This window comes from Ruminococcus sp. AM42-11, assembly GCF_003480145.1.
GTDB lineage: Bacteria > Bacillota > Clostridia > Lachnospirales > Lachnospiraceae > Blautia_A > Blautia_A faecis.
Genome location: NZ_QUIO01000019.1, coordinates 1 through 86,082 on the forward strand (window position 1 = coordinate 1; position 86,082 = coordinate 86,082).

General features: G+C 42.8%; 82 protein-coding genes and 7 pseudogenes. 18 read left to right on the top strand and 71 right to left on the bottom strand.

Annotated features, from left to right (window positions below; all coding sequences use genetic code 11):
* Nucleotides 1-7: 7 nt before the first annotated feature.
* The 3 genes from DW904_RS12035 to DW904_RS25585 all read right to left on the bottom strand — a co-directional run bounded on the left by DW904_RS12035 (nt 8) and on the right by DW904_RS25585 (nt 2,778).
* The gene (locus tag DW904_RS12035; protein WP_118580898.1) at nt 8-1,114 is read right to left on the bottom strand and encodes a hypothetical protein; all 1,107 of its coding nucleotides are present in this window, start codon (nt 1,112-1,114) and stop codon (nt 8-10) included.
* A gap of 321 nt (nt 1,115-1,435) precedes the next feature.
* Nucleotides 1,436-2,053 carry an MATE family efflux transporter gene (locus tag DW904_RS25580; RefSeq protein WP_347562133.1) on the bottom strand — a complete coding sequence of 206 codons (618 nt, stop codon included), beginning with the start codon at nt 2,051-2,053 and terminating at the stop codon, nt 1,436-1,438.
* On the bottom strand, nt 2,014-2,778 hold the full coding sequence (locus tag DW904_RS25585; RefSeq protein WP_347562134.1) for an MATE family efflux transporter: 765 nt from the start codon (nt 2,776-2,778) through the stop codon (nt 2,014-2,016). Before DW904_RS25585 ends, DW904_RS25580 begins: the two co-directional genes overlap by 40 nt.
* A 331-nt stretch (nt 2,779-3,109) precedes the next feature.
* Here DW904_RS25585 and DW904_RS12045 point away from each other — a divergent pair, with 331 nt between their 5' ends.
* Both DW904_RS12045 and gpmI read left to right on the top strand, forming a co-directional pair.
* Nucleotides 3,110-4,411: a homoserine dehydrogenase gene (locus tag DW904_RS12045; protein WP_118580901.1), complete on the top strand. Its 1,302-nt coding sequence runs from the start codon at nt 3,110-3,112 to the stop codon at nt 4,409-4,411.
* Between the two features lie 264 nt (nt 4,412-4,675).
* Nucleotides 4,676-6,217 (top strand): 2,3-bisphosphoglycerate-independent phosphoglycerate mutase, encoded by a 1,542-nt coding sequence (gene gpmI / locus DW904_RS12050; RefSeq protein ID WP_118580904.1) that lies wholly within the window; start codon nt 4,676-4,678, stop codon nt 6,215-6,217.
* A 237-nt stretch (nt 6,218-6,454) separates the two neighbouring features.
* On the opposite strand, the gene DW904_RS12055 is transcribed toward gpmI, so the two are convergent.
* Nucleotides 6,455-6,670, bottom strand: coding sequence for a hypothetical protein (locus DW904_RS12055; RefSeq protein ID WP_118580907.1), 216 nt, complete (start codon nt 6,668-6,670; stop codon nt 6,455-6,457).
* 105 nt (nt 6,671-6,775) lie between these two features.
* Between DW904_RS12055 and DW904_RS12060 the strand changes: the two genes are divergently transcribed.
* Entirely contained in the window at nt 6,776-7,054 is a 279-nt protein-coding gene (locus DW904_RS12060) for a helix-turn-helix transcriptional regulator (protein ID WP_118580910.1), read from the top strand.
* Between the two features lie 320 nt (nt 7,055-7,374).
* Here DW904_RS12060 and DW904_RS12065 read toward each other — a convergent pair whose 3' ends face one another.
* The 4 genes and pseudogenes from DW904_RS12065 to DW904_RS23990 form a co-directional block, all read right to left on the bottom strand.
* The gene (locus DW904_RS12065; protein WP_118580913.1) at nt 7,375-9,183 is read right to left on the bottom strand and encodes a Na/Pi cotransporter family protein; all 1,809 of its coding nucleotides are present in this window, start codon (nt 9,181-9,183) and stop codon (nt 7,375-7,377) included.
* Nucleotides 9,184-9,535: 352 nt separating this feature from the next.
* On the bottom strand, nt 9,536-10,315 hold the full coding sequence (locus tag DW904_RS12070) for a YibE/F family protein (RefSeq protein WP_118580916.1): 780 nt from the start codon (nt 10,313-10,315) through the stop codon (nt 9,536-9,538).
* A gap of 130 nt (nt 10,316-10,445) precedes the next feature.
* A complete protein-coding gene (locus DW904_RS12075) occupies nt 10,446-11,276 on the bottom strand; it encodes a YibE/F family protein (RefSeq protein ID WP_243110411.1) in 831 nt (276 codons plus the stop codon).
* Nucleotides 11,277-11,987: 711 nt separating this feature from the next.
* Nucleotides 11,988-12,191, bottom strand: a pseudogene (locus DW904_RS23990) (ABC transporter substrate-binding protein); the annotation flags it as partial.
* A gap of 227 nt (nt 12,192-12,418) precedes the next feature.
* Here DW904_RS23990 and DW904_RS12085 point away from each other — a divergent pair.
* Nucleotides 12,419-12,853 carry a transcriptional repressor gene (locus DW904_RS12085; protein WP_118580919.1) on the top strand — a complete coding sequence of 145 codons (435 nt, stop codon included), beginning with the start codon at nt 12,419-12,421 and terminating at the stop codon, nt 12,851-12,853.
* A 7-nt stretch (nt 12,854-12,860) separates the two neighbouring features.
* Here DW904_RS12085 and DW904_RS12090 read toward each other — a convergent pair whose 3' ends face one another.
* The 8 genes from DW904_RS12090 to DW904_RS12125 all read right to left on the bottom strand — a co-directional run bounded on the left by DW904_RS12090 (nt 12,861) and on the right by DW904_RS12125 (nt 21,419).
* On the bottom strand, nt 12,861-13,160 hold the full coding sequence (locus tag DW904_RS12090) for a hypothetical protein (protein WP_173715633.1): 300 nt from the start codon (nt 13,158-13,160) through the stop codon (nt 12,861-12,863).
* Nucleotides 13,161-13,213: 53 nt separating this feature from the next.
* The gene (locus DW904_RS12095; protein WP_118580922.1) at nt 13,214-16,075 is read right to left on the bottom strand and encodes a glycoside hydrolase family 3 C-terminal domain-containing protein; all 2,862 of its coding nucleotides are present in this window, start codon (nt 16,073-16,075) and stop codon (nt 13,214-13,216) included.
* Between the two features lie 33 nt (nt 16,076-16,108).
* On the bottom strand, nt 16,109-16,759 hold the full coding sequence (locus DW904_RS12100; RefSeq protein ID WP_118580925.1) for a DUF3786 domain-containing protein: 651 nt from the start codon (nt 16,757-16,759) through the stop codon (nt 16,109-16,111).
* A 19-nt stretch (nt 16,760-16,778) separates the two neighbouring features.
* On the bottom strand, nt 16,779-17,528 hold the full coding sequence (locus tag DW904_RS12105; RefSeq protein WP_118580928.1) for a P-loop NTPase: 750 nt from the start codon (nt 17,526-17,528) through the stop codon (nt 16,779-16,781).
* A 67-nt stretch (nt 17,529-17,595) separates the two neighbouring features.
* Nucleotides 17,596-17,790: a hypothetical protein gene (locus DW904_RS12110; protein ID WP_118580931.1), complete on the bottom strand. Its 195-nt coding sequence runs from the start codon at nt 17,788-17,790 to the stop codon at nt 17,596-17,598.
* A gap of 16 nt (nt 17,791-17,806) precedes the next feature.
* The gene (locus DW904_RS12115; RefSeq protein WP_118580934.1) at nt 17,807-19,624 is read right to left on the bottom strand and encodes a nitric oxide reductase activation protein; all 1,818 of its coding nucleotides are present in this window, start codon (nt 19,622-19,624) and stop codon (nt 17,807-17,809) included.
* Between the two features lie 6 nt (nt 19,625-19,630).
* Complete coding sequence (locus tag DW904_RS12120; protein WP_117801851.1) at nt 19,631-20,563, bottom strand: MoxR family ATPase; 933 nt, start codon at nt 20,561-20,563, stop codon at nt 19,631-19,633.
* An 85-nt stretch (nt 20,564-20,648) separates the two neighbouring features.
* Nucleotides 20,649-21,419: an AAA family ATPase gene (locus tag DW904_RS12125; protein WP_118580937.1), complete on the bottom strand. Its 771-nt coding sequence runs from the start codon at nt 21,417-21,419 to the stop codon at nt 20,649-20,651.
* 168 nt (nt 21,420-21,587) lie between these two features.
* Between DW904_RS12125 and DW904_RS12130 the strand changes: the two genes are divergently transcribed.
* Nucleotides 21,588-22,235, top strand: a complete 648-nt coding sequence (locus DW904_RS12130; RefSeq protein WP_118580940.1) for a TetR/AcrR family transcriptional regulator — start codon at nt 21,588-21,590, stop codon at nt 22,233-22,235.
* On the opposite strand, the gene DW904_RS12135 is transcribed toward DW904_RS12130, so the two are convergent.
* Nucleotides 22,157-22,783, bottom strand: coding sequence for a DUF3786 domain-containing protein (locus tag DW904_RS12135; protein ID WP_118580943.1), 627 nt, complete (start codon nt 22,781-22,783; stop codon nt 22,157-22,159). The two genes, DW904_RS12130 and DW904_RS12135, sit on opposite strands and share 79 nt — an antisense overlap.
* Nucleotides 22,784-22,823: 40 nt before the next feature.
* Nucleotides 22,824-23,156, bottom strand: coding sequence for a nitrous oxide-stimulated promoter (locus DW904_RS12140; protein ID WP_118580946.1), 333 nt, complete (start codon nt 23,154-23,156; stop codon nt 22,824-22,826).
* A 228-nt stretch (nt 23,157-23,384) separates the two neighbouring features.
* Between DW904_RS12140 and DW904_RS12145 the strand changes: the two genes are divergently transcribed.
* Entirely contained in the window at nt 23,385-23,834 is a 450-nt protein-coding gene (locus DW904_RS12145) for an Rrf2 family transcriptional regulator (RefSeq protein ID WP_118580949.1), read from the top strand.
* 597 nt (nt 23,835-24,431) lie between these two features.
* On the opposite strand, the gene tpiA is transcribed toward DW904_RS12145, so the two are convergent.
* From tpiA to gap, 3 genes are all read right to left on the bottom strand, one after another.
* On the bottom strand, nt 24,432-25,184 hold the full coding sequence (gene tpiA / locus DW904_RS12150) for a triose-phosphate isomerase (RefSeq protein ID WP_118580952.1): 753 nt from the start codon (nt 25,182-25,184) through the stop codon (nt 24,432-24,434).
* Between the two features lie 188 nt (nt 25,185-25,372).
* Nucleotides 25,373-26,566 (bottom strand): phosphoglycerate kinase, encoded by a 1,194-nt coding sequence (locus DW904_RS12155; protein ID WP_118580955.1) that lies wholly within the window; start codon nt 26,564-26,566, stop codon nt 25,373-25,375.
* 143 nt (nt 26,567-26,709) lie between these two features.
* Complete coding sequence (gene gap / locus DW904_RS12160) at nt 26,710-27,729, bottom strand: type I glyceraldehyde-3-phosphate dehydrogenase (protein WP_117851616.1); 1,020 nt, start codon at nt 27,727-27,729, stop codon at nt 26,710-26,712.
* Nucleotides 27,730-28,098: 369 nt separating this feature from the next.
* Here gap and DW904_RS12165 point away from each other — a divergent pair, with 369 nt between their 5' ends.
* On the top strand, nt 28,099-28,932 hold the full coding sequence (locus DW904_RS12165) for a histidinol-phosphatase HisJ family protein (RefSeq protein WP_118580958.1): 834 nt from the start codon (nt 28,099-28,101) through the stop codon (nt 28,930-28,932).
* A gap of 165 nt (nt 28,933-29,097) precedes the next feature.
* Here the strand turns inward: DW904_RS12165 and DW904_RS23995 are convergent, their stop codons facing one another.
* The 4 genes from DW904_RS23995 to nifS form a co-directional block, all read right to left on the bottom strand.
* Nucleotides 29,098-30,279 carry an HAD-IC family P-type ATPase gene (locus DW904_RS23995; protein WP_243110412.1) on the bottom strand — a complete coding sequence of 394 codons (1,182 nt, stop codon included), beginning with the start codon at nt 30,277-30,279 and terminating at the stop codon, nt 29,098-29,100.
* Nucleotides 30,219-31,619: an HAD-IC family P-type ATPase gene (locus tag DW904_RS24000; RefSeq protein ID WP_243110413.1), complete on the bottom strand. Its 1,401-nt coding sequence runs from the start codon at nt 31,617-31,619 to the stop codon at nt 30,219-30,221. The genes DW904_RS23995 and DW904_RS24000 overlap by 61 nt, the downstream gene beginning before the upstream one ends.
* A 288-nt stretch (nt 31,620-31,907) precedes the next feature.
* Complete coding sequence (gene nifU / locus DW904_RS12175; RefSeq protein ID WP_118580961.1) at nt 31,908-32,354, bottom strand: Fe-S cluster assembly scaffold protein NifU; 447 nt, start codon at nt 32,352-32,354, stop codon at nt 31,908-31,910.
* A gap of 186 nt (nt 32,355-32,540) precedes the next feature.
* Nucleotides 32,541-33,722, bottom strand: a complete 1,182-nt coding sequence (gene nifS / locus DW904_RS12180) for a cysteine desulfurase NifS (protein ID WP_118580964.1) — start codon at nt 33,720-33,722, stop codon at nt 32,541-32,543.
* Between the two features lie 203 nt (nt 33,723-33,925).
* On the opposite strand from nifS, the gene DW904_RS12185 reads away from it, so the two are divergent.
* Nucleotides 33,926-35,362: an MATE family efflux transporter gene (locus tag DW904_RS12185; protein WP_118580967.1), complete on the top strand. Its 1,437-nt coding sequence runs from the start codon at nt 33,926-33,928 to the stop codon at nt 35,360-35,362.
* A gap of 96 nt (nt 35,363-35,458) precedes the next feature.
* Nucleotides 35,459-36,490 carry a 3-deoxy-7-phosphoheptulonate synthase gene (locus tag DW904_RS12190; RefSeq protein WP_118580970.1) on the top strand — a complete coding sequence of 344 codons (1,032 nt, stop codon included), beginning with the start codon at nt 35,459-35,461 and terminating at the stop codon, nt 36,488-36,490.
* Nucleotides 36,491-36,883: 393 nt separating this feature from the next.
* On the opposite strand, the gene DW904_RS25590 is transcribed toward DW904_RS12190, so the two are convergent.
* The 10 genes and pseudogenes from DW904_RS25590 to spo0A all read right to left on the bottom strand — a co-directional run bounded on the left by DW904_RS25590 (nt 36,884) and on the right by spo0A (nt 46,118).
* Entirely contained in the window at nt 36,884-37,213 is a 330-nt protein-coding gene (locus tag DW904_RS25590) for a tyrosine-type recombinase/integrase (RefSeq protein WP_347562136.1), read from the bottom strand.
* A gap of 11 nt (nt 37,214-37,224) precedes the next feature.
* Complete coding sequence (locus DW904_RS25595) at nt 37,225-37,764, bottom strand: site-specific integrase (protein WP_118580979.1); 540 nt, start codon at nt 37,762-37,764, stop codon at nt 37,225-37,227.
* Between the two features lie 381 nt (nt 37,765-38,145).
* Nucleotides 38,146-38,748, bottom strand: coding sequence for a stage II sporulation protein M (locus tag DW904_RS12210; protein ID WP_173718392.1), 603 nt, complete (start codon nt 38,746-38,748; stop codon nt 38,146-38,148).
* A 215-nt stretch (nt 38,749-38,963) separates the two neighbouring features.
* Nucleotides 38,964-40,520 carry a ribonuclease Y gene (gene rny, locus DW904_RS12215; RefSeq protein WP_118580984.1) on the bottom strand — a complete coding sequence of 519 codons (1,557 nt, stop codon included), beginning with the start codon at nt 40,518-40,520 and terminating at the stop codon, nt 38,964-38,966.
* 190 nt (nt 40,521-40,710) lie between these two features.
* Nucleotides 40,711-41,199: a regulatory protein RecX gene (locus DW904_RS12220; RefSeq protein ID WP_118580987.1), complete on the bottom strand. Its 489-nt coding sequence runs from the start codon at nt 41,197-41,199 to the stop codon at nt 40,711-40,713.
* 3 nt (nt 41,200-41,202) lie between these two features.
* Nucleotides 41,203-42,279, bottom strand: a complete 1,077-nt coding sequence (gene recA / locus DW904_RS12225) for a recombinase RecA (RefSeq protein WP_118580990.1) — start codon at nt 42,277-42,279, stop codon at nt 41,203-41,205.
* A gap of 655 nt (nt 42,280-42,934) precedes the next feature.
* Nucleotides 42,935-43,183 carry a spore coat protein gene (locus tag DW904_RS12230; RefSeq protein WP_118580993.1) on the bottom strand — a complete coding sequence of 83 codons (249 nt, stop codon included), beginning with the start codon at nt 43,181-43,183 and terminating at the stop codon, nt 42,935-42,937.
* 12 nt (nt 43,184-43,195) lie between these two features.
* Nucleotides 43,196-43,380, bottom strand: a pseudogene (locus tag DW904_RS12235) (hypothetical protein).
* A gap of 394 nt (nt 43,381-43,774) precedes the next feature.
* Nucleotides 43,775-45,220 (bottom strand): glycogen synthase GlgA, encoded by a 1,446-nt coding sequence (gene glgA, locus DW904_RS12240; protein ID WP_118580996.1) that lies wholly within the window; start codon nt 45,218-45,220, stop codon nt 43,775-43,777.
* A gap of 91 nt (nt 45,221-45,311) precedes the next feature.
* Nucleotides 45,312-46,118 (bottom strand): sporulation transcription factor Spo0A, encoded by an 807-nt coding sequence (spo0A, locus tag DW904_RS12245; protein ID WP_118580999.1) that lies wholly within the window; start codon nt 46,116-46,118, stop codon nt 45,312-45,314.
* A 572-nt stretch (nt 46,119-46,690) separates the two neighbouring features.
* On the opposite strand from spo0A, the gene DW904_RS12250 reads away from it, so the two are divergent.
* Nucleotides 46,691-48,022: a SpoIVB peptidase S55 domain-containing protein gene (locus DW904_RS12250; protein WP_118581002.1), complete on the top strand. Its 1,332-nt coding sequence runs from the start codon at nt 46,691-46,693 to the stop codon at nt 48,020-48,022.
* 29 nt (nt 48,023-48,051) lie between these two features.
* Here the strand turns inward: DW904_RS12250 and DW904_RS25600 are convergent.
* Nucleotides 48,052-48,102 (bottom strand): annotated as a pseudogene (locus DW904_RS25600) (DUF6783 domain-containing protein); the annotation flags it as partial.
* Here DW904_RS25600 and DW904_RS25605 point away from each other — a divergent pair.
* Nucleotides 48,079-48,261 (top strand): annotated as a pseudogene (locus tag DW904_RS25605) (DUF6783 domain-containing protein); the annotation flags it as partial. The pseudogenes DW904_RS25600 and DW904_RS25605 sit on opposite strands and share 24 nt — an antisense overlap.
* A 30-nt stretch (nt 48,262-48,291) precedes the next feature.
* Here DW904_RS25605 and recN read toward each other — a convergent pair.
* Complete coding sequence (gene recN / locus DW904_RS12260) at nt 48,292-49,968, bottom strand: DNA repair protein RecN (protein WP_118581005.1); 1,677 nt, start codon at nt 49,966-49,968, stop codon at nt 48,292-48,294.
* Between the two features lie 46 nt (nt 49,969-50,014).
* On the bottom strand, nt 50,015-50,167 hold the full coding sequence (locus DW904_RS25610) for a DUF6783 domain-containing protein (RefSeq protein WP_334292299.1): 153 nt from the start codon (nt 50,165-50,167) through the stop codon (nt 50,015-50,017).
* Here DW904_RS25610 and DW904_RS25615 point away from each other — a divergent pair.
* Nucleotides 50,117-50,224 (top strand): annotated as a pseudogene (locus tag DW904_RS25615) (DUF6783 domain-containing protein); the annotation flags it as partial. The gene DW904_RS25610 and the pseudogene DW904_RS25615 sit on opposite strands and share 51 nt — an antisense overlap.
* Before the next feature lie 144 nt (nt 50,225-50,368).
* Here the strand turns inward: DW904_RS25615 and argR are convergent.
* The 28 genes and pseudogenes from argR to DW904_RS12400 all read right to left on the bottom strand — a co-directional run bounded on the left by argR (nt 50,369) and on the right by DW904_RS12400 (nt 75,620).
* Entirely contained in the window at nt 50,369-50,824 is a 456-nt protein-coding gene (argR, locus tag DW904_RS12265; RefSeq protein ID WP_118581008.1) for an arginine repressor, read from the bottom strand.
* Between the two features lie 191 nt (nt 50,825-51,015).
* Nucleotides 51,016-51,894, bottom strand: coding sequence for an NAD(+)/NADH kinase (locus DW904_RS12270; RefSeq protein WP_118581099.1), 879 nt, complete (start codon nt 51,892-51,894; stop codon nt 51,016-51,018).
* Between the two features lie 56 nt (nt 51,895-51,950).
* Nucleotides 51,951-52,775, bottom strand: coding sequence for a TlyA family RNA methyltransferase (locus DW904_RS12275; RefSeq protein WP_118581011.1), 825 nt, complete (start codon nt 52,773-52,775; stop codon nt 51,951-51,953).
* The gene (gene dxs, locus DW904_RS12280) at nt 52,772-54,655 is read right to left on the bottom strand and encodes a 1-deoxy-D-xylulose-5-phosphate synthase (RefSeq protein ID WP_118581014.1); all 1,884 of its coding nucleotides are present in this window, start codon (nt 54,653-54,655) and stop codon (nt 52,772-52,774) included. The genes DW904_RS12275 and dxs overlap by 4 nt, the downstream gene beginning before the upstream one ends.
* A 13-nt stretch (nt 54,656-54,668) precedes the next feature.
* Nucleotides 54,669-55,565, bottom strand: coding sequence for a polyprenyl synthetase family protein (locus tag DW904_RS12285; protein WP_118581017.1), 897 nt, complete (start codon nt 55,563-55,565; stop codon nt 54,669-54,671).
* Nucleotides 55,549-55,773 carry an exodeoxyribonuclease VII small subunit gene (gene xseB / locus DW904_RS12290; RefSeq protein WP_118581019.1) on the bottom strand — a complete coding sequence of 75 codons (225 nt, stop codon included), beginning with the start codon at nt 55,771-55,773 and terminating at the stop codon, nt 55,549-55,551. The genes DW904_RS12285 and xseB overlap by 17 nt, the downstream gene beginning before the upstream one ends.
* An 81-nt stretch (nt 55,774-55,854) precedes the next feature.
* Nucleotides 55,855-57,084: an exodeoxyribonuclease VII large subunit gene (gene xseA / locus DW904_RS12295; RefSeq protein ID WP_118581022.1), complete on the bottom strand. Its 1,230-nt coding sequence runs from the start codon at nt 57,082-57,084 to the stop codon at nt 55,855-55,857.
* Nucleotides 57,077-57,634 carry a transcription antitermination factor NusB gene (nusB, locus tag DW904_RS12300; protein WP_118581025.1) on the bottom strand — a complete coding sequence of 186 codons (558 nt, stop codon included), beginning with the start codon at nt 57,632-57,634 and terminating at the stop codon, nt 57,077-57,079. Before nusB ends, xseA begins: the two co-directional genes overlap by 8 nt.
* A gap of 104 nt (nt 57,635-57,738) precedes the next feature.
* Nucleotides 57,739-58,125: an Asp23/Gls24 family envelope stress response protein gene (locus tag DW904_RS12305; RefSeq protein WP_118581028.1), complete on the bottom strand. Its 387-nt coding sequence runs from the start codon at nt 58,123-58,125 to the stop codon at nt 57,739-57,741.
* Nucleotides 58,126-58,308: 183 nt separating this feature from the next.
* Complete coding sequence (locus DW904_RS12310) at nt 58,309-59,898, bottom strand: peptide chain release factor 3 (RefSeq protein ID WP_118581031.1); 1,590 nt, start codon at nt 59,896-59,898, stop codon at nt 58,309-58,311.
* A gap of 136 nt (nt 59,899-60,034) precedes the next feature.
* Nucleotides 60,035-60,730: a SpoIIIAH-like family protein gene (locus DW904_RS12315; RefSeq protein WP_118581034.1), complete on the bottom strand. Its 696-nt coding sequence runs from the start codon at nt 60,728-60,730 to the stop codon at nt 60,035-60,037.
* Between the two features lie 11 nt (nt 60,731-60,741).
* Nucleotides 60,742-61,113 carry a hypothetical protein gene (locus tag DW904_RS12320; protein WP_226815050.1) on the bottom strand — a complete coding sequence of 124 codons (372 nt, stop codon included), beginning with the start codon at nt 61,111-61,113 and terminating at the stop codon, nt 60,742-60,744.
* Nucleotides 61,070-61,360 (bottom strand): hypothetical protein, encoded by a 291-nt coding sequence (locus DW904_RS22910; RefSeq protein ID WP_202187715.1) that lies wholly within the window; start codon nt 61,358-61,360, stop codon nt 61,070-61,072. The genes DW904_RS12320 and DW904_RS22910 overlap by 44 nt, the downstream gene beginning before the upstream one ends.
* Entirely contained in the window at nt 61,321-61,635 is a 315-nt protein-coding gene (locus DW904_RS12325) for a stage III sporulation protein AF (protein WP_118581037.1), read from the bottom strand. Before DW904_RS12325 ends, DW904_RS22910 begins: the two co-directional genes overlap by 40 nt.
* Nucleotides 61,636-61,722: 87 nt before the next feature.
* Nucleotides 61,723-62,030: pseudogene (locus DW904_RS24565) on the bottom strand (hypothetical protein).
* Nucleotides 62,015-62,356, bottom strand: a complete 342-nt coding sequence (locus DW904_RS24570) for a hypothetical protein (protein ID WP_279254389.1) — start codon at nt 62,354-62,356, stop codon at nt 62,015-62,017. Before DW904_RS24570 ends, DW904_RS24565 begins: the two are co-directional and overlap by 16 nt.
* Complete coding sequence (locus DW904_RS12345; RefSeq protein ID WP_118581046.1) at nt 62,257-62,988, bottom strand: hypothetical protein; 732 nt, start codon at nt 62,986-62,988, stop codon at nt 62,257-62,259. The genes DW904_RS24570 and DW904_RS12345 overlap by 100 nt, the downstream gene beginning before the upstream one ends.
* Nucleotides 62,985-63,371, bottom strand: coding sequence for a SpoIIIAC/SpoIIIAD family protein (locus DW904_RS12350; protein ID WP_118581049.1), 387 nt, complete (start codon nt 63,369-63,371; stop codon nt 62,985-62,987). The genes DW904_RS12345 and DW904_RS12350 overlap by 4 nt, the downstream gene beginning before the upstream one ends.
* Before the next feature lie 44 nt (nt 63,372-63,415).
* A complete protein-coding gene (spoIIIAC, locus tag DW904_RS12355) occupies nt 63,416-63,610 on the bottom strand; it encodes a stage III sporulation protein AC (protein WP_021924294.1) in 195 nt (64 codons plus the stop codon).
* A gap of 74 nt (nt 63,611-63,684) precedes the next feature.
* Entirely contained in the window at nt 63,685-64,200 is a 516-nt protein-coding gene (locus tag DW904_RS12360) for a stage III sporulation protein AB (protein WP_233456011.1), read from the bottom strand.
* Nucleotides 64,197-65,120, bottom strand: coding sequence for a stage III sporulation protein AA (gene spoIIIAA, locus DW904_RS12365; RefSeq protein WP_226815059.1), 924 nt, complete (start codon nt 65,118-65,120; stop codon nt 64,197-64,199). Before spoIIIAA ends, DW904_RS12360 begins: the two co-directional genes overlap by 4 nt.
* Nucleotides 65,121-65,222: 102 nt before the next feature.
* Entirely contained in the window at nt 65,223-66,371 is a 1,149-nt protein-coding gene (locus tag DW904_RS12370; protein WP_118581058.1) for a hypothetical protein, read from the bottom strand.
* A 263-nt stretch (nt 66,372-66,634) separates the two neighbouring features.
* Entirely contained in the window at nt 66,635-68,464 is a 1,830-nt protein-coding gene (locus DW904_RS12375; RefSeq protein WP_118581105.1) for an ATP-dependent helicase, read from the bottom strand.
* Between the two features lie 19 nt (nt 68,465-68,483).
* Entirely contained in the window at nt 68,484-69,938 is a 1,455-nt protein-coding gene (gene gltX / locus DW904_RS12380; RefSeq protein ID WP_118581061.1) for a glutamate--tRNA ligase, read from the bottom strand.
* A gap of 331 nt (nt 69,939-70,269) precedes the next feature.
* A complete protein-coding gene (gene acpP, locus DW904_RS12385) occupies nt 70,270-70,503 on the bottom strand; it encodes an acyl carrier protein (protein WP_021924300.1) in 234 nt (77 codons plus the stop codon).
* Between the two features lie 102 nt (nt 70,504-70,605).
* A complete protein-coding gene (locus DW904_RS12390) occupies nt 70,606-71,826 on the bottom strand; it encodes a putative peptidoglycan glycosyltransferase FtsW (protein WP_330602481.1) in 1,221 nt (406 codons plus the stop codon).
* 213 nt (nt 71,827-72,039) lie between these two features.
* Complete coding sequence (locus tag DW904_RS12395) at nt 72,040-73,950, bottom strand: hypothetical protein (protein ID WP_118581064.1); 1,911 nt, start codon at nt 73,948-73,950, stop codon at nt 72,040-72,042.
* A 134-nt stretch (nt 73,951-74,084) separates the two neighbouring features.
* The gene (locus DW904_RS12400; RefSeq protein ID WP_118581067.1) at nt 74,085-75,620 is read right to left on the bottom strand and encodes a hypothetical protein; all 1,536 of its coding nucleotides are present in this window, start codon (nt 75,618-75,620) and stop codon (nt 74,085-74,087) included.
* Nucleotides 75,621-75,968: 348 nt separating this feature from the next.
* Between DW904_RS12400 and DW904_RS12405 the strand changes: the two genes are divergently transcribed.
* Together DW904_RS12405 and DW904_RS12410 are read left to right on the top strand one after the other, a co-directional pair.
* Nucleotides 75,969-76,589 (top strand): TetR/AcrR family transcriptional regulator, encoded by a 621-nt coding sequence (locus tag DW904_RS12405; protein WP_118581070.1) that lies wholly within the window; start codon nt 75,969-75,971, stop codon nt 76,587-76,589.
* A 35-nt stretch (nt 76,590-76,624) separates the two neighbouring features.
* On the top strand, nt 76,625-77,398 hold the full coding sequence (locus DW904_RS12410) for a DUF6062 family protein (RefSeq protein WP_118581073.1): 774 nt from the start codon (nt 76,625-76,627) through the stop codon (nt 77,396-77,398).
* Between the two features lie 100 nt (nt 77,399-77,498).
* Here the strand turns inward: DW904_RS12410 and DW904_RS12415 are convergent, their stop codons facing one another.
* Both DW904_RS12415 and trkA read right to left on the bottom strand, forming a co-directional pair.
* Nucleotides 77,499-78,938, bottom strand: coding sequence for a TrkH family potassium uptake protein (locus DW904_RS12415; protein WP_118581076.1), 1,440 nt, complete (start codon nt 78,936-78,938; stop codon nt 77,499-77,501).
* 12 nt (nt 78,939-78,950) lie between these two features.
* Nucleotides 78,951-80,309 carry a Trk system potassium transporter TrkA gene (trkA, locus tag DW904_RS12420; protein ID WP_118581079.1) on the bottom strand — a complete coding sequence of 453 codons (1,359 nt, stop codon included), beginning with the start codon at nt 80,307-80,309 and terminating at the stop codon, nt 78,951-78,953.
* Between the two features lie 603 nt (nt 80,310-80,912).
* Between trkA and DW904_RS12430 the strand changes: the two genes are divergently transcribed.
* The 4 genes and pseudogenes from DW904_RS12430 to DW904_RS12445 all read left to right on the top strand — a co-directional run.
* Nucleotides 80,913-81,566 (top strand): restriction endonuclease, encoded by a 654-nt coding sequence (locus DW904_RS12430; protein WP_118581084.1) that lies wholly within the window; start codon nt 80,913-80,915, stop codon nt 81,564-81,566.
* Nucleotides 81,567-81,993: 427 nt separating this feature from the next.
* Entirely contained in the window at nt 81,994-82,116 is a 123-nt protein-coding gene (locus DW904_RS12435; RefSeq protein ID WP_226815951.1) for a spore coat associated protein CotJA, read from the top strand.
* Complete coding sequence (locus DW904_RS12440) at nt 82,113-82,388, top strand: spore coat protein CotJB (RefSeq protein WP_118581087.1); 276 nt, start codon at nt 82,113-82,115, stop codon at nt 82,386-82,388. The genes DW904_RS12435 and DW904_RS12440 overlap by 4 nt, the downstream gene beginning before the upstream one ends.
* A gap of 6 nt (nt 82,389-82,394) precedes the next feature.
* Nucleotides 82,395-82,493, top strand: a pseudogene (locus DW904_RS12445) (manganese catalase family protein); the annotation flags it as partial.
* A gap of 228 nt (nt 82,494-82,721) precedes the next feature.
* Here DW904_RS12445 and DW904_RS12450 read toward each other — a convergent pair.
* The 3 genes from DW904_RS12450 to DW904_RS12460 all read right to left on the bottom strand — a co-directional run bounded on the left by DW904_RS12450 (nt 82,722) and on the right by DW904_RS12460 (nt 85,731).
* On the bottom strand, nt 82,722-83,513 hold the full coding sequence (locus DW904_RS12450; protein ID WP_118581090.1) for an N-acetylmuramoyl-L-alanine amidase: 792 nt from the start codon (nt 83,511-83,513) through the stop codon (nt 82,722-82,724).
* A gap of 31 nt (nt 83,514-83,544) precedes the next feature.
* Complete coding sequence (locus DW904_RS12455; RefSeq protein WP_118581093.1) at nt 83,545-84,003, bottom strand: phage holin family protein; 459 nt, start codon at nt 84,001-84,003, stop codon at nt 83,545-83,547.
* Between the two features lie 90 nt (nt 84,004-84,093).
* Nucleotides 84,094-85,731 carry a tail fiber domain-containing protein gene (locus tag DW904_RS12460; RefSeq protein ID WP_202187718.1) on the bottom strand — a complete coding sequence of 546 codons (1,638 nt, stop codon included), beginning with the start codon at nt 85,729-85,731 and terminating at the stop codon, nt 84,094-84,096.
* Between the last annotated feature and the right edge of the window lie 351 nt (nt 85,732-86,082).

Here is an 86,082-nt window from a genome sequence, read left to right on the forward strand (position 1 = left end):
TCACCCTTCAGCTTGCTGCCTCAGTCTCAGGAACAATGGTAAACTCGCTTCCCTCAAGCGCCACATATGCATTCTCCGGCTCAACCTGGTTTTCTGCCTGTGCACACTTTAATTCCTTTACTTCACTCTGAAGCAAACTCTTATCAAAAGTCACATTCTCCTGGGTGGTATAGCTTCTGGTCTCCATGAACCCTTTTACCCATTCATATGGCTTCTGCTGCTTCAAAAGATCCAGAACTTCTCCATCAGACACATAGCGGTAATTGATCTGGTTTCCGCTGATTGCCTGCGGCTCCTGGTTCCTCGCGGTAATCTCAATGGAATAATCCTCTACATTGCTTGCAATCAGCTGCTCTGTCTCGTAGGCAGTCTTATTGGAACAGTTGATTCCGTTAATATAGGTTCCTTCAAAGAATCTGTCTGCATAATAGTAACTCACTGCTCCATAAGCGCATCCTGCTGTCACCGCAAGAATAGCTGCCACAATTCCCGTAACTTTAAGTCCCTTATGCTTCTTTCTGGGAACAGGGATGATCTTCTCATCCAGTTCCTCATCAGTAATAGGAACATAGGAAATCTTCGTCGGACGGGCAGATCTGGCTGCCGGCTTCGGAGACGGTCTGGCAGATTTCTTAGAAGTCTGCTTCTCAGGCTGGTTAGGTGCTGCCGCACCGGCAGAATCTTTTCTTCGGTGCTTTCTGCCTTTATTTGAATAGGGCGGAATAATTTCCACCTGAAGCTCTTTTTCAGATGTTTCCGGTTCATCTGCAGATTCAGCGTCCTCTGAATCTTCTTCCTCTGAATTCTCTTCTTCAGATTCTGTCTCTTCCTCGTCCCAGAAGTCCTCTTCTTCCGTGCTCAGCTCTGCCTCATCCTGGTCGTACTCTTCTTCCTCTGGATACTCCTCTTCAGAATCCTGCTCAGCCAGTTCTTCTGCATCGGAATCGTCTTCCCCCTCCCAGGAATCAAAATCGCTCTCCTGGTCATCTTCATCATAAAAGTCTGCGCCGTGGAATTCCTCGTCCAGATCTGCTTCAAGACCTGCCATAGCCGAATCTATTTTATCTTCAAAGTCTCCCGGGCTTCCCTGAGTATGCTTGTTGTCCTTACTCATGTATAAAACTCTCCTCTGATAAAAACACTGTTTGAACAAGGCTTCTCCATCTAATGGCGAAACCTTGTTTCATTATAACATATATTTTCCATTTTGTATCTTAAAATGTATATTTCCTTCAAAAGAATCCCTTTAATGTTAATTGCAATTCAAACTTCCACCCCAAGAGCTTATCCGTGAAAGTTAATTCTTCCGAAAGAATATGTGGAAGTTACCCTTTCAAACTGGAAACTCGGATTGCAATCGACCTTTTTTCAGCCTTAACAGTCTATACCAAATTCATTTTATTAAATCACGTTTACGGATTTGTAATCCTGGCTTTCACTGCAGACATAATTTTCTCTTCATATCCTTCATCACATAGAAGTAAAGTACAATAAGAAGGACTGTTGCTACAATCCATGCAAATGGACTGGCCATGCATGCCATTGTATAACTTCTGGCATCTGCTGCAACAACTGCCATCACCCCTCTTCCAATAAGCTCTGCCACGCCTGAGAGCATAGGAAGAAGCCCATATCCCATTCCCTGAAAGCCATTACGGTAACAATTGACCACATAAAGGGGAATCATAAACATTCCAACACAGCGAAGATATGTATCCACCATAGGGATCACCGCCTCTGCATTATCAGAGATAAACAGATAAGAAAAGCTTTTTCCCACAAAAAACAGGACAAATCCTACAACAACAGCATATGCACAGCCGATCACATCTGCACACCGGAACCCCTGACGCACACGGTCCAGCTTACGCGCGCCAACATTCTGTGCACTATATGTAGACATTGTAGTTCCTATAGCTACAAATGCCTGGGTAAAGATATTATCAATTTTAGAGCCTGCTGTAAAGGCCGCAACTGCATAAGAGCCAAGTATATTCAAAGAACTCTGTACCATCATGCCTCCAATGGCTGTAATGGAATACTGCAGTCCCATGGAATTCCCACACTGATCTGTTTTACGGCAATATCACGGTTAAAATACCAGTCTTCTTTTTTCATCTTTAGTTCCGGCACGGCCTTCCACATATAAATCAGGCAAAGAACTCCTGACACTCCCTGTGAAATAACGGTAGCCCAGGCAGCTCCCGGCGCTCCCCAGTGAAAAAAGATAATAAATACAAGGTCAAGTACAATATTCAGTCCTGCCGCCAGAATCAAAAAGTAAAGAGGCGTTTTGCTGTTTCCCAGTGCCCTTAAGATACTGGACACCAGATTATACAATACCTGGGTAAAAATTCCGGCACAGATGATCATAATATAACCATATGCACCATCAAAAATATCTTCAGGTGTATGCATGAATACAAGAAGCCTGTGCATTCCCAACATGCTTACTGCAGTCATAACAACTGCGATCACAGCAGAAAGAATTGCTGCATTACCAACCGTCTTACGCATCTCATCCATTCTTCCTGCTCCGAACTTCTGAGAGGTAAGAACTGTAACTCCTGTTGTAACCCCCATCAGGAATCCAATAATAAGGAACGTAATGGTTCCAGTAGCGCCTACCGCTGCCAGCCCCTTGGTTCCAACAAACTTTCCAACAATAACTGCATCTGCCATACTGTACAGCTGTTGAAAAACATTTCCCAGAAATACAGGAATAGTAAAATTCAACAGCATTTTCATGGGCTTTCCCACAGTCATATCTGTCTGCATATTCAGTTTTCCTCCATAAGAAAAAATATCGTTTGAGAGGGATTATAGGCGATATTTTTTCTACTTTCAAGCCCCTTTTTTTATTATTTTGCAACTATTCAGCAGGTGCTGTTCCCCGAGGTGTTTATTTGTGAACGCAGTCCATAGGATTGTATTATTTTAAGCGCTTGACAAAAACCATTTTCTGCCATACTATAAGAACCACATAACGAAATGTTAACGTGTGAAAGACATCTGTCTTTTTCGCGCTTACGTTTATATCTGCTGCCAGACTATGAACGGGAACCACGAGCAAACGGCAGCACTACTATTTTTAAGAAGGGAGTTCCCCATGGGAGAAAAAGTTATAAACGCAGCCCTGCTTGGGCTTGGAACAGTTGGAACCGGTGTTTACAAGGTTCTGAAGAACCAGGAAGAAGAAATGACAGCCAAAATCGGCTGCAAGGTTAAAATACGCAAAATACTTGTCCGCAACCTGGAAAAGGCAGCTGGCAAGGTAGATGATCCGGCTGTCCTTACCAATAGCTGGGAGGATATTAAAGCAGATCCTTCCATTGACATTATAATCGAACTGATCGGCGGAATCGAACCTGCCAGAACCTATATTCTGGATGCTCTTCACGCAGGCAAGCACGTAGTAACAGCAAACAAAGATCTGATTGCCGTCCACGGAAAAGAACTTATGGACACAGCCAGAGCTTCCCATGTGGATTTTCTCTTTGAAGCAGCTGTAGCAGGCGGAATCCCTATTATCCGTCCTTTGAAGCAGTGCCTGGCAGGCAACCACATGAGCGAGGTTATGGGTATTGTAAACGGTACTACCAACTTCATCCTCACAAAAATGTCCCAGGAGAATATGGAATTTAAAGATGCACTGGCACTTGCCACAGAGCTTGGCTATGCAGAAGCGGATCCTACTGCGGATATTGATGGACTTGATGCAGGACGCAAGGTGGCTATTCTCGCCAGCGTTGCTTTTAATTCCAGAGTGGTATTTGATGATGTTTATATCGAAGGAATCACAAAAATTTCCGCCAAGGACATCCGCTATGCAAAAGAGATGGGCTGTGCCATCAAGCTTCTTGGTGTTGCCCGCAATACTGAGTCCGGTGTAGAAGCTTACGTCTGCCCGATGCTGATTCCAAATGATCATCCTCTTGCAACCGTTAATGATTCCTATAATGCGGTCTTTGTCCATGGAGATGCTGTAGAGGATGCCATGTTCTTCGGACGGGGTGCAGGCGAGCTTCCTACTGCAAGTGCTGTAGTTGGAGATATTTTTGATATTGTGCGCAATATGGAAGCAGGCTGCTGCGGCCGTATCGGATGTACCTGCTATAAACAGCTTCCTGTGAAAAAAATGGAAGATACCTACAACCGTTACTTCCTTCGCCTTCATGTAGAAGACCGCTGCGGTGTACTTGCTGAAATGACAGAGGTTTTCGCCAAATATCACGTAAGCATTGCCCAGATCATCCAGAAGGACAGCCAGAACCAGGACGACCATCTTGCAGAGGTTGTTGTGATCACTTCCAAGGTTCGTGAGGGTGACTTCAAGACAGCGGTACAGGAGCTTTCCAATAAGTCTTCGGTAAAGCGTATTTCAAAGACTATCCGAGTTTATAGGAAGTAATTAGAAAAATCAAAATTATATTGTACATATGTTTATCTTAAGCATACAGTCAAAGGCACGATTCGTTCGTGCCTTTTTTATGTAATAAGCTGTTATATAAAAAGCCTGCCAAGGCAGAATTCTTCCTCATCAGAACTCCCATAGTAAATACTGCTAAAAATAGTTTCCAGAAATAAAAAAAATTGTGATTGAAAAATCCCAGATTTTTGATACTATATATAAGGAACAACAAAAGGGAAATTTTATCATATAAAGGAGCACATTATGAGCAAAAAACCAACGGTTTTAATGATTCTTGACGGATATGGCCTGAATGAAAGACATGACGCAAACGCTGTATACGAAGCGAACACACCTGTCATGGACAAGCTGATGGCTGAATATCCTTTTGTAAAAGGTAATGCAAGCGGACTGGCTGTAGGTCTTCCGGACGGTCAGATGGGTAACTCCGAGGTTGGTCATATGAATATGGGTGCAGGCCGTATCGTATACCAGGAGCTTACCAGAATCACCAAAGAGATTCAGGACGGAGACTTCTTCAAAAATGAAGCACTTCTTGCAGCTATGAAGAATGCCAAAGAAAATGATTCCGCGATCCACTTCATGGGTCTTCTTTCTGATGGTGGTGTTCACAGCCACATTACTCACCTTTTTGGTCTTCTTGAAATGGCTAAGAAAGAGGGACTTAATAAAGTTTATGTACACTGCTTCCTGGACGGCCGTGACACCCCTCCGGCTTCCGGAAAAGGATATATCCAGCAGCTCCAGGCGAAGATGGATGAGCTTGGCGTAGGTGAGATTGGTGTTGTTTCCGGACGTTATTACGCAATGGACCGTGACAACCGCTGGGATCGTGTTGAGCTTGCTTACAACGCACTTACCAAGGGCGAGGGTGTTAAGGGAACCGACGCAGCTGAGGCTGTACAGGCATCCTATGACGACGGCAAGACAGACGAATTCGTTCTTCCAACAGTCATTGAGAAAGATGGCAAACCAGTTGCCGTTGTTTCTGATAAAGATTCTGTTGTATTTTTCAACTTCCGTCCTGACCGTGCACGTGAGATCACAAGAGCATTCTGCGATGACGAATTTACAGGTTTCGCAAGAGAGAAACGCCTTGACCTCACATATGTATGCTTCACAGATTACGATGACACCATCGGAAATAAGCTGGTTGCATTCCACAAGGTTCAGCTTCACAACACATTCGGCGAGTACTTGGCAGCTCACAACATGACTCAGGCACGTATCGCCGAGACTGAGAAATATGCTCACGTAACCTTCTTCTTCAACGGTGGCGTTGAGGAGCCAAACAAGGGCGAGGACAGAATCCTTGTGAAGTCCCCGAAGGTTCCGACTTATGACCTGCAGCCAGAGATGAGCGCTCCGGAAGTATGCGAGAAGCTTGTTGCAGCAATCAAATCCGAGAAATATGATGTGATCATCATCAACTTCGCCAACCCGGATATGGTTGGTCATACAGGTGTTGAAGCTGCTGCTATCAAAGCTGTTGAAGCTGTTGATGAGTGCGTAGGAAAAGCTGTAGAGGCTCTGAAGGAGGTTGACGGACAGATGTTCATCTGTGCTGACCACGGTAACGCAGAGCAGCTTGTAGACTATGAGACAGGCGAGCCATATACTGCTCATACCACCAATCCGGTACCGTTCATTCTGGTTAATGCAGACCCGAAATATACTCTTCGTGAGAACGGCTGCCTGGCAGACATCATCCCGACTCTGATCCAGCTTATGGGCATGGAGCAGCCAGCTGAGATGACTGGTAAATCACTTCTGGTGGAGAAATAATCCGCTTATACAGCTCTGTTGCTTTAAAGGGTGCTGACTTAAATGCCAGCGCCTTTTTTATTATGTCCTTTTTTATTATGGCACAAAAAGAACAGCTCTGACAGATTTTCCATCCATCACAGCTGTTCTATTATTCCTGATACCTATTGTCGCCAGCTCTTTCTGAATTATTGTTTCCCTTATACAACAACACGATCTAAATCGTACTTCCACTGTTTACTACTTCTTATATAAAAACTACTTCTCACTGAGCTCCTTCAAAAGCTTCTGAAGATGGCGGATATAATGAAACCCTGCACACAGAGTTACCGAAATAATAACAGACAACAGTGCAGCCATGACCACATATACCACAGCGCCAGATTTCGCCCCTGCTACCATACAGTAAAACAGACACGAAGACAATGCAGCTGCAAATACAGTGGAACCTGCTATTTTTAATCCTTTTCGCATATCTTAGTCCTCCCAGATAGGGTGACTATAATCACCCTGTTATGTTTTTCATTTTAAACCCATAATAGAGATATGGCAAGAACAAAATGGACAGGAATTTGAGTGATGATAAAATACGACAGATTCTGGGAGACATTGAAAAAACGCCATATTTCACAGTACTATCTCATTAATGAGTGTGGAATCGAAAAAAGGTTATTGCGCAGACTTCGGGACAATGAAAATGTAGAAATCTTTTCATTAGACCGAATATGCACTGTTCTTAACTGTGATCTGGATGATATAGTAGAATACGTACCCAATAACCCTGATATCATTGAGGATGCGAAAACAGCTCAAAAAGAGGCAGCCGCATCACATCCTGTTCACACTCCATCGAAATAACTGGTGCTTCAGACTCCCACAGTATAAACCATACATAAACTATACGTGTCTCAGCTCTGATAAACACGTTTTTTTGAAAAAGAATAAAAATACTTACATTTTTATTTTTTTGCACGGATGCCTAATTCTTTGTTTCGGCTGAGTGGAGAGAGTCTGGAATTATTTTTAGAGCATTTTGTTCTTTTTTCATATTGTTTTTTAATTAATCCAGGGTATTAATTTTTCCATAAAGAACCCTGCTGCATAAAAAACACCGCCAGGTGACTTTCGCATTTTATCTGCGAATTTTCATCTGACGGTATTTTTATCTTAAAAATTATTTATTCAACCTCTTCCGGCTCCATACTCAGCTTATGCTCCACTTCTGTACCAATATCATACTTCTGTCTGTATTCCTTAAAATAAGTGTAATATTCCAGACTGTCTGTAGGATAAATTCTGGAGTTGTGAATGTGGATATCGGTTGTCTCTTCCCCACTTTTCATAAGTGCTGTCATGGCACTTGCACAGTGGGAAGCAATACGTCCAAAGCTGTTCAGAATATCGCTGAACACAGTTCCCTCTTCCAGTCCGCATTTGCCCTGGCTGAGGCGCTCTGCATGGCGCATCTTCAGTTCATCACAAAGTCTGGTGATTACCACGCCAAGTGGTGCAACACGCTGTGCGGCTTCTCTGTCATCGTTCATAAATGCATTGCAGGTCACATTGATTTCCTCACGGACTGCATCCATAACTACATTCAGCTCATCCCATGCTGTCTGAGAGAAATTAGTGTGGTTATCATGCATTTCATTGGACATATGTGCGATGTAGGAAGCGTGATCGCCAATTCTCTCAAAGTCATTGATAGTGTGCAGATAAAGGGAGGTCTGGCGCGTCTGGGCGGTGTTCATCTCACGTTTGGTGAGCTGAATCAGATACTCTCCAAGACGGCTCTCATATTTGTCGATCAGGTCTTCCTTACGCTGTACCTTGTCATATTTATCCTGCTGATAATCATTCAGAAGGTTCATAGCTCTGTTTACATTCTTACGAAGCTTCTTGGCCATACCATTCATAGCACGATGACACTGTCCGATTGCAAGTGCAGGATAATTTAACAGACGCTCTTCCAGAAGATCGAAGTCTGCCTCGTCCTCCAGCTCCTCTGCGCTGTCCTTAACCAGATAGCAAACCAGTTTCTCCAGCTTGGAAATAAACGGGAAAAGCACCACAACGGTAGCCACACGGAAAATGGTGTTCAAAAATGCGATGGATACCGGAGTCATGATCATATCCAAAAATCCAAAATGAATGAACGCATTCAAGGTATAGAATACAATGGACCACAGGATCAGACCGAATAAGTCATTCAGCAAATATACAAGAGCTGTTCTCTTACCGTTCTTATTCGCTCCAACTGCAGAGATCAGTACCGGACATGCAGCACCAACACCGATACCAAGAACAATTGGAAATGCACTTGCAAAGGTGAGGATTCCGGTTACGGAAAGAGCCTGCAGCACACCAACTGTTGCAGATGCACTCTGAAGCACTGCGGTAAATGCAATACCTACCAGAATACCTGCAATTGGGTTGGAAAACATTGTCAGCATATCAATAAATACAGGACTTTCACGAAGAGGAGAAACTGCTCCACTCATCATCTGCATACCATTCATCAGAATAGCAAAGCCCAGCATAATGTTTCCAATATTTCGGTATACAGATCTCTTACAGACCATACGAAGCATGATACCGATTACAGCAACTACTGCTGAAATAGTGGCTGTAGAAAGAATACTTGCAATTCCACCGGAGCCCTGGATATAAGACAGACACAGAATCCATCCTGTAATACTGGTTCCGATATTTGCGCCCATGATAATACCAATTGCCTGTTTCAGCTTCATCATACCGGAGTTTACAAAACCGATTACCATAACGGTAGTGGCGGATGATGACTGGATTACACTGGTAACACCTGTTCCAAGTGCTACTCCCTTCAGCGGGGTATTGGTCATTTTGTAAAGGAATGCTTCCAGCTTATTACCAGCAACGGATTTCAGTCCGTCTCCCATCAGCGACATTCCAAAAAGGAAAAATGATACTCCGCACAGCAAAGATAAAACCATTGAAAAAATTGCCATGTTCTAATCCTCTGTTGTCGTTTCCCTCTGCCAATTCTGCAGAGGCGACCTTTCTTTTCAAAGTATTTTCTTTTGTTAACGTGGATTTTTCTCAATTTTTACATATCCTTAATCATTATGCCATAATCATAGGCTGATTACAATATTTGATTAATTTCAAATTGTAATTTTTTGCGGTTCAAAATTTCCATTTTTCTGTATAATCTGACGAAATATATGGTAATTTTTATTTCTATTCAGCTTACTGACGATAAGTAGATACCATTATGCAAGAATCTTACACACAACCGGCATCTCTCTTATCAGTGACATCACTATATATGAAATTCCCATCTTCTGATTACCATGTAATTTAAGCGTTTAATTGCTTTTTATCTGGATTAATATGTCTGATCTGCCAGATAATGCATTTAATTGATACTGGAACTGCAACAAGACAGGCAATAGCACCAAATAGCATAATCGCAACATCCTGAAAGAGGAATCTGGAATTGAGAATGATTTCCAGACTATATTTTTGTGTCTGCACATAGGAAAACAATAAAATACTCCCTCCAAGATATGCAAAAAGCAACGTGTTTACTGTTGTGCCTATAATTTCTTTTCCCACCTGATACCCTGTTGAAGTAAGTTCTTTCTCTACCAGACTGTTTTTATGAGTCCAGACTTCATACACAGATGACGTCACAGACAGTGCAGTATCAATGACAGCTCCCAGAGTGCTGAAAACACTTACAAAAACAGCCACATGAAGCATATTAATACTGATATCTGTGTTGTAATAGTACATAAAATCCTCTTCTGAAATCTGAAGTTCATTTAAGCCATAACTTCCTGTTCTCCACGTAATAGCAAAAATCGGAATAAACAGAATCAGCATTACAAACAGTGTAGCCAGAAAGGCAGCTCGCGTTTTGACATTATTTCCATTCTGATAAAACAGAGAATTATAACAGACACCTGCTCCTGCCGCCAGTATCAGAAGCAGTGCGGGAAAACCAGCTGACATCAATATAACCGAAAAAAACAGAATAATAATATTACCTGCCAGTGCCATGATTGAAACAGCTCCACGTTCTCCTCCAATTGTAATCATCAAAAAAAGCAGCACTAATGTAAGAAAAAGAATCATTATTTTCCACTCCTTTTCAGTGATGGTATTTTCATAATAATCGAAGCAATTAAAACAGATACTGGTATTGCCAACACTATTCCAATACTTTCTATCAGAAAGCGACAGATATCATATGGAATGTGATATCTTACAGCGTTATAAATCTGATCTCATTATTCATTTTAAGAATAAACATTGGAATCATGCCACTTACAAGAACAAATAGCAGTACATTTATCATGGTTCCCATAATATCATATCCGATTTCCCTTCCCGAATGTATCAGCTTTCTTATAGAAACTGATGGATTTTTGCGAACAATTTCACCAGTTGCTGCACTTATAGTGACTGTTACATCCATAATCGCTCCAAGCCCTGTCAGCATAATATCTGTCCAGAATATGTCGGCTGAATTACTCATGCTTCCAAGGTATTCCAGATTAGAATAATCTAAATCTCCATACCTGTGAATAGAAAAATCAAACAGCATCATAATCAGGAAAAGAACACATAAAGTCGAAAGAACAGCAGCCCATGTTTTCCTGTGAATTCCATTCAGACAGATCAATGTAGTCAACGAAAAAAGAAGTGCAATTACATTACATATTCTCAGAATATTCTTTCCATCTCCCAAAAGTTGAAATCCGTACGCAAAAATCAATGTATTCAGTATCACTGATACGATCGTATAACCCCCCTGTTTTCTCGTAATATAGATCAGAAGAATAATCAGACCACCCACCAGTACGACCAGATAGATGTCACGTTTTACAGAACGTATAGTTTTTCCAGGTCTGTCTTTTGACCCATTCAGAAGTACCGTATCTCCTTTATGGTATTTCTGCGTCTGAACCTGTGAAGAAGTGTATTCGTTAGAAAGTGTAATTTCTTTACCTTTATATGCACCGTTCAATATCCGGGCTGTAATTTTCTGAGTATAATAGTGTTCTTCTGCACCTCTGGTTCCTTCTCTGCTCATGGTTTCCATTTCTGATACAGAACATATTTTTGCCAGAGGAGTGTGATAGAATCTGGCATTAAACAGGTAAATATAACACAGATAATATAAATGCCAGCTAAAAGATATTTTTTATGAGATAGACAAAATTTCATTGAATTTATTTTCTCCTTCCAGATTAATATTTCTGCCAATATCGCATTGTACGCTTTTATTCGATGTTGGTCAATGTAAATTGCAGATTATTTGCAAATATTGTTGGCATTTTGATACTGTTCACTGTTAACGTTCCGCGAGGTGTTTTTTGTGAACAAAGTTCACAGAAAACCCGAGAGTTGCAGCGCGAAATCATGCAAAGCATGATTTCTGTGCATCGCGAAGCGCGTTACTGTGAACGGAGTGAACAGTAACGGCATTTTTTTCTGTCCCGCGCCAGCATCTATAATACAAATAGTTTGCATTTACACAAAATTATTTTCTATTTCCGGAGTTAATAAATGATAGATAAAAGGCCCCAAAGCTCTGTTTCAAACATTCTGATGGAGCAAAATATATACCTTATAAATAGTTTTCTTGAATCAAGCTATCTCTGTTTAATAAGCAGGATAAACATATTCCTCTTCTGACGGCTCTGCGTCTTCTATATCAGTGACAGTAATTTCCATCCCTTTATGTTTGTCATAGTGATATGTACCTGTTACATTTATCCATGCATCCTGCGTCAAATCAGAAGGCAGGTACCATATTGGTAACCTCAATCTTATCCCCTCCAACCTTTGTTGCAAAATCATACATAGGATAAAAGCTTGCCATAACATTTAGTTTTTTTCCAGAAGAAGTATCCTCAGTTTCTGCTGCATATGCCAGATTAAAAGAACCAATGCCAAGTGCTATTGTAGCTGCAAGTGCTGTTCTAGTTAATAATTTTTTTCTCATAATAAAATCCTTTCTGCACAAACCTGATGTGCCTGAAAATAAAATTTCAAAAGCATATTATCTCATCCGCTTAAAATAAGCGCAAACCATTTGCGTTTATTAAAATAACGCATAGAATACCGGCCGTCAATAATATTTGCAAATTATTTGCATTTCTGGAGCATAATTGACTTAGGCGAAATAAAAAGATACAATAGAAAAAAGCACATATGAAAGGAATAAAGAAAATGGCTGAGCGAAAACCCTATACTACAAAAACAAGACAGATTATTCTGGAGTATTTGAAGTCCCAGAAGGCTGTCACTGTCAGTGTGGCTGATATTGAAAAATATTTAAAAACTGAAGGAATTAAGGTAAATACAACAACTGTATACCGATATCTTGACAAGCTTTGCGCCGAGCATATTGTAATCAAATATCCGGATCTGAACAGTGATAAAGCTGTGTTTCAGTTTGCAGGAGAAGAAAAAAAATGCACAGAACACCTACATCTGAAATGCATCAGATGTGGCAAGGTTGTGCATCTTGACTGTGACTTTATGGATGAATTTAAAGAGCATTTGTATAAAGATCATGGCTTCCGGCTGCATTGCAGCGGAGATATGCTTCATGGCATCTGTCAGGACTGTGAAAACAAAAAAATTTCTTCTCCACAGAGCTGACTGTCTTTTAGTAAACAACAGTTTCCCCGTCTTCCAGCATATCATAGTTAGAAACACCGTACGCTGTTAATTGGCCACGCATCGTAAAGCGTGTAACTGATGCATGAGCAACATTATCCATATGTGTCAGATAAAGCTTCGCCTCTGGTGCTGTCAGCGAAACATTCCATACATCCTCAGCACTCATAATCAGACGGCCATTTTCCTTTGTTTCAGCAGCACAACACGAGATGGAAAACCTGTCAATTTCTCTGGTCTGCCAGACAGTTTTTCCACTGAGGATCGCTGCCTTTTCTTCTATTGTCATCTTTTCAACCAATTTTTACTGTTTCATAATTGTTTTCCATCCCACTTTCATCCTTATTCAGCATTCTTTCTTTTCTTATATCCTCTAATTACCAGTACTTCCATTCCTGCCATGAAAAGGGCTATTACAGTGTCGATACCAATTCCTGCTTTTTTCCAGTTTTCCATACCTGTTTCTTCGTGTTCTCCATCATAAGCCCAACTGCTTACAACTGTATACATGACATTTTTGCAGGCATTTCTCATCTGAAGTACAGATGTTGGATGCTCTGGATTGGCTACATTGTTCTCTTCTCCATTGAATGTAGACAACATTACATCTACTCCATTCGCCAAAGCTGCATCTGCATTCATAAATCCATGACCATTGTTTCGGAAGAAGTCTGTAAGCGCCATTCCCCTGAATCCCCATTCATCTCTGAGAACTGTATTCATAAGGTTACTGCATTCTCCAGTCCATTTATCTCCAAGGAAACTCCAGGAAACCATAACCGCATTTGCTCCACCTTGTTTTACAGAAATCTCGAATGGTTTCAGATAAATTTCCCGGATTGCCTGCTCATTCGACCAGACACTTACCATTTTGGCATTACCTTCATACATAGCAAAATGTTTAATGTAAGAATAAACTCCGTATTTTCTTGCTCCTTCTACTGCTTTTGCTCCCATATTTCCTGAAAGAATTCCATCTTCTGAGAAATATTCATAGTTTCTTGCACCAAATGCGGTTCTATGAGTATTCATTCCTGGTGCATACCAGCCCTCTGCACCCATTTCCTGACTGATCTTGCCCATGCATTCACCCCAGGTTTGTGCAAGTTCCTTATTCCATGTGGAAGCAATCACAACTTCAATCGGAAATCCAATAGAACCAACCCCTGTAAAGTTGTTATTAATTGCTGCCGGTCCATCGAAATCAAGTGTAGCCACTTTTCCCACAGAATCCATGGCTGCTGTCTGATAACCAGCCATTGCAATCATATTTGCCATTTCATCAACAGCAAGCTGATCCAGAAGTTTTTCCCAACGAGGGTCGTCATAATCAGCATCTCGCATATCCTCTAATGTAAGTCCGTTATCTGCTCCCGTTGTCGGCATTACATCCTCATCATTAAGATATGTAGTCTTATCAAAATTACTGTTCAGATGATATTCAGAAGCATATGGCTCACCCAGCTCTGCAGATGCCGGTTCTGCTGTAGCCTCTTTATAATTTGCAAAATGATCTGCACGTGACAGATATGTCACATCGCCTTTTGCATCTTCAAATACATTTGTTGCTGCAGTATCATCTGATACTCTTTTATTTTCTTCCTCATATACTACATCAGTATCTGCAGTATAAGTTTTCTGATCCAGCACAGTGTGTGAATCGCTGTTGATAGAGATCACATAATCGCCTTTTTCAAGAACATACGCTTTTGCATTATTCTCATCATAAGAGGCCATATCTTCTATACTGAATGTAACTGTAACGGTCTGAGATTCTCCCGGCTGAAGCAGATCTGTTTTTGCAAACTCGATCAGATTTGCAGAAGATTTCTCAATTCCTCCATTTGTATATGGCGGTTTATAATACACTTCTACTACATCTTTTCCGGCAACATCTCCGGAGTTGGTTACTTCTACATCTACAGAAATCTGTCCGTCTTTTTCCTCCAGTTCACCCATTTTCTGTTCAAATTCTGTGTAACTCAGACCATATCCAAATGGATACTGTACAGTCTTGTCGTAATCAATCGCACCTTCCTGTGCAGCTGTTTCATAGTACTTGTATCCTACATAAATGCCTTCCACATAATTGGTAAATGCCGGAGCATACACCTGCGCAGTTCCTGCGTTCATTCCTTCAACAGCCATATCTGCCAGATTTGTATACTCTGTTTTTTCTGCATTATTCCACCACGGAGCAGTCGTCATATCATAAATAAATGTATCCGGTGTTTTTCCGGAAGGATTGACTTCACCTGAAAATACTTTACCAAGTGCATTAAATCCCACATTTCCCGTTCCTGGGCACCATACAACAGATTTAATCTGAGGATATTCATCTGCGAAACCAAGTTCAAACTGATTTGCTCCATTATAAATTACAATGACATTATCAAAGTTTGAGCAAACCATATCCACCATATCTCTCTCAGTTTGTGAAAGCTGTAAATAATGCTCTCCCTCTGGAAAATCATCATATTCATCAGAATTATTATCATATGCTGCTTTTCTTACATCCATAGGAATATCATTATGACCTTCACCTGCTTTTCTGGAAAGAACCACAACTGCCACATCAGAATACTCTTTCGCACTTTTAATAAGCTCATCACTGTAAGTATCTACAGGTGGCTCCGGTAATGTCCAGCTCTGTTTCTGGATAGACATTTCCGGATCATCTGCACCATAATTGTTATAAAAATCAACCAGTTTCTGGTTAATAGAAAATCCGGCATTTTCAAGTCCCTGATTCAGACTGACAATATCATACAGATCATTAATTCCACCGGAACCAGCTCCTCCGTAAGCCGGATTAATAGATTCCCAGCCAAAAATATTCAGTTTTTTTGTTTCATTTAAAGGAAGCAAGCTTTCATTCTTCAGAAGAACAATTCCGTATTCCATAATTTCTTCTGCCACTTCCGCAGCTTCTTCATTTGTTTCATCGCTTAAAGTTCCATTTCCCGTTGCAAGTCCAATCAATGTAGCCATTGGTCCAAAACAGATCATATTCACGCAGACAACAACAGCAAGAACCATTGCGATCACAGCTTCTCCTCTTATCAGAAATCTTTTGTCCCTGGACATCCTGCGGCATGCAACCATAATTACGATTCCAATTACAAGTGCAGCAATAATACCGATAATATATGGTTTGCATAATTGTAATACCGCCAAAACATCTTCCATTTCAACACTGATCATTCTCTTTTTCCTCCTTTAACTCCCTCGTCTTTTTCAGGTATCCTTTTCTTCTTGTTTCATATAATCTAATATAACATCTCCAAGATACGCTACATCCTCAGCTGCAAATGCCATTGGAAAATTATCAGAGAAAAGAATTTGTGCAGAAGGTGGAAATTCCTCATCACCTGACCATAAAATAAAACATAATTTTAATTCACGAAAAACTTCAAATTCGTAGGATACATCTCCATACTTTTGGCGTATCCCTGCCAATTTTTCCATTAATCTTTCAAAAACATCTTGTCTATTTCCATATGTTTTCGCGAGCCTCATAATACAACGCCCATAAAACTGCCTATAATAAACCTCTCCCCAAGGAAGATCACGATAGGACAAAAAATTCCCCGTAGCTTTCATATAATCTCCCTCCGAAAAATATCGTAACATCAAGATTTTTGCATGAATATCATTACACAAAATCGCATCTTTATCTGATTTATCTATGCAATGAATTTCGAACTCTGGATAACTGATCGTGTATGTGTTCTGCATAAACTTTATTATAAATGACTTGCTATTATCATCAAATGGTATATCCAGCCGACTTGTAACACCCTCTGGATTTACATTCTGAAACTCCGCAAGGTAGTATTCATATGGTTTCATTTCCAGATTATGTTTTTCATAGTAATCCTGTAACATTCTAAATCTCCTTATTCTGTTAAATAGAAAGTAGGAATTCTGTTAAGTTTTCAATAGCATCTGGTTTTTCTGACAGTTCTTTCCCCATCAGCCCCTCTCCCATAATGCCAGGATCCGCACTAAGAGATACAGCGACTCGATTTGAATTCCATACAGCTTCATACATCATTTCCTGATTCTCTTTTGTTACTTTATTGAGAACGTAATAAAATGGTTTTCGAATACTTTCCGATAATTCCCCGATTTTTTTGGAAAGCTGTAGGGATTCATAGGATGGATCTATGATTATCAATATCAAATCTACACCGTTATCAATTCCACGTCCAAAGTGTTCAATACCAGCCTCCATATCCATTAGCGCAAATTGGTCTTCTGTAAGCCTGAGATTTTGGATAAATTGAGTCATAACAGTTCCCATAGCACAAGAACACCCTTCATTTGCTTGATGAATTTTTCCACTGGTCATCAGTTTTACACCGTCCTTCAGACTATAATAATCTTCCGGTATATCATCTATAGTCCAGGTTTTCTCAAAAAACTGATGAGTAAATTTTGATAATATCATATCATTTAAAACATTTTGCTTACCACCGAAATAGTCTGTAAAATCTCTGGGAAGCTTCATACCTAGCTGTCGGTGTAGACCATAATTAGATTCATCGGAATCAATTACCAAAATTTCTTTTCCTCGTCTGGCTAAAGCCTTAGCCAACAGACTGGTTACTGTACTTTTTCCACATCCACCTTTTCCACAAACTGCTATTTTCATCTCTATATTTACTCCTCTTCTTTTTTCTAAATAATAAGAATTACATATGACCATACTTCAAACTGTCTTACTCCACTTCCTCCAGTTCTGTTCCTTCTGAAAGAATATATCCGCAGTTATCGCATACTCCGTCCTCTGCTAGTATCCCGTCTTTCACAAAGGCTTCAATGCCTCCCTGTTCATGACAGCGTGGACAATCTAATTCCTGTATCTTTTTCTGATTTCTTACATCCTGGCAAGTGGAAAATTCAATTTTACCCATAGTGATTCCTCCATTTTCATTCCATATCAATTTGTCTTCGCAAAAAAGTTCCTACCATACGGGAAAAATTACTGATATTACGAATATAGGCAAAGTCTTTTCCATAAATTCTCTTTTCCACAGAGAGCTCTTCTTCATTCCCTACAAAAATACCAATTACGAAAATTCCCTGATTTCTGGCCCGACGCACCTCATATGCAGTATCTTTCACAGCTCCTTCTCCGTCATAGATCCTGGGCTGGCGGGTTCCTGGTCGTTGTATGCTCATATCACAGGGTTTTCCATCACTTAATACGATTAAAATCTTATTTTTTTCCGGTCGCTCCATGAGAGAGGAAGAGACTGTTTTCAGTGCAAGCCCGTCTCTGTTATTGGCATATGCCCGAAATTGAAAGATTCTTTCATTTGTTTCCCTTGGATCTTCATAATCCCGAAATCTCTGAAGTACTGTATATCCCCAGAAAGCACAGTATCCTGTCACCCGATGAGGAATTCCTGCCTGGCTTAATGCTTCACTGATAATATATCCCTGCGCCGCTACCTGAGCCTGTCTGCCAGCCTGGGAACCACTGGAATCAATCAGGACGTCTATTACAAACTCAGAATCTTCTGATCTCTTTTTTCTATTAAATAACTTGTCATCGTCTGTTCTTCCAATTTTCCATAACCTCTCAGGAACAAGCTGCCCTGCATCAGATCTGCTGACAAAATCATCCTTTCGGATTATAAACGCCCGTTTCAGTGACTCTGCCAACACAGAAATATTTCTTTTGATGATCCAGTGATTATTTCCATAATAGGCTTTATTTTTTTCAAACTGCAGCTGAGAAAAACGGTATTGATTATTTTTTATCACAGGGTTCTGTAAAATTCCATCTGTAAGATACAGGATACAGTTTTTGTGGATTCCTGTACAAAATTTCCGGTTGACTCTGGCCTGCTCCGATTCACTTAGATACGATTTTCCGTAATTCAGTTCCACATATTCCCGTATCCGTCGCACTGCCTGTGGATTTAAATTCTCCGGGCTTTCCGGAACTTCTTCATTTTCCGGAGAGAAATAAAGTCTTTTTTTCTTTTTGTTTTTGATATCCAGACTCATCATCTTTTTTTTGAGATTAGAAAGATATTTTTGAATGATGTCTTCCATCTGTTCATCCGTCATGCATTCCTGCCACGCGTCATTGGCCAATGCCATATCCGGTAAATTAAGAATCTTCTCCAGATTTCCATTCCTTTTTTCAAAAGAAGGATCCAGAACATGATTATAAATCTCATCTATCACGTTTATGACATCTTCCGTATTTTCCGCATTCTTCAGAGATAGAATCTTGTACAATGCAATCTCTGCCTGTGGATCCATTCCCTTATCGTCTGTGTTCTCCAGAACATGCCTTATATACAGAAGCCTAATCCTGTGAATCAGGCCTGTTCCAGCTTTGTCTGATACCTGCTCTTCCTCGGCCTTTTCCAATTCTCTGAACGCCTGTTCTCTGATTTCCTTTGTTCCCAAACGTTCTCGAATGATAAAACGATTCACTGCAGCATCCATGCATAATCCAGCAAGAGGCAAAAGCATATCTTCTCCAGCAGAAAAATGTAATTTTTTCATCAAATACATGCCAAGTTTCTTCTGATCAAAATATCGTGCAAAAGCACCCTGTTTCACTGCCTCATACAGAACCGTTTGTTTTGAATAAACATATTTTTCTGTGTCCGGTTCAAATTCCGTATCATAATCACCACTGACTGTCCAAAAAAGATTTCTGATACGATTGCTGATCTCCAGATGATGTTCTTCCAGTTGTTCCGCCGGCCATCTGACATCCTCCATACAAGTTTACCCCCATATGTCTTTTCCGGTCCAGGAAGATGGGATTCTGGTAGAAACCACATCTTCTACGATCTCTTTTTCAAATACATCAAAACTTTTATTTATGATTCCCATCTGGATTGCATCAATTGGAGAAAGTCCGCTTCTTGTTGCTTTTACAGCAGAAACCAATCCTCTCAGGTCAAGAGATTTTGTTGAGATTTCTCCGTGATAAGCTTTGATCTGCAAATCCAGAAACAGTCCTGCAAAAGCTTTCAGTGCACTTTTTTCCCCATCTGGAAAATGTTGTCTTAATACAAAAAGGACACTATCCTCATCCATTTCAGGCATATCAATTACCATAAACCTTGAAACCAATGCTTCATTTAGCTCTCTGGTACCTGCGTAACCATAATTCATCGTGCCGATAAATCGTGTTGCCGGATGAAGTAAAATCCTGTTATATCCTGGAATATCGATTCTGCGCCGATGATCCAGTGTGGCATGCAGTACAGAAACCGCATCATTTTTTGCCATATTGATTTCGTCCAGGATTCCAAATCCTCCAAATTCCGCACATTGGTAGATGGGGCCTTTCCGAAGGCGAACCTCATTATTTATAAAGGTATCCGTTCCAATCAGATCGGCACTGTCTGTATTTACATGAAAAGAAATGTCGTATTCCGGTCTTCCGAATATCCATGCCAGTGTCTCACATAGTACATTTTTTCCTGTAGCTTTCGCACCGGAAAGTAACAGGTTATCTCCCTGAAGAAGCGCTGCTATTGACATTTCCAGAATCTTTTTCCCATAAAATAAGATATCCGGTTTTTCTACCCGTTCCTTTACCTGATCCTCTACCTCATAACGCATGTGAAAATCTCTCAATTCTCCAATCAGTTCCTGCGCTATCTTCTGATCTTCTAAATATTTTTCTATTTCTGTCCAATGATTTCTCATGAAGATTTTCCTTTCTTTGCAATTGGTTATATCAAATCAGATAATATTTCTGTTTACTCAATCTTCATACTTTCAATCCTCCAACTCACAATCCTAACTTCTTTACAATTTCTCCCAGTGCACTTCTTACAGGAGAATCTTTCGGAAGCCGTATGATCGGCTTTCCATCACAGTCATACTGATATACCTGGTCATCATGTGGTACAACCCCTAACAGTTCCAGTCCCTGATTTCGGATTTCTTCCAGAGTTCCGGCATCCAGTTTTCCATCTGGAACACGATTCACGATTAATCCGGTTTTCTGTGGTTTAAAGTTTAACTCCTTCATCAGCTTTGCAATACGTCCGGCTGCCTGAACACCTCTTCTGGAACAGTCACTTACAAGAATCGCAACTTCCATCATTGGCAGGATTCCTCTGCTGATATGTTCCATACCTGCTTCGTTATCAACCACAATATATGAATAATGGCTTTGCAGTTTCTGAATCTGGGTCTGCACAAGACCATTTACAAAACAATAGCAGCCCTGTCCCTGGGTTCGCCCCATTACCATCAAATCATAATCGTCTTCTTCTGCAATCGCATCAGAAAGACGCATTTCCAGATATGCCTGTTTTGTCATACCGGAGGGAATCTGATATCGTGGGTCTACGCCTGCCCGCTCAATTTCTTCTCTCAGCTCCCCAAGTGTGATCTCCGGCTCAACACCGAGCACTTCGTTCAAATTTGCATTTGCATCTGCATCCACCGCCAGGACCGGACGTTTTCCGCTTTCACATAAATACTGGATCAACAATCCACAAAGAGTTGTTTTTCCTACGCCACCTTTTCCTGATACTGCAATTACATGTCCCATGTTTTTCCTCCTAAAATTCTGAACAATCTGTTGACTTTTTCTTTAAACCTCATTATAGTTGTTACTATATAAATTACAATAATCAGTCTGTGAGATTTGTATGGTTACTCAACACATCAGAAAAATTGTTGAGAAATTATATGATACTAACTAATACAGGAGTATATAATGTCAGAAAAAACGAGAAAACAAGATCGCCGTACCCGCTATACCAGGCAAACCATAAAAGATACGTTCTTAGAATTGTTAAAGCAGAAAAGTTTTACGAAAATTACAGTTACAGAGATCTGCAAAAATGCTGAAATCAACCGTGGCACTTTTTATCTTCATTACTACGATATCCATGATGTATTATCAGATATTTTTAATGATATGACTCAGGATATGTTAACAACGGTAGATCATTTATTCTGTCTAAATCAAAAAAGCTGTTCCTATCCGTTCTGTCAGAAAATACAGATGGAATCACAATACAGAGCACTGTTTCTGGATGATGCAATTGCCCCTATTCTTCTGGAAAAAATAGCAGAAAATACAAAAGAAGGCTATGTGACCTGGCTTATGTCACACAGCCTCCTGACCTTTGAACAGGCAGAATCGGTTTTTTATTTTCAAATGAATGGCTGCCTTTCCATCAACAGACTGATGCTCCGCAATCACTGTAATGACTGGAAACAGATTCAGACAGTAATCGACAAATTTATCAAAGCCGGACTGGAAAGTTTTCTGATTTATGATCAGAGGGAAGAAAATGCTTCCGATAATTTTTGCAGCAAAATTTCTCCAACTGTTACCGCATCTTCTACACTCAGATAATGATCGGCATGATCCTGAAGAAATAGTTTTCCAGATACAGGAAATTCTTCATCTGCAAACCATATTTTTAAAGTAACTGAATATCTTGGAAAAACTGGAAAAACAGCACATAGATCCGCCTTTGTCTCTGTAAATTCTGCACCCAGACTTGTACATGCTTTCTGAATTTTCTCAGGATCTTTATCCTGCAAAAGTTTTTCCAGTTTCTGCTCTGCAGTCCGGTCAAACCTGGTTCCCCGAATTAATCCATCTTTCAGGTTACCAAAAGTAATGAGCTTCTGTGAACCTTCTGTTCCATCAGCCATATCCAGATAATGCAGCAATGTCAGATAATGCCATTCGTCCATGTCTGAGTTAATACGAAACTCAGGGAGTTGAATTTCAATCTTTTCGTAAAAGCTCTGTACTTCAAGCACATTTCGGCTGCTATGAAAAACAGCCCCACTTTTTGCAGCAAGATCCTCTCCGGAGCGATTTTGCAGCCGTTTTACTGCTGCCTGCAACATTTCCTGAAATGCACGATTTTCTGTTTGATTTTTGTATTCCATAAGTTCTCCTTTGTTGATATTTTATCGCATCATATAATAATCAATGTTTATGCAAGGATTTTGGTATTTTCATAAATCTAGCTTTATCCGGATTCTCTTTTATCCATTCCTGGACAAAATCCATTACCTCAGTCATAGTTTCATAATCTTTTCCACAAAAACAGCAACTTGGGCATGTTGGACATGGCCATCCCTTATTTTTGAATCTGCATGCGTCTAAATGTCGGTATGCTCTTAATAAATTTGCTTCATATTCTTCTTTAGACTGTGAAGCTTCCCTGTTTTCACGATAATAAAGGTGATACATTTTTTTAGTCATATGTTTTTTGATTCTGGTATATAAATTTCCTTTTAATTTGTCCACAATCAGCATATTATACAATCCTCCGTAAGTTTTATTACTATGTTGACTTTTCCTTTAAATTTCATTATAGTTGTAATTATATTATTTACAATCATCAAAATAAAAAATATGTACAATTTCTCAACACATTAAAAAGAACTGTTGAGAACTTGGGATGTTTTTGACAAACCAGAAATATTTTCGCCTCAAAAACGTGAAACCAAAATCATTATATCATACTACAAGGAGTTTCTTATCATGAAATACTCAACGAAATTAAGCGATACTGTCCATGTAATGGTTCTGATTGCTATCAACCAGGAAAACTCACTCTCCAGTGCCTCAATTGCAGAAAGTGTCCATACAAATCCCGGCTTTGTACGCCAGCTCATGTTAAAACTAAAAAAGGCCGAACTTATGACCAGTGTAGCCGGACATGCCCGTCCTTCTCTTTCAAAACCAGCAGACCAGATTACGTTGCTGGATATTTATAAAGCAGTGGAGGGCGAGAAACCGCTACTTCATTTAGATACTCATACCAACCCTGATTGTGGCGTTGGCATTAATATTCAGTTGTCCTTGCAGGGATTCTATAATGAAATTCAAAAAAACACTGAAGAAAAGATGAATACAATTACTTTACAGGATATCATAAATACTTATTATCAGCGAACATCCATGCAAAATGATTTACAAAATATTATATAGCAGGAGAAACGAGAATGGACTTCCAGATATGGATTATCTTCTAAATGATGAAGAATCTGATAACGATTTGGCGAGTAAAATTTTTATATTTTCTAATCCAGGGATTTTCTTGTTATCATGCCCGCCTCCGTGCGGGCATTTTTAAATTCAGCAGCGCACCACAGGCGGTCTTTCCTGTACAGAAAAAAAGAAGCGTTCCTACAGGCGCTTCTTCTTACCATATTAGGACTTCGATCAAAAGTTAGTAGGCCACAAAGTGGGCCATTTTTCAAAAAATTACATGAATTTATATAGAGTTTTATCCAAGTCGGAAATCCGCTAAATGCTCTAGCTATCAGCATCTAAAGGCATTTAACAACTTATATGGACATTTATGAAATCGGCCTCGTAATAACGATACCTAATTTCATTATTTCTGCTTATTTGAATGACAGTGATTTTTCCTTCCAAAAGTGATACCAAAAGGTGATAGTAGGTAAATTATAAAACGCCCCTACCCACAATTCAATTGGTAATATTTACCAATCATCCTTGTGTTTAGGGGCGTTTAATTACTTCTCGCTTGGACACATTAGCTAAAAAATAGCTATTATTTTATTATTTGTTATAGTTTACGATATCGCCGAACTCTGGTTTCAGGGATGCACCGCCTACAAGACCTCCGTCGATGTCTGCCTGAGCAAATAACTCCGGAGCTGTCTTAGCGTTTACAGATCCGCCGTACTGGATGCGGATTGCTGCTGCAGTTGCCTCATCATAGATCTCAGCGATGCAAGCACGGATTCCTGCGCAAACTTCCTGAGCCTGCTCCGTTGTAGCTGTTTTACCAGTTCCGATAGCCCAGATTGGCTCGTAAGCGATAACGGCTGTTTTAGCCTGATCAGCTGTAACGTTCTGGAAACCAACTTTAACCTGCTGACGGATAAAGTCCATAGTTACGCCCTGCTCTCTCTGATCAAGAGTCTCTCCACAGCACATAATTGGAGTGATTCCGTGCTCAAATGCTTTGAGCATTTTTTTGTTTACAGTTTCGCTTGTCTCAGCGAAGTACTCTCTTCTCTCAGAGTGTCCGAGAACTACGTATTTAACACCAGCGTCTGTAAGCATGTTCGGGGAAATCTCACCTGTGAAAGCACCTTTCTCCTCGAAGTACATGTTCTCAGCACCTACCTGGATGTTGGAGCCTTTTGCAGCCTCAACTACAGGAAGAATATCGATAGCCGGTACGCAGAATACTACGTCAACGTCATCGTTTGCTACTAATGGTTTTAAAGTTTCTACTAATTTAACTGCCTCACTTGGAGTCATGTTCATTTTCCAGTTTCCGGCAATAATTTTCTTTCTAGACATTTTATATATCTCCTTTTGTATGATAAGGAAGTTCGATTCACTAAACGGACATGTCGCCGGCAGGCGGCATCACCATATATGAAAGTCAGCTGGTCTGCGCCGTTGGCCTGCTCTCATTAAGTTCCTTCGAACCAAATCCGCACATAATTCAAGCTGCGCTTACAGCTTGCTTTCATTAAGTGCTCTATTTATTTATCGTTAGCTGCTGCTACGCCTGGTAACTCTTTTCCTTCCAGGAATTCAAGAGATGCACCGCCACCTGTGGAGATGTGTGTCATCTTGTCACCATAGCCAAGGATGTTAACAGCTGCTGCGGAATCACCACCACCGATGATAGTTGTAGCATCTGTATCAGCAAGAGCTTTGGCAACAGCCTCTGTGCCATGAGCGAAGTTCGGCATTTCGAAACAGCCCATCGGTCCGTTCCAAACAACTGTCTTGGCATCTTTTACAGCGTCAGCGAAAAGTTTCTCTGTCTCTGGTCCGATGTCCATTCCTTCCCATCCATCCGGAATCTCACCACGTTTTACAACCTGGATATTGCAATCATTGGAGAAGGAATCACCAATTCTGTTATCAACCGGAAGAAGAAGCTTAACGCCTTTTTCTTCTGCCTTCTTCATCATGTCTAATGCATACTGAAGATAATCATCCTCGCAAAGGGAAACACCAATGTGTCCGCCCATAGCCTTGGAGAATGTATAGGACATTCCACCACCAATGATCAGAGTATCCACCTTGTCAAGAAGGTTGTTGATAACAGAGATCTTGCTAGAAACCTTAGCACCGCCAAGGATTGCTACGAATGGTCTGTCAGGATTGTTTACAGCGTTTCCGAGGAAATCGATTTCTTTCTGCATCAGATATCCAACAACAGCTGTATCTACATATTTGGTAACACCAACGTTAGAGCAGTGTGCTCTGTGAGCGGTACCAAATGCATCGTTTACAAATACATCGCAAAGAGAAGCAAGTTCCTTGCTGAATTCATCACCGTTCTTAGTCTCTTCTGCACGATAACGGGTATTCTCAAGAAGAATGATCTCGCCGTCTTTCATGTCAGCTACTGCTGCTTTTACAGTGTCATCTACAACAACCGGGCTTGGAACGAATTTCACTTCCTGTCCGAGAAGCTCTGTGAGACGTTTAGCAACAGGTGCAAGAGAAAGCTCCGGTTTCGGCTCTCCTTTCGGTTTTCCAAGGTGAGAGCAAAGGATAATCTTTCCACCATCTGCAACAAGCTTCTTGATTGTAGGAAGAGCTGCTACCAGACGGTTCTCATCTGTAATCTTACCGTCCTGCAGAGGTACATTGAAGTCACATCTTACGAGGACTCTTTTGCCTTTTACGTTGATGTCATCAACAGATTTCTTATTCAGCATCTTGTTATGCCTCCTTATAAAATTTAACTTTTTATACAGACAAAAGGGTCCGGTCCTATTCAGACCGGACCCTTCTCTGAGTCTTATTCATATGCTGTCAGGCCATGGCTTGTCAGCATTTGAAAACCCTACTCTGCTTCTGATTAAGCGTTAAGCAGTTTACCAAAGTGTTTGATTGTACGAACCATCTGGCTTGTGTAGGAGTTCTCATTGTCATACCAGGAAACAACCTGAACCTCTGTTGTGCCATTCTCAAGTGGAAGAACCATTGTCTGAGTAGCATCGAACAGAGAACCAAATCTCATACCAACGATATCGCTGGAAACGATCTCATCTTCGTTGTATCCGAAGGACTCGTTAGAAGCTGCTTTCATAGCTGCGTTGATCTGCTCTTTAGTTACATTTCCTTCAACAACTGCTGTAAGGATTGTAGTAGAACCTGTTGGGGTTGGAACACGCTGTGCGGAACCGATCAGTTTTCCGTTCAGTTCTGGGATAACAAGACCGATTGCTTTAGCAGCACCTGTGCTGTTCGGAACGATGTTAACTGCAGCTGCACGGGATCTTCTCAGATCGCCTTTTCTCTGCGGTCCGTCAAGTGTCATCTGATCGCCTGTGTAAGCGTGGATTGTGCACATGATACCGGATTTGATTGCAGCAAGGTCATTAAGTGCTTTAGCCATTGGAGCTAAGCAGTTTGTTGTACAGGAAGCTGCGGAAATGATGTGATCCTCTTTTGTAAGAGTCTCATGGTTTACATTGTAAACGATTGTCTTAAGGTCGTTTCCAGCCGGAGCGGAAATGATAACGTGTTTAGCACCTGCATCGATATGAGCCTGAGCTTTGTCTTTGGATGTATAGAATCCAGTACACTCAAGAACTACGTCTACACCGATCTCTCCCCATGGAAGCTCAGCAGCGTTAGCTTTTGCATAAATTTTGATTTCTTTTCCGTCAACTGTGATGGAATCCTCTCCAGCTACTACTGTATCTGCAAGAGCATATCTTCCCTGAGTTGAGTCATATTTTAATAAGTGAGCGAGCATTTTAGGAGATGTTAAGTCGTTGATAGCAACGATTTCAAATCCTTCTGCACCGAACATCTGACGGAATGCAAGACGACCAATACGTCCAAAACCATTAATTGCAACTTTTACTGCCATGATAAATTCCTCCTATGAATTAAATGGTAAAAATTATGTGAGTGCTTCAATCTTTGTGAAAGAAACATCAACCTATAGCGTATTGTACCTAATTCCGAACAAAAATTCAAGCCTATTTTCAAAAAAATAACAGGCAAATTGCCACAAATATTCTCTGATATGATATACTGCTCTCAAATGAGACAATTAAGTCCCTTTTATGACACATTGGCAGCATTTATGCACGTTTTTTCCTTTCTTTTTCGTGTAGGAAGAATTTTTTTCACATGTTCCTTCGCTGTACACTTATCCATAAAATATATCTTTATATTTACAGAAAATATATTTTTAAAATACTTTGCTTGGTTTATAATTTATAAGGAGGTTATTATGAAAATACTTTCCAACTCTCCCGGAGTTTTGTGGGACTGCCACATGCATTCTGAATTTTCCGCAGATTCCGGCACTCCCACTGCGGATATGATCCGCCAGGCCATTGCACTGGGGTTTAAGGGAATCTGCTTTACAGAGCATCTGGATCCAGACTATCCACCAACTCCGGATGACCTGGAATTTGCCCTGGATATTCCCGCCTATTACACTAAACTCAACGAACTGAAAGAGACTTACAAGAATCAGATTCACATCCATTTCGGTATTGAGATCGGTTTGCAGCTTCATCTTAAACAATATTTTCACAATCTTTTAAAAGAATATCCTTTCGATTTCGTGATTGGTTCTTCTCACGTAGTCCACGGTGCTGACCCCTACTACCCGGAATTTTTCCAGGACAGGGACGAGGAAAAGGCTTATCTTGAATATTTTGAATCCATTCTGGAGAATCTGGATGCATTTCATGAAATGGACACTTATGGACATCTGGATTATATTGTCCGCTATGGTCCAAACAAAAACCAGTTTTATTCTTATGAAAAATATCGGAACATTCTGGATGCGATTCTGAAAAAACTGACAGACACAAATGTAGGACTGGAAATCAACACTGGCGGTTATCACTACGGTCTTGGAGAGCCAAACCCATGTACGGATATCATCCGACGTTATAAAGAACTAGGGGGCGAAATCATCACCATTGGTGCTGACGCGCATACGCCGGATAAAATAGGATACGCTTTTGATAGGGCCGCGCAGGTGCTGAAAGAATGTGGATTTAAATATTATACAGTATTTAAAGATCGGAAACCAAACTTTGTAAAACTATAACGAAACCCTGTTTTTCCATACCCGGCAGAAGCAATCAGCCCGGCTTTTAGAACGTGTTAAAAAAATGCCTCATCGCCATAACAAGCGATGAAGCATTTTTTGCATTTCTTTATAAATTCAGCCTGAAGTATTATTTTTGATTACCACTCAAGACCAGGTCAGTCATTATTTCTGCACTTTCTCCAAAAACAGAGAAATAATTCCTTTCTTTTCCTTCTCATGTGCCTTGTTATACAAAGATCTGCACCATTCTGTGATAACTTCGATTACAACCGGAGAGAAGGTCATCAGGATAAATACCAGGATGATCATTCCGAATTCCAGGGAGCCAAGTGCCAGCAAGTTCTGCACACATACGGCTGCGAAGAAAAAAATGAACTGCATACCATAAATAATGATTTTCCTGTACCTGCTTAGAGGCGCGTATACCGTCTTCAAAGCTGCCATGTAGTTCCATCCGGTTACCAGGAAACAGGCTGTACTCAGCATTACATTGCTATGGTAAACGTTCTGGCAGACCAGCATAATGGTAAATACACATCCCGTAATGGTGACTGCTGCTGGGAATGCATTCATAAATACATAACGCAGAAAACCACTCTCAATCTTGTTGAAGTTGTTTTCCTGGGCGAGCAGGAAGGTTGGGATACCCACTGCGCAGGCACTGATCAGGGACATCTGAATTGGCTCAAACGGATAGCTATCGCCCCAGAAAATAGTGATCAGACACAGCAGCACAGAGAAAATAGTTTTGATCAGGAACATGGAGGCTGCGGTACGGATGTTGTTCACCACACGGCGTCCCTGGTTCACAATTTCCGGCATAGCGGCAAAATTGGAATCCATGAGCACTACATTTGCAATGTTCTTGGCAGCATCACTTCCCTCTGCCATAACCACGCTGCAGTCTGCCTCTTTCAGTGCCAAAACATCGTTCACACCGTCACCGGTCATGGCAACTGTATGCTTCTGTTTCTGAAGGGCAAGCACCATCTCTTTCTTCTGCTGCGGAGTTACACGGCCGAATACGGAACACTCTGCAACGGCACGCTCCATATCCTCCGGTGTGGTGATAGTGGTGGCATCAATATATTTATCTGCATTCTCCAGGCCTGCTTTTTTTGCAATGGCAGAAACAGTCACAGGATCATCACCGGAGATCACTTTCAGATCTACGCCCTGGTCTTTGAAAAATGCCAGAGTTTCAGGTGCATTGTCTCGGATAATGTCGGTAAGCATAAATAAGGCAACTGGTTTCAGGCCTTCTGGAAGTTCATTTTCCTGGTTCAGATTAGGCTGTGCGCCAGTACCAGGACACGAAGACCTTCTTTTCCATAAGCAGAACACTGCTTCATCAAATCTTCATTTCCATCCGGGAAAAGAAACTGGGCAGCGCCCATCAGATAGGTTCCCTCTTCTTTAAACGCCACACCACTGTATTTACGATCTGAAGAGAACGGAATGCAATGATCTACCGGCATGTCCGTTCTTCTGGAGAAGCGTTTGTGGAGGGCATCTGCAGTGGCATTCTTGTCCTTTAAAACAGACATCATGTTCGCCATAACACGCTCGATCTCGCCCATAGTCAGTTCTAGCTGGGCACCACTGACGGTCAAGCCTGTATTCTCCGCACCCTGAATCTCCGAAGCCGCCAATTCCGTCAGTTCCTTAGTCTCCCCTTCTGCCCCATTTATGGTACTTTCGCTTTCACTCACATTCGCCCCATCCGGAGCCTTGATCTCCATCCCTTCCACATAGGGCTGTACCTGTTCCACGCACATAGTACCGGCTGTGATGGTTCCGGTTTTATCCAGACAGAGGGTATCCACTCTCGCCAGAGTCTCAATACAATACAATTCCTGCACCAGGGTATTCTTACGGGTTAACGTCAGCGCACCAAGCGTCAGCGCCACGCTGGTAAGGAGCACCAGTCCCTCCGGGATCATTCCGAGGACAGCTGCTACCATATTAACTACTGCATCTCTGATTCCGTTTCCAGCAATATAATACTGCTTATAAAACAGCAGCATTCCCATAGGAACTATGATCACACTGATGGTCTTCAAAATCGCATTCAGAGAGTTGCGCAACTCGGAATTATGACGTTTAAATTCCTTTGCCTCGCTGGTGATCTGGGAAGCATAATTGTCCTTACCTACATGGATAACCTGACAGCAGGCCTCTCCGGATGTAACAAAACTTCCAGAAAAAAGCTCGTCCCCTTCATTTTTCTGAAGATTGTCAGATTCTCCTGTCAGCAGGGATTCATTGACCTCAATACTGCCCTCAAGCACCCTGGCATCTGCGGGCACCTGATCTCCTGTTTTCAGAAAAAGGATATCATCCAGAACCAGCTTCTCCGTGGAAATGGACCATTTTTTCCCTTCACGCAAGACCACTGCCTTGCTCTCTGTAAGGATAGCCAGCTTATCCAGCGTCTTTTTCGCACGCACTTCCTGGATGATTCCGATCACCGTATTGATCACAATAATTCCCATGAACATGGAGTTCTTATAGGAACCAACCAGCAATACCATAATCATCAGAGCCAGGTTCAGAAAGTTGAAAAATGTAAGCACATTCTCCCTTACGATCTGCTTATAGCTCCTTGTGTTGGGATTCTCATTGACATTGATTTTCCCCTCTTCAATTCTTTGTTGTACCTGTTCGTTTGTCAGTCCTGTCATCGTTACTTCCTTCATTCTTATGTTTTATTTAAGGATGTTTCCGTTTTACTCTTTTTCCCATTGTATGATACCAGTGTCAAAAGGTCAAAAAACCGTTCGTGCCATTGTATTAAAATAGGGCAGATGATAACATCCGCCCTGATGAATTCTCTTTACGGTCTGCCTCATCTTTACCACCTATTTATCTGTAACGAAATAAATCTGCTTAAGGATTCGGTTTCCTGTAAAAAATATTATTCTTTTGTATCGATGACGACACTTTATAATTACTGCAATTCGCAGTAACTATTAATACTCTTCTTCCTCTGCCTCTTCACCCTCGTGAATGTCAGACTTCGGTTTCTTCAGACCTTCGATCTCAATGTGATGCTTCTGTGCGTAATCCCACAGTGCAGCATGTACAGCCTCCTCTGCAAGAAGAGAACAGTGTACTTTCACTGGCGGAAGTCCGTCAAGAGCCTCCATAACAGCCTTGTTGGTAAGCTTCATGGCTTCCTCAATAGTTTTACCTTTTACCATCTCAGTAGCCATACTGCTGGTTGCTACTGCGGCACCGCAGCCGAAGGTTTTGAATTTGCAGTCTCTGATAATATGTGTCTCGTCATCGATATCCAGGAAAATTCTCATAATATCGCCGCATTTGGCATTTCCTACTGTACCGACACCGCTTGCATTCTCTATTTCTCCAACATTACGTGGATGCTGGAAATGATCCATTACTTTCTCACTATACATCTTTTTTTCCTCCTGGCAAGTGTTTTAATCAAATTTTTTATTTTTTTTAACTATTCAGCAGGCACTATTCCGCGAGGTGTTTTTTGTGAACGTAGTTCACAGAAAACCCGAGAATGTCGGCGCGAAATCATGCAAAGCATGATTTCTGTGCATCGCGAAACGTGTAACTGTGAAGGTACTGAACAGTTACTGTTTTTTTATAAAATCTTCATATAATGGAGACATTGATCGCAGGTAAGCTACGATTTCTTTCAGCTTATCTACTACAAAATCAGCATCTTCCATGGTAGTCTCCTCGCTTAAGGTCATACGCAGGGAACCATGTGCAATCTCATGTGGGAGTCCGATAGCCAGAAGTACATGGGACGGATCCAGGGAGCCTGATGTGCAGGCGGAACCGCTGGATGCACAGATGCCATAATTGTCAAGCATAAGCAACATGGACTCTCCTTCGATGAACTGGAAGCTTACATTTACATTATTCGGAAGACGTTTGGTGCGGTCACCATTTAATTTCACATACGGAATCTCTTTCAGGATTCTTTCAATGAAATGATCTCTTACCTGAATCTCTTTGTCTGTACGTTCTTTCATAGTGCGGACTGCACGATCTGCAGCAACGCCGTAACCTACGATTCCAGGAACATTCTCTGTACCTGCGCGGCGCTTTCTCTCCTGCGCTCCACCATGTACAAAGGAACGTATCTTAACACCCTTGCGGATGTAAAGGAAACCGATTCCCTTCGGTCCATTCAGCTTATGTCCACTGGAGCTGAGCATATCAATTCCTAACTCATCTACATTGATCGGCACCTGTCCAAAAGCCTGTACTGCATCTGTGTGGAAAAGGATGCCATGCTCTTTGGCAATTGCACCGATTTCCCTGATCGGCTGGATAGATCCGATCTCATTGTTCGCAAACATAACAGAAATCAGAATCGTCTCTGGTGTAATAGCTTTCTCAAGCTCGTCAAGCTTCACAATACCATTCTCATCTACATCAAGATATGTGATCTTCGCTCCGCGCTCTTTCTCAAGATATTCGCAGGTGTGAAGGATTGCATGATGCTCAATTTTGGTTGTGATGATGTGGTTTCCTTTGGATTTATATGCTTCAAAGGTGGCTTTCAGTGCCCAGTTATCAGACTCTGAACCGCCAGCTGTGAAATAGATTTCTTCTTTCTTGGCACCAAGTGCATCTGCGATCTGGCCTCTTGCCTTGCTGACGCCTTCTTTGCTCTTGGATGCGAAGTCGTAAATGCTGGATGGATTTCCATACATTTCGGTAAAATAAGGAAGCATTGCTTCTACTACTTCCGGAGCGGTCTTGGTAGTAGCCGCATTATCCAGATATATCATTTTTCCCATTTTTCTTCCTCCTGGTTTATTGGTATCAATTCGATATGAAAGACTCCCGGGAAAGGGTTATTTCATCTATCTCCTTAGGTACTTTTCTATTTCCTAGTATTTCGCTTGGATTTCTATCCCACTTTACCAGATAATAACAGTTCTGTCAAGGCACATTTACAGCATAAACTAATTAAAAGGATGAAGAGGATAGGCGGATTCTTATGTCTGACAAACTTTTTATCAAAGGAACCCTGATTCTTACTCTTACAGGTCTTGCAAGCCGCCTGATGGGTTTCTTCTATAGAATATTCTTATCTCATACTATTGGTGCACAGGGAGTGGGAATTTACCAGCTTACGCTTCCGGTTCACGCAATCGTACTGGCAGCCTGCTGTATGGGCATTCAGGCTGCTATTTCCAGGCTGTGTGCCTCTTTCACTGCCCTTGGAAAAGAAAAAGAGTCCAGAGATGCGTTGCTTCTTGGAACATTTCTTTCGATGGCACTTTGCGGACTTTTATCTTTTCTGGTCTATTGGAATGCAGATTTTGTGGCTTCTGCCTTGTTAAAAGAGCCGCGTACTGCGGTTCTGCTTCGTATTCTTGCCTTTAGTTTTCCTTTTTCAGCCTTGCATTCATGCGTAAACAGCTTTTATTATGCCAGAAAAACGACTGGAATTCCAGCTTTTATCCTGCTTCTTGAGCAGACTTCCCGGATCGGCAGCACTTACGTGATCTACCTGATTCTGATTTCCCAGAAAAAAGAGATTACCCCTGTAATAGCGGCCGGAGGTGCACTTTTCAGTGAGCTTACAGCCACTGCAGCATGTATGCTGGCGCTTGGACTGGATTTTTCCAGGGAAAATTACAAACCAGGCACCGGACTGCTTCGACGTATTTTACGAGTATTTTTCTGTATGAGCAAAGGTGCTCACAGAAATTCACCTTCTGCTGTAAAATATATTTCACATATACCACCAGCTTCTGCCAAAAACAATACTGCCACTTCCATAAATGTTCTTTTAAAAGAAATCGCCCAGATTGCAGTTCCCCACTCTGTCAACCGGCTGCTGCTTACCTTACTCTCTGGCATCGAAATGGTTCTTATTCCCCAAAGATTGCTTCTGTCTGGAATAAATCAGACTGATTCCTTGTCTGTGTACGGAATTTTTACCGGAATGGCGCTGCCGCTGATTCTTTTCCCGGCGACACTGACAAATTCTGCCTCTGTTATGCTGATGCCTTCTGTGGCTGGTTTACAGGCCCTCGGTCATGAAAAAAAAATTCGGCATGTGATCCGCCGCACCTGTGAAAACTGCTTTTTCTTCGGAGGTTTCTGTACATTCTTTTTCTTTATTTTCGGAAAATCACTGGGGAATTTTCTTTTTCACAGCGAAACTGCGGGGATTTATATAAGAACGTTAGCTTTTATCTGCCCTTTTCTTTATACAAATACTGCACTGGAAAGTATTCTGAACGGTCTCGGGCGCCCAGATGCCTGCCTATTTCACAATATTGCAGGAGTGTGTATCCGAATTGGATTTGTTTTCTTTTCTATTCCTGTGCTTGGAATCCGTGGATATTTTTACGGAATGCTCCTTTCCCAACTGATTCTTACCTTGCTTCATTTCATTTATCTAAACAGACTGGAGCATGTTTGAAAAATCATTCCTGCAATTTGCCTATCGACATTTTTTCCATCATAGTCTATAATATTGAATCGAAAATAAATTTTGCCGATAAAAGGAGAAAATACCATGGGATTTGAATTCATCAAAAAGCTTCCAACCCCCGACGAGATCCGCAACCAATATCCCATTGATGCAAAGATCAAGGCACTGAAAGAGAAACGTGATCAGGAAATCCGTGACGTATTCACTGGAAAATCCGATAAATTTCTTGCAATCATTGGTCCCTGTTCTGCAGATAATGAAGATGCTGTATGCGACTATCTGCTGAGACTTCGCAAAGTTCAGGACAAGATTGCGGATAAAGTTTTAATCATTCCTCGTGTTTATACAAATAAACCCCGTACTACCGGAGAGGGTTATAAAGGAATGGTTCATCAGCCAGATCCGGAGAAAAAACCTAATATGCTTGCCGGTCTTGTTGCCATCCGAAAAATGCACATCCGTGCTATTGAAGAGAGCGGATTTACCTGTGCGGACGAGATGCTTTACCCTGAGAACTGGCGTTACCTTTCCGATCTTCTTTCCTATGTTGCTGTAGGAGCACGTTCTGTTGAGGATCAGCAGCACCGTCTCACTGTCAGCGGTATGGATGTTCCGGCGGGAATGAAGAATCCTACAAGTGGTGACTTCAGTGTTATGCTGAACTCTGTTGTTGCAGCTCAGGGCAGCCATACATTTATCTACAGGGGATGGGAAGTTGAAACTACAGGAAATGAGTTGACACATACCATTCTTCGTGGTGCTGTAAACAAACACGGAGAGGCTATTCCTAATTACCATTACGAAGATCTTCGTCTTCTTTTCGAGAAATATTCCGCTAAGAACCTGAAGAATATGGCTACCATCGTGGATACCAACCATTCCAACTCCAACAAGCAGTATGAGCAGCAGATCCGTATTGCCAAAGAAGTTCTTCACAGCCGTCAGGTTGATTCTGATGTTCGTGGGCTGGTAAAGGGTCTTATGATCGAAAGCTACATTGAGCCAGGCAATCAGAAGATCGGACCAAACCATGTATATGGTAAATCCATTACAGATGCTTGTCTTGGATGGGAAGAATCTGAGAAGCTGCTTTATACAATCGCTGAGATGTGCTAGCGCCTGTTTGAAAAATCATTCCCGCAATCTGCACGCCCCACTTTGCGGTATATTTTCAGAAATAAAATTTATTTATCTCCTGTATTCTGATTTCGGAATGCGGGAGATTTTTCAGACACGCTCTAATATCTTCCGATAGAATTTTCGGTCAAACATTTTTATAATACAAGAAAGAATCTTACTTTGCAGAATTTTCATTACATAAAAAAGAATCCTGCTTGCAGGATTCTCCGCCTGCGGCGGGTCGCCTCGAGCGACAACTACCTTTCCGCCGCAGTGCGATCCTGCCCGGTAGGGCTTTTTATGTAATAGGAATTCCAACGGAATTTCCTATTACATAAAAAACTGCCCACAGGTCTCTCCCATGGACAGTTATCATCTTATTCGCTCTTCTCAATGTCTTGGATGTGCTTTCATATACACATCTCGCATCCGGTTAATATTCATGCTTAAATATACCTGAGTCGTAGAAATATCGGAATGTCCCAGCATTTCCTGGACGCTTCGGATGTCTGCTCCATTCTGCAGCATATGTACTGCAAAAGAATGTCTCAATGTATGTGGCGTAATATCTCTGTGAATTCCAGCCTCCTGGGCATAGCCTTTCAGCATTTTCCAGAATCCCTGACGGCTCATGGCCTTACCGGAGCAATTTGTGAACAGCGCATGCTCTGAATCATCTTTCACAAATACCTTACGTCCCTCTTCAAGATAAAGATTCAACGCTTCCTTGCTTACATTTCCAATCGGATGATACGCTCTTTATTCTCCTGGCAAACCACATAGCCAAGCTGAAGGTTTACATCTGTGGTCTCCAGATGGATCAGTTCGCTGACACGCATACCAGTGGCATATAAAAGCTCTAACATAGCCTTATCCCGAATTCCCTTAGGCGTAGTCAGATCTGGCTGCTTCAAAAGATCGTCAACTTCCTGAATACTGAGAATCTCCGGAAGCTTCTTCTCTACCTTTGGAGATTTCAGATTATCTGTGGGGTTCTCTTCCATCTTCCTAAGTGCAAACATGTGTTGAAAAAAAGCACGCATGGAAGCAACACTTCTTGAAATAGTGGATGACGCGAAGTTCTCTTTCTCCATATAATCCATGTATCCCATAAGATCAAATTCACGGACATCTTCCGCTTTCATAATCCCCTTCATTTCCAGGTATGCAGCCATCTTGTTCAGATCCCGCTGATAGGAAACCTCTGTATTCTGGGATGTTTTTTTCGTATTATGTAAGTATTCAATAAACTCGCGTATTTCCTGTTCCATATTGTTTACTTCCTGTCTCTTTTGTTATAAATTCATTTCATATAGCCCATGATCATACTGCTTTAGACCATGTTTGAAAAAGATTCTGGAGCGTGTTTGAAAAAGGCTTTCTGTAAGATGTGCGTCACAATTTGTGGGAGATTTCGCCCGGAATTCCTATTGTCCATTGCATTTGCTCTTTCACGCTTTATTGCAGGAACGAGCTACCTCCCCACAATAACTGATCTTAAAATGTATTTGTATTATACTTTGTAATTGACATAAAATCAAACCTTTTTTTCGGCCAAAAATCGTATAAAAACAAGCTTTTTTTGCCCATTTTACAAAATAGCGTCGCTTTTATGGTAACCAATACTATATCTTGTATTTTTCATATTATTCTCATTCAAAAAATTTCGAAAAATCCAGAATTTTGTTTAAAATCCATGGATTTACACGCCATTCCAAAAGAATTCCCACACCGTATAAAGCTGTATATAAGAGCACTTTCAGGAGATAAGCGCTTACTTTCTGTGGAAAAATTCCATGATTGCGCCAGATTCCCATAGATTCCCTGTAGACCATCTGATACACCGAATCCCATAATGGCAGATAGATCAGATAATGCGGAAAAAGAAGTGCTACGGCAACTGCGCCTCCGGTAAGTCCGAACTGCAGAATAGACATGGAAAATACGATTCCCAGTCCAATCCCGGTAAAAAACATCGCCATAATTGCCATAGGGACTCCAAATACAGTAAAACCACAGATTAGAGAAAGGAAAAAAATCCCACCGCGCATCCAGAGAATCTGCAAAAGATAATCGATTCCTCCTGCTTCTGTTTTCCCATAGGTTTCCAAAAGGTACACTGCGGAAAATGCCTGCTGCTTCCAGGAAAAACGGTATATAAAGTTCGGGATCAGCATTCCTGCAAGAAATCCTGCAAGCAGCAAAGTCAGTCCTGGAAAAAAACTTTTCTTTTTGATACTGAGTAAATTTTCCATATATTCACCCTGTACCATTGTACGCAAGCGATGATTTGATTATGAATTACATAAAAAAATTCTTTTTGATTTTCCATGAATCAGCCCATGCAAGCATAGCTCGTTCATGGCTGCCGTCCGGGACTTTCATAATAAAAACCGCCTCCGCATCCTTCATATAGTATGAAAAATGCGGAAGCGGTTTCTTAATATTTCTTAATGTAAATTAACTCCGATTATTTGGCATAATCAACAGCTCTGCTCTCGCGGATCACATTGACTTTGATCTGACCCGGATACTCAAGCTCAGCCTCAATCTGCTTCGCTATGTCTCTTGCGAGAAGTACCATCTCAGAATCATTCACATGCTCAGGAACTACCATAACACGGATTTCTCTACCAGCCTGGATTGCAAAGGATTTCTCAACCCCCTTGAACTGATTGGTAATATCCTCAAGCTGCTTCAGTCTGTTGGTATAAGTCTCCAGTGTCTCTCTTCTGGCACCTGGACGCGCCGCGGAAATCGCATCTGCTGCCTGCACGATACAGGCAATAAGGCTCTCTGGCTCCACATCACCGTGGTGTGCTGCTACCGCATTGATCACAATAGGTGATTCCTTATATTTCTTACAAAGGTTTACACCAATCTCAATATGGGATCCCTCAACTTCATGGTCAATAGATTTACCGATATCATGAAGCAGACCGGCACGTTTCGCCATGCGCACATCTACACCAATTTCACCGGCAAGCAGACCGGAAAGCTGTGCTACTTCAATAGAATGCTTCAGCGCATTCTGTCCATAACTTGAACGGAATTTCATACGTCCAAGAAGTTTCAGAAGCTCTGGATGAATACCATGAACTCCAACATCCATAGCTGCATTCTCGCCATCCTCGCGGATCTGAGTTTCAACTTCTTTCTGTGCCTTCTCAACCATTTCCTCGATTCTGGCCGGATGGATACGTCCATCTACGATCAGTTTCTCAAGTGCTACTCTTGCCACTTCACGTCTGATAGGATCAAATGATGAGAGAACTACTGCCTCAGGAGTATCATCAATGATAAGGTCTACACCTGTCAGGGTCTCCATAGTACGAATATTACGTCCCTCACGTCCGATAATACGTCCCTTCATCTCATCGCTTGGAAGCTGCACTACGGAAATAGTAGTCTCGGCAACATGGTCTACCGCACATTTCTGAATGGCATTTACCACATATTCCTTGGCTTTCTTTCCTGCCTCTTCCTTCGCCTGGCTCTCAAGTTCCTTGTAAAGTCTGGCAACATCAACTTTAACATCGTCTTCCACAGATCTGAGCAATTCTTCTTTTGCCTGTTCGGAGGTCAGACCGGAAACACGTTCCAGTTCCTGTACTCCTTTCAGCTCGAGTTCATCTACTCTCTTTTCTTTCTTCTGCAATTCAGCAAATCTCGCTGTGCACTCTGCCTCGCGCTTCTCAACTGCTTCAGCTTTCTTATCAACGGTTTCTTCCTTCGATAAGACACGCTTCTCATATTTCTGCAGTTCGTTTCTACGTTCCTTGGTTTCCTTCTCCAGTTCGTTCTTTGTACGGAGAGATTCTTCCTTTACTTCCAATAAAGTTTCACGTTTCTTTGTTTCGGCCGCTTTTAAGGCTTCATCAATGATGCCTCTGGCCTTTTCTTCAGCTGACCCAATCGTTTCTGCGTCTTTCTTAACTTTGTTATCCACAGAAACTTTACTAGTAATAGGAACTGCAATCAGTAGAGTGGCTACTACAGCGACAACTGCAACAATAATTGTTGTCACAGGAGCACCTCCTCAATATTTAGTTTTCATTGTGCAATCACAACAATACAAGTTTATCTTTTTTTTAGAATTATGTCAAGTTTTTCTACACAAAAACAAAATTTAAATTTCCAAAGAAACGTCTAGCGTTACTGTTCACTCCACGACCAGTAACACGCTTCGCGATGCACAGAAAGAATCCAGCAATTTATCAATAGCTTCTCTCACAGGTAATATTCATGTCTTCCAGCACGTGGGAAATATCTCCATAGGAAAAACCTCTTCGAAGGAGAAATCCCTGGAGGCGGCGCATCCCCTTCTCGTCCAGGGCAGTACCAGGCTGACACTTTTTCTCTACTGTAGTTCGGAGAATGGCCAGTTCATCTGGCTCTTCAATCTCTGCTGCCTCTTCCCAGGCTGCAAGGGCAGTCTCGCGGTCAATTCCTTTCCCTAAAAGCTCCTGGAGAATCTTCTGACGGCTCTTGGTTCCCATGCGGAAGGTAATATAATTCATGGCATAGCGGTAATCGTTCAGATACCCATAGGAACGCACATAGTTCATGGCATCCTCTGTGGCTTCTGCTGAAAAGCCTGCCTGACGCAGCCGGTCAGACAGGCCTTTCTCTGTACGGTCCATATGCTCCAGAAGAAGCATTGCCTTTCTTCTGGCATTCTTTTGCTCTTCAGGTGTAACCGCCATATTTTATTCCTCTTCTGCTGCCGGAGCGTCAGATTCTGGTGTAGTTTCTTCTTGCTTCACATCCTGCTGCTCTTCTTCCTCACCTGGAAGAAGGTGATAATGGATACGAACCTTGCGTTCAATCTCATCGCAGATGTCCGGATGCTCTTTCAGGAACAGCTTGGCATTCTCACGTCCCTGGCCGATCTTATTTCCTTCGTATGCATACCATGCACCGCTCTTATTCACAATGGAATTCTCAGCAGCAAGATCAAGGATATCCCCTTCCTTGGAGATGCCGGTACCAAACATAATATCAAACTCAGCCTGCTTAAATGGCGGAGCAACCTTATTCTTAACAACCTTGATCCTGGTGTGGTTTCCAACCATCTCGCCGCCCTGCTTCAATGTCTCTACACGGCGTACATCAAGACGTATGGATGAATAGAACTTAAGGGCACGTCCACCAGTAGTTGTCTCCGGGTTACCAAACATAACACCAACCTTCTCACGGAGCTGGTTGATAAAGATCACAACGCAGTTAGACTTACTGATAATAGCGGTCAGCTTACGAAGTGCCTGTGACATCAGACGTGCCTGCAAACCTACATGACTGTCTCCCATGTCACCATCAATCTCTGCCTTGGGAACCAGAGCTGCAACGGAATCCACGATGATAATGTCAACTGCACCGGAACGAACCATGGTCTCTGTAATCTCCAGAGCCTGCTCACCATTATCCGGCTGGGAAATGTAAAGATTATCAATATCTACGCCGATGTTCTTCGCATATACAGGGTCAAGAGCATGCTCGGCATCGATAAAACCGGCAATTCCGCCTCTTTTCTGAACCTCGGCTACCATATGTAATGCAACAGTGGTCTTACCACTGGACTCTGGTCCGTAGATTTCTATAATACGTCCCTTCGGCACACCGCCTACCCCAAGTGCAATGTCAAGGCTCAGGGAACCGGTAGGAACAGTCTCCACCTGCATATTGGCACTGGACTCACCCAGTTTCATTACAGAGCCCTTGCCATATTGCTTCTCAATATGTCCAAGAGCCGCTTCCAGCGCTTTCTTCTTCTCTTCATTTATCATTATTCCGATCTCCTATTCTTAATAATCAGACAAGTCCGTAGTAATTTCTGTAATCATTAACCGGACTGTATAACCTGTTACCATTCACAAAAGGCACCTGGCAGAACCTTATCCGTGAACAGCAGCCAGGATCTGTTACTGTTCACTCCGTTCACAGTAACGCGCTTCGCGATGCACAGAAATCATGCAAAGCATGATTTCGCGCCGCAATTCTCGGGTTTTCTGTGAACTTTGTTCACAAAAACACCTCGCGGAACATTACCAGTGAACAGCAGCCAGGATCTTCTTGCTTGCGCAAATACGAACCTATGTTCGTTTCTCTGTAGTACATACTATCTTAAATCAGTTCACTTGTCAAGCCCCTACTCGCCATATAAAAATTTTATTTTTCATGTTAAGCCAAACGAACTGTAAAGTTATTTTCACCGGTGGAATCATCCCGGAATACGGGTGTGAAATTCTTGTATACCCGGAGACAGACAAAACTCCGGTAAATTTTGAAATGAATCGTATACGACTTTTATATTGTCGTTTTCCTGTCAGTAATTCTACTATATAGCAAAACATCCGGAATTACAAGAATTATTTCCTGCAACCCGGATGTTATTTACTATCCCATTACTGTTCACTCCGTGACCAGTAACACTAGCTGCTCTTATCCCTGGCTAAGCACGCTTCTGACATGATCCACTTCTTCCCTTGTTGCCTGAGCTGCCGGCACATAATAGCCTCTTGCACGGGCAATCTGGTAAATCTCCTCCTGGGACATCTCGCACTGATTTCTCATCTGTTTTAAGGTTTGTTTCAGCTGAGGATTCTCTGTCTGAGGGATCATCTCCCCATAACGGGTCAGTTCACCGTTAATTCCTGCAAGGGTATCTGCTACCATCACTTTTTCATTCATCTGCGGCACCTCCTACTGTAAATACTGCATAAGCTGATTTTTGCAGTCCACTGCCGACTGGGCAGACTTCTGGAAAAACTGTTTTACCTGGCATCTGTAGCCTTACTTGCATACTCCTCCATTTTACAATGGGTGGTGTCAAATCCGCCGATCAGGTGACGTAAATTCTGTAAATCCAGTTCTGAAATTTGGTTCATATAACCTGCCTCCTGTTAAAATATGTTACTGTTCACTCCGTTCACAGCAACGCGCTTCGCGATGCACAGAAATCATGCATTTGCATGATTTCGCGCCGCACTTCTCGGGTTTTCTGTGAACTACGTTCACAAAAAACACCTCGCGGAATGTTACCAGTGAACAGTAACTAAAATATTTCTGTAGCGAAAACCAATAGTATGGAACCTTTGTTTTCGACAGCCTTCAAATGTCCATATATACAAAATACAGGAGAAAATTAATCTCTCCTGTATCCTGAGGCGGACACTTTACAGAAAGTAGTATGTCCGAATTTCATCTTATTATGTACCGTATATATTATGTACCATATATATCTATATCCGTACTTTAAATGGCATATTTCTTACAGAATCCTTATTCCCCGATCAGCCAGTTGTACATCTCTTCATACTGGCGTGCGGAATTACTCCATGAGAAATCCTTTGCCATAGCCCGGTCTACCATCTTATTCCATTCGCGCTTCTTGTCATAGTAAATGTGCTCTGCATAGCGGATCGTGGAAAGCATCTCATGTGCATTGTAATTGCTGAATGAAAATCCGGTTCCGGTTCCTTCGAATTCATTGTAAGGCTCTACCGTATCCTTCAGACCACCTGTCTCTCTGACGATTGGAAGAGTACCATAACGAAGGCTCATCAGCTGGCTCAGACCGCATGGCTCAAACAATGACGGCATCAGAAATGCATCAGAAGCTGCATAGATTCTGTGAGACATGCTCTCATCGTAATAAATCTGTGCAGAAACCTTGCCATGATATTTCCAGTCAAAGTGACGGAACATATTCTCATAGCGCTCATCTCCTGTGCCAAGAGCTACAATCTGTACACTATCCTGACAAAGCTCGTCCATGATATAAGCGATCAGGTCAAATCCCTTCTGATCTGTCAGACGGGAAACAATACCAATCATCATAGCCTTCGGATCCTGCTCAAGTCCTAAATCTTTCTGTAGCTGGATCTTATTCTTAACCTTCTCCTTACGGAAGGTGGTAGCATTATAACGAGCTGACAGATTAATATCTGTCTCCGGATTAAAATCATTATAATCAATACCATTTACAATACCACGCAGACTGTTGGAGCGTGCACGGAGCAGTCCGTCCAGACCTTCGCCATAGAACGGGGTCTTGATCTCATCTGCATATGTATTACTTACTGTAGTAACAGCATCTGCAAATACAATACCACCCTTCAGGAAGTTGCCATCCTTGTATGCTTCCAGCTTATCCGGTGTAAAATAGTAATCGGAAAGTCCTGTGAGCTCCTTGATTGTCTTCACATCATATACACCCTGGAATTTCAGGTTATGTATGGTCATGATGGTCTTAATTCCCCAGAAAAACTGATTCTGCTGGAAGCTGTCGTGCAGATAAACCGGAACAAGACCTGTCTGCCAGTCATGGCAGTGAATAATGTCCGGGCGGAAATCGATTACCGGAAGTACGGAAAGCACTGCCTTGGAGAAGAATGCAAATTTCTCCAGATCCCACGGAGCACTGTCATATGGCTTCGGTCCACTGAAATAATACTCATTATCTATAAAGTAGAACTTAATGCCATCATACTCCATCTGAAGAATACCTACATAACAGTTCTTGTATCCAAGATCCATGTAGAAGTGTGTGACATATTCCATTTTATCTTTCCATTCCTGCTTCATGCAGGCATATTTCGGTAAGATCACGCGAATATCAAAATAACGTTTATCAAAGCATTTCGGCAGTGAGCCGGCTACATCAGCCAATCCTCCGGTCTTAATAAAAGGCACTGCCTCTGATGTTGCAAAAAGAATTCTTTTCATTCAAAAAACCCTCCTTAGTAATAGCAAATAGCGTTACTGCCACTTAATGCCAGTAACCTGCTTCTGTCTTTTATTATACCCCAAATTCGGCTCATTGGAAAGAACGATTTTTATATTCCAGTCTGATTTTGTCAGCAATCAGTGCAATAAACTCGGAATTGGTAGGTTTTCCTTTCCCATTGCTCACTGTATAGCCAAACAGCTGGTCAATGGTATCCATTTTTCCACGGCTCCATGCAACTTCAATGGCATGTCGGATAGCCCGCTCCACGCGGCTTGGCGTTGTCTGATGGCGTTTGGCTATGGTTGGATATAAAATTTTTGTAATAGAATTCAGCATTTCCATGTCATTTACGGATAAAATAATAGCATCCCGCAGATACTGATAACCTTTAATATGTGCAGGTACTCCGATTTCATGTATGATATCTGTCACATCCGTTTCCAGATTTCCTGAATTGTAAGTATTTTCCTCTTCCTTTTGTCTTGGACGGTTCATTTCCCTGACGCGTCTCTCTCCCGCCCGGCGGATGTGTTTGATTCGGTTCAGCAGCATTTTGTTGTCAAAAGGCTTCAGCATAAAATAATCTGCTCCAAGATCAAAAGCGTCCTCTGTGATCCGCTCCTGTCCCACTGCCGAAACCACAATAAATGACGGCACTTTTTTCAAATTTTCATCGTGACTGAAGCGCTCCATCACTGAAAGTCCGTCTACTTTTGGCATGATAATATCCAGTACAACCACGTCAGGCTGTTTTTCCTTTATGATGTTACAGATTTCTTCTCCATTATGTGCTTTTCCAACCAGTTTCAGTTCTTCGTCCTGATCAATGATCTTACTCAGTACCTCCACCATTTTCTCATTATCGTCCGCAATTGCCACATTCAATTTTTCCATGAGGCCATTCTCCTTCTACTATTTTGAAAATTCTCCGGCAATCCACAGCCGGAAAGTTGCTATATTTCTGATATCAGGAAGCAAACGCGTTTTTCTTCCCAATATCTTCCTATCACCTGTACAAAACAGCAGGGCCCTGTTTGCTCTTGCACATTTTTCAGAAAAATTTTCCTTTGCTGTAACAACGTCTATTATAGTGGAACTGCCATGGGGAAATCAAGCCGAAACTGCCGTTTTTACTGCATTTTCGTTCGATTAGTTTCGAGCTTTTTTGCGTCTTTTAACGACAATAATTTCATTTTTTCTGAGGGGATTTTTATATTAAGACAGCGTTTTACACCGACTCTCAATTTAACACAGTTTATTTTTTTCGCGTTTTATGATTGAAAGATATGGAACAGGTTCATAAAAATACAAGAGTGAAATCATGATTTTTCTCCATACTAGTACAGTGAAAATTAAGTTTCTGCTATATTGACACAGTATATGAAAAATCAGACAAGTCACTATAGCGGTTACTTAATATTTGCTGTACCAGCACAGTGAAAAACAAAAGAAAAGGATGTGAAAACATGTACCAGAAACGAAAATACAAACATTTTATCCTGCTCTGTCTTGTCCTTGACCTTCTGACAATGGTATTTCTGGGATATCGTTATCTGGACCGGAAAATTCCGGATGAAATACACATTGACAAAAATTCAGGACTTGACCTTTCCCAGATTTCCAATCTTCCTTTTGTATCTTTCGGAGATACAATCACTACTTCCGGGGAAGGCAGCTACCAACTGCCTTGCAGACTTTTTGGAAAAATAGCTTTCAAGAATATTAAAGTGAAACCAACAGAGGCAGACACCATTCTGGTCAGCGGCAGCACAGTGGGGATTTACATGGAAACAGACGGAGTTCTTGTGATCGACACCGGAGAAATCCTTTCTAAAAATGGGCAGATGCAGGATCCGGCAAAAAATATTTTAAAGCCTGGCGATTATATTGTTGCACTAAATGAGCAGAAAATATCCTGCAAGCAGGATTTAATTAACGATCTGGAAACTATTGATGGAAAGCCTGTTACGGTAAGCGTGCGAAGAAATAACAGTACCATTCCGGTCTCTCTCTCCCCGGCACAGGATGCTTCCGGGAAGTACAAGCTTGGAATCTGGGTCCGGGATGACACCCAGGGAATCGGAACCCTTACCTATGTAACAAAAGACGGAAATTTCGGTGCTCTTGGCCATGGAATCAGCGATATCGACACAGGAAATCTTTTGTCAATAAAGGGAGGAAATCTTTACTGTGCCCAGATCCTCGGAGTGCAAAAAGGAGAAAAAGGAAGTCCCGGAGAACTTTCCGGGCTGATCCGTTACAGAAATGACAATGTGATCGGACAGATTCGTGTAAATAGTTCAAATGGAATTTACGGCAGTTTCACCAGCAGTTCTGGCAATAATATTACAGAGCTCCAGGCCGCAGCTTCTGCTTCAGATGATACGGTCAATGCTTCTGAAAGCTTTAACCAGTCCAAAACTTCTTTCTGGGATTTTGCAGACAGTTTTTCCGAAAATGATTCTCTGCCAATTTCCCTCCGCCAGATGAAAATCGGCTACAAACAGGAAGTACAGACCGGTCCGGCTTCCATTCTGTGTGATGTAGGTAATGGAGTAAAAGAATACGATGCAGAAATCACCAGAATCGACATGAACCACGAGGACACTAACAAAAGTTTCGTCATCCATATCACCGATCAGCGGCTTCTTAACACCACCGGCGGCATTGTCCAGGGCATGTCAGGCAGTCCCATCCTGCAAAATGGAAAAGTAATCGGTGCGGTAACCCACGTTTTTGTCCAGGATGCGGCAAGTGGGTATGGAATTTTTATTGAAAACATGCTGGAGCGTGTCTGAAAAAGGCTTTCTGCAAGATGTGCGTCACGATTTGTGGGAGATTTTGCCCGGATGAGGGCGCCGTAGCGGACTACGGCAACTGAATTCGGGCAAAATATACCGCAAAGTGGGGCGTGCAGATTGCGGGAATGATTTTTCAGACTCGCTCCGGAGCCTGCCTGAAAAAGCTTCTGATATACTCAGAAATTCCCTGTCAGACAGGAGCCTGTCTCACAGAGGATTTCAACTTACATGTTTGAAAACTCATTTTCTCAATCTACAAAAAGGAATTATGCCTTGCACTCCCTGGCCAGTTTTTTCATCTCCCTTGCATTTTCCAGCACAGCGCCAGTGATCTGGGCACCCCCAAGAAGACGGGCCAGTTCGCGGATGGAGGCTTCTTCATCAAGGGGATGGATCTGAGTGGTGGTCTTGGTGCCTTCAACCTGCTTCTCGATCTCAAAATGGGAATCTGCCATGGCTGCGATCTGGGGAAGATGGGTAATGCAGAGCACCTGATGATGATGCCCGATCACTGCCATTTTCTCAGAAACCTTCTGAGCAGTACGTCCACTGATTCCCGTATCTATTTCATCAAAAATCAATGTTTCGATCTGGTCACGGTCTGCCAGGATTGCCTTCAGTGCAAGCATAATTCTGGAAAGCTCACCACCGGATACGATTTTACCAAGGGGCTTCAGACTTTCTCCCGGATTTGTGGAAATTTCATACTGGATTTCATCATAACCATTCTCTGTAAAACTGCTTCTTCTGGAAAACGTGATGGCAAACTGTACATCCAGGAAATTTAAGTCTTTTAATCCCTGGATTACCTTTTTCTCCAGCTGATGGCTGTATTCTTTACGAATTTCCGAAAGACGGCTGCAGGCCACTTCCAGCTTTTTTTCTGCCTTTTTCAGTTCTTCCCTGGAAGCCTCGAAAATTTCTTCATACTTCTGAAGTTTGTTCAGCTTTTCCTGCTGTTTTTTCTGGTATTCCTGGATTTCTTCGATACGCTGACCGTATTTGGCTTTCAGACCATTGAGCAGATCCAGGCGGCGCTCTGTCTCATAAAATACGGATTCATCAAAAGTCATGTCATCCATATAGGAGGACAGCTCCCTGTTAAAATCATTGAGAAGTCCGTCCACTTCGCTTAAGGTCTGGGAAAGGGATTCCAGCTGTTCATCGTACTCTGTCACTCTGGAAAGCTCCCGAAGAGCCTCTCCCACTGCTTCCCCGGCTCCCTGTCCGTCATATCCGGTAAGGGCATGGGCACTTTGCAGGGAATCGATAATTCTGCGTCCATTGGAGAGCTTTCGATACTGCTTTTCCAATTCTTCGTCTTCTCCTGGAACCAGAGATGCTTTCTCAATCTCATTGATCTCAAATTCCAGAAAAGCCATTTCCCGATTCTTCTGCTCTTCGTCCATATCAAGGGATTTCAGTTCTGCCTGACATTTCTTATATTCCTGATAGGCAGCTTTCACCTTCTCTTTTTCCGGAAAGATTTTCTCACGGCCATAAGCGTCCAGGATTTCCAGCTGTTTCTCCTCATAGAGAAGGGACTGGTGCTCATGCTGCCCGTGAATGTCAAGAAGACAGGCTGCAGCGGCCTTCATCTGGCTGACAGTGCTTGTCTCCCCATTTATCTTATTAATGCTCCTGCCGTCCATGATTTTTCTTGACATGAGGATCTGTCCGTCCTCCGGATAAATATCAAGTGCGGCAAGTGCTTCTTTTGCTTTCGTATTTTCAACCTGAAATAAAAGCTCTACCAGTGCATAGGGCGCATTTTCCCTGATCATGCTTCTGGATGTCTTTCCTCCCAGGATCAGCTGCATGGAACCGAGAAGAATGGACTTACCGGCACCAGTCTCACCGGTGAGGATATTTAGCCCTGGTCCGAATTCCACTTCAATTTCATCTATGAGTGCAAGGTTTTTTACGTGTAAATGTACTAACAAGGTTGACCTCCTTACGTTACTGTATATTCAAATGGACAGTAACTCCTTACTCTTTTCTCATACCCTTATAAACAGGCCTAGAGCCTGTTTGAAAAATCATTCCCGCAATCTGCACGCCCCACTTTGCGGGAGATTTCACCCGAATTCGGTTGCCGTAGCCCACTACGGCGCCCTCATCCGGGCGAAATCTCCCACAAATTGTGACGCACATCTTGCAGAAAGCCTTTTTCAAACACGCTCTAAAGCCCATATGTAATGTCAGGCAACGCTATGCTTCAAAGCCACACATGCCCTTCAGATAGTAACAATCGAGCAGGAAATTCCTGCCCGATCCACTTTATGTTCTCAGTCAGCTCTAAAACCCGATTGAAAATTCCGGTCATGCAAACTGTTTCCATTTTTATCTTCTGTTCAAAATACTGCCCAGCTTCTCCATGACACCCTCCGCCAGCTCAGAGCTTTTGCAGGCACACATAATCGTGTCATCTCCTGCAATACAGCCCAGGATTTCCGGCCATTTCAAGGCATCCAGAGCTGTGGCAACTCCCATTGCCATTCCGGTAACTGTTTTGATCACTACCAGATTCTGTCCAACCTCAATGGACACAACCGCATCATTTAACACTCTTGTATACTGGTCCCCAAGCCCTGGCTGTGTATCCTGCAGGATGGCATAGCGGGATTTCCCGTCTTTTCCTGCAACCTTGGTCATTTTCAGTGCACGGATATCTCGTGAAACCGTAGCCTGTGTCACCTTAAAACCGGCTTCATTCAATCTGGCTGCAAGCTCTTCCTGTGTATCTATGTCATATTCTTTTATCAGTTCGATAATTTTCTCATGTCTTGCTAATTTCACTTCTTAACCTCCCCTGCAAAGATTTTCTGCCCTGAAGTCTGTTAAAAAAGGCTGTCACTTACAATACCCCTTTTTCAAACAAGCTCTGAATGAACCTTTGCAACGCATTCTGAAAATGATATTATCAATAAAATTCCCATACTATGATCAATACTTATAATAATATTTGTATTCTGATACATTAATAAAAATCAGCTATCCCTCATTTTTTGTCTCAACACTTCAACAAAACTAAGATGATTCAGCTTCAAAATCCTGGTTTTCACCTCTGCCTTTCGGATCACAATCTTATCTCCTGTGATCATTGGAATTTCAGAATCCCCATCAAAAGAAGCCAGTCCTTTTTCACAATCCTGGTGACGTCCCTCTCCCATTTCCACCGTGATCACATCCTCCGCTGGGAAAACAATGCTTCGGCTGTTCAGAGTGTGTGGCGCGATCGGTGTCATAATCGTCATCTCTCCACTTGGTGAAACAATAGGACCGCCAACAGAAAGGCTGTATCCTGTCGAACCTGTAGGTGTGGAAATAATAATTCCATCAGCGTTATAAGAGTTCAGATATTCGTCATTGACAAAATTTTTAAATCTTACAACACGAAGGGGACCTTCCCTTGCAATTACAATGTCATTTAAGGCAATATCCTTGCCGATGACCTTGTCTCCCCGGTAAACAGTCCCGGAGAGCATCATTCTCTCTTCCACCTCGTAGACATCCTCCGTAAGCTTGTCAAGAGCCTGGTATACAGACTGCCTGTCCACCTCAGCCAGAAAGCCCAGATTTCCAAGATTGACTCCCAGAAGGGGAATCTGACTGCGCTTCTTATCGTGAGCCGCCTGAATGTCTCTGGCAGCCTGAAGAAGGGTTCCATCACCGCCAAGTACGATAATGCACTGTGTTTCTTCCGGAATCTTTCTTGGATCCGTATAGTGGAACGGACCTGCAGTCTGTCTTCCTGCAAGCTGAACTTCACAGTGTCCGCCTCTTTTTCCAAGATAATCCACTACCCGGTCTGTAAATTCCAGATTTTTATCTTTTTCATTGTTGGTTATAATATAAAACTTATTCATACCAAAGTCCTGTATCTGTTTACTGTCCCCTGTAAGCAACAGCATTCAACTGCATACTATTTTTCTGCCGGTTTATCCAATGCTCCGTGTGCCTGTGCAACCACATCCTCCACTTTCACAGTAAGACTGTCCGGAACCTCCGTTCCCTCCGGTCTTTTCTTCAGATGCAGAAGATATTCAATATTTCCCTCTGGTCCTTTGATCGGAGAAAAAGAAAGATGGCATGGCTCGAGGGAAATACTCATGGCGAAATCCCTCACCTTCTCTATCACTTCCTCGTGTACAGCAGGATCACGGACAACCCCTTTCTTTCCCACCTTTTCCCTGCCAGCCTCAAACTGGGGTTTTATCAGGCAGACGATTTCGCCATCCTCTGTAAGAAGATTTCTCACAGGTCCCAGTACCTTGGTCAGGGAAATAAAGGAAACATCAATAGAGGAAAATGCAGGTTTCTCCTGGATATCCTCCGGTACCACATAGCGAATGTTGGTTTTCTCCATGCACACAACTCTTGGGTCGTTGCGAAGCTTCCAGTCCAGCTGGCCATATCCCACATCAATAGAATATACCTTCACACCGCCATTCTGAAGCATACAGTCTGTAAAACCGCCTGTAGAGGCGCCTACATCCATGCACACCTTCCCCTCAAGACTTACATCAAATTCATTCATTGCTTTTTCAAGCTTCAGGCCGCCGCGGCTTACATATGGAAGGGTGTTTCCTCTGACTTCCACTTTCACCGTTTCAGTAAACATGGAGCCTGCTTTATCTTCCTTCTGACCATCTACATAAACCTGTCCGGCCATGATATATGCTTTTGCTTTTTCTCTGGAAGGTGCAAGAGCGCGCTCCACCAGCATCATATCCAATCGTTTCTTCATTCTCTTATTCCTTCTGAATAGTTACCTGAAATTTTCTTTATCTTCTCTGCAATGGCATTGGCGCTAAGCCCCAGCTGTACCCTAAGACTGTCCACACCTCCATGAGGCACAAAACGATCCGGAATAGCCACTGGCAGCACCTGGATACCAGGATGATGTTCTTCCATATAACTGCATACCTGCTGTCCAAAGCCACCATTTTGCACATTTTCTTCTACTGTTACCACCAGGCTGTGATTCCGCGCCAGCTGATCCAGCAAAGCTGTATCTAATGGCTTTACAAATCTGACATTTACAAAGGTAGAATCAATTCCTTCCTTCTGTAATTCACTGCAGACCTCTGCACAGATCTCCACCATGCTTCCAAGTGCCAGAACTGCTACCTTACAACCGCTGTGAAGGACTTCACTTTTCCCCATCTCCACAGCTGTCTGATATTCCTGCAGCCCCTGATATGCATTACCTCTTGGGTAACGGATTGCTACCGGGCCATCCGCTTTCACAGCAAAGCGAAGCATTTCCTTTAACTCCCAGTCATTCTTCGGTGCCATCACTGTCATTCCAGGCATCATGCTGAGATAGGAAATGTCAAAATTGCCCTGATGTGTCTCACCATCTGCTCCAACAAGACCTGCCCTGTCCACTGCAAAGATCACATGAAGCTTCTGCATGCACACATCGTGAAGCATCTGATCCACAGCTCTTTGCAAAAAGGAGGAATAAATGGCAACCACCGGGACTACTCCGCCAAGTGCCAGTCCGGCTGCAAAGGAAACTGCATGCTCTTCTGCAATTCCCACATCAAAGAACCGGTCTGGAAATCTCTGGGAAAACTTTTTCAGCCCGGTACCATCAGGCATGGCAGCTGTAATGGCAACCAGCTTCTCTTCTTCTGCTGCCACCTGGCACAAAGCATCTGCAAACACATCTGTATAACTCGGACAGACCTTCTTCTGGGTTGGCTTTCCAGTCTTGATGTCAAACGGTCCGATTCCATGAAACATATCCGGGTTCTGTCTTGCAGGTTCATAGCCACGTCCCTTTTCTGTAAGAACATGAACCACAACCGGTCCCTTCACACGCTTTGCCTCATTAAAAAGACGCATCATCTGGCGCATATTATGCCCGTCCACCGGTCCAAGATAGGTCAGGCCCATATTTTCAAAGAGCATTCCCGGAATAAAAAGCTGCTTAATGCTGCTTTTCGTCCTTCTCACAGCATCCACCATAGCGGTTCCCACACGGGGAATCTTTTTTACCGCCTTATTCAAGCTCATTTTCATTCCGGTGTATGCTTCTGCAGTACGGATCGCACTGAGATAATTTGACATTCCTCCTACATTTGGAGAGATTGACATATTATTGTCATTTAAAACAATTATAAAATTGGTATCCAATTCGGCTGCATTATTCAGCGCCTCATAAGCCATACCGCCTGTAAGCGCACCATCGCCGATCACAGAAACCACATGATAATTCTCTCCAAGAAGATCCCTTGCATGCACATAACCAAGGCCTGCAGAAATAGAATCTGAACTATGTCCCGCGTCAAAAGAGTCGCAATTGCTCTCCCCTCTTTTTGGAAAACCACTCAGTCCGCCTTCCTTGCGCAGGGTCTCAAATTCACCTTTTCGTCCGGTGAGGATCTTATGAGTGTATGCCTGATGGCCTACATCCCAAATCAGCTTGTCATCTGGAAAATCCAGTACATTATGCAGTGCCAGTGTAAGTTCTACCACTCCAAGATTGGATGCCAGATGTCCTCCTGTCCTGCTGACGGATTCAATCAAAAAGCTTCGTATTTCTTCTGCCAGCTGCGGAAATTCAGCCAGAGGAATTTTGTGAATATCGTTGGGCTTTTTTATTTTATCCAGAATCATTTGTATCCTTCTTTCACTTCCTGCGTCCCACCAGCTCGTTCACCAGAGTAAACAGGAATTCATTTTTCTTATTCAGTCCTTCAAACAAAGTAACTGCCTCATCTGACAGCTTCTTCACCTGCTGTGATGCTTTCTCAATTCCCATAAGTGTCACATAAGTAGTCTTATGGTTCTTCTCATCACTGTGAATTGGCTTACCCAGCTCTTCCTCGGTGCTGGTCACATCCAGGATATCATCCTGGATTTGGAACGCAAGGCCGATATTTTTTGCTGCTTTTTCTACTATAGCAGTCTCTTCTTCCGTGGCACCTCCAAGAATTGCGCCTGTCATCACAGAGGCTTCAATAAGTGCAGAAGTCTTATTCTCATAAATATAATCAATCATCTCACGGCTCATAGGCTTGCCGTCATTTTCCACATCCACACTCTGTCCGCCAAGCATTCCGTAAAGTCCGGTCTTATGGGACATTACCTTCAGTGCCTGAATCACATGTGCCTGACAATCTGGTGTATCTGCCGTGTCAAAAGCTGTAAGCATCACTTCATAAGCATAATTGAGAAGTGCCACACCGCTAAGAACCCCCATAGCTTCCCCATAAACTTTATGAGTAGTAAGACGTCCTCTCCGGTAATCGTCATTATCAAGAGCCGGAAGATCATCATGGACCAGTGAATGGGTATGAATCATCTCCATTGCTGCCATAAAAGGATATGCCAGCTTCTCTTCTCCTCCAAACAGCCTTAAGGTTTCCAGGATCAGCATAGGGCGAAGGCGCTTTCCTCCTGCCAGAATACTGTAATTCATTGCCTGTGCCATAGTCTTCGCAAAACCTTCCTCTTCCGGAAGATAAGACTGGATCACTTTATTAATTTCTTCTGTTCTTTTTTTTAATTCATCTTGAAAATTCACCAAGGCTACCATCCTCATTCATCTGCAGCATTTTTTTCTCAACAGTATCAAGCTTATCATTACAATATTTCAGAAGCTCCATTCCCTGTTTATAAAGGCGAAATGAATCTTCCAGGGAGGTCTCACGGTCTTCCAGCCTTCCCGCCAGAACATCCAGCTCTGAAAAAGCCTCCTCCAGAGTTTTCTCTTCTTTTTTCTCATCAGCCATCCTTCCGCACCTCCGTCTTTATTGCTGCACACATTGTGCACAGAAGTCTTTTACTAGCTATGCACGATCTGCATGCTGACTTTATTTTTCACTGTCTGTATCTGCTCCGTAACTGCTGGCTTTTGTATTCTGTACAGACGCCTCTATTGTACCATCTGTAACATAAATCAGCAGACCATCCCCTTGTTTTACCTGTGAAACGCTTGTCAATGTCTTTCCTTCCTTATCAGAAACGTAGGAGTAACCCTGATTCAGCTTCCGAAGAGGAGAAAGACCGTGAAACCTTTCCAGATAGAGGGACAGTCTGTGTCTTTTATCTTTTATCTTTTGTTCCATGGCAGACTGGATTCGTTCCTGCACATCTGCCGCATACTGCTGACGGTCACGCAGACGGCTCTCTGGATTCAGATACTGAAGACGTGTTCCATATCTTTCCAGTTTTGCCCTGTTTACGTCAATTTTATTCCACACTGCCCGTTCCAGCCGTTCCTGATACCCTTGCATGGAATTCAAAAGAGTCCGGCAGTCAAAATAGGCGAGTTCTGCCGCTGCTGAAGGTGTAGGGGCACGAAGATCCGCCACAAAATCCGCGATGGTAAAGTCAGTCTCATGTCCCACTGCAGAAATTACAGGTGTATGGCACTCAAAAATCGCCCTTGCCACCTCTTCTTCGTTAAAAGCCCATAGTTCCTCGATAGAACCACCGCCCCGGCCTACAATGATCACATCCACGCCTGCCTCGTCCAGCATGCGGATACCACGTACAATACTGGCCGCTGCTCCCTCTCCCTGCACAAGTGCCGGGTAAAGAATACTCTGGATAAAAGGATTTCTTCGGGTGGAAACGTTGATAATATCCCGAATCGCAGCACCTGTAGGAGATGTGACAATCCCCACTCTGTGGGCAAATTCCGGTATGGGCTGCTTATACTCCTGTGCAAACATTCCCATATCCTCCAGCTCCTGCTTCAACGCCAGGTATCTTTCATAAAGCGCACCAGCTCCCTCTAAAGTAATCTCCTTCGCATAGAACTGATATGCGCCATCTCTTTCATAAACATCTACTCTGCCCCCGGCTATCACCTTGTCTCCGTCTTTCATGCGGAAAGCAAGACCTTTTCTGGAACCTGCGAACATAACGCATTTCAGTGTGCCGCCTTCGTCCTTCAAGGTAAAATAGATGTGTCCTGTGGAGTGGTATTTACAGTTGGATACCTCTCCCTTTACATAAATATTCTGTAAAAAATAGTCCTGGGTAAACATGTTCTTCACATAGCGGTTTACCTGACCAACAGAATAGACATTATTCATTTTTATTTTCCGGTGCCCTGGAGCTTACATTGCGGTTGACAACTACCACCTTTTTGGAAGGATCCTTTACCTTGAAACCGGATTTCGGTCTTGCAGAGGTCTGTTCTTCTTTCTTAGAAGATGCCTTTCTTGCAGCAACCTTCTTATCCGGGTTGGCAATCTTTCCAAGGATTCCGTTTACGAATGCACCGGACTCTTCAGAACCGAAGCATTTCGCCAGTTCTACAGCCTCATTGATGGCAACTCCTACCGGCACTTCCTCTTTCTCATATTCAAGCTCATACACAGCCAGACGAAGAACTGTCAGATCAACACGGTTCATACGGCTTGTCTTCCATCCCATACTGATGCTGTTCAGCTTCTCATCAAGCTCATCTGTGTGGTTCATAATGTTCATATATTTGCGGCTGATATAGTCCCGGTCGCTCTCTTCCAGATTCTCAATATCAGCTAAATATAAAGCCAGCTGCTCTTCCATTTCTTTCTGTGTATTAAACTCGCTGATAAAAAGCAGCTTAAAAATATGTTCTCTCTGTTCCCTTCTTCTCATGTTTCCTCCTACTATCTGTAACTCCCGAAAATCCCTGCAAAGAAATGTCAGCTCACGCAGACATTCATAGAAAAAAAAGGAAAGGTTTACTTTCCTTTTTTCGTTTACTTGCTTTTTTCATTCTCCATATCTACGCTTGCAATATGAATATTGACATCTGCAACCTCAAGTCCTGTCATGTTCTCAATGGCTGCTTTTACTTTCTCCTGAACCTTCTTGCTGGTCTCAAGGATATTCATGCCATATTCAATATTCAGGGTAAGGTCAACGCTTACCACACTGTCAACAATTTCAACCTTAACTCCCTTGGAGAGATTCTTCATTCCAAGCTTGCTTACCAGCTCATTGGTAATATTACCTGCCATGGAGGCAACTCCGTCTACTTCTGTAGCGGCAAGTCCGGCGATAATAGTAACGACCTCATCTGCGATCTGAACCTCACCGATTCCCTCAATATCCTGTATTTTATATGTTGTTCTCTTCTCTGCCATGCTTACAAACCTCCTAGGTTTAATCTGCCGGCTGCCGGAAAATTCGCATCTTTCCCCGAGGCCAGCGTCAAATCTGCCTTACGGCGTATTTACACGAAACGGACTATCCCACGCATCTGCGCAGTTCTATTTCTATCCGAGACTTTCTTTAATTATAGCAAAATGCGTCAAAAATGAAAAGAGTTATTTACTGAATTCTGTTAATATTAAATCCGGATTTCTGTCTTCTGTCATGCCCACACTCCATGCATTGATAAACAGAAGCAACGGATTGCCTTTCAGATCTGTAACCTTCTTCATGTCAGAAGTTCCGACGATCTTGTCCACCTGAATCTCATCCTTGTTCGCAATCCATCTGATGTGCTCATATGGCAGATTTTCCAGACGAATTTCCACATTATACTCGTTCTCCAGACGATATTTCAAAACATCAAACTGGAGCACACCAACAACGCCCACAATGATCTCTTCCATATTTCCGTAAAGCTCCTGGAAAATCTGGATGGCACCTTCCTGTGCGATCTGGTTAATTCCCTTTACAAACTGCTTTCTCTTCATGGTATCCAGAAGTCTTACCCTTGCAAAGTGCTCCGGTGCAAATGTAGGAATGCCCTCAAATGCAAATTTTTTTCCAGGCGTACAGATCGTATCTCCAATAGAGAAAATACCGGGATCAAATACACCGATAATATCTCCTGCATAAGCCTCCTCAACTACATGGCGTGACTCAGCCATCATCTGCTGGGGCTGAAGAAGTCTCATCTTCTTATCCCCCTGTACATGATAAACCTCCTGGGAGGCATCGAATTTGCCGGAGCAGATACGCATAAATGCAATTCTGTCACGGTGAGCCTTATTCATATTTGCCTGAATCTTAAATACAAAAGCAGAAAAATCATCGCTCATAGGATCAACAAGACCTGAGTCTGCCATTCTTGGAAGAGGTGACGTAGTCATCTTCAGGAAATGCTCCAGGAAAGTCTCAACACCAAAATTGGTAAGAGCGGATCCAAAGAACACAGGAGTCAGTTCTCCCTTACTTACCATCTCCTGATCGAACTCGGCACTTGCGCCATCCAGAAGCTCGATTTCCTCCAGAAGCTGTTCTTTCTGCTCCGGATCCATAACCTCAAGTGCATGAGGAGAATCCAGATCGATTTCCTCAATAGTTCCCTCCTTGGTACCTTTCTGGGTATCTGTGAAAGTAAGGATCTTATTCGTGTTGCGGTCGTAAACACCGCGGAATTTCTTACCGGAACCGATTGGCCAGTTAATAGGGCAGGTTGCGATTCCAAGCTCTTTTTCGATCTCGTCAAGAAGATCAAAGGTATCGTTGGCATCACGGTCCATTTTATTGATAAAAGTAAAAATAGGAATGTGTCTCATAACGCAGACCTTGAACAGCTTTCTGGTCTGTGCCTCAACACCCTTGGACCCATCGATTACCATAACTGCAGAATCTGCAGCCATCAGGGTACGATAAGTATCCTCTGAGAAATCCTGATGTCCAGGAGTATCCAGAATGTTGATGCAGTAACCGTCATAATGGAACTGCAATACGGAAGAAGTAACGGAAATACCTCTCTCCTTTTCAATTTCCATCCAGTCTGATACTGCATGGCGGGCCGTTGCCTTTCCTTTAACACTACCGGCCAGATTAATGGCTCCGCCATACAGCAGGAATTTCTCAGTCAGAGTAGTCTTACCTGCATCCGGGTGGGAAATGATGGCAAAGGTTCTTCTTTTTTCTATTTCTTTCGTATACTTCGACACGTTTAGCCTCCTATTTGAATTCTCTATTTCAGACACGCTCTAGAGCGTGTATTCTTACATTTTTGCAGCATTCCTATTCTAGTATAAGGACTGCTGCACTGTCAAGGGGGTATATCATGGATTTACTGTAGTATTATCACGGATTTACTGTAGTATCATCATCAATATCCACGGAAGTCTCCAGTGATTCATCTTTATTTACCAGTTCTTCCTCGCTTTCATTTAACGGCGTGATCACAATATTTTCCGGCGCAATTCCCGTTTTTCTTTTCACAATGTCTTCAATCTGAGCCCGTTTTGCATCTGTCAGATCTGCTTCCGGAACCACCACATCTGCCGTTTCTCCGGTAAGGTTTACGATCACATTTTCGAAGCCTTTGGCTTCCAGAAGAAGTTCTGCTGCCGACTCTTTTTCCGTCAGATCCGCCATGGAAACCATTGTGCTCACAGCCTCCTGCTTCTGGTCATCTCCCAGATCCTGGTTGTTAATAATAGCCTGCAGGTCTGCTTTATTCTGGGAACGGATCTGTTCTCTGGAAAGTTTGGCCTGGGCCGCAAAATCAGAAGCCGCAGTAAGTACAGCTTCCCCCGGCGTGCTGGTGGTCTGATCCTGCACATCCGTAAGGCTGCTATCCGCCCCGTTCTCATCCAGAAGGGCTGTTTCATCGGTCAGATCATAGTCTACATCCTCCAGAATACTGCTGCTGTCCGCGCTTGCCTCCTTATTTTTCAGGCCAAGATCTACATCTGCAAAATTCAGGTATCCTGCAACTGCGATCAGAACCGCCAGTGAAGTAATGATTACCTGGTTCTTTTTCAGAATCTTTTTCACTTTACCTCTCCTCATTTCATTTTCATTACTTTAATTTTATGGGCATCCAGCTGAAATAATGCCATAACTCCTTCTACAATATTCCTGGAAACCACAGAATTATCTGCTCCTTCCGCCGCGATCAGCACTCCGGTCACCGCCTGATTTCCGGAATCGTAGAAACTGCTGCTGTCTTTTTCTTCCCCCGTCATAAGGAGCACCCGCACTTTTCCCACTCCTTCTGTCTGGGATAAAAGATCTTCCAGTTTTTTCTCCAGAACTGTCCGTTCTGCATCTGTATTTTTCTCAGAAGAAGCTGAAAAAAAGGAACTGCTTTTTACTTCCGGGGAGCTATCCTTTTTATCGGATACCGGAAGTGCAATTACCGTAAGCAGAAGTCCCAAAAGGAGAAGAATCACCCATTGTCTGCTTCCCATTTTCCCAAGCAAGGACTTCACAGTTTTCTTCCCTGATTCCCCAGTTTGCTGCAAGTTCATCTTTTATCCCCCTCTCAAGCTCTCCATCTGGCACCTCCTTCGTCCACAGGCAGACTTTTAACAGCTCCCCTTCTATATGTACTTTGCATGCCGTCACTTCTATGCCTTTCTTTTTCAAAGATTCCGGAATATTTTTCTCAAGCTGCTCCTCCACACCTTTTTCCAGAAGGCTTTTCTGAAGATTTTCCAGATCAAGAGTGAGCCGCTTTTTTCTTCCTGCTGGTAAAGGCTGGAAAAGCTTTCCGGCAGTGTCTTAGCTTTTTCCAGAATGGAAAGCATGGGAGTGATCAGCATAACCATCAGCAAAAGTCCCATAAAAAAACGCACATAACGCTGATATTTCCCGGTAGGCACCAGATGGATGAGCATAGTCAACAGAATATAAAATATGGCAAGGCATTTGATCCAGCTGTAGATGGCTTCTTTCATAATATATCACTTCCCGCATCCCATTTTGGTCCCATATCTCAGTCATATGCTCAGGTTATTATGGTTCATTTCCGCTTACTGTTACTTTTATCCGCCTACAGACGCCATGAGAACTATAAAGGTAAGCACACACAGAATTTCCGCAGTCAGCATGATCCGCAGAAGCAGGGCACAGCCTTCTCCCATTGTGCCAAGGCAGCCTACGATTCGTTTGTCTGATACAGGCTGTGCCACTGCACCAAGGAGCGAAAGCTAAGGGATAGGAGACCATAATGAATCACAGGTCCGGCTCCTGCAAGAAGCAGAACCACCACCGCCATTGCTCCAAGACAGTTTTTCACAAGCAGTGCCCCTGCCAGAATCAATTCTGTTACCGCATTTACGGCATTTCCCACAGCCGGAATCGCTCCGGCAGTTCTGCCAGGGCAGTTCGTTTGATGGCATCCATGGCAGGCGCAACCAGTCCTCGTACCGCCTGAAGCCCAAGGACAGCCCCAAGCATGGTTTTCAGGCTCCAGTTGATCATAGTTTCCAGAAGTTCTGCCATCTTGCTTAACATGTCCTCTTTGGAAAGATGGTTCACCATACAAAGAAGAACATACAGATTAGCCCCTGGCAGAATCAAAGTGAGAAGAAGCCATTCCACCAGCCACACCAGAAGAAGAACCCCCTGATAAAATACAGAAGCCGTGACAGCTCCTGATGCTGCTGAAACTGCCACGAATAAGCAGGTGCCAGGCCTTTCATAAACTGAGTCATCCATTCCAGCTGTTTTCCAAGAGAAACTCCAAGCTGCTGATAGCTGTTCATCAGAATGGTAAATAATAAAAGATATACCATGTAAAAACTTACCTCTCCAATCTGGCTGTTTTCAAATACCTCTGCAAAATTTGAAAAAACAGCAGCTGCCAGCACCAGGAGAAGAATGCGAAAAAAATTAGCCCGTTCTTTTTCCAGCCGTTCAAAAAAGAGGCTGCGCAGAAATTGCTGCACCGCCTCTTTTGAAAATACTGTTTCGCCGTTTATCATGTTTTTTAATGCTGTTCCTATGGAGAAGCTGTCCTCTCCCAGCATTTCATCCATTAAAGTTTGTACCTGTTCGAAAGACATGTCAGAAACCAGCTGCTCCGTAATGCCCTCAGAATCAGCGGAAGCTGCACGATAGCCAATACCTGCTGTTACCGTTTTCTCCGTTGTCTCTTCCTCTGTTTCGACTGCTGTTTCACCTGTAAAACTCTCTGCTTCCATGTTCTCTGCGTTTACATTTATTTTTCTGGTTCCCATCAGAATCCATACTGCAAACAACAATGCAGCAATTACCTGCCATTTTTGTTTTTTTCTCCAGACCCTCATACCATGAACTCCTGAATCGTCTTCAGAAGTGCCATAAGCACCGGCATGCTCAGAACCATCACCGACAATTTACAGAACAGCTCAATCTGCGCCGCTGTTGTGCTGTAGCCTGCATCTTTACAGATTCCGGAGGCAAACTGACCGATGTAGGTAATTCCGATCATTTTTACCAGTGTGGAAATATATTCCGTGTCCACTGGAAGTGTCTCCTGGATTTTCCCCAGAGATTCAAACAGGTAATAAATTTTCCCCACAGCAAGTCCCATGATCACAAGACCAATTCCAACTGTAATAAAACAGGCGTATTCCGGTTTGGTTCCTTTCATAAGAAATCCAAGAATAACACCGCATACGCCTAGTAACGAAATCTTTATAATGTCCATTTTCCACCTCCTGAACACAGGTGACAGGATATTGGTGAATCAGATCACAATTCAAATAATTTTTTTATGCTGTCAAACAACTCATAAATATATGGTACGATCCAGAAGAGTACCACAAGGAGACCTGCCAGGCTGACTAAAAAAGCCTGTTCCTCTCTGCCGCTGTGTTTCAGAACCTGAGAAAGCACGGAGACCAGAATCCCCACAGCAGCTATTTTAAAAATAATACTGACTTCCAAGGGGGCCTCCTTTCTTACCGTTATCTGCCTTACATAACCGTTTTCCAGGCAATTTTTCCAGATATTATATGAAATTACCACAACAAGACTGCCAGCAGAATTCCGCCCAGAATTCCCATGCTCTGATATGTTTTCTGCTGCTTTGGCATAGCACTTTTCAGAGTCTTTATCCTGTAGCCTAGCTCCTCCTCCAGAAGTGTCAGCTGTGCCACCTGCATTTCCCTGTCCAGATATCCCAGTTTTTCACCCAGAGAAAGAAAGCTTTCCCGCTCTTCCTCTGAAAGTTTGTAAAGGGGAAGCAGTCTTGCCGCGCATTCCCTGAAAATCTCATCAAAGGTAATTCCAGGCCGCTGCTGAAGCCATCCTGCAGTTTCTTTGAGAAAAAGCCTGTACTCTCCTGGCATTTTTGCTGCAGCATCAAGAAAGGCATCTTCCAACGTCGCCCCTGTGCAGCGGATTTCCCCTTTCAGTAACAGAAGAAGCTGAGCCAGTTTTTCCAGAATTTTCAGTCTGGCTGTCAATTCCATGCTTTTACACAACCCAAGACCTGTTCCGGAAAAAAGGATCAGAATGATTCCTGCTGTTTTCAACAAGGCCTCCCGTTTCTGTCATAAATTCCAAGTATGGTTCCCGCATGTTCTCCCTTGTCCAGGAAAATATACCGTTCAAACACTCTTCTTCTCACCAGCCTTTCAAAATAAGGCTGATGGATCACGTCCTCAATGGAATTTCCATGAGCGGTGGCGATTACTTTACATCCACTGTGAATCACAGATTCCACAGCTTTAAAGTCTTCTTTCCGTCCCAGTTCATCTACGGCCACAACTGCCGGAGACATAGAACGGATCAGCATTTCCATCCCTTCTGCCTTTGGACAGCCGTCCAGCACATCCGTACGCATACCAAGGTCATTCTGGGGAACTCCCTGATAGGAACCGGCAAGCTCACTTCTCTCATCTACAACGCCAACCGTTACCCCCGGCATTTTTTTCTTTTCCTCACCATTGCTCAGCTGACGGATAATATCCCGAAGCAGGGTTGTTTTCCCCCCTCTTGGCGGAGAAACGATCAAAGTATGCGCTACCCAGTCTTTTTTGCGGATATAGGGCATCACCTGGTCTGCGCAGCCTACCACTTCGTGAGCCAGACGTACATTGATACAGGAAATATATTTCATTCCCTGGATCTCATTGCCGTCAAGAATCACCTTTCCGGTAACACCTACCCGATGACCTCCCTGAACAGTAAGAAACCCCTGGCGCATTTCATCTTCATAGGAATAAAGGGAATAACCACTTATATATTCCATGGTTTCCTTCAGATCTTCCCTTGTCACCACGTATTTGCCATCATGGTCGGTAAGGAAACCCTCACCTCCGTCATAGGTGTAGAACAGCGGTCGTCCTACTCTTAACCGTATCTCATATATTTTGTCATAATCAAGGTTTGCATTCATCAACAGTCTGCGGATATTGCCCGCAAACAGGTTCTGAATCTGCTCTGCTTCTATGTTGTATCACCTCTCAATTTTAATATATGTGGACAATCCCGGATTCATTCTTAAATAAATCCACCAGATTTACAGGCTCTAGAGCGTGTTTGAAAAATCCTTCTAATACTGGCTCACATTACTCTGTATGCTCTGCTGGTATTCTTCCATTCTGGGAAGGCTCAGTTTTAAAACCCTGTCCACAATATTCACAGACGCTGAACTATATGCATAAGCAGCGGATTCAAACAGCACGTACAAGTCATCCCCATCCACAAAAATCTGTTCGATTCGTTCCGGAAACCGATAGCTGACAGCAGAATTTTCATCTACATAAAGCCTTTTATCGGATTTCTCATAAAATACCACTCTGGAAGGCAGAATTCCAAAGGAATGAGACAAAAGAAGCTTGTCGTTATAAAAAGTCATTCCCTGTGCCTGTTCGGAAATGGTGGAATAATCAAGGGGAACTGCCATCCCAAAGTTCATTCCCAGACCTTCATCCATAGTATTTATCAGGTTTCCCTGATCATCTACTGCATATCTTGCAATTGCACTGTCTGTATATTTTGTAAAGCAGCCAACGTACAGACACCCATCATAAAAGGTCATAAAGGAATCACGGACGATTCCGTAAAGGCTGGCTACCTGGTTGGTCGCGATAGGATGCCTGCCCGCATCATAGTCATAATTTTCAATAGATTCCATGGTAAGACTCACTGCCTGGGCAAGCTCCTGCGTATTTGAAGAATACCATAGAATCTGATGTTCACTGTCATACGCCAGACCGCCAACATGTGGCTGTCCGGGCAAAATAATTTCTTTTATAAAACGGTGCGATTCTTTGTTGATCATATAGATCACAGAATTATGCTTTTTCGCATGACAATAGGCACTTACAAAAACATAATCCTCTGTTACTGCCAAACCCTGCGGTGTCATAGTGGTACACATGGCCGGCATATCACCTTCACTGGTAAGAAGGGTTTGTGTTGCTTTCAGACCGGGAATAATATAGGTTCCATATTCCCGCTCTTTTTTCCTGTCTTCAAAGGCAAATGCCATCAGTTCTTCTTTCTGGGAAAGCATCTGGATCTGTCCACGAAGCGTATAGTAAGCCGCTTCCTGATTGGTGGTTTTCCTCTTGGTGGGCGGCTCATTTCTGCCTCTGTATATAAAGGCATATGCCAGATAAGATCCCACAATGACCAGAACCATGATCAGGATCCTGAGCCAGAAAATGCGGTTTCTCCATTTCATCTTTTTCTTCATTTATCTGCACTGCTTCCGCAATAGTACTCTTTTGGTAACTGTTCCGTACCTTCACAATTACATGCTTTACAATTGCATGCTTCGCGATACACAAAAAATCATGCTTTCCATGATTTCACGCCGCAATTCCCGGGCTTTCTGTGAACTGTATTCACAAAAACAACCTCGCGGAATACTGTCTCCTGAATAGTTACCTCTTTTTTTGTTATAATTTCACAACAGACATCATTATACTTTATTAGGTTTACGTTTACAAGAGGAAATTAGAACAGCCCGGTTTCTTCCAGGAACCGTGAAGGGTCACGCTCTTTATCGTACTGACGGCGCACATAACAGAGCATAAGTTCTTTCCTTGCCCTGGTCATGCCTACATAAAAAAGCCGGCGTTCTTCTTCCAAAGACTCTGCCAGAACCGCTTTTTTATAGGGAATGCTCCCTTCGTTTACATTCATAATATAAACTTTATCGTATTCCAGCCCTTTTACCGCATGAAGGGTGGAAATTACAATCCCTTCCCTTTTCGTCTCCTGTTTTTTCGCCTGTTCAGCCAGCTTCTTTGTGTAATCCTCTATGTAGTTTTCCCACTCTTCCAGGGTTTTCATGCCTTTGGCACTTTCCTGTATGCGGTCAAGGACCTCAAGCAGCTCCTCTGGACGAATTTTACGGTACTGGGCATATTCAATCAGATACTGCTCGTAGCCCATTCCTTTTCGGATAAAATTCACTGCAGCATAGGGTGCTAAAGTGGAAAGAATCCGAAGATGTGTTTCCAGTGTGGTAATCCTGTCGCACATCCAGTCTTTGTCTTTATAGAAATCTCTCAGTGCAGAAAATGAGATTGTGGTCTGAGTCAGGGCATCCCTTGCTATATACCGGTTAGGGCGGTTCATGATTTCCAGGAAAAGCTTTCGCGTCCTGTCTCCTGCTGCCATTTTCAGATATGCCATCAGGTTTCTGCTGATCCAATGCCGGAACAGATTGGGCAGCTGTTCTTTCATGGTAAAAGGAATCTGGTACTCCATCAAGGCTCCAACAAGCCCCTCTGCCTCCTGATTGGTACGAAAAAGCACTGCAGTATCCTCTAGATTCTCTCCCGCCTCCAGCCGCTTCTTCAAAAAGGCGGCAATCTTCACATACTCTTCTCTTGGATTGTCAAATTCCATCACTTTCACAGGTTTTCCCTGCTCATTTGGCGTAGACAGCCTCTTCTTAAAGCGGATCTGATTGCAGCCCACCACATTCATGGCTGCCTGAAGTACATTTTTCGTACAACGATAATTAATGTCCAAAAGAACCGTTTCTGCCTTAGGATAATCTTTGGTAAAGTTCAGCATGATCTCTGGCTTGGCGCCACGGAAATGATAAATAGACTGATCATCGTCTCCCACTATGAACAGGTTATCCCTGGGCTTTGCCAGCATCCTTACAATATCATACTGGAGATGGTTGATATCCTGAAATTCATCTACCATAATGTATTGGAATTTGTTTTGCCATGCCGCCAGGATATCTTTTCTCTTGACAAAAAGTTCATAGCAGCAAAGAAGCATGTCATCGAAATCCAGTTTTCTTCTCTGACGCAAGGCCTTCTGATACCCATTATAAATCTGGCGGAATACCTCATCCGGGCAGCAGGAAGAATAATAGTGATCCAAGGAAATCCTCCCCCCTTTTACCACGCTGATTTCCTTTGCCACATCCTCCTGGAAATCTCCCTCCTGCGCTAGTTCCTGACCAAATTCCAGAGTCATTTCTTTTAAAATGGCATATTTTTCTTCTTCTGACAAAATATTGCCGGCACTAAGTCCATAAGCCTGCTTCAGGATTCCGTAAAAAACACCGTGAAAGGTTCCGAAGGTAACAGCCGTGGAGGTCTGTCCGGTAAACTTCAGAAAACGCTCTCTCATCTCTTTTGCTGCAGCCCGGGAAAAGGTTACAACAAGAACAGAGGACGCCGGTATTTCCCCCTCACCAGTCATATATGCAGTTCTTTCAACGATCACTGAAGTTTTCCCCGAACCGGGGCCTGCCAGAACCATCATAGGTCCTGACAGGTGGGCGATTGCCCTTAATTGAGATGGATTTTTCTTCATAATTGAGACAGATTCTTCATTACAGATTCTCAAGCTTCGCGATTGCTGCTTTCACACGGCGGATTGTCTCATCCTTGCCAATGATCTCCATGATCTCGGTAGCGCCTGCCGGTGTCATCTGCTTGCCTGAAACAGCTGTACGAAGAGGCCACATTACATAGCCGTTCTTGTAACCTTTCTCCTTGACAAATTCACTTAAGGAAGCGAACAGCGGATCATTGGTGTAATCCTCCTGAGCCTCCAGAAGCGGAAGAACTTCTTTCAGAACTGTAAGAGAAGTCTCTTCGTTTGTTTTCATTTTCTTATGGCAGTACATAGATGCATCATACTCTGGAACTTCCTGGAAGAAATCAATCAATGCCGGAATGTCAGGGAAAGTTTCGATTCTGGTCTGAACCATTCCTGCAATTTTCTTAAAGTTAAAGTCTCCCTTCAGAACTTCCTTCATGTATGGAAGTGCTCTTTCATAAAATACTTCCGGATCCATTTTCTTAATATACTCGCCATTCATCCAGCGAAGCTTGTTAATATCAAATACAGCCGGAGATTTATTAATGTGATGATAATCAAATTTTTCAACCAGTTCCTTGAGACTGAAGATCTCGTTATTATCTGCCGGACTCCATCCCAGAAGTGCAACATAGTTTACAATTGCCTCGGAAACAAATCCCTGATCCAGAAGATCCTCATAGGAGGAATGTCCGGAACGTTTGGACAATTTGGCGTGAGTTTCATCCGTGATCAGCGGACAATGTACATAAACCGGAATATCCCAGCCAAATGCCTCATAGATACGGTTATATTTCGGGGAAGAGGAAAGATATTCATTGCCTCGTACTACATGTGTGATTCCCATAAGATGATCGTCTACAACGTTAGCAAAATTATAAGTCGGATATCCGTCAGATTTGATCAGGATCAGATCCTCAAGCTCCTCATTGTTTACTGTAATATCTCCGTAAATTACATCATGGAAAGTGGTAGTTCCCTCTGTAGGCATGTTAAAACGGATTACATGTGGCTCTCCGGCATCCAGACGGCGCTGAACTTCTTCCTTGGAAAGCTTCAGGCAGCGTTTGTCATAAATGGAAATCTCCTTGCCTGCTACCACGCGCTTCATGCTCTCTAATTCTTCCTTCTGGCAGAAACAGTAGTATGCGTCGCCCTGGTCTACAAGCTGTCTGGCATATTTCATATAAATCCCCTGTGCCTGGCGCTCGCTCTGTACATATGGGCCATATCCACCGTCCTTATCCGGACCTTCGTCATGAATAAGACCAGTCTTCTCCATAGTACGATAAATAATATCTACAGCGCCCTCTACATAGCGCTCCTGGTCTGTATCCTCAATACGGAGAATAAAATCTCCGCCTTCATGCTTTGTAATAAGATATGCGTATAACGCAGTACGTAAATTTCCAACATGCATTCTGCCAGTAGGGCTTGGTGCAAATCTGGTTCTGATCTTAGTCATGTCTTCTCTATTCTCCCTGTTTATTCTTTCTTATCTTCTGCTGCCATTCCGTGATGGCAATTGCCTTTTCACATTATATACCTAATCTATTCAAAATGTCCATAGAAAAAATCCCCCTGAAGCCCAGCCTCAGGGAGATCGTTACGTTCACTCCGTTCACCGTAACGCGCTTCGCGATGCACAGAAAGACGAACCTTCTTGTGACAAGCACAAGAAGTAGCGTTTGCTGCGCAAACTTAATTCTCGGGTTTTCTGTGAACTTTGTTCACAGAAACACCTCGCTGAATGTTACCAGTGAACAGTAGCGGGAGATCATCATCTGCGAAAAAAATTAAGCATCGATTCCTTTATCTCTCAGATAGTCGATCACATCACCAACTGTGTTCAGCTCTGTAAGCTCCTCTGCCGGAATCTCAATGTTGTACTCGTCTTCCAGAGCCATAACAAGCTCGAAGAGGTCAAGGGAATCTGCTCCCAGGTCATCCTTGAAAGAAGTATCTGCTGTAATTGTCTCTGCGTCGCAGTTAAGCTGCTCTGCGATCATTTCACTCATCTTTTCTAACATTGCTCATTCTCCTTTAATAAATATCTCGAAAACCGGCTTCCATCAGCCGTATGTCATACACTGCGGAAAGTATATAATCTGCTGGCTCATTTGTCAAGAGAATTATAGGATAAATTCCGGCTCCTGGAATTTAATCTGTCTGGCCACACTTAAGGCCAGTCCCATCTCTGCCATCAGGAACAAAATGGAGGTACCTCCATAGCTGATAAATGGCAATGTGACACCTGTGTTTGGCATGATGTTCAGCACAACAGCCACGTTCATAATAACCTGCAAAGCGATATGTACAAAAACGCCGCTCACAAGCAGGGAGCCAAACATATCCGGTGCATTCTGTGCAACAAAAAACAATCTGTACAACAGATAACCAAACAACGCCAAAACCATGATCGCGCCAAAAATCCCCAGTTCTTCACAAATAATGGAAAATATCATGTCATTCTGTGCCTCAGGCACACTTCCAAGCTTCTGAATACTGTTTCCAAGACCTCTGCCAAAGAAACCTCCTGAACCAATTGCATACAAAGCCTGCAGAGTCTGATAGCCATCTCCGCTTGCATAATCCTCCGGATGAAGCCATACCTGAATACGACGTAAACGGAAGTTAGAGCTCTGATTCATATGGGAAAGACTGTATACCAGGATTGCCACCAAAATAACCGCAACAACAGCAAGGATAACAAATGGTTTTGTTTTTGGATGTGCGATAAACACCAGACCTACGGTAATCCCCAAAATAATCATAGCAGTACTCAGGTTATCCGTAAACACATATGCAAACAGTGCCTGAATGCCGCCCATTCCCAGAAGTACCATAGTAGCTTTCAGGGTTTCCACTCTCTTTCCCATTTTGACGATCAGATAGGACAATGTGATGATCACTGCAATCTTTGCAATCTCTGCCGGCTGAAACTGTACCCCAAGCTTCAGCCATCTTCTCGCTCCATGAGAGGTGACTCCCAGGGGAGTCTTTACCAGCACCATGAGAACAGCGGCTACTACATAGATCACAAACGGAAATTTCGCCAGAATATGATAATCAAAATAGGACACTATAATTGCCAGCACAAGACAGCCGATACTGTACATTGCCTGTTTTTTGAAATAGAACATATCGTCCCCTTCATTAATCTGAGCCATGTAAGAGCTTGTACTGTAAAGCATGATCAGACCAAAGCACATGATCAATATGATTACTGCGACCAGATTAAAATCATAGTAATCTGATTTCGCCTTTTTCATTTTGATCTTGGACTTATAGCCAGGACCTGCCTTTTTCTTTCCTGACCGGATACTTGCTTTTTTCTTTTTCGCAATATCCACTTTATCACCTTTTTCTGTTCATTTTTATATAAACTCTTTTATTTCCTTAATTGTTTTTCATTATAGCAGACTCTTTTTGCAGGTGCAACCCAAAGGTGCTGTTACTCCGTGAACGGTAACGGCTGCAGGGTTTATCCCGTAATAGAAAAGAGCAGGATACTCTCCTGCCCTTCTCTGTTTCCTTATAGAAATTTATATCTGACCTGCTTAAGATCAGTCTTCACTGCCATCATCGAAGCCTTCTGTTTCAATAATGAACTTCACGTTGCCACTCATGGAAGCATCTTTTCCTGTGAAGGATGTATAAGCAGCATCATCAGACTGGAGTGCTTCCAGGCGATCCAGAACACTCTGGAAATCATCTTCCATAGTATCTTTCAGTTTCTTGATACCCTCATCGTAGAACTCTTTCTCACCATCCTTCAGATCTTTTGCTCCATCCTTCAGATCCTTAGCTCCGTCTTTCAGATCTTTTGCCCCATCCTTCAGGTCTTTTGCTCCATCATCCAGGGTCTTAGCTCCGTCTTTCAGACTGCTTGTTCCGTCTTTCAGAGTCTTAGCTCCGTCATTCAGATCCTTAGCTCCATCTTTCAAAGTCTTGGTTCCGTCTTTCAGATCTTTTGTTCCGCTTACTAAAGAAGATGTACCACTCTTCAATTCACGAGTTCCATTATTAACACTGTTTGCACCGCTTCTTAACTGGGAAGCTCCGCTTCTCAGATCTGCAGCACCGTTCTTTAGCTGTGCAATACCGGATTTTACCTGTCCACTGGCTGCTGCTAATGTACCTGCTCCGCTTACAAGGCTCTTGGTTCCTGCTGTCAGCTGGGATGCTCCACTGTTCAGGGTATCACTGCTTGCTGTCAGCTGAGAAGCTCCGCTTCTTAGTGCCACACTGTTTGCTGCAATCTGACCAACACCAGTTACCAGCTTGCCGGTTGCTTTGCTGATTGAACTGATACCTGCATCAAGGCTCTCCTTTGCACTCTTTAATGTACTTGCGCCACTGAGAAGTGCTGTTGCGTTGGCATTATCCTTGCCCTGAAGGGTATTGATTCCATCTGTAATAGTCTTCTCACTGTTAAGGATCTGATCTGCTCCGTTTGTAAGTGTCTCAGCAGCCTTGGTATCCTGTAACTGTTTATAGCCAGCCTGAAGCTTCTCATTTCCTTCTGAAATCTGTTTAGCACCTTCCGCTAACTGATTCACAGAATCTGTCATGGAAGAAAGATCTCCAAGTCCTGCAATCAGACTGCTTACTGCTGTCAGACTCTCTCTTACCTGCGTTCCGGCTGCTTTCAGATTTGATGCTCCTGTAGATAACTGACCTTCACCAGCTTCCTTCAGCTGTGCCATTCCACTGTTCAGAGAATCAGCACCTGTGCTCAGCTGTGCGGCTCCTGCATTTGCGGTCTGGGCTCCTGATTCAACAGCAGCTGCACCTGCAATCAGTTTATCTGCTTCACCAGCTAAAGTTGAGGAGCTCGCTGATGCTGCTTCTGAAATACTGCCCGCTGCACCTTCCAGGGTGGACGCAATGGCATTTAAGGATTCCTGAACACTGCTTCCGTTTGTCTCAGCCTGGACAGCTACCTGTGACTGTGCCTGAATGTTACCTAGCTCACCCTGGGCGGCAGAAGCATTTCCAAGACCTGCATTTAACTGCTCGATTGCAGAATTAATAGCTGCTGCAGTTCCTTCGTCAAGTCCCTCTGTTCCAAGTGCTCCCTGCAAAGTTGCGATTGCACTGCTCATAGAGCTCTGGGTTGCACTGATTGCACCAGCTGCAGCATCTGTAGATACCCCTGCGGACTGTGCAGTAACCGTAGTCTCAATCTGGGCAGCTGCCTCACGGATACTTGCTGCTGAATCATTCATTGTCTTAGAGGCACTGTCGCCGATCTGACTGATTGAATAGCTTGTTCCTTCTTTTAATTTTCCAATTCCGTCTTTTACCTGAGTTGCACCGGAAACAAGAGCCGCTGTACCATCAGTCAGGCTCTTTGCACCCTCTGCAACACTTGCTGCTCCAGAAGCAGCCTCACCTACTTTTCCAACGTATTCCGTTACACCGTCAGCCAGGGAATCAGCTCCATCTGCATACTGATTCAGGCTCTTCACCATTGTTTCCGGCTTTGCAGCTGCTACATTCTTGGCAATTTCTGTAAGTTTTGCAGAAGCAGCGCTGATTCCTTCTGAAGCTTGCTGGATTCCAGGTGCCAGCTGTCCTACCCCTTCAACCAGTGCAGATGTTCCACTTACATAGTCCTTGGTTCCCTGTGCCAGGGCACTTGCACCGCTACATAAGTGCTTACTCCGTCAGTCAGCTGAGTTGCACCATTTACATAAGCGGTTACACCGTCTGCCAGCTGATTTCCACCAGCCACATATTTGTTCACACCATCTGTCAGGGATTTCATTCCTTTATTATACTCTGCCATGTTGCTGTTTACAGTGTCAACACCTTCTGTGTAGCTGTTCACACCAGAAGCCAGTGAATCCACCCCTGCAGTATACTGGGAAATACCGCTCTGCAGTGTTTTTGCACCGCTGTTTAACTGGGAAGCACCAGTCTTGGCACTTGCCACACCAGCATCAAATTCATTGTAACTGGAAGCCAGTGTACTGGCTCCGCCATAAAGAGTTCTGGTTCCATCGTACAGAGTCTTTGTTCCACTGTATAAGGAAGTAGTTCCATCATAAAGCTGACCGGCTCCTGTATTAAGAGTCTTGGCTCCGTCGTAAAGCTGGCCGGCTCCGTCATCCAGGTCTTTACTTCCATCATAAAGCTGGCTGGTTCCATCTTTCAGAGTCTTGGCTCCGTCATCCAGGTCCTTGGCTCCATCATAAAGCTGGCTGGTTCCGTCTTTCAGATCTTCGGTTCCATCATAAAGATCTTTCGTTCCATCATAAAGCTTCTTAGTTCCATCAAAAAGATCCTTAGATCCATCTACCAGCTTCACTGCTGCATCATCCAGTTCATCCAGAGAATCCTGAAGTTCATCCAAATCATCGGAATCCTCAAGATTCAGACTGCTGAGCAAGTCTGTAACCGCCATAGTGAAAGTATTTCCCATAGTACAGTCTGTAACATCAGCCTCCATTGTGAATCCTTCCGGAATATCAATCTTATCGGAAAGGTCACCGCTTAAATCCAGGCTGTCCTTTAAACCTGGAACTGCAACTCCTACAACCATTTCCTTGTCGCCATCGGAAATCACCTTTCCATTATCAATGGTAACATTGGAAAAATTATCGGAAGAAAGGATCATTCCGGTTACCATAACAAACGGAGAATAAACTTCTACGTCTTTTTTATCAACTTTTACTGTCTTTTTGGATTTGTTTGTATAAGAAACTTCCATACGAAGATGTCCACTCTTGCCAGCAAGCTCCTCTGGAGTAATTTCCTGGTCATCCAGATAATATTTGATCTTCATATCTACCGGAAGTTCCTTGTTGGAAGTTCCCTGATAGTAAATATCACTGCTGTCTGTATTCCAGGTAACCTTGTCGCCATCCTGGGTAAAGGTTTCATCACCTTTTACATTCTTGATTCCTTCCAGGTCAGATACATCGGATATATCTCCCTCTGCTGATCCGGAATTCTTCAGCCAGTCAGATACGGTGATGTCTTTTATTTCACCTTCTGCAGTAGCGTTTACATATACGGTTTCTTCCTTGGATACTCCATTGTCTGCTTCCTGTGCTGCAGCAATTACCGGTGTAGTTCCAAGGACGGCAGCCATTCCGGCAGCCATTGTAACATTCAGAATCTTTTTATTTCGGTTCATGTTAGCCAACTCCTTAATTCTTACTTAAATATCTGACGTCTGCAAACTCCCCCCGCTGTCCTGCAGCGTATCTGTTTTCCCGACATCAATTAGTCATCTCTTAGCCTATGAAAGTTATACAACAAAACTGACCAGTAGTCAATATCTGCTTTTTACCCAAATCTTTTCCTGTTTTGATATTGACTTTTGGTCATTTTTGTTTAAAATAGAAATAAACCACCATAATTATCAAGAAAAGTTCAGATAGTGAAGCTATAATTGTAACAACCGACTTTTATTGCTGCTGGAAGAGACAGTAAACTTTTATTTATAGAATGTCTGACAGACATAAGCTTAGGAGGAACTGGCATGGGAAAACTGGAGTTAAATAAAAAAAGGAAGAAAAGTGCTCTGTACAACACTGCCTTTGAACTCTTTACCACTAAGGGGCTTGCCAAGACAACCATTTCCGATATTGTGGAAAATGCAGGTGTTGCAAAAGGAACTTTTTACCTCTATTTTAAAGATAAATATGATATTCGAAATAAGCTGATCTCTCACAAAGCCGGCGAACTTTTTTCCGAGGCGCATGACGCTCTGGAAGCCTCCCACATTACCGGTTTCACTGCGCAGCTTCATTTTATTGTAGATAATATTCTGGACAGGCTGGAAACTGAGAGTAGTCTGCTTGGCTTTATTTCCAAGAATCTGTCCTGGGGAGTTTTTAAGGATGCGTTTCAGGAACAGGCAGATGACGATGATTTTCCATTTTTCCAGGAATATCTCAATCTTCTGGATCAATCTGATGTACAGTATGATTCCCCAGAGCTGCTTCTTTTTACCATTATTGAACTGGTAAGTTCCACAAGTTACAGCTGTATTCTTCACTCCCAGCCAGTCTGTCTTGCTGAATACCGTCCTTATCTTCATCGGACGATAGACTGTATTTTGCAGGCATTTATCCATGGAGCAGATATTGAAAAATTATAGACTTATACATTAAAATCCTGAAGGAGACCTTACAGATGAAAGAAAAATTATATACCATTCCCCTGATGGATGCTTTTAAAGCAGAGGACGAATGCCCTTTCTGTTTTGTGGAGCGCCAGCTGGAACAGCATGCCATGGATTTCGTTTTAGGTGCCGGTGCATCTTATATGGAAGATGATGTACGGGCAGAAACTGATAAAATGGGCTTTTGCCGTACACACTATAAGAAAATGTATGATTACGGAAACCGTCTGGGTGCAGGGCTGATCCTGAAAACCCATTTTCAGTACAAAACAAAAGAGCTTCATGAACAAATCAGGATTTTCGCCCCTTCCAGGGCTTCCGTTTTTTCCAGATTTAAGAAGAGAAACACAGATACAGATGCACCGAAGACTTCTCTTGGCACATGGGTAAAAGAACAGGAAGATACCTGCTATATCTGCAATTTTTATAAAGATACCTACACAAGATATCTGAATACTTTTTTTGAACTGTTTAAAAAAAATCAGGAATTTCTCCCGCTTTTTGAAACCTGTAAGGGATTTTGCATTCCCCATTTCGGAGATCTGGTTGAAACAGCTGAAAGTGCTTTATCTGATAAAGAGAAAAAAGCCTTTTACGCTATCCTTTTCCCAATGATGGAGCAGAATATGCAAAGGCTTTCTGATGATCTGGACTGGTTCTGCGATAAGTTTGATTACCGCAATAAAGATGCGGACTGGCGTACTTCCAAGGATGCACTGCCGCGTGGAATGCAGAAAGCGGCAGGAGGATATCCGGCAGATGAGCCATATACTATGGACAAGTAAGACCAAACAGGCTCCTGCTCGTTGCTTACGCAAAAAAAGACTCCTCAAATTAACATTCTTTAGAGCGTGTTAATTTGAGGAGTTTTTTATTTGTCAGTTTTCAGAACTTTCTCCAGGTATCTCTCTTAAACAAAAGTAACAGCGGGAATACTTCAAGCCTTCCTGCCAGCATATCAAAGATCATAACAGCCTTGGAAATATAAGAATACGTATTAAAGTTCCCGGTAGGTCCCACAGCTCCAAGACCAGGTCCTATATTATTCAAAGTGGCTGCAATCGCGGTGAAATTGGAAACCATATCCAGATTGTCCAGACTTATGATCAACAGTGAAGTAACAAAAATCATAATGTACACAAACAGGAACATGTTTGTAGCTCGCACCACCTCATGGGGAATCGCCTTATCATCCATCTTGATCTTTTTCACTGCATTTGGGTGCAGATACAGCTGCAGTTCCTTGCGTGCAGATTTACACAGGATCAGAAGACGGGATACCTTGATACCGCCGCCTGTACTTCCTGCACAGGCTCCCACAAACATAAGGATAACCAGAATGGTCTTGGAAAATACCGGCCACACATTGAAATCTGTGGTAGCATATCCAGTAGTCGTAATGATGGATCCCACCTGGAAAGCAGCCTGCTGGAAAGCTCTTCCAAAGCTTGTGAACATTTCTCTTGTATTAATAGCGATAGCTACAATGGCCAAGCCAATAATCCCAAGATAGTAACGTACCTCTTCATTCTTGGCTGCCTGCATTACTTTTTTCGTCAGAAGCAGATAATAGGCATTAAAGTTGATTCCAAAAAGAATCATAAAGACTGTGATCACCACCTGATTATACGTGCTGTAGCTTGCAATACTGTCATTTTTGATACCAAAACCACCGGTACCTGCGGTACCAAAACTAAGGCACAATGTATCAAACAGAGGCATTTTTCCAATGAGAAGAAAAATGATCTCCACAATAGTCAGAATAATGTATATGGTATACAAAATCTTGGCCGTGGACTGTACCTTCGGCACCAATTTGCTGACAGACGGTCCCGGGCTCTCTGCTTTCATCAGATTCATGTGGTATCCACCGGTAAGAGGCAACAGGCAGAGAATAAATACCAGTACTCCCATTCCGCCAATCCAGTGGGTAAAGCTTCTCCAGATCAGCATACAGTGAGACAGAGCCTCCACATCATTCAAAACACTGGCTCCAGTCGTGGTAAAACCGGAAACAGTCTCAAATATTGCATCTATAGGATGGGGAATACTTCCTGAAATAATAAAAGGAAGGGCTCCTGCAATACTGAGTACCAGCCAGCTGAGAGCAACTGTAACAGCACCCTCTTTGGCATGGAATACTTTGCTTTTTCTTTTCCTCCTGGTAAGCGGAATTCCAATTGTCAGACAGATCAACATCGTGATCAGAAATGCCAGACCATTTTTTTCCCGGTAAATGATTGCTGTAATTCCTGGCAAAATCATAAATGCCGCTTCAAAATTGAAGATCCAGCCAAGAATATAAGATATCATGGAATAATTCATGTCTGGACTCCTTTACTTTGCAAGTATATCGTTGATATCACGAAGGCCTCTGTTCGTGGTAACAATTACAACTCTGTCTCCAATCTCCAGGGCATCATGTCCACGAGGAATGCGCACACTGCCATCCCGGTAAAGACATCCAACCAGAAGATTCTTCTTCAGATTCAGTTCAGACAATGTCCTTCCTACAATAGGTGAATTATCACAGATCTTAAATTCCAGAGCTTCTGCCTTTCCATCCAGAATGTGATACAAGGTCTCCACATTACTTCCAATGGAATTCTGAGTTGCTCTTACATACTGCAAAATATAATCTGCAGTAATGTATTTCGGATAAATAACACTTCCGATGTCCAGACTGTCAATAATATCGTCATAGGCAAGCCTGTTTACCTTGGCAACCAGCTTGGCATTCGAAATAGTCTTTGCGAAAAGGGAAAGGAAAATATTCTCCTCGTCCATATTGGTCAAAGTTACAAAGGACTCAGCACTTTCCAACCCCTCTTCCAGAAGAAGGGAACGGTCTGTGCCGTCACCATTAATAATCGTAGCATCTGTAAGTTCTTCGCTTAGGAACTCACAGCGGTTCTTATCTTTCTCAATTACCTTGACTTTGATCTTCATGGCAAGCAGGGCCTGGGCAAGATAATAAGAAATAGTTCCGCCGCCTACAATCACGGTGTTCTTTACCTGATGGGTCTTCAAGCCAATCTTTTTAAAGAAAGCTGCTGCATTCTGCGGGGTAGCAAGAATAGAAATCACATCTCCATTCCGGATCACATTGGTACCACCTGGAATGGTAGTATAATCTTTTCCCTCAATAGCACAGAAAAGAATATCGCAGCGAAAGTGCTCAGTAATCTGCTGGATGCTCTTTCCATCCAGTTCAAATTCAGGCATTACTTTAAATTTCAGAAGTTCTACCTTGCCTCTGGCAAAAGTATCAATCTTTATGGCGGATGGAAAACGCAGAAGTTTTGAAATTTCCTGTGCTGCTGCCAGTTCCGGGTTGATGATCATGGTTACACCCAGACGCTCCTTGATAAAACCGATCTCCTTACTGTAAATCGGATTACGCACACGGGCAATTGTGTGGCAGTGACCAGTCTTCTGGGCGATCAGACAGCATAGAAGGTTCATCTCATCTGATACAGTAACTGCGATAAGAATGTCTGCGTTCTCAATTCCCGCTTCCATAAGAGTATTGATACTTGCTCCATTTCCAACAACGCCCATAGCATCTACTTCATCTATAATCTCATTAATCCTGTCCGGATTGATATCGATCAGAGTTATATCAGTATCCTCTTCCTGAAGCTGTTCTGCAAGTGTACGTCCAACTTTTCCACACCCGACAATTATAATTTGCATAACTCCTCCAAATATATAAATAATAGGAAAATGTCAGGTCACAGACAAAAAGTGAGTCTGCTCCTAACATTCTAAACACTGCTATTATAGCACTACTGTATGTTTTTGGAAATAGTCATTTTCTTACAGTAAATCTTAGAGTGTGTTTGAAGTTAACTGTGAACTTTGTTCACAAAAAGCCCGGGAAGTGCGGCGCGAAATCATGCGAATGCGTGATTTCTGTGCATCGCGAAGCGCGTTACTGTGAACGGAGTGAACAGCAACGTGTTGTTCGAACAGGTGTTTACTTTTTATTTCATATGTAGTACAATGACTTTATCTCTATAAATATACTTTTATTTCATTTTCCCGAATTTGGCTTTCGCCATTAACTTTATAAACAGGATATTTTCCCCAGAAATGGAAGGAGGCCGGTGCTTTCGCACCGGCGCGTATGAAAAAGAAAAATATTAAATTAAGAAAGACTTGGTGCTTTCTACAGTTAATAATATACGAAACAAATGTGATAAAAGTGTGAAAGACTTTTGAAAAAATCATGAAACGATTTCTGCTGTTTTTGTATAAAAAAACGAAACAATAACTCAAAATAAGGGATTTTACCAGATGAATGGACACAAATTTGAATATAAATGCGCCCGGATGCTGCGCCGAAAGGGATTTCACCATGTAGAAGTTACCAAAAAAAGTGGTGACCAGGGTGTTGACATCATTGCCTACAAACATTTTTCAAAATATGCAGTTCAATGCAAATATTATTCTTATCCAGTTGGGAATAAAGCAGTGCAAGAGGTCTATGCCGGGGGCAAATACTATGACTGCGACCGCTGCATCGTTATGACAAATGGCACTTTCACCAAGGCAGCTATCAGCGCAGCCAATAAATTAGATGTAAAGCTATGGGACAACTGCTCTATGTTAAAGAGTACAAGTCTGATTTTTGAAATAATGAGAGCAATGAATATTCTTGGAATCCTATTTGGATGTTATCTTCTAAGAAATGTTTTTCCATTTTCTTCGGATACTTATTTGCAGTATTATCGGGAATTTTCCCTGATTCTGGCTGGGCTTCTTGGCTGGCTGGGCTGGGAGAACTGGATGTTAAGTACTTTAGCTGGAGCACTGTACCTTTTCCTTGAATTTACATTTCAAGGAGCAGGCAACGTTCCTGAATTCCTGGCAGGCGGTGTAAATCTTGTATTTCTGATTCCCGCACTGATTTATTTTGTGCATGTGTATCTCTTAAAACCAAAGCCATAATAAAAAATACCATCCGTTCTTTTCACTGCACCACCAACAGTATACGTAACTATTACATTCTCTTATATAAACACATTTATATATTTTTACATAGAATAAAGGGAAAGACCTTACGGAATAAGGAAAGGATCTGTTTATGGAAAATTATCAGATGAACCGTTCGGGCTGCCGCCCTTATAATAGAACCTGCGGGATGATGAATTTCTCTCCCGCTCCACTGTCGCAAATGCGGCGAGAGACTTCTTGCAGCGAAATGAATTGTGAGTCCTCAGACTGTACCAGACCATATAAAAATTCCGGTGATTTCATACCTGTGAAGTCTTCATACAATCCGCCAATTTCCCAAACACCAAACTGCCCCTGCACTAAACCAGTTTCATCAAAAACAGATAATATGTATGAGCACCTGAAACACCTGACACCAGCAATGGCCTATGTACCATATCAGAATTTCACTTCAGCCTATGATCTTGACTATGCCTTGTCTGTGGGCACTATTTTCCCACAGCTTTGTAAACCATTCTGTGGAAAGAGAGGTATTCGAAGATGATGAGAAAGCAGCCTTCCCCAAGATGCTCTTTTTTACAGCAGATCAATGAGGTTAGTTTCGCTGTCAATGACATGCTTCTTTATCTGGATACTCACCCTGAGGATCAAAAAGCATTGCGCTATTTTTCCGATATTTCTGACCGTCGCAACCAGCTGATGGCCGAATATGCTGAGAAATACGGTCCTCTGACCATCGACAGTGCAGCTGTAAGCAGTGAAAATGCATGGAAATGGTCTCAGCAGCCATTTCCATGGGAAAAGGAAGGAGCGTGACAGTTTATGTGGAATTATGAAAAAAGATTACAGTATCCAATCAATATCAAAACACCAAATGCGAAGCTGGCTCAGTTCATTATGAGCCAGTATGGTGGCCCGGAGTGCAGTAACCTATACTAGGACAATATTCACCTTTTTAGGGTTATTTTTCAAACCGGTTGATGATGCAATATTTAATAAGAAGAAAAGCCTTTACTCTCCTGAGGGGCAACTCGCGGGATTGTAAGGGCTTTTCTTGTCTAAGGGAAATCTCATGTTCAGTTTTACTGTACCAGATTCTTTCTCATCTGTCGAGTTTTATCGTGCGAGATAGTACGACAGCATTCGACATCACAGGCTCTTCACCAGTACAGTGAAGCCTGCTGCCTTCAGCTTCTTTACCACCTTATTGGCAGCCTTCTTTGTTCTGTAGGTGCCGACCTGGACACGGTATGGGACGGAGCCGGATACTTTTCGGATACTTGCTGAAAATCCTTTTTTCTTAAGTACTTTCACCATCACGTCTGCATTTTCTTTTGTTCCGTAGGCTCCAGCCTGAATGTAATACTTTGCTTTCGGTTGCGCCGGCGCAATTGTGATTGTTTTTCCCAGGATGCCCTCTGCAATCAGCTTGCCATGAGCGTCCATACCAAGTTTTTTCGCTTTGGCATAATCATCCTTGTTATCACAGAAGAAAGATTCTACCAGAACTGCTTTTGCCTTGGTCTTTCTGGTCCAGTACAAACCTGGACGTTCTTCAGCTCCTCTGTTATGCCAGACAGTACCAAGCTTCGCACTGATCCGCTGGGCTTCCGGAAGTCCATTTGCATTGTAGCAGTACGCTTCACAGCCATATGCCTCTCCATTAAAGGCATTCAGATGAAGCTGGACAGACAGATCATAGTTCTGTTTATGCTCTTCACCAATGAAATACTTGATTTCATCATTCAGGGAATGCAGCTGACCTTCTGGAGCAATGCACAGGGTTGCCTCATGACCTGCTGCCTTAAGCCATTTGCACACATAAGGTGCCAGTTCCTTGTTGTACTTGTATTCGTTTACGCCACCTTTGCTGGTGCCATCTGCGGATGAGATGACACCACCGCCATAGTTCGCGTGACCTACACAGATAAAATATTTCATGTTGAAATTCTCCTTTCAAAAAGGAGGGCGATCACTCGCCCTCGTCAATATCTTCTCCATCTTTATTGATTGCCTTGTCTGCCACTTCCAGTCCCTTGATCAAGATCTTTGGGACGTCCACTCCCATTTCCACCAGGTTTTCACAAATAGATCTGATCTCATTTACCAACAGGGATGCCAGGACAAAGAAGCCAAGTAATGTGGTGATTTCCAGATCAACGCCAAGCGTCTTTCCGATCTCCACAAACACTGCAGATGCTCCAAAGGCTACCGCAATCATGATCCAGTAAGCCAGTTTTTTCAGGACTCCTTTCCATCCGGCTTTGGAATTTTCCTTGTGTGTCAGTCTGGCTTTCATCCAGCCTGTGATCCAGTCAGCAACATTAAATGCCAGAAATAATGCAAACAGGATCCAGTGCTCTCCAAAGATATAGCTCAATACAGCAACAGCTGCGCCAACAATGGCATTATACGTATCAATCACCTTCATAATTATGTGTTCTCCTTCTTATTATATTATTTTATGGTATAAAAATAAGACCGGTTACACGGTCTCGCCCTGGGTTCGTTCATATAATTTTCACGCCACCTTTCTTTTCAATGCTTCAATTTCTTCGTGCTGCAGCTGGATTGCCTTGATCAGATACGGGATCACAGCTCTTTCATTCCAGTCTTCAATCAGTCCGTTCTGGTATCTGGCAGCTAATGGAAGGTACTGTTCCACATCCTCTGCGTAAAGCCCGGGAATAGGAACTGCGCTGTCTTTTTCCAGATAGCCAGGTTTATAAACAAAGAATACGGTTGGAAGCTTATACAGATTTTGTATATCATTATCTGTCATGTCCCGGATATGATTCTTGTATCTTCTGGATGAACTGGATAAATAAGAAACCGTAGCCCCATCACTGTCAAATACCAGATGTCCTCCAGACGATACATGACCTAATCCGAATATCTTGAATCTCTCCGTGCCATCATCAAAACCGCTGCTATCTGTATTTACAGCTGTGTAAATATGTAAGCCGTTTTTTACTGTAAGTGCTCCTCCGGTTGAACTTATTTTACATGTTCCGAATTTTAAATATCCATCCGAGTGTATAGTCATCGCGTCTATTCCCGCAAAACGTGACTGAATTTTATCGGATGATATCGTCCATCCGCCCAGCGTACCTTTGACACTTTTTATGCTTCCATCAGTTAAAATGCAAAAATAGCTATTAGCCGTCACCACACCGTTTAAATTGATCTTACTGGCACTGATGGAAATACTTTCTGCAGACTGGTTGATCTGGGAGATCAGACTGGCCTTGTCTGCCTTTTTGCTCCAGGATGTGGAACTGGTTACGGTGCTGACGATTGCAGAATCTGTGATCTTCAGTGCGGCCTGGGACTTCCAGGTCTCTAGATTTGATATCTTTGTACTGGCGTCGCTCAGCCCCTCCTTAGTTGCATAAGTCTTTGAAACAGATGCTGTGATGGAATCTGCATTCTGCTTAATGGCTGATTCCATAGCGGTTACAGTCGGATACGATTTCAGAAGTTCTTCTGTATTTGCATTCGCAGCTTTTACGGCTGCACTTTGTGCCGCATCCGCATATCCCTTTGCGGATTTATCCGCTGATTGTAAGGCACTGTCCGCATAGTTTTTAGCCTTCTGGTCTGCGCCGGATAGACCAGCTGAGAGATCTGCTCCTGTCGCATAGGTCTTGGAAACGCTAAGTGTTATACTGTCGGCCATTTGCTTGATTGCAGAATTCATGGCTATGGTAGTGGAATAACTCTTCAGTTTATTATCGGTATCAGCCTTTGCATTGGATTCCGCTGCATCTGCCTTGGACGTTGCGTCTTGCTGTGCCTGGCTTATTGCTGTGTTCTGTGCACTGTCTGCATATTTCTTTGCATTGGTATCCGCTTCTGCCAATGAAGATTTAACATTTTGCGTTGTTGCATAAGTCTGTGAAACAGTACTGGACAGCCCATCCACACTGGCTTTAATGGCTGCATTCATTGCCGTAGTCGTGGAATAGTCATTGTTTATCCTGGTACTAAGGTTGGTCAGGTTTACCGAAAGTCCATCCAAGCCTGCTTTGTAATCTGCTACTTTTGCGTCCAGGGAGCTATACTGACCGGTTACGGTATCATATTTACTGCTGATATCGGAAAACTGCAGCTGAAGGCTGTTTATATCCAGTACGGCTGATGCAAGTTTACTGTACATGGTTGCCTTGCTGTTTTGTAGCTCAATCAATTCTGACTCGCTAATCAGCGCAGAGATCTTTCCTCTAACTACTTGGACAGCTGTTTCATTAGACTGGAAACACTTCAGTACATAATCCCGCGAGTATATATTGACTGGTTGTTCGAATATCATCGGGTTTTTCCTCCTTTCCGGATAAAAATCCATAATAAAAGACACCTTGGGAGGTGCCCTTTAGCATGAATTCTTGTTTTCAGACAACAAAATAGTGACCGGATCAGGAAGTCAGAAAACATATATTCTAGTTCTGATCTTGCTGAAGATACACTTATAAAATGTAACCATGGAGAAATTAGGTTATTCACAATACAA

Coding starts and splice junctions, on each gene's coding strand:
- DW904_RS12450 (WP_118581090.1), bottom strand. CDS start 83,513: ATGAAATATTTTATCTGTGTAGGTCACGCGAACTATGGCGGTGGTGTC.
- nifU (WP_118580961.1), bottom strand. CDS start 32,354: ATGTATAGTGAGAAAGTAATGGATCATTTCCAGCATCCACGTAATGTT.
- DW904_RS12305 (WP_118581028.1), bottom strand. CDS start 58,125: ATGGCAGAGAAGAGAACAACATATAAAATACAGGATATTGAGGGAATC.
- dxs (WP_118581014.1), bottom strand. CDS start 54,655: ATGATTCTGGATAAAATAAAAAAGCCCAACGATATTCACAAAATTCCT.
- DW904_RS12090 (WP_173715633.1), bottom strand. CDS start 13,160: ATGACAATAGAAGAAAAGGCAGCGATCCTCAGTGGAAAAACTGTCTGG.
- DW904_RS12065 (WP_118580913.1), bottom strand. CDS start 9,183: ATGGCAATTTTTTCAATGGTTTTATCTTTGCTGTGCGGAGTATCATTT.
- DW904_RS12130 (WP_118580940.1), top strand. CDS start 21,588: ATGTCAGAAAAAACGAGAAAACAAGATCGCCGTACCCGCTATACCAGG.
- DW904_RS12250 (WP_118581002.1), top strand. CDS start 46,691: ATGTACCAGAAACGAAAATACAAACATTTTATCCTGCTCTGTCTTGTC.
- DW904_RS24000 (WP_243110413.1), bottom strand. CDS start 31,619: ATGACAGGACTGACAAACGAACAGGTACAACAAAGAATTGAAGAGGGG.
- DW904_RS12410 (WP_118581073.1), top strand. CDS start 76,625: ATGAAAGAAAAATTATATACCATTCCCCTGATGGATGCTTTTAAAGCA.
- gltX (WP_118581061.1), bottom strand. CDS start 69,938: ATGACTAAGATCAGAACCAGATTTGCACCAAGCCCTACTGGCAGAATG.
- DW904_RS12155 (WP_118580955.1), bottom strand. CDS start 26,566: ATGCTGAATAAGAAATCTGTTGATGACATCAACGTAAAAGGCAAAAGA.
- nusB (WP_118581025.1), bottom strand. CDS start 57,634: ATGAGAAGAAGGGAACAGAGAGAACATATTTTTAAGCTGCTTTTTATC.
- DW904_RS12100 (WP_118580925.1), bottom strand. CDS start 16,759: ATGTTACAGGATTACTATGAAAAACATAATCTGGAAATGAAACCATAT.
- acpP (WP_021924300.1), bottom strand. CDS start 70,503: ATGTTAGAAAAGATGAGTGAAATGATCGCAGAGCAGCTTAACTGCGAC.
- DW904_RS12135 (WP_118580943.1), bottom strand. CDS start 22,783: ATGGAATACAAAAATCAAACAGAAAATCGTGCATTTCAGGAAATGTTG.
- DW904_RS12035 (WP_118580898.1), bottom strand. CDS start 1,114: ATGAGTAAGGACAACAAGCATACTCAGGGAAGCCCGGGAGACTTTGAA.
- DW904_RS12120 (WP_117801851.1), bottom strand. CDS start 20,563: ATGAGAAATCATTGGACAGAAATAGAAAAATATTTAGAAGATCAGAAG.
- DW904_RS12095 (WP_118580922.1), bottom strand. CDS start 16,075: ATGATCAGTGTTGAAATGGAAGATGTTTTGGCGGTATTACAATTATGC.
- DW904_RS12350 (WP_118581049.1), bottom strand. CDS start 63,371: ATGGACATTATAAAGATTTCGTTACTAGGCGTATGCGGTGTTATTCTT.
- DW904_RS12435 (WP_226815951.1), top strand. CDS start 81,994: ATGGCCTATGTACCATATCAGAATTTCACTTCAGCCTATGATCTTGAC.
- DW904_RS25595 (WP_118580979.1), bottom strand. CDS start 37,764: ATGGAACAGGAAATACGCGAGTTTATTGAATACTTACATAATACGAAA.
- DW904_RS12145 (WP_118580949.1), top strand. CDS start 23,385: ATGAAATACTCAACGAAATTAAGCGATACTGTCCATGTAATGGTTCTG.
- DW904_RS12325 (WP_118581037.1), bottom strand. CDS start 61,635: ATGAAAGAAGCCATCTACAGCTGGATCAAATGCCTTGCCATATTTTAT.
- DW904_RS12430 (WP_118581084.1), top strand. CDS start 80,913: ATGAATGGACACAAATTTGAATATAAATGCGCCCGGATGCTGCGCCGA.
- DW904_RS12165 (WP_118580958.1), top strand. CDS start 28,099: ATGAAAATACTTTCCAACTCTCCCGGAGTTTTGTGGGACTGCCACATG.
- trkA (WP_118581079.1), bottom strand. CDS start 80,309: ATGCAAATTATAATTGTCGGGTGTGGAAAAGTTGGACGTACACTTGCA.
- DW904_RS12400 (WP_118581067.1), bottom strand. CDS start 75,620: ATGAACCGAAATAAAAAGATTCTGAATGTTACAATGGCTGCCGGAATG.
- DW904_RS12370 (WP_118581058.1), bottom strand. CDS start 66,371: ATGAAGAAAAAGATGAAATGGAGAAACCGCATTTTCTGGCTCAGGATC.
- DW904_RS12105 (WP_118580928.1), bottom strand. CDS start 17,528: ATGAAAATAGCAGTTTGTGGAAAAGGTGGATGTGGAAAAAGTACAGTA.
- DW904_RS12275 (WP_118581011.1), bottom strand. CDS start 52,775: ATGAAGAAACGATTGGATATGATGCTGGTGGAGCGCGCTCTTGCACCT.
- DW904_RS12070 (WP_118580916.1), bottom strand. CDS start 10,315: ATGATTCTTTTTCTTACATTAGTGCTGCTTTTTTTGATGATTACAATT.
- DW904_RS12055 (WP_118580907.1), bottom strand. CDS start 6,670: ATGCGAAAAGGATTAAAAATAGCAGGTTCCACTGTATTTGCAGCTGCA.
- DW904_RS25585 (WP_347562134.1), bottom strand. CDS start 2,778: ATGCAGACAGATATGACTGTGGGAAAGCCCATGAAAATGCTGTTGAAT.
- DW904_RS12375 (WP_118581105.1), bottom strand. CDS start 68,464: ATGAAGAAAAATCCATCTCAATTAAGGGCAATCGCCCACCTGTCAGGA.
- gap (WP_117851616.1), bottom strand. CDS start 27,729: ATGGCAGTAAAAGTTGCAATTAATGGTTTTGGACGTATTGGTCGTCTT.
- xseB (WP_118581019.1), bottom strand. CDS start 55,773: ATGGCTGATGAGAAAAAAGAAGAGAAAACTCTGGAGGAGGCTTTTTCA.
- DW904_RS12395 (WP_118581064.1), bottom strand. CDS start 73,950: ATGGTGAAGAGCCTGAATCAGTATGCAGATGGAGCTGATTCCCTGGCT.
- DW904_RS12440 (WP_118581087.1), top strand. CDS start 82,113: ATGATGAGAAAGCAGCCTTCCCCAAGATGCTCTTTTTTACAGCAGATC.
- DW904_RS12460 (WP_202187718.1), bottom strand. CDS start 85,731: ATGTACAGTAAACTTGCATCAGCCGTACTGGATATAAACAGCCTTCAG.
- DW904_RS12345 (WP_118581046.1), bottom strand. CDS start 62,988: ATGAGGGTCTGGAGAAAAAAACAAAAATGGCAGGTAATTGCTGCATTG.
- tpiA (WP_118580952.1), bottom strand. CDS start 25,184: ATGTCTAGAAAGAAAATTATTGCCGGAAACTGGAAAATGAACATGACT.
- DW904_RS12230 (WP_118580993.1), bottom strand. CDS start 43,183: ATGAATGAAAAAGTGATGGTAGCAGATACCCTTGCAGGAATTAACGGT.
- DW904_RS12405 (WP_118581070.1), top strand. CDS start 75,969: ATGGGAAAACTGGAGTTAAATAAAAAAAGGAAGAAAAGTGCTCTGTAC.
- DW904_RS12045 (WP_118580901.1), top strand. CDS start 3,110: ATGGGAGAAAAAGTTATAAACGCAGCCCTGCTTGGGCTTGGAACAGTT.
- DW904_RS12185 (WP_118580967.1), top strand. CDS start 33,926: ATGTCTGACAAACTTTTTATCAAAGGAACCCTGATTCTTACTCTTACA.
- DW904_RS12140 (WP_118580946.1), bottom strand. CDS start 23,156: ATGCTGATTGTGGACAAATTAAAAGGAAATTTATATACCAGAATCAAA.
- DW904_RS25580 (WP_347562133.1), bottom strand. CDS start 2,053: ATGGGACTGCAGTATTCCATTACAGCCATTGGAGGCATGATGGTACAG.
- DW904_RS12060 (WP_118580910.1), top strand. CDS start 6,776: ATGATAAAATACGACAGATTCTGGGAGACATTGAAAAAACGCCATATT.
- DW904_RS12085 (WP_118580919.1), top strand. CDS start 12,419: ATGGCTGAGCGAAAACCCTATACTACAAAAACAAGACAGATTATTCTG.
- DW904_RS12190 (WP_118580970.1), top strand. CDS start 35,459: ATGGGATTTGAATTCATCAAAAAGCTTCCAACCCCCGACGAGATCCGC.
- xseA (WP_118581022.1), bottom strand. CDS start 57,084: ATGAATAATGTCTATTCTGTTGGTCAGGTAAACCGCTATGTGAAGAAC.
- nifS (WP_118580964.1), bottom strand. CDS start 33,722: ATGGGAAAAATGATATATCTGGATAATGCGGCTACTACCAAGACCGCT.
- gpmI (WP_118580904.1), top strand. CDS start 4,676: ATGAGCAAAAAACCAACGGTTTTAATGATTCTTGACGGATATGGCCTG.
- DW904_RS12210 (WP_173718392.1), bottom strand. CDS start 38,748: ATGGAAAATTTACTCAGTATCAAAAAGAAAAGTTTTTTTCCAGGACTG.
- DW904_RS12455 (WP_118581093.1), bottom strand. CDS start 84,003: ATGAAGGTGATTGATACGTATAATGCCATTGTTGGCGCAGCTGTTGCT.
- DW904_RS12075 (WP_243110411.1), bottom strand. CDS start 11,276: ATGAGCAGAGAAGGAACCAGAGGTGCAGAAGAACACTATTATACTCAG.
- DW904_RS12125 (WP_118580937.1), bottom strand. CDS start 21,419: ATGGGACATGTAATTGCAGTATCAGGAAAAGGTGGCGTAGGAAAAACA.
- spo0A (WP_118580999.1), bottom strand. CDS start 46,118: ATGGAAAAATTGAATGTGGCAATTGCGGACGATAATGAGAAAATGGTG.
- glgA (WP_118580996.1), bottom strand. CDS start 45,220: ATGAAAAGAATTCTTTTTGCAACATCAGAGGCAGTGCCTTTTATTAAG.
- DW904_RS12270 (WP_118581099.1), bottom strand. CDS start 51,894: ATGAATAAGTTTTATATTATAACCAACAATGAAAAAGATAAAAATCTG.
- DW904_RS12115 (WP_118580934.1), bottom strand. CDS start 19,624: ATGGAGGATGTCAGATGGCCGGCGGAACAACTGGAAGAACATCATCTG.
- DW904_RS12415 (WP_118581076.1), bottom strand. CDS start 78,938: ATGAATTATTCCATGATATCTTATATTCTTGGCTGGATCTTCAATTTT.
- DW904_RS12220 (WP_118580987.1), bottom strand. CDS start 41,199: ATGGCGGTTACACCTGAAGAGCAAAAGAATGCCAGAAGAAAGGCAATG.
- recA (WP_118580990.1), bottom strand. CDS start 42,279: ATGATAAATGAAGAGAAGAAGAAAGCGCTGGAAGCGGCTCTTGGACAT.
- DW904_RS12110 (WP_118580931.1), bottom strand. CDS start 17,790: ATGGGTAAAATTGAATTTTCCACTTGCCAGGATGTAAGAAATCAGAAA.